112 protein-coding genes, 2 tRNA genes and 1 pseudogene (1 of these 115 running past the window's edge) are annotated in these 110,099 nt (G+C 66.8%); 60 read left to right on the top strand and 55 right to left on the bottom strand.

The genetic code is table 11. The annotated features are described in order from the left end of the window. On the top strand, positions 1–1,440 hold the 3' portion of the coding sequence (gene nblS, locus ACWJI3_RS14035; protein ID WP_255101152.1) for a two-component system sensor histidine kinase NblS. The gene continues 597 nt to the left of window position 1, outside the view; the window shows 1,440 of its 2,037 coding nt (coding positions 598–2,037); its start codon lies off the left edge, out of view; its stop codon occupies positions 1,438–1,440. 26 nt (positions 1,441–1,466) lie between these two features. Here the strand turns inward: nblS and kaiC are convergent, their stop codons facing one another. From kaiC to ACWJI3_RS14020, 3 genes are all read right to left on the bottom strand, one after another. Then, positions 1,467–3,008, bottom strand: a complete 1,542-nt coding sequence (kaiC, locus tag ACWJI3_RS14030; RefSeq protein WP_094512689.1) for a circadian clock protein KaiC — start codon at positions 3,006–3,008, stop codon at positions 1,467–1,469. Between the two features lie 66 nt (positions 3,009–3,074). Continuing rightward, complete coding sequence (gene kaiB / locus ACWJI3_RS14025; protein ID WP_094512690.1) at positions 3,075–3,431, bottom strand: circadian clock protein KaiB; 357 nt, start codon at positions 3,429–3,431, stop codon at positions 3,075–3,077. Further along, a complete protein-coding gene (locus ACWJI3_RS14020) occupies positions 3,428–4,306 on the bottom strand; it encodes a circadian clock protein KaiA (RefSeq protein ID WP_259729815.1) in 879 nt (292 codons plus the stop codon). The genes kaiB and ACWJI3_RS14020 overlap by 4 nt, the downstream gene beginning before the upstream one ends. Before the next feature lie 177 nt (positions 4,307–4,483). Between ACWJI3_RS14020 and rplU the strand changes: the two genes are divergently transcribed. Further along, entirely contained in the window at positions 4,484–4,882 is a 399-nt protein-coding gene (gene rplU, locus ACWJI3_RS14015; RefSeq protein ID WP_094512692.1) for a 50S ribosomal protein L21, read from the top strand. A gap of 51 nt (positions 4,883–4,933) precedes the next feature. Then, positions 4,934–5,197 carry a 50S ribosomal protein L27 gene (rpmA, locus tag ACWJI3_RS14010; protein ID WP_094512693.1) on the top strand — a complete coding sequence of 88 codons (264 nt, stop codon included), beginning with the start codon at positions 4,934–4,936 and terminating at the stop codon, positions 5,195–5,197. A gap of 220 nt (positions 5,198–5,417) precedes the next feature. On the opposite strand, the gene ACWJI3_RS14005 is transcribed toward rpmA, so the two are convergent. Beyond that, entirely contained in the window at positions 5,418–6,182 is a 765-nt protein-coding gene (locus ACWJI3_RS14005; protein ID WP_480204064.1) for a class I SAM-dependent methyltransferase, read from the bottom strand. A gap of 74 nt (positions 6,183–6,256) precedes the next feature. Next, positions 6,257–7,000, bottom strand: a complete 744-nt coding sequence (locus tag ACWJI3_RS14000) for a queuosine precursor transporter (protein ID WP_480203987.1) — start codon at positions 6,998–7,000, stop codon at positions 6,257–6,259. A gap of 129 nt (positions 7,001–7,129) precedes the next feature. Here ACWJI3_RS14000 and truB point away from each other — a divergent pair, with 129 nt between their 5' ends. Together truB and ACWJI3_RS13990 are read left to right on the top strand one after the other, a co-directional pair. Then, positions 7,130–8,056, top strand: coding sequence for a tRNA pseudouridine(55) synthase TruB (gene truB / locus ACWJI3_RS13995; RefSeq protein ID WP_480203986.1), 927 nt, complete (start codon positions 7,130–7,132; stop codon positions 8,054–8,056). A 49-nt stretch (positions 8,057–8,105) separates the two neighbouring features. Next, a complete protein-coding gene (locus ACWJI3_RS13990; protein WP_255101090.1) occupies positions 8,106–8,954 on the top strand; it encodes a YebC/PmpR family DNA-binding transcriptional regulator in 849 nt (282 codons plus the stop codon). A 49-nt stretch (positions 8,955–9,003) separates the two neighbouring features. On the opposite strand, the gene ACWJI3_RS13985 is transcribed toward ACWJI3_RS13990, so the two are convergent. Next, complete coding sequence (locus tag ACWJI3_RS13985) at positions 9,004–9,846, bottom strand: glucosamine-6-phosphate deaminase (RefSeq protein ID WP_480203985.1); 843 nt, start codon at positions 9,844–9,846, stop codon at positions 9,004–9,006. Continuing rightward, positions 9,804–11,258, bottom strand: coding sequence for a SpoIID/LytB domain-containing protein (locus ACWJI3_RS13980; protein WP_480203984.1), 1,455 nt, complete (start codon positions 11,256–11,258; stop codon positions 9,804–9,806). Before ACWJI3_RS13980 ends, ACWJI3_RS13985 begins: the two co-directional genes overlap by 43 nt. A gap of 113 nt (positions 11,259–11,371) precedes the next feature. On the opposite strand from ACWJI3_RS13980, the gene rnz reads away from it, so the two are divergent. Then, positions 11,372–12,322: a ribonuclease Z gene (gene rnz, locus ACWJI3_RS13975; protein ID WP_480203983.1), complete on the top strand. Its 951-nt coding sequence runs from the start codon at positions 11,372–11,374 to the stop codon at positions 12,320–12,322. 127 nt (positions 12,323–12,449) lie between these two features. Further along, positions 12,450–12,971: a photosystem II cytochrome c-550 gene (gene psbV, locus ACWJI3_RS13970; RefSeq protein ID WP_094512699.1), complete on the top strand. Its 522-nt coding sequence runs from the start codon at positions 12,450–12,452 to the stop codon at positions 12,969–12,971. 160 nt (positions 12,972–13,131) lie between these two features. Here the strand turns inward: psbV and ACWJI3_RS13965 are convergent, their stop codons facing one another. The 4 genes from ACWJI3_RS13965 to serA form a co-directional block, all read right to left on the bottom strand. Then, positions 13,132–13,566 carry a hypothetical protein gene (locus tag ACWJI3_RS13965; protein ID WP_233132943.1) on the bottom strand — a complete coding sequence of 145 codons (435 nt, stop codon included), beginning with the start codon at positions 13,564–13,566 and terminating at the stop codon, positions 13,132–13,134. A 135-nt stretch (positions 13,567–13,701) separates the two neighbouring features. Next, complete coding sequence (locus ACWJI3_RS13960) at positions 13,702–14,001, bottom strand: ferredoxin (RefSeq protein ID WP_094512700.1); 300 nt, start codon at positions 13,999–14,001, stop codon at positions 13,702–13,704. 145 nt (positions 14,002–14,146) lie between these two features. Then, positions 14,147–15,112, bottom strand: coding sequence for a 50S ribosomal protein L11 methyltransferase (prmA, locus tag ACWJI3_RS13955; RefSeq protein WP_480203982.1), 966 nt, complete (start codon positions 15,110–15,112; stop codon positions 14,147–14,149). Further along, positions 15,109–16,695, bottom strand: a complete 1,587-nt coding sequence (serA, locus tag ACWJI3_RS13950) for a phosphoglycerate dehydrogenase (protein ID WP_094512701.1) — start codon at positions 16,693–16,695, stop codon at positions 15,109–15,111. Before serA ends, prmA begins: the two co-directional genes overlap by 4 nt. A 124-nt stretch (positions 16,696–16,819) precedes the next feature. On the opposite strand from serA, the gene ACWJI3_RS13945 reads away from it, so the two are divergent. The 6 genes from ACWJI3_RS13945 (at position 16,820) to ACWJI3_RS13920 (ending at position 21,040) form a co-directional block, all read left to right on the top strand. Beyond that, positions 16,820–17,323, top strand: a complete 504-nt coding sequence (locus ACWJI3_RS13945) for a hypothetical protein (protein WP_094512702.1) — start codon at positions 16,820–16,822, stop codon at positions 17,321–17,323. Continuing rightward, entirely contained in the window at positions 17,320–18,135 is an 816-nt protein-coding gene (locus ACWJI3_RS13940; protein ID WP_480203981.1) for a photosystem II electron transport protein, Sll1252 family, read from the top strand. Before ACWJI3_RS13945 ends, ACWJI3_RS13940 begins: the two co-directional genes overlap by 4 nt. A 78-nt stretch (positions 18,136–18,213) precedes the next feature. Continuing rightward, positions 18,214–18,285: transfer RNA gene (locus ACWJI3_RS13935), tRNA-Val, on the top strand. A gap of 18 nt (positions 18,286–18,303) precedes the next feature. Next, positions 18,304–19,746 (top strand): UDP-N-acetylmuramoyl-L-alanine--D-glutamate ligase, encoded by a 1,443-nt coding sequence (gene murD, locus ACWJI3_RS13930; RefSeq protein ID WP_480203980.1) that lies wholly within the window; start codon positions 18,304–18,306, stop codon positions 19,744–19,746. Between the two features lie 35 nt (positions 19,747–19,781). Further along, the gene (locus ACWJI3_RS13925; RefSeq protein ID WP_255101096.1) at positions 19,782–20,243 is read left to right on the top strand and encodes an EVE domain-containing protein; all 462 of its coding nucleotides are present in this window, start codon (positions 19,782–19,784) and stop codon (positions 20,241–20,243) included. Next, positions 20,240–21,040 carry a hypothetical protein gene (locus ACWJI3_RS13920; protein ID WP_480203979.1) on the top strand — a complete coding sequence of 267 codons (801 nt, stop codon included), beginning with the start codon at positions 20,240–20,242 and terminating at the stop codon, positions 21,038–21,040. Before ACWJI3_RS13925 ends, ACWJI3_RS13920 begins: the two co-directional genes overlap by 4 nt. Here the strand turns inward: ACWJI3_RS13920 and ACWJI3_RS13915 are convergent. The 3 genes from ACWJI3_RS13915 to ACWJI3_RS13905 form a co-directional block, all read right to left on the bottom strand. Then, positions 21,027–21,245 carry a DUF2811 domain-containing protein gene (locus ACWJI3_RS13915; protein ID WP_255101154.1) on the bottom strand — a complete coding sequence of 73 codons (219 nt, stop codon included), beginning with the start codon at positions 21,243–21,245 and terminating at the stop codon, positions 21,027–21,029. The genes ACWJI3_RS13920 and ACWJI3_RS13915 overlap by 14 nt on opposite strands. A 415-nt stretch (positions 21,246–21,660) precedes the next feature. After that, on the bottom strand, positions 21,661–22,077 hold the full coding sequence (locus ACWJI3_RS13910) for a DUF1818 family protein (protein WP_094512707.1): 417 nt from the start codon (positions 22,075–22,077) through the stop codon (positions 21,661–21,663). Positions 22,078–22,194: 117 nt separating this feature from the next. Continuing rightward, positions 22,195–22,425 (bottom strand): DNA-directed RNA polymerase subunit omega, encoded by a 231-nt coding sequence (locus ACWJI3_RS13905; protein ID WP_094512708.1) that lies wholly within the window; start codon positions 22,423–22,425, stop codon positions 22,195–22,197. A gap of 110 nt (positions 22,426–22,535) precedes the next feature. On the opposite strand from ACWJI3_RS13905, the gene ACWJI3_RS13900 reads away from it, so the two are divergent. From ACWJI3_RS13900 to ACWJI3_RS13890, 3 genes are all read left to right on the top strand, one after another. Further along, on the top strand, positions 22,536–24,131 hold the full coding sequence (locus ACWJI3_RS13900; protein ID WP_480203978.1) for an Hsp70 family protein: 1,596 nt from the start codon (positions 22,536–22,538) through the stop codon (positions 24,129–24,131). Positions 24,132–24,324: 193 nt separating this feature from the next. After that, complete coding sequence (locus ACWJI3_RS13895) at positions 24,325–25,119, top strand: hypothetical protein (protein WP_255140653.1); 795 nt, start codon at positions 24,325–24,327, stop codon at positions 25,117–25,119. Positions 25,120–25,164: 45 nt separating this feature from the next. Next, complete coding sequence (locus ACWJI3_RS13890; protein WP_094512711.1) at positions 25,165–25,386, top strand: ferredoxin-thioredoxin reductase variable chain; 222 nt, start codon at positions 25,165–25,167, stop codon at positions 25,384–25,386. Positions 25,387–25,397: 11 nt separating this feature from the next. Here ACWJI3_RS13890 and pyrR read toward each other — a convergent pair whose 3' ends face one another. Then, on the bottom strand, positions 25,398–25,946 hold the full coding sequence (pyrR, locus tag ACWJI3_RS13885) for a bifunctional pyr operon transcriptional regulator/uracil phosphoribosyltransferase PyrR (protein ID WP_255101100.1): 549 nt from the start codon (positions 25,944–25,946) through the stop codon (positions 25,398–25,400). Between the two features lie 243 nt (positions 25,947–26,189). On the opposite strand from pyrR, the gene gpmI reads away from it, so the two are divergent. The 3 genes from gpmI (at position 26,190) to msrB (ACWJI3_RS13870) (ending at position 28,592) form a co-directional block, all read left to right on the top strand. After that, entirely contained in the window at positions 26,190–27,770 is a 1,581-nt protein-coding gene (gene gpmI, locus ACWJI3_RS13880; protein ID WP_094512814.1) for a 2,3-bisphosphoglycerate-independent phosphoglycerate mutase, read from the top strand. A 92-nt stretch (positions 27,771–27,862) separates the two neighbouring features. Then, a complete protein-coding gene (gene secG / locus ACWJI3_RS13875) occupies positions 27,863–28,093 on the top strand; it encodes a preprotein translocase subunit SecG (RefSeq protein WP_094512713.1) in 231 nt (76 codons plus the stop codon). Between the two features lie 16 nt (positions 28,094–28,109). Then, positions 28,110–28,592 (top strand): peptide-methionine (R)-S-oxide reductase MsrB, encoded by a 483-nt coding sequence (msrB, locus tag ACWJI3_RS13870; protein ID WP_094512815.1) that lies wholly within the window; start codon positions 28,110–28,112, stop codon positions 28,590–28,592. A 274-nt stretch (positions 28,593–28,866) separates the two neighbouring features. On the opposite strand, the gene groL is transcribed toward msrB (ACWJI3_RS13870), so the two are convergent. Further along, on the bottom strand, positions 28,867–30,504 hold the full coding sequence (gene groL / locus ACWJI3_RS13865; RefSeq protein WP_094512714.1) for a chaperonin GroEL: 1,638 nt from the start codon (positions 30,502–30,504) through the stop codon (positions 28,867–28,869). A 118-nt stretch (positions 30,505–30,622) separates the two neighbouring features. Further along, positions 30,623–30,934, bottom strand: a complete 312-nt coding sequence (gene groES / locus ACWJI3_RS13860; RefSeq protein WP_094512715.1) for a co-chaperone GroES — start codon at positions 30,932–30,934, stop codon at positions 30,623–30,625. Between the two features lie 245 nt (positions 30,935–31,179). Between groES and atpD the strand changes: the two genes are divergently transcribed. Both atpD and atpC read left to right on the top strand, forming a co-directional pair. Then, the gene (atpD, locus tag ACWJI3_RS13855; protein WP_094512716.1) at positions 31,180–32,646 is read left to right on the top strand and encodes a F0F1 ATP synthase subunit beta; all 1,467 of its coding nucleotides are present in this window, start codon (positions 31,180–31,182) and stop codon (positions 32,644–32,646) included. A gap of 42 nt (positions 32,647–32,688) precedes the next feature. Then, a complete protein-coding gene (gene atpC / locus ACWJI3_RS13850; protein WP_255101102.1) occupies positions 32,689–33,096 on the top strand; it encodes an ATP synthase F1 subunit epsilon in 408 nt (135 codons plus the stop codon). Positions 33,097–33,840: 744 nt separating this feature from the next. On the opposite strand, the gene ACWJI3_RS13845 is transcribed toward atpC, so the two are convergent. Further along, positions 33,841–34,281, bottom strand: a complete 441-nt coding sequence (locus ACWJI3_RS13845) for a 30S ribosomal protein PSRP-3 (protein WP_233132959.1) — start codon at positions 34,279–34,281, stop codon at positions 33,841–33,843. Between ACWJI3_RS13845 and ACWJI3_RS13840 the strand changes: the two genes are divergently transcribed. After that, complete coding sequence (locus ACWJI3_RS13840) at positions 34,280–35,176, top strand: TIGR01548 family HAD-type hydrolase (protein ID WP_480203977.1); 897 nt, start codon at positions 34,280–34,282, stop codon at positions 35,174–35,176. The two genes, ACWJI3_RS13845 and ACWJI3_RS13840, sit on opposite strands and share 2 nt — an antisense overlap. A gap of 28 nt (positions 35,177–35,204) precedes the next feature. Here the strand turns inward: ACWJI3_RS13840 and ACWJI3_RS13835 are convergent, their stop codons facing one another. Next, a complete protein-coding gene (locus ACWJI3_RS13835; protein ID WP_480203976.1) occupies positions 35,205–36,524 on the bottom strand; it encodes an aminopeptidase P N-terminal domain-containing protein in 1,320 nt (439 codons plus the stop codon). Between the two features lie 110 nt (positions 36,525–36,634). On the opposite strand from ACWJI3_RS13835, the gene ACWJI3_RS13830 reads away from it, so the two are divergent. From ACWJI3_RS13830 to ald, 5 genes are all read left to right on the top strand, one after another. Then, positions 36,635–37,651, top strand: a complete 1,017-nt coding sequence (locus ACWJI3_RS13830; protein ID WP_480203975.1) for a CNNM domain-containing protein — start codon at positions 36,635–36,637, stop codon at positions 37,649–37,651. After that, positions 37,648–38,964 carry a GTP-binding protein gene (locus ACWJI3_RS13825; RefSeq protein ID WP_480203974.1) on the top strand — a complete coding sequence of 439 codons (1,317 nt, stop codon included), beginning with the start codon at positions 37,648–37,650 and terminating at the stop codon, positions 38,962–38,964. Before ACWJI3_RS13830 ends, ACWJI3_RS13825 begins: the two co-directional genes overlap by 4 nt. After that, complete coding sequence (locus tag ACWJI3_RS13820) at positions 38,961–39,575, top strand: nicotinate-nucleotide adenylyltransferase (RefSeq protein ID WP_094512816.1); 615 nt, start codon at positions 38,961–38,963, stop codon at positions 39,573–39,575. Before ACWJI3_RS13825 ends, ACWJI3_RS13820 begins: the two co-directional genes overlap by 4 nt. Next, entirely contained in the window at positions 39,575–41,272 is a 1,698-nt protein-coding gene (locus ACWJI3_RS13815) for an NAD+ synthase (RefSeq protein ID WP_094512723.1), read from the top strand. The genes ACWJI3_RS13820 and ACWJI3_RS13815 overlap by 1 nt, the downstream gene beginning before the upstream one ends. Positions 41,273–41,347: 75 nt before the next feature. Beyond that, on the top strand, positions 41,348–42,487 hold the full coding sequence (gene ald, locus ACWJI3_RS13810; protein ID WP_094512724.1) for an alanine dehydrogenase: 1,140 nt from the start codon (positions 41,348–41,350) through the stop codon (positions 42,485–42,487). A gap of 28 nt (positions 42,488–42,515) precedes the next feature. On the opposite strand, the gene ACWJI3_RS13805 is transcribed toward ald, so the two are convergent. From ACWJI3_RS13805 to ACWJI3_RS13750, 12 genes are all read right to left on the bottom strand, one after another. Next, positions 42,516–43,616, bottom strand: a complete 1,101-nt coding sequence (locus tag ACWJI3_RS13805; protein WP_480203973.1) for a DUF3326 domain-containing protein — start codon at positions 43,614–43,616, stop codon at positions 42,516–42,518. Between the two features lie 252 nt (positions 43,617–43,868). After that, positions 43,869–44,192: a 2Fe-2S iron-sulfur cluster-binding protein gene (locus ACWJI3_RS13800; RefSeq protein ID WP_094512726.1), complete on the bottom strand. Its 324-nt coding sequence runs from the start codon at positions 44,190–44,192 to the stop codon at positions 43,869–43,871. A 260-nt stretch (positions 44,193–44,452) separates the two neighbouring features. Beyond that, positions 44,453–45,178: a TIGR02466 family protein gene (locus ACWJI3_RS13795; RefSeq protein WP_480203972.1), complete on the bottom strand. Its 726-nt coding sequence runs from the start codon at positions 45,176–45,178 to the stop codon at positions 44,453–44,455. Further along, complete coding sequence (locus ACWJI3_RS13790; RefSeq protein WP_094512727.1) at positions 45,159–46,112, bottom strand: F0F1 ATP synthase subunit gamma; 954 nt, start codon at positions 46,110–46,112, stop codon at positions 45,159–45,161. Before ACWJI3_RS13790 ends, ACWJI3_RS13795 begins: the two co-directional genes overlap by 20 nt. Positions 46,113–46,138: 26 nt before the next feature. After that, the gene (gene atpA, locus ACWJI3_RS13785; RefSeq protein ID WP_094512728.1) at positions 46,139–47,656 is read right to left on the bottom strand and encodes a F0F1 ATP synthase subunit alpha; all 1,518 of its coding nucleotides are present in this window, start codon (positions 47,654–47,656) and stop codon (positions 46,139–46,141) included. A gap of 79 nt (positions 47,657–47,735) precedes the next feature. Continuing rightward, on the bottom strand, positions 47,736–48,284 hold the full coding sequence (atpH, locus tag ACWJI3_RS13780) for an ATP synthase F1 subunit delta (RefSeq protein WP_480203971.1): 549 nt from the start codon (positions 48,282–48,284) through the stop codon (positions 47,736–47,738). Continuing rightward, positions 48,284–48,805 (bottom strand): F0F1 ATP synthase subunit B, encoded by a 522-nt coding sequence (locus tag ACWJI3_RS13775; RefSeq protein ID WP_480204063.1) that lies wholly within the window; start codon positions 48,803–48,805, stop codon positions 48,284–48,286. Before ACWJI3_RS13775 ends, atpH begins: the two co-directional genes overlap by 1 nt. A gap of 17 nt (positions 48,806–48,822) precedes the next feature. Continuing rightward, a complete protein-coding gene (locus ACWJI3_RS13770) occupies positions 48,823–49,293 on the bottom strand; it encodes a F0F1 ATP synthase subunit B' (protein ID WP_094512731.1) in 471 nt (156 codons plus the stop codon). A 141-nt stretch (positions 49,294–49,434) separates the two neighbouring features. Next, positions 49,435–49,683: an ATP synthase F0 subunit C gene (atpE, locus tag ACWJI3_RS13765; RefSeq protein ID WP_010315318.1), complete on the bottom strand. Its 249-nt coding sequence runs from the start codon at positions 49,681–49,683 to the stop codon at positions 49,435–49,437. A 149-nt stretch (positions 49,684–49,832) separates the two neighbouring features. Next, a complete protein-coding gene (gene atpB / locus ACWJI3_RS13760) occupies positions 49,833–50,561 on the bottom strand; it encodes a F0F1 ATP synthase subunit A (RefSeq protein ID WP_094512732.1) in 729 nt (242 codons plus the stop codon). Between the two features lie 72 nt (positions 50,562–50,633). After that, on the bottom strand, positions 50,634–51,227 hold the full coding sequence (locus tag ACWJI3_RS13755; protein ID WP_480203970.1) for an ATP synthase subunit I: 594 nt from the start codon (positions 51,225–51,227) through the stop codon (positions 50,634–50,636). A 51-nt stretch (positions 51,228–51,278) separates the two neighbouring features. Further along, positions 51,279–52,526, bottom strand: coding sequence for a class I SAM-dependent methyltransferase (locus ACWJI3_RS13750; protein ID WP_480203969.1), 1,248 nt, complete (start codon positions 52,524–52,526; stop codon positions 51,279–51,281). A gap of 116 nt (positions 52,527–52,642) precedes the next feature. Between ACWJI3_RS13750 and ACWJI3_RS13745 the strand changes: the two genes are divergently transcribed. The 7 genes from ACWJI3_RS13745 (at position 52,643) to ACWJI3_RS13715 (ending at position 60,937) form a co-directional block, all read left to right on the top strand. Continuing rightward, positions 52,643–55,660, top strand: coding sequence for a phycobilisome rod-core linker polypeptide (locus ACWJI3_RS13745; RefSeq protein WP_255101111.1), 3,018 nt, complete (start codon positions 52,643–52,645; stop codon positions 55,658–55,660). A 501-nt stretch (positions 55,661–56,161) separates the two neighbouring features. After that, on the top strand, positions 56,162–56,647 hold the full coding sequence (locus ACWJI3_RS13740) for a globin family protein (RefSeq protein ID WP_094512735.1): 486 nt from the start codon (positions 56,162–56,164) through the stop codon (positions 56,645–56,647). A 42-nt stretch (positions 56,648–56,689) separates the two neighbouring features. Next, positions 56,690–57,178, top strand: coding sequence for an allophycocyanin subunit beta (gene apcB / locus ACWJI3_RS13735; RefSeq protein ID WP_094512736.1), 489 nt, complete (start codon positions 56,690–56,692; stop codon positions 57,176–57,178). Positions 57,179–57,211: 33 nt separating this feature from the next. Further along, on the top strand, positions 57,212–57,412 hold the full coding sequence (locus ACWJI3_RS13730) for a phycobilisome linker polypeptide (RefSeq protein ID WP_094512737.1): 201 nt from the start codon (positions 57,212–57,214) through the stop codon (positions 57,410–57,412). A 154-nt stretch (positions 57,413–57,566) separates the two neighbouring features. Next, positions 57,567–58,805: an FtsW/RodA/SpoVE family cell cycle protein gene (locus tag ACWJI3_RS13725; protein ID WP_369803022.1), complete on the top strand. Its 1,239-nt coding sequence runs from the start codon at positions 57,567–57,569 to the stop codon at positions 58,803–58,805. Positions 58,806–58,853: 48 nt separating this feature from the next. Next, complete coding sequence (locus tag ACWJI3_RS13720; protein ID WP_255101157.1) at positions 58,854–59,576, top strand: cytochrome c biogenesis CcdA family protein; 723 nt, start codon at positions 58,854–58,856, stop codon at positions 59,574–59,576. Then, positions 59,573–60,937 (top strand): cytochrome c biogenesis ResB family protein, encoded by a 1,365-nt coding sequence (locus tag ACWJI3_RS13715; protein ID WP_094512740.1) that lies wholly within the window; start codon positions 59,573–59,575, stop codon positions 60,935–60,937. The genes ACWJI3_RS13720 and ACWJI3_RS13715 overlap by 4 nt, the downstream gene beginning before the upstream one ends. Before the next feature lie 77 nt (positions 60,938–61,014). On the opposite strand, the gene queF is transcribed toward ACWJI3_RS13715, so the two are convergent. Continuing rightward, positions 61,015–61,419 (bottom strand): preQ(1) synthase, encoded by a 405-nt coding sequence (gene queF / locus ACWJI3_RS13710; RefSeq protein WP_094512819.1) that lies wholly within the window; start codon positions 61,417–61,419, stop codon positions 61,015–61,017. A gap of 350 nt (positions 61,420–61,769) precedes the next feature. Between queF and ACWJI3_RS13705 the strand changes: the two genes are divergently transcribed. Together ACWJI3_RS13705 and ACWJI3_RS13700 are read left to right on the top strand one after the other, a co-directional pair. After that, entirely contained in the window at positions 61,770–61,991 is a 222-nt protein-coding gene (locus tag ACWJI3_RS13705) for a DUF4278 domain-containing protein (RefSeq protein WP_094512741.1), read from the top strand. 354 nt (positions 61,992–62,345) lie between these two features. Then, positions 62,346–62,684: a P-II family nitrogen regulator gene (locus ACWJI3_RS13700; RefSeq protein ID WP_094512742.1), complete on the top strand. Its 339-nt coding sequence runs from the start codon at positions 62,346–62,348 to the stop codon at positions 62,682–62,684. Between the two features lie 594 nt (positions 62,685–63,278). On the opposite strand, the pseudogene ACWJI3_RS13695 reads toward ACWJI3_RS13700, so the two are convergent. After that, a pseudogene (locus ACWJI3_RS13695) lies at positions 63,279–64,019 on the bottom strand (TlyA family RNA methyltransferase); the annotation flags it as partial. 176 nt (positions 64,020–64,195) lie between these two features. Between ACWJI3_RS13695 and purB the strand changes: the two are divergent. Further along, positions 64,196–65,497, top strand: a complete 1,302-nt coding sequence (gene purB, locus ACWJI3_RS13690) for an adenylosuccinate lyase (RefSeq protein ID WP_255101112.1) — start codon at positions 64,196–64,198, stop codon at positions 65,495–65,497. A gap of 866 nt (positions 65,498–66,363) precedes the next feature. Here the strand turns inward: purB and ACWJI3_RS13685 are convergent. Together ACWJI3_RS13685 and ACWJI3_RS13680 are read right to left on the bottom strand one after the other, a co-directional pair. After that, positions 66,364–67,788, bottom strand: coding sequence for a sodium/glutamate symporter (locus ACWJI3_RS13685; RefSeq protein WP_480203968.1), 1,425 nt, complete (start codon positions 67,786–67,788; stop codon positions 66,364–66,366). Beyond that, positions 67,785–69,842 carry a S9 family peptidase gene (locus tag ACWJI3_RS13680; protein WP_480203967.1) on the bottom strand — a complete coding sequence of 686 codons (2,058 nt, stop codon included), beginning with the start codon at positions 69,840–69,842 and terminating at the stop codon, positions 67,785–67,787. The genes ACWJI3_RS13685 and ACWJI3_RS13680 overlap by 4 nt, the downstream gene beginning before the upstream one ends. A 34-nt stretch (positions 69,843–69,876) precedes the next feature. On the opposite strand from ACWJI3_RS13680, the gene def reads away from it, so the two are divergent. The 4 genes from def to rpsU all read left to right on the top strand — a co-directional run bounded on the left by def (position 69,877) and on the right by rpsU (position 71,966). After that, positions 69,877–70,482 carry a peptide deformylase gene (gene def / locus ACWJI3_RS13675; protein ID WP_094512745.1) on the top strand — a complete coding sequence of 202 codons (606 nt, stop codon included), beginning with the start codon at positions 69,877–69,879 and terminating at the stop codon, positions 70,480–70,482. A gap of 6 nt (positions 70,483–70,488) precedes the next feature. Then, positions 70,489–70,686, top strand: coding sequence for a hypothetical protein (locus ACWJI3_RS13670; protein ID WP_255101115.1), 198 nt, complete (start codon positions 70,489–70,491; stop codon positions 70,684–70,686). 63 nt (positions 70,687–70,749) lie between these two features. Further along, on the top strand, positions 70,750–71,739 hold the full coding sequence (locus ACWJI3_RS13665) for a DUF3747 domain-containing protein (RefSeq protein ID WP_315855841.1): 990 nt from the start codon (positions 70,750–70,752) through the stop codon (positions 71,737–71,739). A gap of 56 nt (positions 71,740–71,795) precedes the next feature. Beyond that, positions 71,796–71,966: a 30S ribosomal protein S21 gene (gene rpsU, locus ACWJI3_RS13660; protein WP_006172073.1), complete on the top strand. Its 171-nt coding sequence runs from the start codon at positions 71,796–71,798 to the stop codon at positions 71,964–71,966. A 373-nt stretch (positions 71,967–72,339) separates the two neighbouring features. On the opposite strand, the gene ACWJI3_RS13655 is transcribed toward rpsU, so the two are convergent. Next, entirely contained in the window at positions 72,340–73,947 is a 1,608-nt protein-coding gene (locus ACWJI3_RS13655) for a YifB family Mg chelatase-like AAA ATPase (RefSeq protein ID WP_255140642.1), read from the bottom strand. A 56-nt stretch (positions 73,948–74,003) separates the two neighbouring features. On the opposite strand from ACWJI3_RS13655, the gene ACWJI3_RS13650 reads away from it, so the two are divergent. From ACWJI3_RS13650 to ACWJI3_RS13640, 3 genes are read left to right on the top strand one after another with little or no spacing between them, the layout of a single operon-like run. After that, the gene (locus ACWJI3_RS13650) at positions 74,004–74,363 is read left to right on the top strand and encodes a histidine triad nucleotide-binding protein (RefSeq protein ID WP_480203966.1); all 360 of its coding nucleotides are present in this window, start codon (positions 74,004–74,006) and stop codon (positions 74,361–74,363) included. Positions 74,364–74,420: 57 nt separating this feature from the next. After that, positions 74,421–76,406: an ABC transporter ATP-binding protein/permease gene (locus ACWJI3_RS13645; RefSeq protein WP_480203965.1), complete on the top strand. Its 1,986-nt coding sequence runs from the start codon at positions 74,421–74,423 to the stop codon at positions 76,404–76,406. Between the two features lie 7 nt (positions 76,407–76,413). Further along, entirely contained in the window at positions 76,414–76,641 is a 228-nt protein-coding gene (locus ACWJI3_RS13640; RefSeq protein WP_255101159.1) for a chlorophyll a/b-binding protein, read from the top strand. Positions 76,642–76,662: 21 nt separating this feature from the next. Here the strand turns inward: ACWJI3_RS13640 and ACWJI3_RS13635 are convergent, their stop codons facing one another. The 5 genes from ACWJI3_RS13635 to psbX form a co-directional block, all read right to left on the bottom strand. Continuing rightward, entirely contained in the window at positions 76,663–78,291 is a 1,629-nt protein-coding gene (locus ACWJI3_RS13635; protein WP_480203964.1) for a DUF2079 domain-containing protein, read from the bottom strand. Continuing rightward, entirely contained in the window at positions 78,288–78,773 is a 486-nt protein-coding gene (locus tag ACWJI3_RS13630; protein ID WP_480203963.1) for a TolB family protein, read from the bottom strand. The genes ACWJI3_RS13635 and ACWJI3_RS13630 overlap by 4 nt, the downstream gene beginning before the upstream one ends. Then, positions 78,770–79,288, bottom strand: coding sequence for a TolB family protein (locus ACWJI3_RS13625; protein WP_233132950.1), 519 nt, complete (start codon positions 79,286–79,288; stop codon positions 78,770–78,772). The genes ACWJI3_RS13630 and ACWJI3_RS13625 overlap by 4 nt, the downstream gene beginning before the upstream one ends. A gap of 55 nt (positions 79,289–79,343) precedes the next feature. Beyond that, on the bottom strand, positions 79,344–80,357 hold the full coding sequence (locus ACWJI3_RS13620) for a Ycf66 family protein (RefSeq protein WP_480203962.1): 1,014 nt from the start codon (positions 80,355–80,357) through the stop codon (positions 79,344–79,346). A 312-nt stretch (positions 80,358–80,669) separates the two neighbouring features. Then, complete coding sequence (psbX, locus tag ACWJI3_RS13615; protein WP_094512754.1) at positions 80,670–80,792, bottom strand: photosystem II reaction center X protein; 123 nt, start codon at positions 80,790–80,792, stop codon at positions 80,670–80,672. Positions 80,793–80,870: 78 nt separating this feature from the next. Between psbX and ACWJI3_RS13610 the strand changes: the two genes are divergently transcribed. Next, positions 80,871–81,200, top strand: coding sequence for a YggT family protein (locus tag ACWJI3_RS13610; RefSeq protein ID WP_094512755.1), 330 nt, complete (start codon positions 80,871–80,873; stop codon positions 81,198–81,200). A gap of 152 nt (positions 81,201–81,352) precedes the next feature. Here ACWJI3_RS13610 and accC read toward each other — a convergent pair whose 3' ends face one another. Further along, positions 81,353–82,702, bottom strand: a complete 1,350-nt coding sequence (accC, locus tag ACWJI3_RS13605) for an acetyl-CoA carboxylase biotin carboxylase subunit (RefSeq protein ID WP_094512756.1) — start codon at positions 82,700–82,702, stop codon at positions 81,353–81,355. 228 nt (positions 82,703–82,930) lie between these two features. Here accC and ACWJI3_RS13600 point away from each other — a divergent pair. The 3 genes from ACWJI3_RS13600 to msrB (ACWJI3_RS13590) all read left to right on the top strand — a co-directional run bounded on the left by ACWJI3_RS13600 (position 82,931) and on the right by msrB (ACWJI3_RS13590) (position 84,778). After that, positions 82,931–83,012, top strand: a tRNA-Leu gene (locus ACWJI3_RS13600). A 15-nt stretch (positions 83,013–83,027) separates the two neighbouring features. Next, positions 83,028–84,299 carry a glycosyltransferase family protein gene (locus ACWJI3_RS13595; protein ID WP_480203961.1) on the top strand — a complete coding sequence of 424 codons (1,272 nt, stop codon included), beginning with the start codon at positions 83,028–83,030 and terminating at the stop codon, positions 84,297–84,299. 38 nt (positions 84,300–84,337) lie between these two features. After that, positions 84,338–84,778 (top strand): peptide-methionine (R)-S-oxide reductase MsrB, encoded by a 441-nt coding sequence (msrB, locus tag ACWJI3_RS13590; protein WP_094512758.1) that lies wholly within the window; start codon positions 84,338–84,340, stop codon positions 84,776–84,778. 136 nt (positions 84,779–84,914) lie between these two features. Here the strand turns inward: msrB (ACWJI3_RS13590) and ACWJI3_RS13585 are convergent, their stop codons facing one another. Continuing rightward, complete coding sequence (locus ACWJI3_RS13585) at positions 84,915–86,144, bottom strand: PRC-barrel domain-containing protein (protein ID WP_480203960.1); 1,230 nt, start codon at positions 86,142–86,144, stop codon at positions 84,915–84,917. Positions 86,145–86,193: 49 nt separating this feature from the next. Beyond that, the gene (gene smc / locus ACWJI3_RS13580; protein WP_480203959.1) at positions 86,194–89,778 is read right to left on the bottom strand and encodes a chromosome segregation protein SMC; all 3,585 of its coding nucleotides are present in this window, start codon (positions 89,776–89,778) and stop codon (positions 86,194–86,196) included. 111 nt (positions 89,779–89,889) lie between these two features. Here smc and ACWJI3_RS13575 point away from each other — a divergent pair, with 111 nt between their 5' ends. Together ACWJI3_RS13575 and ACWJI3_RS13570 are read left to right on the top strand one after the other, a co-directional pair. Then, positions 89,890–90,306 carry a glycine zipper domain-containing protein gene (locus tag ACWJI3_RS13575; protein WP_094512761.1) on the top strand — a complete coding sequence of 139 codons (417 nt, stop codon included), beginning with the start codon at positions 89,890–89,892 and terminating at the stop codon, positions 90,304–90,306. After that, positions 90,303–90,707, top strand: coding sequence for a phage holin family protein (locus ACWJI3_RS13570; protein ID WP_255140631.1), 405 nt, complete (start codon positions 90,303–90,305; stop codon positions 90,705–90,707). The genes ACWJI3_RS13575 and ACWJI3_RS13570 overlap by 4 nt, the downstream gene beginning before the upstream one ends. A gap of 48 nt (positions 90,708–90,755) precedes the next feature. On the opposite strand, the gene ACWJI3_RS13565 is transcribed toward ACWJI3_RS13570, so the two are convergent. After that, positions 90,756–91,931 (bottom strand): THUMP domain-containing class I SAM-dependent RNA methyltransferase, encoded by a 1,176-nt coding sequence (locus tag ACWJI3_RS13565; RefSeq protein WP_480203958.1) that lies wholly within the window; start codon positions 91,929–91,931, stop codon positions 90,756–90,758. Between the two features lie 1,008 nt (positions 91,932–92,939). Between ACWJI3_RS13565 and ACWJI3_RS13560 the strand changes: the two genes are divergently transcribed. Further along, complete coding sequence (locus ACWJI3_RS13560) at positions 92,940–93,731, top strand: M23 family metallopeptidase (RefSeq protein ID WP_480203957.1); 792 nt, start codon at positions 92,940–92,942, stop codon at positions 93,729–93,731. Between the two features lie 41 nt (positions 93,732–93,772). Here ACWJI3_RS13560 and ACWJI3_RS13555 read toward each other — a convergent pair whose 3' ends face one another. Continuing rightward, positions 93,773–93,982 carry a hypothetical protein gene (locus tag ACWJI3_RS13555; RefSeq protein WP_480203956.1) on the bottom strand — a complete coding sequence of 70 codons (210 nt, stop codon included), beginning with the start codon at positions 93,980–93,982 and terminating at the stop codon, positions 93,773–93,775. Between the two features lie 111 nt (positions 93,983–94,093). Between ACWJI3_RS13555 and ACWJI3_RS13550 the strand changes: the two genes are divergently transcribed. Next, positions 94,094–94,627 carry a hypothetical protein gene (locus ACWJI3_RS13550; protein ID WP_480203955.1) on the top strand — a complete coding sequence of 178 codons (534 nt, stop codon included), beginning with the start codon at positions 94,094–94,096 and terminating at the stop codon, positions 94,625–94,627. Positions 94,628–94,632: 5 nt separating this feature from the next. Beyond that, a complete protein-coding gene (locus ACWJI3_RS13545) occupies positions 94,633–95,328 on the top strand; it encodes a GAP family protein (protein ID WP_094512767.1) in 696 nt (231 codons plus the stop codon). Here ACWJI3_RS13545 and ACWJI3_RS13540 read toward each other — a convergent pair. Next, a complete protein-coding gene (locus ACWJI3_RS13540; protein ID WP_480203954.1) occupies positions 95,306–95,752 on the bottom strand; it encodes a thioredoxin domain-containing protein in 447 nt (148 codons plus the stop codon). The two genes, ACWJI3_RS13545 and ACWJI3_RS13540, sit on opposite strands and share 23 nt — an antisense overlap. A 149-nt stretch (positions 95,753–95,901) precedes the next feature. Here ACWJI3_RS13540 and ACWJI3_RS13535 point away from each other — a divergent pair, with 149 nt between their 5' ends. From ACWJI3_RS13535 to ACWJI3_RS13515, 5 genes are all read left to right on the top strand, one after another. Beyond that, complete coding sequence (locus ACWJI3_RS13535; protein ID WP_094512768.1) at positions 95,902–96,882, top strand: DnaJ C-terminal domain-containing protein; 981 nt, start codon at positions 95,902–95,904, stop codon at positions 96,880–96,882. A gap of 71 nt (positions 96,883–96,953) precedes the next feature. Next, on the top strand, positions 96,954–97,955 hold the full coding sequence (hemB, locus tag ACWJI3_RS13530) for a porphobilinogen synthase (RefSeq protein ID WP_480203953.1): 1,002 nt from the start codon (positions 96,954–96,956) through the stop codon (positions 97,953–97,955). After that, the gene (locus ACWJI3_RS13525) at positions 97,952–98,200 is read left to right on the top strand and encodes a hypothetical protein (RefSeq protein WP_480203952.1); all 249 of its coding nucleotides are present in this window, start codon (positions 97,952–97,954) and stop codon (positions 98,198–98,200) included. The genes hemB and ACWJI3_RS13525 overlap by 4 nt, the downstream gene beginning before the upstream one ends. A gap of 61 nt (positions 98,201–98,261) precedes the next feature. Continuing rightward, positions 98,262–98,744 (top strand): VOC family protein, encoded by a 483-nt coding sequence (locus ACWJI3_RS13520; RefSeq protein ID WP_480203951.1) that lies wholly within the window; start codon positions 98,262–98,264, stop codon positions 98,742–98,744. Further along, entirely contained in the window at positions 98,741–101,137 is a 2,397-nt protein-coding gene (locus tag ACWJI3_RS13515) for an endonuclease MutS2 (RefSeq protein ID WP_094512772.1), read from the top strand. The genes ACWJI3_RS13520 and ACWJI3_RS13515 overlap by 4 nt, the downstream gene beginning before the upstream one ends. Positions 101,138–101,288: 151 nt before the next feature. Here the strand turns inward: ACWJI3_RS13515 and ACWJI3_RS13510 are convergent, their stop codons facing one another. After that, a complete protein-coding gene (locus ACWJI3_RS13510; protein WP_480203950.1) occupies positions 101,289–102,548 on the bottom strand; it encodes an ABC transporter ATP-binding protein in 1,260 nt (419 codons plus the stop codon). A 64-nt stretch (positions 102,549–102,612) separates the two neighbouring features. On the opposite strand from ACWJI3_RS13510, the gene cgtA reads away from it, so the two are divergent. Further along, positions 102,613–103,632: an Obg family GTPase CgtA gene (gene cgtA, locus ACWJI3_RS13505; protein WP_094512774.1), complete on the top strand. Its 1,020-nt coding sequence runs from the start codon at positions 102,613–102,615 to the stop codon at positions 103,630–103,632. On the opposite strand, the gene ACWJI3_RS13500 is transcribed toward cgtA, so the two are convergent. From ACWJI3_RS13500 to ACWJI3_RS13485, 4 genes are all read right to left on the bottom strand, one after another. Further along, positions 103,620–103,838 (bottom strand): Calvin cycle protein CP12, encoded by a 219-nt coding sequence (locus tag ACWJI3_RS13500; RefSeq protein ID WP_094512775.1) that lies wholly within the window; start codon positions 103,836–103,838, stop codon positions 103,620–103,622. The genes cgtA and ACWJI3_RS13500 overlap by 13 nt on opposite strands. Positions 103,839–103,984: 146 nt before the next feature. Then, complete coding sequence (locus tag ACWJI3_RS13495; RefSeq protein WP_480203949.1) at positions 103,985–105,958, bottom strand: ABC-F family ATP-binding cassette domain-containing protein; 1,974 nt, start codon at positions 105,956–105,958, stop codon at positions 103,985–103,987. Further along, the gene (locus ACWJI3_RS13490) at positions 105,955–106,617 is read right to left on the bottom strand and encodes a DUF2301 domain-containing membrane protein (RefSeq protein WP_480203948.1); all 663 of its coding nucleotides are present in this window, start codon (positions 106,615–106,617) and stop codon (positions 105,955–105,957) included. Before ACWJI3_RS13490 ends, ACWJI3_RS13495 begins: the two co-directional genes overlap by 4 nt. Beyond that, the gene (locus ACWJI3_RS13485; protein WP_480203947.1) at positions 106,614–107,582 is read right to left on the bottom strand and encodes a glutathione S-transferase C-terminal domain-containing protein; all 969 of its coding nucleotides are present in this window, start codon (positions 107,580–107,582) and stop codon (positions 106,614–106,616) included. Before ACWJI3_RS13485 ends, ACWJI3_RS13490 begins: the two co-directional genes overlap by 4 nt. A gap of 86 nt (positions 107,583–107,668) precedes the next feature. Between ACWJI3_RS13485 and ACWJI3_RS13480 the strand changes: the two genes are divergently transcribed. Beyond that, on the top strand, positions 107,669–108,634 hold the full coding sequence (locus tag ACWJI3_RS13480) for an aspartoacylase (protein WP_480203946.1): 966 nt from the start codon (positions 107,669–107,671) through the stop codon (positions 108,632–108,634). Between the two features lie 12 nt (positions 108,635–108,646). On the opposite strand, the gene ACWJI3_RS13475 is transcribed toward ACWJI3_RS13480, so the two are convergent. From ACWJI3_RS13475 to ACWJI3_RS13465, 3 genes are read right to left on the bottom strand one after another with little or no spacing between them, the layout of a single operon-like run. Further along, on the bottom strand, positions 108,647–109,078 hold the full coding sequence (locus ACWJI3_RS13475) for a hypothetical protein (protein ID WP_094512779.1): 432 nt from the start codon (positions 109,076–109,078) through the stop codon (positions 108,647–108,649). Between the two features lie 31 nt (positions 109,079–109,109). Beyond that, positions 109,110–109,439 (bottom strand): hypothetical protein, encoded by a 330-nt coding sequence (locus ACWJI3_RS13470; RefSeq protein ID WP_094512780.1) that lies wholly within the window; start codon positions 109,437–109,439, stop codon positions 109,110–109,112. Positions 109,440–109,481: 42 nt separating this feature from the next. Beyond that, on the bottom strand, positions 109,482–109,619 hold the full coding sequence (locus ACWJI3_RS13465; protein ID WP_198948278.1) for a hypothetical protein: 138 nt from the start codon (positions 109,617–109,619) through the stop codon (positions 109,482–109,484). Between the last annotated feature and the right edge of the window lie 480 nt (positions 109,620–110,099).

Raw genomic sequence — 110,099 nt, 5'->3', positions numbered from 1 at the left:
CTGGTGATCCTCGGGGCAGTGTTCAACGCGCTCACGATCACCCGCCCGGTGAAGGAATTGCTGCGTGGCGTGCGGGCGATCGCCGGCGGTGATTTCCAGGCCCGCATCGCCCTGCCCGTGGGCGGCGAGCTGGGGGAACTGCTGAATGGTTTCAACGACATGGCCTCCCAGCTGGAGGTGTACGACGCCGCCAACATCGAGGAACTCACCGCCGCCCAGGTGAAACAGCAGACCCTGATCGCCAGCATGGCCGACGGCGCTGCCCTGCTCGATGGCGATGGTCAGATCGTGCTGGTGAATCCCACGGCCCGCCGCCTGTTCCGCTGGGAAGGCCGCAACCTGGAAGGCAGTGATCTCTGCAGCGAATTGCCAGATCTGCTGGCGATGGAACTGCAAGCCCCGCTTGATGGCTTGCTGGCCGGTGAGCGGGACAGCTGCGATGTGCGCTGCACGTTCGGCGAGCCGCCCCGCACCCTGCGCATCGTGCTGCAGAGCGTGCGTGATGCCAGCGGCGAAAGCCTGAAGGGGATTGCCATGACGATCCAGGACCTCACCCGGGAAGTGGAACTGAACGCCGCCCAGAGCCGCTTCATCAGCAATGTGTCGCATGAATTGCGCACGCCGCTGTTCAACATCAAGAGCTATGTGGAAACCCTCCACGACATGCGTGACCAGCTGAGTGAGGAGGAAACCCAGGAGTTCCTCGGCATCGCCAACGCTGAAACCGATCGTCTCACACGCCTCGTGAACGATGTTCTCGATCTGTCGAGGCTGGAATCCGACCGTACCTGGGTGCTGGAGCCGATTGAACTGCGCCCGGCGATCGAGCAGACCCTGCGCAATTACCGCCTCAATGCCGATGAGAAAGGGGTGACGCTGGCGATGGATGTGGATGCCCAGTTGCCCCGCGTACGTGGCAACTGGGACCTCCTGCTTCAGGTCTTCGACAACCTGGTGGGCAATGGGCTCAAGTTCACCCAACCGGGTGGCTGCCTGAGGCTGCGCGCCTATCCGTGGCCTGATTCCTGCCACATCGACCTCTCCATCCCCGTCCATGACAAAGACAGCCTCAGCTGTGGTCTGTCCTCACCCCTGCCGCGGCTGCGGGTGGAGATCGCCGACACGGGAGCCGGCATCTCCCGCGAAGACCAGGCCCGGATCTTCGATCGCTTCTACCGGGTCGAGAATGCCGTGCACACCGAAGTGGGAACGGGTCTGGGGCTATCGATCGTGAGAGGCATCATTGAAAAGCACGGTAGCCGCATCCACATGGTGAGCGAACTGGGCGTTGGCACCACCTTCTGGTTCGATCTACCCCTGGAGCAAGCCGACAGCGATGAACTGGCGATTGCAGGCGAGCGAAGTAACGCCGCCGCCGCCACGTCTACATTCAGTGCTGCGTTCTCACAGCCATCACCACCCGCTGCCAGCGCTGCCTGAGATCTGGCTCAGAACGGAGATCCCGATCAGAAAGCGTCATCCTCCACACCACGCACAATGCGGGAGAGTTCCACCCGTTCATCGGAGGTGACACGGTGGGGCACGCCGCTGATGATACGTTCGAAATTGGAGAAGGAATCGCGTATTTCTGGGCCGTTGCCTGTGATCACGAATTCACGGATCCCCTTGTCGTGCCAGGAGCCACGCATCTTGAACACGTTGATCGCGCGGGCCATCTCACCGCGGATCTCCACATACTGCAGCAGCAGAATCGTATCGGTGATCGTGGAGATGTGGGAATCCGTGATGGAGTGACTCCCCATGAATTCTTCGGAGGTGTTGGTGAAGAAGCCAGCAATCTCTTCCTGTTTCGCGTATCCCGTCACGCCGATCACAAACTGCCGGAAAGCGTTGTGGCTCACCCCACGGGAGAGGGCAGATAGCGAATCAATCGCCATTCTGGAGGGCTTGAACTCGGCAATCTCGGTTTTGATGATCTGGAGATGATCTTCCAGGCCGGTGGATTCTGGATAAGCACAGATGATCTTGAGCATGCCATCTTGCTCCATCTGCTCAAAGTCAATGCCCCAGCTGGTGGCATTGCGAAGCAATTGCGCCCTTGACTCTTCGTAGGCAAAGAGGATGGCCCGTTCTTTGTTTCTGTAGGCGTTTTCAATGAACTTGCTCACCAGCAGTGTCTTGCCAGTGCCGGTGGCACCGGTGGCGAGGATGATCGAATCCTTGAAGAAACCACCGCCACACATCTCATCGAGGCGCGGTACTCCCGAGCTCAGGCGCACATTTGAAGAACGCTGCGTGAGGCGCATCGCGCCCAGCGGGAAAATCGCTACACCCTGTGGCCCCATGGTGAAGGGGAACTCTCCTTTCATGTGGGTGGTTCCCCTCAGCTTGAGGATCTCCACCGTGCGGCGGCGGCGCTCCACATCCAGGACATTGCGCAGAATGATCACGTTGTCGGAGACAAACTCTTCGACGCCATATCTGGCGATCGGGCCGTACTCATCGATGCGTTCGGTGGTCATCACCGTGGTGACGCCGATTTCTTTGAGCCGGGCAATCAGGCGGAAAATCTCCCGACGCACCACCGACACAGCATCATATTGCTGGAAAACCGCCGTGATTGAATCGATGGCCACGCGCCGGGCCTTGTATTTTCTGATCGCATAGTTGATTCGCTCAATCAATCCCGAGAGATCGAAGCTTCCAGCCACATCCTGGCCATCGGGGTCCGGGGAAGCATCAAGGATGAACAACTTGCCTTGATCCACCAGCTCCTGCAGATTCCAACCAAAGCTGGAAGCATTGCGGATGATGTCCCGGGGCGATTCCTCAAAGGTAACGAAGATGCCTGGCTCATCAAAATGATGAATGCCGTTGTAGAGAAAGTGCAGCGAGAAAACGGTCTTGCCCGTGCCGGATGTGCCGCTGATCAGCGTGGAACGCCCAATCGGCAGGCCGCCCTGGCAGATGTCATCAAGGCCTTCCACCCCGGTCGGAAGCTTCTGAACCTGCATCTGCGAATGGGGATGGGAAGGAGAATCCGTCATGGCTGGTCTGGTGCCTGCATCAACCTAAGGCCCAGCTGAACAAAGCCCGGAAATTACTAGGAGGATCTACAGAATCTGGCCCGTGCCACCGGCATCATCAGCCTGGGGTTCAGGATTGAAGAGATCATTTTCGGTGAGCTCGTCGTAAAGCAAATCAAGGCCGATCAGCACCCGCTCCCGATCAGAGAGATCGCCGATGATGCGTCGCACCGGCGGTGGGAGGATCTTGGCGAGCGTGGGGGTGGCCAGAATCTTGTCGTCTTCGGCCAGCTGGGGATTCTTGAGCACATCAATCACCTTCAGGGCATACACCCCCTTGAACTCCTGCTCCAGAATGTTGCGCAGGGTCTTGAGGGCGCGCATGGAATTGGGAGTGTTCCCCGCCACATAGAGCTTGAGGATGTAGGTCTTGCGAATGCTCAAGGGTGCACCTCAGAAGGTTGGTTGGATCGAAGGTCCTGAAGCGTGGTGGCAGCGACGGCGCGCGGCCCTGGGGCCGGCTCGTTGACGGGCAGGGATCGACGGTACATCTCGCAGAGATGGGCCATCACGTCAAGGAGGGCCAGGCGGTAATCACGAAGAAAATCGTCTTTCTGTCCTTTGAGCTTGAGCAACTTCCAGAATTCGTCGATCAGATTTGCATGGATGGCCACGGTCTTGGTGATGGAGAGATCACTGAAAAATGCGGTGTTCACGAAGCTTTCCAATGCCTGATTCGCTGCGGCCTCGTCCTTGAAGTAGCTCACCAGCAGATCTCTGTACGTGCGCTCCAGGGAGAGAAACAACTCCTTCTGCTCCAGGGGAGGCAGATTGCGGAGAAACCGCGAAGGGTCCCTCTTATAGAAAACCCCCAGATAGCCAAGCCGCTCCTGCAGGCGGCTTGACAGCCTCCAGGAGCCATCGCCGCCGGGCTCGCTCGGTAGAGCCCCCTCCACGTTGCCACGTCGCAGGAAGCGGGAGATCGCCGCATCCAGGCTGTAGCTGAGCTGTTCCAGTTGGTCGGCGGGCAGATGCACCTCGGCATCGTGGTAATCCAGCTGCCCACTCACCGGGCCCACCACCACGGCGGGAAGCAGCAAACCCTGATGGCGTAACCCATCGAGTGCCTCAGGCAGGGCACCCTGTTCCAGCAGCACCGCGTCAAAGTTCTCCCAGCTCTCGGCCAGCAACGCGCAGGGGTCAGGGGCCAGGCCGAGCGCCACCACGTCGTAGCGCCCCTCCTGCAGCCACTGCCCGCAGGCAGCATCAAGGCCGGGATCGCGAATCAGCGAGGCGATCGTGAAGGCCGGCTGGGACATGCGGCGCGTGGAACCACGTTTGGGAGACCTTAAGGTTGACGGGCGGGGCTCTGGGAGTGGAGGATGGACACTTGTCCATTCTTCAGGATGTGCGCCAGGCCTGAATGCCGAGCCGTCCGGTGATCCCCAACAGGGTCGCTGGCCAGGAGCGGGCAGCCTGTCCACGCCTTCGCACCCATGAGCACCACCCCCGCCACCGGCGCCTCAGCGCCGAGCACAGACTCTCCAGCGCCGGGCGCCGGCACCTATGTGATCGCCGAGGCCTCAGGCCAGCAGTTCTGGCTCCAGCCGAACCGCTACTACGACCTTGACCGCATCGCGGCAGAGGTCGACGAGAGCGTCACCCTGGAGAACGTGCTGCTCGTGCGTGACGCCAGCGGCGCCACCACACTGGGCCACCCTTATGTGAGCGGTGTCACCGTTCAGCTCAAGGTGCTTGAGCATCGCCGCGGCCCCAAGATCATCGTCTACAAAATGCGGCCCAAGAAGAAAACCCGCCGCAAAAACGGCCACCGCCAGGAGCTCACCCGTGTGCGGGTCGAGTCGATCACCGTGGCGGGCAAGGCGCTCGCCTGATCCCGGCTCCACTTCCTCCTTCTTTCGCCCACCCTTCGTTTTCTCGACCCCATGGCCCACAAGAAAGGCACAGGCTCCACCCGCAACGGCCGCGATTCCAATTCCAAACGGCTGGGTGTCAAGCGCTATGGCGGTGAAACCGTGAGCGCCGGTTCGATCCTGATTCGTCAGCGCGGCACCTCCGTGCTGCCTGGCAACAACGTCGGCCGCGGCTCCGACGACACCCTCTTTGCCCTCATCGACGGCGTCGTGAACTTCGAGACCATCAAGCGCGGCCTCCGCAACCGCAAGCGCATCCACGTGGCCCTGGGCTGAACGCCAACGGCCCAACTTTCCTGAAAGCCACAGGACTGCAGCTCAAGACCGGGACTTGCTGTTTCTCCAGCCTCCCGGTCTTTTCGTTTGGGTGCGGGTGCCAGCCTGGTGCGTGCGCACACCCGGGTGCGACAGGATCTGGCTCCGCTGTGGTGTCTGGCTTCGCTCCGGGGTCAGCCTTTCGCCTCCGCCTCCGCGCATGCGGCGGTCACCAGGCTGGTCAATCGGCGAGGCGATAGGCCCTGGTGGTGATCAGGAAGGGGTGGAACACCTCGAGGAAGCGGCTCTGGAGTTTGCGGAAGAAACGCTCCACCAGTTGCGGGTCATCGAAGTGGAACGGATACTCGCCAGCGAAGCCCTTGAAGAAATACCAGTTGAGCAGGGCCACCGCCTCCTTCGACATGCGTGAGGCGAACACCTCCAGCTGATCGGCCGGATGGCTCAGGTGCTCCAGCACATCCAGGCAGACGATGGTGTCGAACGTGGCCGGCAGGGCCGGATCGCTCAGATCGCGGCAGAAGCCGAGGCGATGGGCGAGGCCCAGGGCTTCCGCCCGCTGGCGCACGAACGCCCGGTTGTCGGGGTTGAGGTCCACGAACCACACCCGCTCCACCTGGGGCAGGGCCGCCGCCGCCAGGGCATGGGTGCCGATGCCGCCGCCGAAGTCGAGCACCTGGCCCCGGGCCAGATGTTGCTGCAGGCGCAGAGTGTCGGCGATGTAATCGCCGCTGCCCAGGTGCCAGGCCGAAAGCTCGAGCAGGTGGCCGTGGCCCACCGTTTCCTCGTAGAAGGCCTCCACCCGTTCCGGGTCGAAGCCGGTGGCGCCGGGGTGCAGGGCGGCCAGGTCGCTGCGGCTGTGGGCCAGGCGCTGCTCCAGTTCGCCTGGGCTCAGCTGCACGTAGGCCGCCAGCTGGTCGAACAGGCCGAAGCCGTCCCGCAGGAACCGCTCCACATCGAGGCTGGGCAGCACCGATGGGGCCGTCATGGTCTGGGTTGACTCGGACACTCCTGGTCCCCTTGGCAGACCGTCAGGGTAAGGGGCCGCCGCTCACGGCTGGCTCAGCGCCCCGGCCGGGGCAGCGGGATTGGGCGGGGGTCTTCATGGCCCAGTTCCACCCCGTCGCCGGGCACCTCAAGCCAGCGCCGCAGCCAGCCCACCAGGAGGTAGAAGGGCAGGGTGTCGAGCAGGGCGGCCAGAAACTTGAACAGGTAGCCGCTGAGGATGAACGCCCATAGCTGGGGCAGCACCGGCTCACCAGAGCGGATCGGCAGCACATGGGCGGCGTAGTGGCTGATCAACACCACCGCTGTGGTGTCCACCAGCTGGCTGACCAGGGTGGAGCCGTTGTTGCGCAGCCAGAGGGCCTTGCCGCCGCTGAAGCGCTTCCAGAAATGGAAAAGGCGCACGTCGGTGAACTGGGCCGCCAGGTACGCCACCATGGAGGCCCCCACGGCGCCGAAGGCCAGGCGCCGCATCTCGAAGAAGGTGCTGGAGTCGGTGCCGGCCAGGCCAGGTAGCACCCCTCCAAGCCAGAGGATGAGCACGATCCATCCGTTGAGCAGCAGCCCCACCCACACCACCTGTCCCGCCTTCTGCTCGCCCCAGATCTCGCTGATCAGATCGGTGCAGAGGAAGGTGACCGGATAGGGCAGTGCACCCACCGCCACCACGATCGGCCAGCCGCCGATCGAGCCCAGGCTCAGGAAGCGGGTGAGGCCGAGGATGTTGAGCATGCCCATGGTGCCGAGGAAGAGGCCGGCCAGCACCAGGAAGGCCAGATCACGGCGGTGTTGCACAGGCACAGACGCGGTACCGGGGGAACAGGTACCCCAGCCTGAAGCCCCGCCTGGCTCCTGCCACCCCCTGGCGGCGATGATGCACCGCCGCCGGCCTTCCCTTTCCCGGCGTTTGCCATCTGCAGCGATGTCGCGGTGACCGCCTCCCCTTCGCCCTGCGGCTTCCTGGTGCTCGACAAGCCGGCAGGTCTCACCTCCCACGCCTGCGTGGCCAGGGTGCGCCGCTGCTACGGGTTCAAGCGGGTCGGCCACGGCGGCACCCTCGATCCTGCCGTCACCGGCGTGTTGCCGCTGGCACTGGGCGCCGCCACGCGCCTGCTGCCCTACCTGCCGAGTGGCAAGGCCTACCGCGGCGTGATCCAGCTCGGCTGGCGCACCAGCAGCGACGACCTCAGCGGTGAGTTGCTGGAGCGCCGTCCGGTGCCCGCCCTCAGCCACGACGACCTGGACGCCTGCCTGGAGCGCTTCCGCGGTTCGATCCTGCAGCAACCGCCCCAGGTGTCGGCGGTGCACGTGGATGGGGAGCGGGCGTATGTGCGGGCGCGGCGGGGCGAAACGATGGAGCTGGCGGCGCGGCCGGTGCAGATCGATGCGCTTGAGCTGCTGAGCTGGGAGCCCGCCAGCCAGCAGCTGGAGCTGGCGGTGCGCTGTTCCGCTGGCACCTACATCCGCTCCCTGGCGAGGGACCTGGGGAACGCCCTGGGTTGCGGTGGCACCCTGGCCAGCCTGCGTCGCACCGAAGCGCTCGGCTTCTCTCTGAGTGGCAGCGTCAGCCTGGAGGCGCTCGAGAGCGGGGCGCCCCTGCCGGCTCTCGACAATCCACTCCAGCCGCTCAGGCACCTGCCCTCGCGACAGCTGGATGCGGCGGATCTGGCAGGCTGGCGCTGCGGCCGCAGCCTCTGCGCCAGCGCCGTATCCAGCCCCGATCGGCCCGGTTTCGATCCCAGCGTGCTCGACCAGCCCGTGGTGATCCTCGATCCGCAGGGCCACCTGGCCGGCATGGCCCGCACCGCCCCGGGCGGTCGCCTGCAACCGCGGCTGGTGTTCGACGCGGCCGGCTAAGGCCGCCGCGTCGGCGCTTCCCTCCCGATCCTGCACCCAGCACCCAGCCATGGCCGGCCACAGCAAATGGAGCCAGATCAAACGCCAGAAGGCGGTGGTCGATGCCAAACGCGGGGTGGTGTTCACCCGTCTGGCTCGGGAAATCAGCGTGGCCGCCCGCGCCGGGGCCGATCCGGCCGGCAACTTCCAGCTGCGGACGGCCCTGGAGAAGGCCAGAGCCGCCGGGCTGCCCAACACCAACATCGAGCGGGCAATCGCCAAGGGAGCTGGCCAGGGCAGCGGTGACGGCGATCAGTTTCAGGAGGTCCGCTACGAGGGCTATGGCCCCGGCGGGGTGGCCGTGCTGGTGGAGGCGCTCACCGACAACCGCAACCGCACGGCGGCGGACCTGCGCCTGGCCTTCAGCAAGCACGGGGGCAACCTGGGCGATGTGGGCTGTGTGGGGTACCTGTTCGAGCACCGCGGCGTGGTGCGGATCGCGCAGCCCCACCTTGAGGAGAACGCCCTGCTGGAGAGCCTGCTGGCCTTGGAGATGGCAGGCGGTCCCGCCGCGCTCACCTACACGTTCGAGCCAGCGGCAGGGGGGACGGCAGCCGGCAAGGGCGAACCTGCTGGGGGGGGAGGTCGTGGTGGAGCTGGAGCTGGCGACGCCTCCGCGGAAGTGGTGTGCAGTTATGCCGACCTGGAGGGCCTGCAGGATGCCCTGCGGCACCAGGGCTGGAGCGTGCAGGGCTGGGAGCACCGCTGGATCCCATCCACCACCTGCCGCCTGGAGGAGTCCGAGGCGCTGCGCCACTGCCTGCGCATGCTCGATGCCCTCGACGACCTCGATGACGTCCGCAGCGTGACCGCCAACCTGGAGGCCGACGAGGCCCTGATCGAAGCGTTCCTGGCGTGATGGCTGGCCTGCCGTCGCTGGCGGGGAGGTGAGCCGGCAGGTGCTGGCTTCAGCCAGTGAGCGCAGCCCGGTCGACCATCAGCCGGAGCCGCGGGTGCTGCTGCAGCCAGCTGGCCGGCAGCTGGGCGTTGGGGGGCTCCTGCAGTAGCCGTCTCAGGATCGGCCCTTTGGAAGAGCCGCTCACCACCAGCAGGATCCGCTGCGCCGCCAGGATCTCCGCCAGACCGAGCGTGATCGCCCACCGCGGCACGGCCTCTGGATCACCGCCGAACGCCGGGGCGTTCTGGGCGCGGGTGGCGGCATCGAGCTCCACCACATGACAGCGCTGGCTGGCCTCACAGGGGGGTTCGTTGAAGCCCACATGGCCGTTGTTGCCGAGCCCCAGCAGCTGGAGGCCGATGCCGCCGGCCTCCTCCAGCGCGGTGCTGTAGCGGACGGCTTCGGCCTGAGCGTCGGCGGCCAGGCCATCAGGCAGGGCCACCTGCTCCGGAGCGAGACCAAGCGGTGCGATCAGCCGGGCCTCCATCTCAGCAGCGAAGCTGCGGGGATCGTGCCGGGGCAGGCCCACGTAGGCATCGAGGTTGAAGCTGCGCCATCCGGCCAGCAGGCGGGCCCGCTCCGCAGGCGGCAGCGCCGCGATGCGCTGCCGCAGGGCGCCGTACACCGCCACCATCGTGCGTCCCGTGGCCAGCCCCAGCGGCAGGGCCTGAGGGCGCAGCAACTGGTCGAACAGGGCCTCTGCCACCGCCTCGCTCAGTTGCTCCCCATCCGGAAACACCTCCAGCCGGTGGTGCCAACCGGGGATCGGAGCGATGGATTCAGGGAAAAGAGAGGGTAGGGCCGGTGCGCTCAGAGGCGAGCGGAACGCAGGGCCGCGTGGCGGGGACTCCATGGTGAGGAGCCTGATGCAGAGCCCGCATCCGCCGCCAGACGTGGTGTGGCGATGTCACCGTACGGACGCAGTTGGGCGCCGCGGTAGTAGTGGCGGAGAATCTCCTGGAAGCTGCTGCCTCGCTGGGCCATAGCCAGGGCCCCCCACTGGCTCATGCCCACCCCGTGGCCGAAGCCCCGTCCCACTGCCACCAGTGTGGGGGTGCGGGGAGGTAGCAGCGGCGGCGGCGCAGGCAGCGAGAGCAGCACGCCCGTGGCCGACAACCAGGTGGAAGGCGGCACCTGAGGCTCAGTGAAGCTGAAGGGGGCTGCCTCGAAACGCACCAGCGTGCTCTTTAGGCCCAGCCGGCTGCGCAGCTCCGCCCCACTCACCAGAAGCTGGCCACTGGGGCCCACCACGCGGGCCTGCCGCACCCTGCCACTGGCGGTGGTGGAGAGGATGTCGATGCGCTGCACCCCGCCCAGTTCGGCGAAGGCGCGGGCCAGCAGCGGCGGCGGCAGTTCCTGGCGCCAGCGGCTCACCGGTGAGGCCTCATCGAAGTCGGCGACGCTCACCAGATAGGGCATCTGGCGCTGCCACAGATCGCCGCTGTTTTCGGTGGTGCCACCGGCACTGCTGTGGAACACCGCATTGATCAGGGCGTCCTGGTGGGTCAGCACCAATCCGCGGGTGCCGCGCACCGCCTCCCTGGTGGACGCGGTCTCCGCCTCCACCCCTTTGTAGACCTGGCTGCTGACGGTGGCCTTGAGGTCGAAGGGCTGGTCGGGGCGGCGCTGGCGGAGGGCGTAGGTGCGCGCCGCCACGGCCTGGGCCCGCAGGGCCTCCAGGGGCCAGCTGGCGGGCATCTCGCTTCCCACCACGCTGGGAAGGTAGGTCTCGAGGGCGACCACATTGACCACTCGCAACGCGGAGGCGGCCGGGCGCACCACCAGCCGTCCCCGGTAGGCGCGGTTCTTCAGCTGCAGCACGGCGTCGCCACCGGGGGACTGGCCGGCATCGATCCACAGCTCCGCCAGGCTCAGCGATGCAGGCGCCGTGCCCAGCCCCCGGGGCGCCACCACCTCCACCCGCACGCCGCTGCCGGCAGGGCGCAGGGCAATGGCACCGCCTTCGGGGAGGCGCAGCCGTTCTCGGCCGCTGGCATCAAGCAGGCGCAGGCCGCTGGCGCCGCCCACCCGTACCTCCGCCGTCTCCAGCAGCAGCACCCGCAGGCTCGGATCGGGACTGGCGCTGGCCGTCTGGGGCACCGGCCGGATGGCCGGCTGCTGGGCATGGGCCGCTGGCAGGCCGGGCAGCATCGCCCAGGCCAGCGGCATTGCCAGGCCGGCAAGGCCAAGGCGTGGCGCCAGTGAAGGTGCAGCGGACCGATGGAAGGCCTTCGGCAGCGCCGAGCGGGCGAACATCCCAGCCATGGCGACCAGCAGCGGAGCTCACAAGGGGGTCATTGTCACGACGATCCGGGCACCGCGCCAGCCCTCCGCCGGCCAGTGATCGACGTGGCAGCATGCGGCAAAGCGCAACTGGCTTGCAGGTCACTTTCCTCGGAACGAGTTCGGGCGTTCCCACCCGGGTCCGCAACGTGTCGGCCGTGGCGCTGCGGCTGCCGCAACGCGCCGAGCTGTGGCTGTTCGACTGCGGCGAAGGTACCCAGCATCAATTCCTCCGCAGTGACCTGCGGGTGTCGCAGCTGCGGCGCATCTTCATCACCCACATGCACGGCGACCACATCTTCGGGTTGCCGGGTCTGCTCGCCAGCCTGGGCATGGCTGGCAGCTGCCAGGGCATCGATCTCTACGGCCCCGACCCCCTGCGCGATTACCTCGAAGGCGTGCTGCGAACCTCATCGACGCGCATCGGCTATCCCCTGGCCAGCCATCGGGTACGCGAGGCCGCCACTGCCGGCACGGTGCTGCTCGACGATGACGATCTGATCGTGCGCTGTGCCCCGCTCACCCATCGCATCCCCGCCTACGGCTACCGGGTGGAGCAGAAGCCCCGCCCCGGGCGCTTCGATGTGCAGCAGGCCCGCGCGCTGGGCATCCCGCCCGGCCCCATCTACGCCGAGCTCAAGGCGGGTCGGAGCGTCACGCTCGAGGACGGGCGGATCATCCATGGAGAGCGGCTGTGCGGCCCGGCGCGGCCCGGGAGCACCTTCGTGTACTGCACCGACACCGTGTTCTGCGAAGCGGCGGTGGAGCTGGCGCGCGGCGCCGATCTGCTCGTGCACGAATCCACCTTTGCTCACGGGGAAGCGGAGATGGCGTTCCAACGGCAGCACTCCACCAGCACCATGGCGGCCCAGACGGCGGCCCTCGCCGGGGTGAAAACCCTGGCGCTCACCCACCTGAGCCCCCGTTACGTGCAGGGCAACACGGTCACCCCCGATGATCTGCTCGACGAGGCAAGGGCGATCTTCCCGAACACGTTGGTGGCCAAGGATTTCCTCACCCTTGAGGTCAACCCCGACGAGGGTTGAGGCACAGGCCGCGGGTTGGCCGGGCCGCTTGTGCCTGCAACAGTTCTTGATCCCGCCCCGGAGTGCCCTTCGCCCGTGATACAAGGTCTCAGGTGCGGTGTCCACCGCCAATTCGCCAGCTCCCTCCATGGCCCTTTCCCTTCCCGCCGCCCTCCGGTCGATCGCCCGCCTTCTGCTGGTGCTGCCGCTGGGATTGCTGCTGACCTTCGGAGTCTGGGTGGCTCCTCTGCAGGCCGCCCAATGGGATGCAGAAACGCTCACGGTCAGCGGCACACCGGATGGTGGCCTGGTCACCTTCAGCGAATCGGAGATCAAGAGTGGTCGCAAGCTGTTCAACGACAGCTGCGGCACCTGTCACGCCGGCGGTGTCACCAAGACGAACTACAACGTGGGCCTCGACCCGGAAACCCTGGCCCTGGCCACCCCGCCGCGCAACTCGGTCGACTCCCTCGTTGACTACATCAAGGACCCCACCTCTTACGACGGTGAATACAGCATCGCCGACGTCCACCCGAGCATGCGCAGCAGCGATGTGTTCGTCAAAATGCGCGATCTCAGCGACGACGACCTCCGCCTGATCGCCGGCTACATCCTGGTGGCCCCCAAGGTGAGCGGCACCCAGTGGGGTGGTGGCAAGGTTTACTTCTGATCCAGGCCTCTATCCGTGCCAGGCGCACGTCTGAGCCTCGCCCACCGGCAGGCTCTACCCGCCAATCAACGCCACCGCCCCCTTGCCCAGGGGGCTTTTTTTTGGCAGCGGTGCAGCACTACTGCAGGCAGTTCATGCGCCGCTGCTCCCGCGGCTCATCTCAGAGGCCTGAGAGGGAGACGGGGGGCGAGGCTGCAGGGTCGTTGGGATCCGCACTACCGGCCGAGGCGGCAGGTGGTCGCTGGCAGGCGGGATCGAGCGAGGCGGGCTGCTTGCTGTACCACCACTCCTGGAGCGCCGGCGAGAGGCGCAGCGGAAACAGCGTGATCACGGTGCGGGTGGGGCGGGAGCCCGGCTCCAGCACCTCCACCGCATAGGAGGGGCAGCGCCGCGAGGCCAGATCGGCCACAAAGCGGCGGCCAATGCGACGCCAGCTGGGTTCCTTGCTGCGCCAGGCCAGGCGGCAGCAGGGCCACGGCAACTCTTCCCGGTCGAACAGGCGGCAGCACGCTCCGATCACGCGGTAGCTGTACTGGCCCCCGGGGCTGCAATGTTCGCTGCCGTGGTCCTGGAGATTGTCGACCTGCACGGCCATCAAAAAGCCACCCCGAAGGGTGGCAGAGAAGGAGAAAGGAAACAAGCGGGGCGCCGGATAGCGATCAGTTCCGCCTGTTGGATGTGGAGAGCGCCCGACAGTGCGCCGGGCTGGCGGCGGGTAAGGCCCGTCGGCTCAATAGAGCTCTTCTTCGGCGTGGGTGGTGATGGTGACGTCGGAGGTGGGGTAGGCCACGCAGGTGAGCACGAAGCCAGCTTCGATCTGGTCGTCGTCGAGGAAGCTCTGGTCCGACTGGTCAACGGTGCCGGAGGTCAGCTTGCCGGCGCAGGTGGAGCAGGCGCCAGCGCGGCAGGAATAGGGGAGGTCAATGCCCTGCTCTTCAGCAGCATCGAGGATGTACTGATCATCGGGAACCTCGATGGTCTTGTTGAGGCCCTCGCTCTCGTTGATGAGGGTGACCTTGTAGGAAGCCATGGAAGGGAAATTTGGGGCTCACAGGCTCCTGGAGGATCCGGGCCTGTAGGACCGCACCTTCCTACATCGGACAGGGGCGATGGCGGCGGTCTTGGGGTGGGAGCCCCGGAAGCGCAATCAAAGGGTGAGCACGGATAAGCGTGATTTATATGACAGGAGGCTGTTGCTGGATCCTTATCACCCCCCAGCCGCCCTCGTCGGCGATCAGCTCGGCCGACCAGCCCAGGGAGGAAAGGGTGCGCTCCAGCGCCGGCGCCTGATCCACCAGCAGGCCGCTCAGGAACCCCACGCCAGTGGGCGCCAGCACCGCCTTGAACCCCGCGGCCAGCTCCGCGATCACCGGCGCCAGGATGTTGCAGAGCAGAATGTCGGCCGGTTGCCCCGCCAGCAGCTCGGCCAGGCCCTCCACCGAGCCCAGCGCCACCTGCAGCAGCGCATCAGGCCCTTCGCTGAAGCCGTTCAGACGACCGTTCTCCCGGGTGGCTCTCACCGCCAGCGGATCGTTGTCGGTGGCGGCCAGGGAGGCGGCGCCCAGGCGCAGGGCGCCGAAGCCGAGGATGCCGCTGCCGCAGCCGAGATCGGCCACCCGCCGGCCCGTCAGAGCGCCGCCGGTCTGCTGCGCCAGCTGATCGAGCGCCTCCAGGCAGAGCCGGGTGGTGGGGTGGCTGCCGGTGCCGAACGCACTGCCGGGATCGATGCGGATCACCAGGCGGTGGGTCTGGTCGTCGGGCACCTCCAGCCAGGCGGGCAGGATCAGCAGCCGCTCCCCCACCGGATCGGCTTGCCAGTGCTGCTTCCAGCTGAGACTCCAGTCCTCGTCGTCCTGCAGGGCCCAGGCCAGCGGGGGCAGGGGTAGATCGAAGGTGGCCGCCAGTGGGGCCAGGGCCTCAGCTAGCCGGGCGCGTTCGCACTCGGGCCAGTCGATCGCCGGCAGCCAGGCCACGAGCTGGTGCTGGTCGGGGGTGCTGGGGTGATGGCGCACGGCCACCCGGGAGATCCCCAGACTCTGCAGCTTCCACAGCAGCGACTCCTCCAGCTCCGGCGGAGCCGCCATCTCCAGGCGCCACCAGCGGTGGTCGCTCAGCCGTGGGGCCGCCGGGTCGCCGGTCACAGCGTGACCGGGTGCGCCTCCTGGATGCCGTTGATCTTGCCGATCGAGGCGAGCAGGCTTGGCGGAATGGGGTCGTCGAGGCTGAGCACCATCACCGCATCGCCGCGCACGATCCGACGGCCCACCTGCATCGAGGCGATGTTCACGTTGTGCTCGCCGAGCAGGGAGCCGAGGTGGCCGATGATGCCGGGCATGTCCCGGTGGCGGGTGAACAGCATGTGGCGGCTGGGGGCCACGTTCACCGGGAACTCATCGATCGTGGTGATGCGCAGGTCGCCATCGGCGAACACCGCCCCGGTGACGGTGTGGCTGCCCTGGGAACCGCGCGAGGTGAGCTGCAGCGAACCACCGGCGAAATCACGGCTGGAGTCGTCTTTCACTTCCAGCACGTGCAGGCCACGCCCCTTCGCCTCGAGGGAGGCGTTCACGTAGTTGATGCGGTCGCCGAGGGCGCTGGAGAGCAGCCCCTTGAGCGCGGCCACCACCAGCGGCTGGGAGGGGTGGTTGGCGAATTCGCCCTGCAGCCGCACCTCCAGCTCCTGCACCGAGCCCCCGGCCATCTGACTGAGCAGCAGGCCCAGGGTTTCGGCCAGCTGCAGGTGGGGCTTGAGTCGCTCCATCACCTCCGGGGTCATGCCGGGGATGTTCACGGCGCTGCGGGCCGGCAGGCCCAGCAGCACATCGCGGATCTGCTCGGCCACATCGATCGCCACATTTTCCTGGGCCTCTTCGGTGGAGGCGCCCAGGTGGGGCGTGAGGATCAGGCGATCGCGCACGGCCAGCAGCGGCGAATCGGGCTTCAGCGGCTCGTTCGCGTACACATCCAGCGCCGCCCCGGCGATGGTGCCGGCTTCCAGCGCAGCTGCCAGGGCGGCCTCATCCACGATGCCGCCACGGGCACAGTTCACCAGCCGGGCGGTGGGTTTCATCGAACCCAGCAGTTCGGCGTTGACCAGATTCTCCGTGTCCGGGGTGCGGGGCAGGTGCAGGCTGATGTAATCGGCTTCGGCGAACAGGGGCGCGACCGCCATCAGCCGCACCTGGAGCATCTGGGCCCGCTCGGTGGAGATGAACGGGTCGTACGCGAGCACCTCCATGCCGAGCGCCTTGGCCACCCGGGCCACATGGGAGCCGATCTTGCCAAGGCCCACCACGCCGAGCTTCTTCTTGTAGAGCTCGTTGCCAACGTATTTCTTGCGGTCCCAGCCACCGGCCATGGTGCTGGCGTGGGCCTGGGGCACGTGCCGCGAGAGCGACAGCATCATGGCGAGCGCATGTTCTGCGGCGGCGATCGTGTTGCCTTCGGGCGAGTTCACCACCAGCACCCCCTGCCGGGTCGCGGCGGGCACATCCACGTTGTCGACACCGACACCGGCACGACCGATGATGCGGAGGCGTGGAGCTGCTGCGATCAGCTCGGCGGTCACCTGAGTGCCTGAGCGGATCATCAGAGCGTCGTAGTCGCCGATGATGCTGAGTAACTGGTCGGGCGGTAGGCCGGTGCGCACATCCACCTGGGCCACCTGGGAGAGGATGTCGATGCCCGTCTGATCGATGGGATCGGAAACCAGAACCTTTGTCATGACCCGCGACGTTGGGGAAGGAGCGGTCCGGAACGCGCCAGACACCGCAGGGGGTGAAGTGTAGTGATCCGCCGCCACAGCTCCTGCGCTCAGCAAAGAGAATCGTGCTTTGGGACACCGGGCCTTGGGATTGTGCGTGGTGGTGGTGCTGGCGGATCGCAAGAGCCTGCAACGCCTGAAGGACAAGCTGGATGGGGTCCGTCCGGCGCCAGCCACCCTGCTGACCATCGGTGAGGGGGAAACCTCGATCGACAGCGTGGAGCTGCTCAACCCGGGGCTGGCCCGCCAACGCCGTCAACGGGGGATGGTGCGCTGGCTGATGCCGTTCGGGTTCTTCGCCGGCCTCACCTTCACCTTCATGACCGATCTGCAGACCTTCGCCTTCGCCGGTCCTTACGGCGAGCCGCTGATCGGCGGCCTGCTGGGCATGGGCTCGGGCTGGATGGGAAGCTTCGCCGCCGCCGCCAGCGTCACCTCCGATCCCGACGACCGCATCCGCAGCCTGCGCAACCGCCTCGAGGAGGGCAACTGGCTGCTGCTGGTGGAGAGCGCCCCAGGCCAGGAGATTCCCTGGACCCTGATTCAGGAAACCCGGCCCAAGGCGGTGGTGCGCCTGGCGGAGCGTTGAGCGCCGTCACCCTCCCGCGCGGCGAGCTGCTGCAGGGCAGCCACGCCCCCGAACGGCTGGCAGAGCTGATTGATCACGCGGAAGAGGCCCTGCGCACCTGGCAGCCGGTGTGGAGCTCCTTCGTGACGCCACTCCTGCGTGAGGAGGCCGCGGCGCGCCTCGGCAGCCTCAGCGAGCTCACCCTTCACGCCGAAGGGGGGCACCCCGGCGCCGAGCGCTGCCGGCTGCAACTGACGCGCGCCGAGCTGGACGCCCCGCCACCAGGCACCAGCCAGGCGACGGACACCGCCCTGCCGCTGATCGGACTGACGCTGAGTGGCAACTTCCTGTTCGATTCCGCCAGCGCCGGCGATTTCCGCCGCGGGCTGCTGCAGGCGGGAGCGCAGGAGGCGGAGCTGGGGGATCTTTGGCTGCGCGGCGACCGCGGCGCCCAGCTGGTGGTCACCCCAGAACTGGCCGGGCGTTTTGATGGGGGCACCGCCCTGGTGCGCAGCGTGGAGGTGCAGCTGGAGACCACGTCCCTGGAGCGCCTCCAGCCTCCGGCCCGGCCCCAGCCCCGTCGCTTTTCCACCGTGGAGGCTTCGCTGCGGCTCGATGCGGTGGGCTCGGCCGGTTTCGGCATCCCGCGCAGCCGCATGGCCGAGCAGATCCGCAACGGGGCGGTCCGCGTCAACTGGGACGACGTGCGCAGCCCCAGCAGGGAGCTCAGGGCCGGCGATCGGGTGCGGCTGGAGAACCGGGGAGAGCTCACCGTGCTGGAGGTGGAGCTCACCAAGCGCGACCGCTGGCGGCTGGCCCTGCTGCGCAGCTGATGCGCCTGGCTGCGGTGAGGGGGGAGAGGCCGGCTGCTAAGTTTCGGCTCCGGGTGTCGTCTTCATGACTCCCGACCCGGGCGATTAGCTCAGAGGTAGAGCACTACCTTGACACGGTAGGAGTCACTGGTTCGATTCCAGTATCGCCCACTCCTTTACGTTCTCCCGTTGACCCAACCGCTGCCGCTGCGGGAAGTTTCACCGCCCTTCGGTGCCTTCACCGTGGTGATCGGCCTGGGTCGATCCGGCGCCGGGGCGGCACGCCTGCTGCAGACACTTGGCAGCCAGGTGCTGGTGCTGGAAAGCTCCGGCACGCCGGCGCAGCATCTCCTGGCCAACGATCTGCAGGCCGGCGGCATTGAGGTGCAGCTCGACAGCCCCCTCTCGATCGAGCTGTTCGAGGCTCTTGAGCGGCTGCCGGCCACGGTGGTGGTCAGTCCGGGCGTCCGCTGGGACCACCCCACCCTGGTGGAACTACGTAACCGGGGCGTGCGGCTCTGCGGCGAACCGTCGGTGGCCTGGGCCGCCAGTCGCGGCATTCCCTGGATCGGGATCACCGGCACCAACGGCAAGACCACCGTCACCCATCTGGTCAGCCATCTGCTTCAGACCGCCGGCCTCGATGCGCCGATGGCCGGCAACATGGGCACCTCAGCAGCCGAGCTGCTGCTCGAGCGCCGCCTGCGGGGCGAGACCAACCCTGACTGGGTGGTGATGGAGCTGAGCAGCTACCAGATCGAGGCCTCCCCCGAGCTGGCCCCCGCCTTCGGCCTGTGGACCACCCTCACCCCGGACCACCTGGAGCGGCACGGCACGCTCGGCAACTACCGCGCGATCAAGCGGCGGCTGCTGGAGAACGCCACCGTGCGGCTGCTCAACGCCGATGACGCCGATCTCAGGGCCCAGGCCCCCAGCTGGGACCGGGCCGACTGGGTATCGGCCGGCCCCCGCGCCGATCTTCCCGCCGGGATCGATCCGCTGATCTGGATCGAAAACGGCAGGCTCTTCAGCCGCGAAGGCGAGCTGTTCGACGCCGCCAGCCTGGCCCTGCCAGGGCAGCACAACCGACAGAACCTGGTGCTGGCCGCCGCCGTGGGGCTCAAGCTCGGCCTGAATGCTGCCGTGATGGCCGCTGCCTTTCGCAGCTTCCCCGGGGTTCCGCACCGCCTTGAGCGGATCTGCGACCGCGCCGGGATCACCTGGTACAACGACAGCAAAGCCACCAATTACGACGCCGCCGAGGTGGCACTCAAGGCCCTGCCGGGGCCGATGGTGGTGCTGGCGGGCGGGCAGGCGAAACAGGGCGATGCCTCCGCCTGGCTCGCGGCGCTGCAACGGCAGGCGGCGGCGGTAGTGGTATATGGCGCCGCCCGCGACCACTTCGCCGGGCTGCTGCGCAACAGCGGCTTCAGCGGCGAGGTGCGCAATGTTGAAGATCTCGGAGCCGCGGTGCAGGAGGCCAACGCCCTGGCCACGGCCTCCGAATCACCGACCGTGCTGTTATCACCGGCCTGCGCCAGCTTTGACCAGTACAGCAGTTTTGAAGCCCGTGGCGACCACTTCCGCGCGCTTGTCTCCGCGCTGAATGCCACACCTGCCGCCATAGAGTGAGCTCCTGTTCAGCTGAGCAAGGAGCCGGCGCTGCGATGGCCTTCTGGCTGATGAAGAGCGAGCCGGACGTCTACGGAATCGAGCATCTCGCCAGCGAGGGCACCACCCTCTGGGATGGGATTCGCAATTACCAGGCGCGCAATTACATGCGCAGCATGCAGGTGGGCGATCAGGCCTTCTTCTATCACTCGAATACCAAGCCCCCCGGGATCATCGGCCTGATGGAGGTGGTCGCCACCGGGCTCACCGATCCCACCCAGTTCGATCCAACGTCCTCCTATTTCGACCCTGCCTCGAAGCCCGAGGCGCCGCGTTGGGATTGCGTACGGCTGGCTTATCGCCGCACCTTCGATCAGCTGCTGAGCCTGGATGCCCTGCGGGAATCGTTCACGCCCGAAGAGCTGATGGTGGTGCGGCGCGGCAACCGGCTTTCGATTCTGCCCGTTGCCGATGCCATCGCAGCGCGCCTGATGGCGTTGCTGCTGCAGGCCCCATGACAACCGCCGGCGGGTCCATGGCCCCGCTGGCGATCGGTTCCTGCCTACGGCGGGGCTGGCGCGCCTTTGGGCGGGCGCCGTTGCGGTTCATGGGTTTCACCTTGCTGGGCGGGGTGCTCAACCTGATCGGCCAGCTGGCGCAGAACCGTGGCAGTGACGGGCTCCAGCAGGGCGGGCCGGCGGGTTATCTTTTCCTGGCTTTGGCCGGGCTGGCCGCTGGGGGGGCCAGCAACATCTGGCTGAACGTGGGGCTCCTCCGCGGCAACCGGATCGCCCTGGCGGCAGGGCAACCAAGCTTCGCCGAGCTGGCTCGCTGGGAAGGTGCGGCCGTGCTACGCCTCCTGGGCATGGCGGTGCTGATGCTGCTGGTCAACGCGCTGGCGCTGATCACCTGCGGGCTGGTGGCAGGGGTGCTGAGTCTGCTCACTCCAGTCCTGGGCATGCTGGCGCTGGTGCTGGGGGGCGCCGCCCTGCTGATCCTCAATGCCAGCCAGGTGTTTCAGCTGCCATTGCTGGTGGTGGAAGGGCTGGGGCCGGTACGGGCCTTTCAGCGCGGCTGGTCGAGGAAGACACGCCGCTGGGCGCCGCTGTATTTGCTGACGCTGGCCCTCCATGGCCTCCAGGTGGTGATGGTGCTGCTGGTGCCCACCCCCTTCGCCGCTCTGGCGGTGCTGCTGGCGGTGGGGCTGCTGATCGGTTGGCCGGTGATGGTCGGCACCCTCATGGCCGGCTACAGCGACCTGTTCGGCCAAGGCTTCGTGCAGGGCGGGATCACGCGGACGCTCAGCGAGCGCTGAAGCAGCCGTCCTCTGAGGCGTTCCAGTTGAACATGTTGCCGACGTAGCAACGGGTCACGGCGCGGCTGTTGACCCCGTTCTGCACCAGGAAGCCCGCCAGAGCGGCCTGGAACAGGCGGTACTGGTCCCAGTTGGGATGAGCATCGATGAAGGTGCGCATCGAGCCCAGCAAGGCCTCCGGCACCTCTGCCCTGATGCTCACCACCCCGGCGGCACCATCGCTGCCCTCGGCAGCGTTAGGCGGACGGACGCGGGACGGGCAACGCGGGTAGCTGTCGACAACGGAGGCAGGATCCATCGAGGCGCGGCAGGAGGGTGGTCGTCACCCAGTTCCCCACAAGCTTCCGATGGCGTCAAATCGAGGGCAGAGGGGCTGACATTGCCCATCCCAGCGTGAGATTGCGGGCCCAGCTGCGCTCCGGGGTGGTAACGAGCGCGTTAAGGGTTGCCCTTGAAGCGATCGACGCCGCGTGTCAAGGGGAGAACCTGCGGCGGGGCGGTTCTCCACAGGTGACTGCCAGGGCAGCCGGTCCTGGCAGTCCAGCCTGTGGAAAAGCTGGGCAAAACCCGCCGCGATCCGGGGGCTGGGCTGGGAACAGGTTGCTGATCAGCAGTGCTGATCAGCCGCCCAATCCCTCCGTTGTCTCACACCCTGCCGGCTCCAGCACCAGGGGTGCCAAGGCCTGCGCCAGAGCGGCGCTGGCGGCAGGCGTCCAGCTCCCTTCCAGGCCCCGCTGCCCATCGCTGGGCGCCAGCACGAAGCGCAGCGCCCAACAGCGGCGATCGCCACAGAGGCCGAGCCACCAAGGGCCACGCTCCAGCTCCAGCTCCAGGCTCTCTTCTGCCATCAGCTGGCCGGCAATGGCGGTGTGTTGCTCGATCAGCTCGAGCAGGCCCCGGCGCAGTTCGGCCGCTTCGGCCAGGCTCAGCTCCGCCGCCCAGCCATCTCCGCCGATCAACACGCCAAAGGGATGGCGGCCAGCCTCAAGAGCCAGCCGCCATCCCTCCCCCTCAGTGGCAAATCCTGCCGGGTGCATCAGGTTGCAGGGGCCGCAATTGAGAGCACTGAATCAGCCGGTTCTGCCAGCTCAGGGGCAACGACCCCAGCCGGCACTCCTGAGCCAGAAACAACGGCGCTGCCAGCGGCGGATCGATCAGCCGGGCAGCAGATCGGGCTGATCCTGCTCATCGGAGAGCTCCACGATGGCCCGCTGGACTGGCTTGATCATCGAATCCTCCAGGAGCCCGTCGAAATCATCGAAACGGCGCTGCTTGGCCCGAAAGGCGATCTTCACCGTGGTGAGGTAGCGGTTGCTCGACTGACGAATCAGGCTTTCGGCACGCTGGGCCAGTTCCTTCGGGTTCACCGTGGCGCCGGAATACATAGGTCATGTTGATTTCCCTGACCTTAGGCCAGCTCGGGCGGAAGGGTCAGCCGCCAAGCGGATGCCGGCGGCCATCCGCCAAGCTGCGCGGAGCCCTTCGCCCGCTCACGATGGCGACACCTGGCACCCTGGCGATTGACCTGGGCAGCACCACCACGGTGGTGGCCTTCCAGTCCGCCGAGGGCGGCGCGCCCCAGCTCGTGGAGATCCCCCCCTACAGCTGCGCTGACCCCTGCGTGGTCCCCAGCCTGCTGTGGCTTGCCAGCGCCACAGCGGAGCAGCCGTTGATCGGCCGCCAGGTGATCGAGGCCGGCCTCGCCGGCAGTGAAGGCCCTGAGCTCTGCCGCGATTTCAAGCGCGGCATCGGCGGCTGCGCCGATGCCGGCCGCGAAGAAGGAGCCGGTGGCGCCGCCGCTGCGTCTGTGCTGTCCCCGGAGCAGGCCGGAGCGATGCTGCTGCGCCAGCTCTGGCGCCACCTGCCAGCGCAGCTGGCCCCCACCCGTCTGGTGCTCACCGCGCCGATCGACGGCTACCGCGGCTATCGGGAATGGCTTCACGCCGTCAGCCAGGACCTGGCTGTTGAGGAGGTGGCCCTGGTGGATGAGCCCACCGCTGCGGCCATCGGCGCCGGACTGCCCCCCGGCAGCCGCGTGCTGGTGGTGGATCTTGGTGGCGGCACGATCGATCTTTCGCTGGTGGCGCTCGAAGGCGGCGAGGGGCGCGCCGCGCCGGTGGCCCAGCTGCTGCGCTTCGCCGGCCGCGACCTCAGAAACAGCAGCCAGAAACTGCGCTGCGCCAGGGTCGTGGGCAAGGCCGGCGTGGCCCTCGGCGGCCGGGACATCGACCGCTGGATCGCCGCGGCGCTCTGGGCGCAGGTAAACGGCCAGGGCCCGCCACCCGGCACCTTGCTGGAAGCTGCGGAATCCCTCAAGTGCCGGCTGAGCGACAGCGCCGAGGCGTCGGTGCTGACGATGCTGCCGGGGGGCACCAGCCGCCTGCTGCAGCTGAGCCGCCAGGAACTGGAAACCACTCTTCTGGAGCAGGGATTTCTCTCTCTGCTGGAGGAGCTGCTGGAGCGGGTGCTCGCCGCTGCCAGGGCCGAGGGGCTGGCGTTGGCGGACGTGGAGGCCATCCTGCCGGTGGGGGGCAGCAGCCGGATTCCGCTCGTGCGCCGCTGGCTGCAGGAGCGATGCCCCGGTGTGCCCCTGCGCGACGAACGGCCGATCGAGGCGGTGGCCCTGGGGGCGCTGGCGCTCACCCCGGGCGTGCGGATCAAGGACGTGCTCGCCCGGGGCGTATCCCTGCGCTGCTGGGACCAGCGCAGCGGCAGCCATCGCTGGCATCCGCTGTTTGTCGAAGGGCAGAACTGGCCCACCACCCAGCCGCTGGAGCTGCTGCTCGCCTGCAGCGACGACGGCCAGGAGCAGATCGACCTGGTGCTGGGGGAGCCCCGCGACGACGAACGCTCCGAGGTGGTGTTTCGCGATGGACTGCCCCAGCTGCGGCGGCGGCCCGCAGGGGAGGCGGAGGTGCAGCCCTGGGGGCAGCAACCCGCGCCGATCAGCCTCGATACTCCCGGAAAACGTGGCAGCGATTGCCTGCGGCTCCACTTTCAGATCGATGGGCAGGGCCAGCTGGTGCTGGAAAGCGAAGACCTGAGCACGTCGCGGCGCTCACCCCCTCAGCCGCTTGGCCCCGTGCGTTGAGACCGCTCGCTTCCACTGAGACGAAGCGCTTCCGCTGGCCCCACCCGCGGTGATCAATCAGCCCACGCGTAGGCAGTGGACGACAGCGCGGCTGACCCCGCCAGGCTGAAAGCCGCGGGTCGTGTTCATAGAAAGGGAGGATTGCCTGTTCCTTGCCTTGGCCATCCGCCGCCACAGGCTTCCGCGTTTCTGGTTGGCGCTCACTCTCGGCCTGGTGGCCGCTGTGATCGGTGCGGCACGCTGGTGGGAAGGCCAACTGCCTGGCCGGCTCGAGCGGGCGGCCAGCGAGGGGCGCTACGAGGCCTGCCTCGCCTACAGCGACCAGCTGGCTTCACTCCGCTGGATGACAGGGCGCGCACCGCGCGAACAAGGCCGCTGCCGCCGTGCGCGCGCCGAGCGGCTCTGGCAGGGGCAGCGCTGGCAGGAGGCACTTCAGCTGCAACTGCTGCTGGCCAATTCCGAAGCAGGCATCCACGCTGACCGCGACCGGTTGCGCTCCTGGCAGGAAGAGCTGCGCACCAAGGCGATGGCCCGTTTCGAGGCCGGAGATCTGGAGGGGGCGATGGTGTTCCTCAAACCGATGGGCGAAGACCGCCACCCCGCGGGTGACGCGCTCGGTGACAACCTCAGGGAGTTCTGGAGCCGTAACCGCTTTCAGCAGGAGAGGGCCACCCAGTTGGTGGAGCAGAAACGCTGGTGGGAAGCGCTTGAAGCCCTCAACCGGATCGATCATCCCTGGTGGAAATCGCAGTCAGCCGTGCTGCGCAGGCAGGTGGAAACCGCCATCTCCGGTCTGAAAACCCAGGAGCAGGAGCATCACAGCCATGGCGCTACGGCAGCCAACTCCGTGCCCGTGGCCGAACTGGATGCGGCCATCAAGGGTCTGCTCGCCCAGGGGGTCGACGACTGGTCGGCCTTCACCCGGGCCTGCCGGCAACTCGGCGGGAAGGTGGTGGAGAGCGGCCCCGAAACCACCTGTCAACGCTGAAGGGATGCCGTGACAGGATTGCCGCCGTCCGCCACCGCATCCTTCATGAAGCCGGGAGAACAGGTCAGGGTCTGCCAGAGCGTCGTGGTGTACACCCATCCAGAGCACCGCGGTCAGCCCTTCGACCTCCAGGGACTGGAAGGTGAGGTGTTCCAGGTGCTTGACGACTGGAAAGGTCGTCCGATCAGCCCGACCCTGCCGGTGGTGGTGGCGTTCGGTCGCTATCGCGCCCATTTCCGCCCGGACGAGCTCGAGCCGGTGGCCTGAAGAGACTTGCCTCAGGGCTTGAGCAGCACCACACCATCGCGCCCATCCACACCCGCCAGCCAGAGCTGAATCGACTCCTGGCGGCTGGTGGGCACCACCCGACCACAGAAATCAGGCTGGATCGGCAGCTCCCGGTGCCCCCGGTCCACCATCACCAGCAAACGCACCACCGCCGGCCGGCCCCAGGCGTGCAACGCCTCCAGAGCGGCGCGCACCGTCCGTCCGGTGAAGATCACGTCGTCCACCAGCACCACATGGCGGCCTTCGAGCGCTGCAGGCAGCTGGGTGGCCTGCACCATGCGGGTGCCCACCCGGGCCAGGTCGTCGCGGTGGAAGGTGGGATCAAGGCTGCCCTGATCCACTGGATGACCGCAGCTGGCTTCGAGCTGGGCGGCCAGCACCCGTGCCAGTTCCACGCCGCGGGTGGGGATGCCGAGCAGCAACAGCTGGCGGCTGTCCGGCGCACTCTCCAGCACCTGGGAGGCAAGGCGATGAACCGTGCGGGTCAGATCCTGGGCGGAGAGAATCTCCACGCAATGGTCACCGATTGACGACACCATGTGGGGATCCCGGGGGTGAAATGGTAAGGGAGTCTCCTTGCGCTTATGCCCATTAGCTGACGCTTACCGGCCTGCTTTCTGTGACGAAGAGATCACACTGTAATTTTGAGGGCGATCAGCCTGTATCAGGGCTTTGCGGAAGAATCGGTGACCGACATTCCTTCCACGAGCTCCAGCTCTCGCCCGAGCGGCTCTCTCCCCCCTCCCCCCTCCGGCCCCGTGGATCACCGCTACGTGCCACCGGTGGTATTGGCCATTCTCGATGGTTGGGGATACCGCGAAGCCAGCGATAACAATGCGATCCGCGCGGCCAGCACCCCGGTGATGGATGCGCTGTGGGAGGCGTACCCCCACACGCTGATCCAGGCGAGCGGCGGCGACGTGGGCCTGCCCGACGGCCAGATGGGCAACTCGGAAGTGGGCCACCTCACCATCGGCTCCGGGCGGATCATCCGGCAGGAGCTGGTGCGGATCGGCAAAGCGGTGAAGGACGGCAGCCTTGCCGCCAATCCCGCCCTCAATGCCCTGGCCGACACCCTGCTGGTGAATGGCGGCGCACTCCACCTGATCGGCCTCTGCTCCGACGGCGGCGTTCACAGCCACATCGATCACCTGGGCGGGCTGTTGCAGTGGGCCGCAGGCCGCGGCCTCAGCGACGTCTGCATCCATGTGGTCACCGACGGGCGCGACACCCCGCCCCAGAGCGCGATCGCCTTCCTCGACCGCATCGATGCCCAGATCACAGCCGCCGGCGTGGGGCGGATCAGCACGATCTGCGGCCGCTACTGGAGCATGGACCGCGACAACCGCTGGGACCGCACCGAGAAGGCCTATCGATTGCTCACCGAGGCCAGACCGGCCGACGGCCCGCTCACGGCCCAGCAGGTGGTCCTGGCGGCCTACGAGAACGGCATCAACGATGAGTTCCTTGAGCCCTACCGCCTCAGCTCCGGCCACCTGAGCCCAGGCGATGGCCTGATCTGTTTCAACTTCCGCCCCGACCGGGTGCGTCAGTTGGTGCGCGCCCTTGTGCTCGAAGACTTCAGCGGTTTCTCCAGGGAGCGCATCGAGCCTCTGCACCTGGTCACTTTCACCCAGTACGAGCAAGCCCTCGACGTGGCGGTGGCCTTCCCCCCCGAGTCACTCGATGGTCTGCTCGGCCAGGTGGTCTCCGAACACGGGCTGCGCCAGTTGCGCACCGCCGAAACGGAGAAGTATCCGCACGTCACCTATTTCCTCAACGGCGGCATCGAGCAGCCCTTCAACGGCGAAGACCGCCACCTGGTGCCCTCCCCGCGGGTGGCCACCTACGACCAGGCTCCCGAGATGTCCGCCGCTGCCCTCACCGACAGCTGCATCGCCTCCATCAATAAAGGCATCTACTCCCTGGTGGTGATCAACTACGCCAATCCCGACATGGTGGGCCATACGGGGCAGATGGAGGCCACAGCCGCCGCCATCGCCACCGTGGATCACTGCGTGGGCCGACTGATGGAAGCCACCAATCGGCAGGGGGGCACCCTGCTGATCACCGCCGATCACGGCAATGCCGAAGTGATGAAAGGGGAGGACGGGCGGCCCTGGACGGCCCACACCACCAACCCGGTTCCGGTGATCCTGGTGGAAGGGGAACGGCGCAAGCTGGCTGGCCACGGCACGGATGTGCGCCTGAGGGAAGGGGGCGGCCTGGCGGACATCGCCCCCACCCTGCTGGAGATCCTTGAGCTGCCTGTGCCCGCCAACATGACGGGGACCTCCCTGATCGAGCCATCGCCACTGCTGCCCACTCCTGAGCCCTTGCGGCCACGGGCGCTGCAGGTCTGAGCCCGGCGGGCCGTCAGGGCCGTCAGCCTGCCCGCACTCTGAAGGGCCGATCGGCCTGGCGTTCGGGCCTGGTGTTTGGGTAGGGTCTGAAGATGATCACCACGGTTCTTTCCTGGATCTGGGCCGCTCTCGGCGTGCTCCTGATCGCCAGCGTGTTGCTGCACAGCCCCAAGGGCGATGGCATGGGAGGCCTGGCCAGCAGCGGCGGGTCGATGTTCAGCAGCGCCCGCAGCGCCGAAGCCACGCTCAACCGCGTCACCTGGACCCTGCTTGCCCTGTTTCTCGGCCTCGCCGTGGTGCTGAGCGCCGGCTGGCTGCGCTGACCCTGCCGTGACACCAATCAAACGCCGTGGCTTGCTGGCCTCCCTGGCCCTCCTGCTCTCTCCCCTGTTGGGAGGCCGAAAAGCTGAGGCTGCGAGCAAGGCGGGCGATCCTGCCTGGCAACTCAGTGAGGCTGCCTGGAAGGAGCGCCTGAGTCCTGCCGCCTTTGCAGTGCTGCGCCGTGAGGGCACGGAGCGGCCGTTCTCCAGCCCGCTCAACAACGAAAAGCGAGCCGGCACCTACGTGTGTGCTGGCTGCCGTTTGCCGCTGTTCTCCTCCACCACGAAATTCGACAGTGGCACCGGCTGGCCCAGCTTCTGGCAGCCCCTGCCGAATGCGGTGGTCACCCAGCTGGATTTCAAATTGATCGTGCCCCGCACGGAATACCACTGCCGCCGCTGCGGCGGGCATCAGGGCCATGTGTTCAACGATGGACCCAGGCCCACCGGCAAGCGTTACTGCAACAACGGCGTCGCGCTTGCCTTCGTGCCCGGCAAGTAGGAACTTGCTGAGGCAGGGACGTTGAGCTCTTGCGCCGTTGCGGCATACCTCTGCGCATGCACCGTGGCGCCTCCCCGCCGGCCACATGGACAAAGGACAAAAAAAGAGCAGGCTTTTGGCCTGCTCCGGTGATGCACTGATCGCTCGCAACTGATCTGCTGCTGGCTGGCAGCTGATCGCTCGAAGTTGGCGGTTCGAAGCTGCTGGCTTGAAGCAGTGACGGTTGATCGGAGCTGGATCCGCAGGGTGACCCTGCGAATCCAGGGGCAGACGATCAGTAGTCGAAGTCGCCGCCCATGCCGCCACCGCCGCCGGCAGGAGCTGCTTCCTTCTTCTCGGGCAGATCGGCCACGATGCACTCGGTGGTGAGCACCATGCCGGCGATCGAGGCGGCGTTCTGCAGACCGGAGCGGGTCACCTTGGCGGGATCAACGATGCCGGCAGCCAGCATGTCGACGTATTCACCGGTGGCGGCGTTGTAGCCCTCGTTGAACGGCATGCCCTTGACATGCTCAGCGACGACGGCGCCATTGACGCCGGCGTTCTGGGCGATCCGCATCAGCGGAGCGGTGAGGGCGGAGGCCACGATGGTGGCACCGATCAGCTCTTCGCCGGTGAGGTTGGCAGCCGCCCACTCCTCGAGGGCAGGGGCCAGGTGGGCCAGGGTGGTGCCGCCACCAGGAACGATGCCTTCCTCAACAGCCGCCTTGGTGGCGTTGATGGCGTCTTCCAGGCGCAGCTTTTTGTCCTTCATCTCGGTTTCGGTGGCTGCACCCACCTTCACCACGGCCACACCGCCGCTCAGCTTGGCCAGACGCTCCTGCAGCTTCTCCTTGTCGTAGGAGGAGTCGGTTTCGTCGATCTGCTTGCGGATCTGCTCCACACGGGCCTTGACGGCCACTTCGTTGCCTTCGGCGACGATGGTGGTGGTGTCCTTGTTGATGGTGATGCGGCGGGCGGTGCCCAGCATCTCCAGCTTGGTGTTCTCCAGCTTGAGGCCGGCGTCTTCGGTGATCAGCTGACCGTTGGTGAGAACAGCGATGTCCTCAAGCATGGCCTTGCGGCGGTCACCGAAACCAGGGGCCTTGACGGCGGCCACGTTGAGCACACCGCGCAGGCGGTTCACCACCAGGGTGGCGAGGGCTTCCTTCTCGATGTCCTCGGCGATGATCAGCAGGGGCTTGCCGGTGCGAGCGATCTGCTCAAGCACGGGCACCAGGTCTTGCACCAGGCCGATCTTCTTGTCGGTGAGCAGGATGTAGGGCTCGTCGAGCACCGCTTCCATCCGCTCGGTGTCGGTGGCGAAGTAAGGGGAGATGTAGCCCTTGTCGAAGCGCATGCCCTCGGTGACCTCCAGTTCGGTGGTCATCGACTTCCCTTCTTCCAGGGAGATCACGCCTTCTTTGCCGACCTTGTCCATAGCGTCGGCGATCATGCGGCCCACCTCTTCGTCGTTGCCGGCGGAGATGGTGCCCACCTGGGCGATGGCGTTGCTGTCGGCGATCGGCTTGGCGTGCTCCTCAATCTTCTTGACGAGGAAATCGGCAGCCTTGTCGATGCCCTTCTTGAGGGTGATGGCGTTGGCGCCCGCAGCCACGTTGCGAAGACCGGCCTTGACCATGGCGTGGGCCAGGACGGTGGCCGTGGTGGTGCCGTCGCCGGCGGCGTCGTTGGTTTTGGAGGCGGCCTGACGGATCAGGGCCACACCGGTGTTCTCGATGTGGTCTTCCAGTTCGATCTCTTTGGCGATCGTGACGCCATCATTGATGATCTGGGGAGCGCCGAATTTCTTTTCCAGCACCACGTTGCGGCCCTTGGGGCCGAGGGTGACGGCAACGGCCTCAGCGAGGATGTCGATGCCTTTTTCGAGGGCCCGGCGGGCGTTCTCGTTGTAAATAATGCGCTTGGCCATGGAAGGGATGCTCCTTGAAGTAGTTGGTAAAGGATTGACCGTCCGACGAGTCGTCGGGGGTCAGGACGTGATCAGTGAGGGCAGTTGAGGCTCACAGGAACCTCATGTGCCGGAGCGATCAGTCGACGATGGCGAGAATGTCTTTTTCTGAGAGCAGCACGAACTCATCGGTGCCGAGCTTGATGTCAGTACCGGCGTACTTGCTGTAGAGCACCTTGTCGCCCACGCTCACTTCAGGAGCCTGGCGGGAGCCGTCCTCATTGCGCTTGCCGGGGCCCACTTGGACCACTTCGCCCACCTGGGGCTTCTCCTTTGCAGTGTCGGGGAGCAGGATGCCGCCCGCGGTTTTTTCCTCCGATTCGGACACCTTGATGAAAATGCGATCTCCAAGGGGTTTGACAGTGGAGACGCTGAGGGAGACAGCAGCCATGGATCGTTTCAAATGCGGTGGTGCGGCGCCGTGGGCGCCACAGGGGAGAGCGAATTAGCACTCGCCCTGCCTGAGTGCCAACCTATGGCGGTGGAAGGGTGCAGTGCAATCGGTACGGTGTGCGGTTGACCGAACCCAGCACGCGGCACGGGCCTCTGGCTCTGAAGACCAGGCCATTCGCGGTGGTAAGGTGGCGCGGCTTCAGGCGGGCGCGCGTCCCGCTGCGCGATCTTCCTTCCTTTCCTATGGCTGCTGCTGCTCCCGTCAACACCGGCTCCAAGGGTGTTGTCCGTCAGGTGATCGGCCCCGTTCTCGACATTGAATTTCCGGCCGGCAAGCTGCCCCGCATCTTCAATGCCATTCGCGTTGAAGGCCGCAATTCCTCGGGTCAGGACATCGCCCTCACCGCCGAAGTCCAGCAGCTCCTCGGCGATCACCGGGTGCGTGCGGTTGCGATGAGCGGCACCGACGGCGTCGTGCGTGGCATGTCTGCCCTCGACACGGGCGCCCCGATCAGCGTCCCCGTGGGAGAGGCCACTCTTGGCCGCATCTTCAACGTGCTCGGCGAGCCGGTTGATGAGCGTGGGCCGGTCACCTCCACCCTCACATCTCCCATCCACAGGGATGCGCCGAAGCTGATCGAGCTCGAAACCAAGCCCAAGGTGTTTGAAACCGGCATCAAGGTGATCGACCTCCTGGCTCCTTACCGCCAGGGTGGCAAGGTCGGCCTGTTCGGTGGCGCCGGCGTGGGCAAAACCGTGCTGATCCAGGAGCTCATCAACAACATTGCCAAGGAGCACGGCGGTGTTTCCGTGTTCGGTGGCGTTGGCGAGCGCACCCGTGAGGGCAACGACCTCTACGAAGAGTTCAAGGAATCTGGAGTGATCAACTCCGAAGACCTCCCGAAGTCCAAGGTGGCGCTCTGCTTCGGTCAGATGAACGAGCCCCCTGGCGCCCGCATGCGCGTGGGTCTGTCGGCACTCACCATGGCCGAGCATTTCCGTGATGTGAACAAGCAGGATGTGCTGCTGTTCATCGACAACATCTTCCGCTTCGTCCAAGCCGGCTCCGAAGTGAGCGCCCTGCTCGGCCGCATGCCCTCCGCTGTGGGCTACCAGCCCACCCTCGGCACCGACGTTGGTGAGCTTCAGGAACGCATCACCTCCACGCTCGAAGGTTCAATCACCTCGATCCAGGCTGTGTACGTGCCGGCCGACGACCTCACCGACCCCGCTCCCGCCACCACCTTTGCCCACCTCGATGCCACCACGGTGCTGAGCCGCGGCCTGGCTTCGAAGGGCATCTACCCGGCCGTCGACCCGCTCGACTCCACCAGCACCATGCTCCAGCCGGCCGTTGTGGGTGACGAGCACTACCGCACCGCCCGTGCCGTGCAATCCACCCTCCAGCGCTATAAGGAGCTGCAGGACATCATCGCCATCCTCGGCCTCGACGAACTCTCCGAAGACGACCGTCGCACCGTCGACCGCGCGCGCAAGATCGAGAAGTTCCTGTCTCAGCCCTTCTTTGTGGCCGAAATCTTCACTGGCCAGTCCGGCGAGTACGTGAAGCTCGAAGACACCATCAGCGGCTTCAACATGATCCTCGCTGGTGAGCTGGACGATCTTCCCGAGGCTGCTTTCTACCTCGTGGGCAACATCGATCAGGTGAAGGCCAAGGCCGCCAAGATCCTCGCTGACGCCAAGTCCTGATTTGCGACGGACTGCCTCTGATCTCCCTGTCACCTTCTCGCCATGACTCTCAATCTCCGTGTTCTGGCACCTGACCAGAGCGTTTTCGACGGCAGCGCGGATGAGGTGATCCTGCCCAGCACCACTGGGCAGCTGGGGATCCTCCCCGGACACGTCTCCTTGCTCACCGCTCTCGATGTGGGTGTGATGCGCTTGCGCAGCGGCAAAGACTGGACCGCCATTGCCTTGATGGGTGGTTTTGCCGAAGTCGAAGCCGACGAAGTCACTGTGCTCGTGAACACCGCAGAGCTCGGAGACAAAATCGATGCCGCCGCCGCCGAGCAGCAGGTGGAAGAAGCCCAGCTGCGTGCAGCCAGCTTCGAAGGCCAGCCGCCCAGCACGGAAAAGGTGAAAGCCGTCCAGAACCTGGCTCGGGCCCGGGCCCGGCTTCAGGCCACCCGCAAGGCCTGATCCATCAACGGGGTCGTCCTTTCCGGGCAGCCCCAATCTTCATGGCCGCAATGCCATCAACAGTCTTGGATCGGCTCTACAAGCCCGGTCCAAGATTTTTTTATGAGGGCCCTGGATGTTTGCCAGCTGGCCCTTGAGCTCTGCCAGCTGGCCTTGGTTCTCGGCCAAGAGGCCTTGGATCTCCGCCAGCAGGCCCTGCAACGCTCAGCGCCGGCTCACTAGCGCTGAAGTCGGGCACTTCAACTTCCCACGAACGTCATCATCACCGTGGCGAAGTCAGAGTGGAGAATCGCTGTCAATCGATCCATACCATTCGGCGATCAAGCCTGGTGAACTTGATCATGAATGCAATCCGATGGTGGCTGGAACTTTGCTGCGAATGACAATCGATGAAGGATGTAGCTCGACCGCGGATGCAACCCGATAGCGGATTCAACTCAACCGTGGATGGAACTTGACCATCGACCCAACTTGTTGACGAATTCGAGTTGGCCGAGGGCGAGTGTGGAGATCGAACGCTTGATCGACAGAGAAAAGGCCCCTGCTTGGGGCCTTTATCGTGCTAGACGTTCTAGCGAGTGTCGGTGAGCGATTTGCTGAGGAGCGGCACCCATCGACCGTTCGCTTCAGCAGGTGTTGAGCCGTTCTTTAACCTGGCCAGTGAAGCCAAGCCAAGCAAAACGAAGCGTGAAAGGAAGTGGACTGCGCTGTAGGCCGTAAGCCAATGCAGCCCGCCGCTGAGGATCAGGCGGTTCCGCAGAAGGTGACGTCGGGGAACTTGAGCTTGGCTTCGTCGAGCGACTTGCCTTTGCCTTCCTCTTGCCAGTAGTTGATCACCTCGGTGGCCTTGTTGAGGATCTCCACCCGCTCATTGTCGGTGATCCAGGATTTGGCTTCCAGTTCACCTTTGAGGGTTTCCCAGGCATCTTCCCGCGGCCAGAAGAAGTAGGAGGTGAGGGGGCTGGGACCACCGCCCACGATCTGATCAACGGCCAAAGCGACGTTGTCGGGCAGCCAGAGGATCTTGAGCAGGAAGCGGCCTTCATCCGCTTTCGGCGTGTGGCCGGAAGGAACGCCATCTTCGTCGAGGGTGGCCGTGGCCAGTGCGGCGCTGGCGCCACGCAGCACGGGACGCCCTTCGCGGGCGCCACTCGGATCCGCGGCGGCGGGAAGGATCTCAGGCATGGCGGACACGGCGGGCATCGCAGAAACCGCCGCGTCAGGGCTATCGCTGGCCGTCATAGGTTCGGCGCTCAAGGACAACAATCAAACGAGTAACCTACCAGCCCCAGCCTCCCTGCCCCTGAAGCCCCGCGCTGTTCTGCTGTTCGACATCGACGGGGTCATTCGCGACGTGAGCGGCAGCTACCGCCGCGCCCTGGCTGAAACCGTTCACCACTACAGCGGTTGGAGGCCCGGACAGACCGAGGTGGACGCGCTCAAGAGCGAAGGTCTGTGGAACAACGACTGGGAGGCATCGCTGGAGCTGCTGCGGCGCCACGGGCATGACCCGCTACCCAGCTTTGGCGCCCTGGTGGAGGTGTTCAGCCAGCTCTATTTCGGAGGGGACCCAGACGGCCCGCCAGAAGCGTGGCAGGGCTTCATCCGGGAAGAAACGCTGTTGGTACAGCCGCCTTTCTTCGAGCAGTTGAGCCAGCACGGCTTTGCCTGGGGGTTCGTGAGCGGCGCTGAACCGGCTTCCGCGCGCTTCGTGCTGCATCAGCGGCTCGGATTGCCGCAGCCTCCCCTGATCGCCATGGGCGACGCTCCGGACAAGCCCGATCCCACCGGCCTGCTCACGCTTGCCGCCCGCCTGGCCACCACCGACCTGGGCCATGAAGCCCCCTTGGTGGCCTATGTGGGCGACACCGTGGCGGATGTGGAAACGGTGCAGCGTGCTCGGGCGTGCCATCCCGATCAGGCCTTCGTCAGCCTGGCGGTGGCTCCGCCTCACCTGCAGGACGCGGGAGCCGTTGCGCAACGGCAGGTCTACGAACACCACCTGAGCCAGGCAGGCGCCGACCACATCCTGACCACCACGGTGGAGGCTCCGGCGCTGCTGAACCGCCTGCTCGGCTGAGCGAACGGCCCGGACCGTGCACCCGGTTTCACCGCTCCATGGCGTCTGCTGATTTGAGCGCAGCGGCTGTGAGCACCTCGTGCCCGCTGGGGGTCACGGCCACGTCGTCCTCGATGCGGATGCCGATCCCCTTCCAGCGCGCGTCGATGGCGGGCTGGCCATCCGGCACGGGCAGCCGATCGCTCACATAGAGCCCAGGCTCCACTGTGAGCACCATGCCGGGCTCAAGCGGCACCGGATGCTCGCCGAGGCGGTAAGCACCCACGTCGTGGACATCGAGCCCCAGCCAGTGGCCGGTGCGGTGCATATAGAGGTGGCGGTAGGCGCCCTGCTCGATCAGGCCATCCACCTCCCCCTGCAGCAGACACAGCTCCACCAATCCCTCCACCAGCACCCGCACCGCGGCCGCATGCACCTGCTCGGCATCGGCCCCTGGCTTCACGCAGGCGATCGCCGCCTGCTGGGCAGCCAGCACCAGGTCGTAGAGGGCGCGCTGCTCCGCACTGAAGCGCCCGCCCACCGGGAAGGTGCGGGTGATGTCGCCGTTGTAGTAATCGCTGAGGCTGCAACCGGCGTCGATCAGCAGCAGATCGCCGTCCAGCAAGGGTGCATTGTTGCTCGTGTAGTGCAGCACACAGGCGTTGTCGCCGCCGGCGACGATCGAGCCGTAGGCAGGACCACGGGCGCCCTGAAGCAGAAAGTGCTGCTCGATCGCAGCCTGCACCTGCCGCTCGTTCAGCCCGGGCCGCGCCACCTGCCGCGCCAGCTCATGGGCTTCGGCGGAGATCCGGGCGGCCTCGCGCAGGCGCTCCAGTTCGTCCTCGGTCTTGCGCAGGCGCAACTGGTGCAGCAGTGGGCAGGGTGCCACCAGGCCAAGCGCCGCCTGACCGCTGCGCGGTGCCCGGTCGAGCTGGGCGGCCCAGGCGGAGAGCACCAGCGGCTCCACGCTCGGATGACGACCCACCCGGAACGCGATGCCTTCGGCCCCTTGGAGGTACTCCGCAAGCCGTTCGGCCAGTTCCGCCCGCGGATGGGCCAGGTCGGCGCCGAACTGGGACACCGCGCCTTCACACCCCCAGCGGAAGCCGTTCCAGACCTCGGCCGCAGGGTCCTTGGGTTCTACGAACAGCACGAACCTGTGCTCACTGCGGTGCGGCAGGAACAGGGCCACGGCCCCCGGCTCATCGAACCCCGTGAGGTACCAGAAATCGCTGTGCTGGCGGAAGCCATGTTCCACATCGGCGTGATGGGTGACCAGTGGAGCAGCGGGAATCACGGCGGCCACGGCACCGAGCCGTTCCAGGAAAAGCGCGCGACGCTGCTGGAAGGTGGCAGCGGAAATCACCATGGAGGAACCACGAAACGGCGGGACAGAGACTTAGACGATTAAATAAGGGCATGGAATGCCCTGCCTTGATGAAGGCGCCGACATGAGCGAGCTGGGAAGGGCGCGCCACCATGAATGAGCTGTTTGGCCTGGCAGCGCTGGTGGTGGTGATTCTGGCGGGATCAGCGCTGTGCTCAGGCGTCGAGGCTGCCATCCTCACGGTCAATCCCCTCAAGGTGCACGAACTGGCGGGCCGTCCGGTGCCGCCGCGCGGTGCCAGGGCCCTGCAACGGCTGAAAAACCGTCTGGGCCGTGCCCTGGCGGTGCTGGTGATTCTCAACAACGGCTTCAACATCTTCGGCAGCCTGATGATCGGCAGCTATGCCGGCTGGGTGTTCGCGCAGCTGGGCGTCTCCGGCATGGCCCTGCCCCTCTTTTCGTTCGGCCTCACCGTGCTGGTGATCCTGCTGGGGGAAATCCTGCCCAAATCGATCGGCAGCAGCATGGCCATGCCGGTCTCCCTGGCGAGCGCCGCCACGGTCAACGTGCTGCTGCGGTTGATGTTGCCGCTGGTGCTGGTGCTCGAACGGCTGATGCCGGCGATCACCGCCGAGAGCGAGCTCAGCACCGACGAGGAGGAGATCCGCCTGCTGGCCAGGCTTGGTTCCCGCACCGGCCAGATCGAAGCCGACGAAGCCGCCATGATCGGCAAGGTGTTCCAACTCAACGACCTGACAGCGCGGGATCTGATGGTGCCCCGCGTGGCAGCCCCCACCCTGCCTGGGATGGCAAGCCTCCAGAGCGTGAAGCCTCAATTGCTTGCCCAGCACGCCCCGTGGTGGGTGGTGCTGGGCGAAGAGGTGGACGAAGTGCTGGGGGTGGCCAGCCAGGAAAGCCTTCTGCAGGCCCTGGTGGAAGGGCGCGGTGAGACCACGATCGAGAACCTCATCAGCCCGGTGGAGTTCGTGCCGGAGATGATCCGCGCGGACCGTCTGCTCACCGCCTTCCGGCGCAGCAGCCATTCCGTGCGGGTGGTGGTGGATGAATTCGGTGGCTTCGTCGGTGTGATCGGTGCCGACGCCGTACTGGCGGTTCTGGCCGGCTGGTGGCGGCGGCCGCAGTCGCCTGTGGAGGTCTCCGGCGAATGAGGCCCACGCCCGACACCCCCACCCGCTGCCTCCAGTTGCTCAGGCTTTGGCGCTCGGAGCTCAACCTCACCCCTCGCGAGTGTTCGGCCCTGGGTCCGGAGCTGGCGGCCCTGGATCGCCAGATTGAGCGGCTGGAGCAGGGCCGCCTGCGGCTGGCGGTGTTCGGCCGCGTGGGTGTGGGCAAATCCAGCCTGCTGAACGCCTTGCTCGGGCGTTCCCGCTTCGCCACCGACCTGGCCCACGGCAGCACCCGCCTGCAGGAACGAGAACGCTGGCAGCAGCCGATCGCGGGTCTGAACGGCGTGGAGCTGGTGGACACCCCCGGCATCGACGAGGTGGATGGCCCGGCCCGCCAGCGGCTGGCCGCCAGGGTGGCTCTTGGCGCCGACCTCCTGCTGTTTGTGCTCGACGGCGACCTCACCAGCCCGGAAGGCGAAGCCCTGGAGCAGGTGCTCGGCTGGGGCAAGCCCTTGCTGCTGGTGGTGAACCGGATCGACTGCTGGCCGGCCGGCGAACGCGTCCAGCTGCTCGACAGCATTCGCCGGCGGCTGCCGGCCGCCGCCGCCGGCCTGGATCTGGTGGCGGTGTCGGCGGCGCCAAGACAGGCCCAGCTGCTGGCTGACGGCCGTGTGCGCAGCGAAGCCCGGCCGCCCGCCATCGAGCCTCTGCAGGAGCGGCTGGTGGACCTGTTGACCAGTCACGGGGCCCTGTTCCTCGCCCTCAACAGCCTCAAGGCAGGGGATCGATTCGCTCAGCGTCTGCAGGCCCAGCGCCTGCACCAGCAGCAACGCCAGGCCCATGGGGTGATCGGGCGGTACGCCACCCTCAAAGCCGCCGGCGTTGCCGCCAATCCACTGGTGCTGCTGGATCTGGCTGGTTCGCTCGCCTGCGACACCGCCCTGGTGATGCAGCTCTGCCGGCTGTACGGACTCACGATCAATGGCGCTCAGGCGCGGCGGATGCTGGCCCGGCTGTCAGGCCACAGCGCCTTGCTGGGCGGCACCCAGATCGGCATCCAGCTGCTGCTGGGCGCCCTGCGCCAGGCGCTGCTGGTGGCAGCGCCATTCACCGGCGGGCTCTCGCTGGCCCCTGCCGCGCCAGTGGCCCTGGCCCAGGCGGCGCTGGCTGTTCACACCACCCGGCTCACCGGCCGGCTGACCGCCGCGGAACTGCTCAAAGCGGCCCATCAGGGCCCGGCCCGCCCCGGTGCCCTGCTGCGGCGCCTGGCCCGGCAGGATCCCCAGACCCAGGCCTGGCTGCAGCAATGGTCGCCGCGGGGCTGGGATCCGGCCCTGCAGGGGCTGCAGCCATGAGCGCGCCCGACCAGGTGGCCCTGTTCGGCACGAGCGCCGATCCGCCCACCCTCGGGCACCGCGCTCTGCTGCAGGCCCTGGGAGAGCGCTACCCGCTGGTGCGCACCTGGGCCAGCGACAACCCCTTCAAGCAGCATGGGGCCCCCATTGAGGTGCGCGCCGTGCTGCTGCGGGCGCTGGTCGAGGGGATCGGCAATCCTCGTATTCAGGTGGACCAGAGCCTCAGCCACAGCCGCGCCCTCCACACCCTGGAGCAGGCCCGCCGGCTCTGGCCTGAAGCCGACCTGATCTTCGTGGTGGGCAGCGATCTGCTGCCGCAGATTCCCCGCTGGTACGCGGCGGATGCCCTGCTCGCCGCCTGCCGGCTGGCCGTGGTGCCTCGCCTGGGCTGGCCGCTCGACGCGCTGCACATCGATGGCCTGGTGCAACGGGGAGGCCGGGTGGAGGTGCTGCCGCTGCAGATCCCGGCCACGGCCAGTTCCCAGTTGCGCCTCCATCCCGATCCCCAGCTGATCCCGGCGGAACTGTGGCCGGAGCTGCGCAAGCGCAACCTCTACGGCCTGGGCGACGTGGCGGCCAGCAGGCGGCCGGCCACCCCGCCGCTGCGCTGATGCGGCTCGCCCTCGCCCAGATCGACCCGCTGGTGGGAGACCTGCGCGGCAACGGTGCACTGCTTCTGGAACGTAGCCGTCAGGCCGCCGCTGCCGGGGCTGATCTGGTCGCCAGCCCCGAGCTGTCGCTGTGGGGGTACCCGCCACGGGATCTGCTGCTGCGGCCTGCGCTGCTGCGCCAGCAGGAGCAGGTGCTCGATGCGCTGGCCCATGAGCTGCCCGGCGGGCTGGCTCTGTTGGTGGGCGTCGCCGAGCCGGTGGCTGGCAACGGGCTGCCGGCGCTTCACAACGCCGTGGCCCTGGTGGAGCAGGGCGGCTGGAGCATCGTCGCCCGTAAGCGCCTGCTCCCTAGCTACGACGTCTTTGATGAACGCCGCTACTTTCAGCCGGCCGACGCGGCCTGCCTGATCGAACGCCAGTGGGGCGGGCGCCCGTGGCGCATCGGCCTGACCATCTGCGAGGACCTATGGGTGGAGGAACGCCTGCAGGGGCATCGTCTGCGCGGGGCGGACCCGATCGCCGCCCTGATGCCGCTGCAGCCCGACCTGCTGCTCAACCTCTCGGCGTCCCCGTTCGTGCAGGGCAAAGGCGCAGTGCGCTGCCGGCTGGCCCAGGCCGCTGCCGCCCGGCTGCAGTGCCCGGTGGCGTACGTGAACCAGGTGGGCGGCAACGATGAGCTGGTGTTCGACGGCGGCAGCTTCGTGGTGGACGCAGCCGGTGCCATGCGGCTTCAGTTGCCCTGCGCCGCCGAGAGCCTGGCGGTGTGGGACAGCGACCCAGGGGCTGAACCCACGGGCCCCGTCGCCCCACCTCCGGATCCGATGGAGCAACTGTTCCGGGTGCTGGTGCTGGGGGTGCGCGACTACGCCGGCAAATGCGGCTTCCGGCAGGCGCTGCTCGGACTCAGCGGCGGCATCGATTCAGCGCTGGTGGCCGCCGTGGCCGTGGCGGCCTTGGGGGCTGACCAGCTGTTCGCGTTGCTGATGCCTTCCCCCTACAGCTCAGCAGGATCCCGCACCGATGCGATCGCGCTGGCGGATCGCCTCGGCGTCGCCCACGGCTGCGTGGCGATCGAGCCGCTGATGCGGGGATTTGATCAGGCCCTGGAAGCGCCGATCGGAGCCGCACCCACAGGGCTGACGGCCGAGAACCTGCAATCCCGCATCCGCGGCACTCTGCTGATGGCCATGGCCAATACCCAGGGCCGGCTGTTGCTCTCCACCGGCAACAAATCGGAGCTGGCCGTGGGCTATTGCACCCTCTATGGCGACATGAACGGCGGCCTGGCGGTGATCGGCGACCTCTACAAGACCACCGTGTTCCGCCTCTGCGCCTGGCTGGACAGCCCCGCCGCCGCCGACTGCCGCCGCAGTTGCGGGCTGCCGGCCAAGGGGGAGCTGATCGGCGCGGCGATCCGCGAGAAGCCACCAAGCGCTGAGTTGCGGCCTGATCAGCGCGACACTGATTCCCTGCCCGACTACGCCGTGCTGGACCCCCTGCTGCGGCAGTTCATCGAAGAGCTGCGCAGCCCGGAGGAACTGGTGGCCGCCGGCACGGATGCCCAGGTGGCCCAGCGTGTATACCGCCTGCTGCGCGGGGCCGAGTTCAAACGGCGCCAGGCCGCGCCGCTGATCAAGGTGAGCGGCCGGGCCTTCGGCAGTGGCTGGCGCATGCCGATTGCTGCCGCCATCGACTGAATCGTCTGCCGATGCGGACCAATTCCTGGCAGTGCGGCCCCGCCGCCGCCAGTGTGTAAGCAGATTGAGAGTTGCATGGCCAGCCCCGGTCCCACCGCGCCGATCGCGAGCATCGGCGTGCCCACGGAAATCAAGCGGGACGAACAACGCGTGGCCCTCACCCCCGATGGTGTCAGGGAGCTGGTGTCCCATGGCCTGGAGGTGCGGGTGCAGAGCGGCGCCGGCAATGGTGCGGGCATCGACGATTCCAGCTACGCCGAAGCCGGGGCGCAGCTGGTGAGCCAGGAAGAGGCCTGGGCGGCCCATCTGGTGGTGAAAGTGAAGGAGCCCCAGGCCGAAGAGTTCCGCTTTCTGCGCAGCGACCTGGTGCTGTTCACCTACCTGCACCTGGCGGCCTACCCGGATGTGGGCAGGGCGCTGCTGGAGGCTGGCACCACCGGGGTGGCCTACGAAACCGTTCAGCTCGACAACGGCAACCTGCCGTTGCTCGCGCCGATGAGTGAAATCGCCGGCCGGCTCGCCGCCCAGGTGGGCGCGCACCTGCTCGAAAAGCCCCATGGCGGACGCGGGGTTCTGATCGGCGGTTGCACCGGCGTCAGGCCGGCGCGGGTCGTGGTGCTTGGGGCCGGCACGGTGGGGTGGAATGCGGCCCGCCTGGCGGCGGCGATGGATGCGGAGGTGTTCCTGCTCGATCACTCCCCTCAGCGTCTGCGCAGCCTGGAATCCGACCGAAGCGGCCGGCTGGTGAGCCTGGTGAGCAGCCGGGGCCTGATCGAGCGCATGGTGCCCGGCGCCGATCTGCTGATCGGAGCGGTGCTCACCCCCGGCGGCCGGGCGCCCACCCTCGTCGACGAAGATCTGGTCCGACGCATGAAGCCCGGCTCCGTGATCGTCGATGTGGCGATCGACCAGGGCGGCTGCATCGCCACCAGCCGCGAAACCACCCACACGGATCCAGTGGTCACGATCCATGGCGTGCAGCATTATGCCGTCGGTAACATGCCCGGCGCCGTCCCCTTCACCTCCACCGAAGCGCTGGTCAGCGTCACCCTGCCCTACATCGTCGGCATTGCCGGCCGGGGGCTGGTGGAGGCGGTCACGGAGCGGCCCGAACTGCTCTCGGGACTGAACACGGTGGATGGCGCGGTGTGCCATCCCGGGGTGGCCAAGGCGCTGGGTGTGCCCACTCGCCACCCGATGGCCTGCCTGCGCTGATCGGGATCACTGCCAGCGCTGATCCGGATCAATCCACCGCCGCGCCAACAGCCAGCGAGGGGAGAGGGCGTACCAGCGCTGACGGTGCGATCCCCTCGCGCAGAGCCAGCACTAAACCCGCCGCCTCGGCATAGGTGGCGGCCGGAAGCACCGGAATCCCGAGGGCGTCGCCGCTGACCTTGAGCACACAGGCATTGCTCTGAACGGCGATCACCGGCAGGCCGTGGGCGGCGCAGCGCAGCACCGCCTCCCCCCCCAGCGCGCCGGCGGGAGCCACCACGGCCCCGATCCGGGCGGGGTGGATCAGCTCGGCGGGCAGCGCCGCACCGACCGGGGGGGATGCCGGCTGCAGCGGCACCAGATCAGGGGCGCGGCTCAGGCCCACGAGCACGCAGGGCAGAAACGTGTGCCCCAGTTCTTCAGCTGCGGCGCGAGGATCAAGGCCCACCTCCAGCGGCAGTGGCGCCAGGGCGGGCGCGTGGGCGCAGGGGATCCCCAGCTGGCGTCCCAGCAGGTGACTGATCACCGCCTCGGCACCGGCCAGGCCGTCGACGCCAGCGCCGCCGCGGTAGGCCGCAAGCTCCTGCGGGCCGTTGTCGTCCGGGAAGCGGGTCACGATCGCAATGGCTGTGGCCCCCGCCTCTCGCAGGCGTTCCCCGGCCCGCAGCAGCTCGGCTGGATGCTCAAGCCCACCACCGCTCGCTCCGCTGCTGCTGCGGCTCAACGCCACCCCCAGGGGCCGCTCGGTGGTGAGCACCGGGCCAACGGCAAGGCCGAGCGTGGCCCTGCAGGCATCCGCCACCTGCAGGTGCCGCTGACGCAGTTCCGGCTCGATGCCGGCATCCAGCAACAGTCCCACCTGGCGCTGACGCACGGGTGCGAGCGCCAGATCCCCGGCGGCGAAGCGGTTCAACGCCCAGCCCTCCACGTAGTGGATCCTCGGGTCGCTCCAGTAGAGAGCGGCACCATTCATCACGTTCGGGTGGGTGATCAGGCAGCCGCTGGCCGCCGCCAGCAGGCGCGCGGCAGGTAAACCATCACCGGCATAGCCGCCGATGCAGCATCCGATCCCAGTCGGGATCACCAGCAGGAGCGGCAAAGGCGCCGCTGGGCCGATGGCAGGGGTCATGGCTCCACCAGCAGCACTGCTTCCAGCCGTGCGCGCCTGGCCCCGTGCTCCGCGCTCTCGACGGCCGTGATCGCCCAGCGCAGCGGCACGCCCTCCTCGCGATCGAGAGCCGCCAACACAGCGGCCAGTACCGAAGCGGAGGACGATGGCGCGACTGGTGCTGGGGTTGGCGACGACGCAGCGACTGGAAGCGGCACCCACACCTCCCTGGCGATCAACCGCACGGCATCTCTGGCTTCACGGGCCAGGCGCTCACTTCTGATACTGCCCGAACTGGGCTACGTACAACGCGTCTTCCTGGCCCGCCTTCAGCTGCAGATCACTGCGCGGATAGGCCACACAGAGCAGGGCATAGCCCTGAGTCTGCAGGTCGGCCTTGACACCCATGGCGTCGGGCTGATGCACCGTTCCCTCTGTGATCACAGCCGCACAGGTGGTGCAGACCCCCGAGCAGCAGGAACTGGGCAGTGGCACGCCAGCGGCTTCCGCCGCCGACAGCACCGTCTGATCGGCCGAGCAGGAAAAGGTATGGGTCGCGCCGTCGAGCGCAGCGACGATGGTGAAGGTTTCACTCATGGCAGAGGATGCAAGCAGCGGAGCAACTCCGCTCAGGGAGGGCAGCGGCCCCATCTTCCCGGACGGAGGGCCAGCACGGAGCTCTCAGTCTTCACCGAAGGGCCCGAAGCAGGGAGCGAAGCCCGTTGGCAAAGGAATCGGGGAAACGCCGCTGTTTGGCGCCGGGCGAAACCATGCGGGGAGCGAGGCAGCTGGCGGGAAGCTGCTGGCTGAAAGGTGCTTCCTGAAAGCTGCTGGCTGGAAGCTGTTGGTTCGGACTCTCAGGCCGTGCGCGCAAACGGTGTCCACGAGCCGGGGTGGGGAGCGAGAAACTCAGGGGGATGGCTGCTGGAGGACCGGGCCGAGAGGAAAAGGTCAAAGCTCACCGAGCAGCGCCGCTCGTCGTCCTCATTGGGCAGCACCGCGTGATCGGTGCTCGCAGGAAAAAGCACCAGAAGACCAGCCTGAGGAGCCACGTCCTGCCAGGGGGCGTTGAGGGGGTGATCAGGGGTGATCGGCCCGCTGTGACCGACGGCCAGGCCCGGCACCAGCTCGTTCACCTGACGGTGCGGGAAGAGCCGCAGGCAGCCGCAGCGACCACTGCCATCCCCCGTGATGTAGTACACCGCACTGAGATGGGCGTTGGGGTGATGGTGGCGGCCGACGGCTTGACCCGGCTCGCTCACCACGGGCCAGGCACGCTGCAGGTGCAAGTCAATCTGCTCGGTGTCAAAACCGAGCGCTCGGAGATAGGCCGGCGCAGCAAGTTCAAGCTGCGTCACGAGCCAGCCAAAAGCAGGGCGGCGATGCACCTGCCAGGCGTCATTCAGGTCGCCCGTCCAGGCGCAACCTTCGGACGGATTGCCATTGGCTGCACCGCGAAGCTGCAGGGCCTCCTGCAGCATCACGGCTGAGTCGAGCGGGTCGGGGCGCAGTTGCTGGCGGCCGAGCGCCAGCGGGAACAGCGGCTGGATCTCGATGATGGCCTCAGCCCATCGCCGAGCCACCCACGATTTCCAGGATTTCCTGGGTGATCGCAGCCTGGCGGGCCTTGTTGTAATCGAGAGTGAGCGACTTGGCGAGCTCCTTGGCGTTATCGCTGGCGCTGTTCATGGCCGTCATGCGGCTGGCCAGCTCACTCGCGGCGGCTTCCTGGAGGGAACGAAGCAGTTGGTTGTCGAGGTAAAGCGGCAGCAGGGCATTGAGCAGCTGATCCGGGCTCTGCTCAAACACGAACTCCGACTCCAAAGGCGGAACGCTGTTGCCGGAAGGGACGCCCCGTTCAACCGCCAGCCGACCTTCCCGTGTGGTGAGACGGAAAATCTCATCATCCTGGGCGGCAATGCCCTGGGGGTCGAGCGGCAGCAGGGTCTGGGAGACAGGGCCGCTGCTCACGAGGTTGATGAACTTGGTGTAGATCATCTCCACCCGGTCTGTGCTGCCGGAGAGGAAGGCCGCCAGCACTTCGTCGCCGATCTTGCCCGCCTCATCCGCTGTAGGCACCTGCTCAAGGCCGGTGAACGTGGTGAGGATCGGATAGGAACGGTTCTTGAAGTATCCGGCGGCCTTGCGTCCGATCAGCACCAGTTCCACCGTGAAACCCTGGCCCTTGAGCTCAGCGAAACGCTGTTCCGTGCGCTTGATGATGTTGGCGTTGTAGCCACCACAGAGGCCACGGTCAGCACTCACCACCACAAGGGTGATGTGACGCACAGGCCGGGTCTGTTCAAGCAGCGGGGTGTTGGCCACATCCTCGAAACGCAGACGGGTCTGCAGGTTTTCGAGCATCCGGGCCAGGCGGTCGGCAAACGGCCTCGACCGCAGCACCTGTTCCTGGGCACGCCGCACCTTGGCTGCCGCGACCATCCCCATGGCCTCGGTGATCTTGCGGGTGTTCTTGACCGAACTGATGCGGTCGCGGGTTTCCTTGAGGTTGGCCATGGTTCAGGTGCTTCGCTTCAGGGAGATCAGGCCGAAGCCAGAAGGGTGGAGGTGACTTCGCTGATGGCCGCCTTGAGCATGGCCTCGGAGGATTCGCTCAACTGCTTCTCGGTTTGCACCTGCTCGATATAGGCAGCCGCATTGGTCTTGAGGTATTCCCGCAGCTCGCGAACGAACTGGGTCACCTGATCGATGGCCACGTCATCGATCAGGCCCTTGACCCCGGCATAGACCACGGCCACCTGTTCGGCCAGAATCAGCGGGCTGTACTGGGGTTGCTTGAGCAGTTCACGCAGGCGCTTGCCCCGGCCAAGCTGCTTCTGTGTGGCGGCATCCAGGTCAGAAGCGAACTGGGAGAAGGCAGCGAGTTCGTCGAACTGGGCCAGTTCCAGTTTGAGGGTGCCGGCGATCTTCTTGATGGCTTTGGTCTGAGCTGCACCGCCCACGCGGCTGACCGAAATGCCCACGTTGATGGCGGGCCGCAGGCCGGAGTTGAAGAGGTCGGACGTGAGGAAGATCTGGCCATCCGTGATCGAGATCACGTTGGTGGGGATGTAGGCGGAAACGTCTCCAGCCTGGGTTTCGATGATGGGCAGGGCTGTCATGCTGCCTTTGCCCATGGCATCGGACAGCTTGGCGGCCCGCTCCAGCAGACGGCTGTGGCAATAGAAGACGTCGCCGGGGTAGGCCTCACGGCCGGGCGGGCGGCGCAGCAGCAGGGACATCTGGCGGTAAGCCTGGGCCTGCTTGGTGAGGTCGTCGTAGATCACCAGGGTGGCCTGGCCTTTGTACATGAAGTACTCAGCAATAGCCGCGCCGGCATAAGGGGCGAGGTACTGAAGGGCCGCCGGCTCGGAGGCACAGGCTGCCACAACGATCGTGTAATCGAGGGCTCCCTTCTCACGCAGCACATCAATGACGTTGGCCACTGAAGCCTGCTTCTGGCCGATCGCCACATAGACGCAAACAACACCCTCACCCTTCTGGTTCAAGATGGTGTCGATGGCGATGGCCGTCTTGCCGGTCTGGCGGTCACCGATGATCAGTTCGCGCTGGCCGCGGCCGATCGGAATCATGGCGTCGATCGCGGTGATGCCCGTCTGCATCGGCTCATGCACCGACTTGCGCTGGATGATTCCAGGTGCGGGCGATTCGATCAGGCGGGTTTCCGAGGTGGCAATCTCACCTTTGCCGTCGATGGGCCGGGCCAGCGGATCCACAACCCTGCCGAGCATGGCGTCGCCCACCGGCACTTCAGCGATGCGTCCGGTGGCTTTGACCGTGCTGCCTTCCTGAATGCTGATGCCTTCGCCCATCAGCACCACGCCGACGTTGTCGTCTTCCAGATTGAGAGCAATGCCCTCGGTGCCGTCTTCGAACTCGAGCAGTTCGCCAGCCATCACCTGCTCAAGGCCATAGACCCTGGCGATGCCGTCGCCCACCTGGAGCACCGTGCCGACGTTGCTGACCGATACGGACTTGTCGTAGTCCTCGATCTGCTGCTTGAGGATGGCGCTGATCTCGTCGGGACGGATGGAAACCATGGGTTCAGTTCCCCGCGCGGGGAGGCGATGGAAGGAAAGGAGGGGAGGGGAAGAAGGAGAAAGCCGGGAACCTTGGGGCTCAGCCGCTCTTGGCGAGCGCCAGTCCAAGCCTCCGGACCTGGCCGGAGAGGCTGGCGTCGATCACCTTGGATCCGAATCTGACGATCAGCCCGCCAATCAACGAGGGATCGACGTCGAGCTTGAACTCGACGTTTTCGGTACCAGCCAGCGCCTGCACCTTGGCGCGCAGGGCCTGTTGCTGCTCGTCGCTCAAAGGCGTGGCGGAAACCACGCTGGCCAGAGCGATGTGGCGCTGCTCACGGAAGAGTGTGAGGAAGCGCTCCAGGATCGAATCAAGGATTGAGATCCTCTGACGATCAGCGAGGAGCTTGAGGAGGTTCAGGAACGACGGAGTGAGCTGCTCCTGGAAGAGGGCCACCACAATGGCTTTCTTCGTTTCCGGCTCAATCACAGGGGAAACGAAGGATTGGCGCAACTCAGCGGATTGGTGCCAGAGATCAAGCAACTGCTTGGCCTGCTCGGCAACGAGTTCACTCTCACCGGATTGATCGGTGATCTGGAGAAGGGCTTCGGCGTAGGGCGAAGCGATGGTATTGAGCAAGGGCATCAGACTTCACCCAGCGATTCGATGGAACGGTCGATCAGTGCGAGCTGGGCACCGGCATCGAGCTTAGAGGGGAGAGCTGCAAGAGCCTTTTCGACCGCCAGCCTGGCCGCCTCGCGGCGGAGCTTTTCGCTCACCCTGTCGGCTTCTGATTGAAGATCGTTGCTTGAGCCCTGTTTCAGCAGCGCCATGGCTTCCACCGTGCGGCGCTCGCTTTCGAGCCGGATGGACTCAGCGCGCACTTTGCCGTCGGCCCTGATCTGATCCGCCTTGATCTGAGCCTCGGCCAGATCCTTCTGGGCTGTGGCAAGAGCGGCTGTGGCTGCGCCAAGCCGCTCCTCGGCGTCCTGGAGATCGCTCAGGATCACTTCGCGCCTTCGCTCCAAAGCGCTGCCGAGAACCTTGGGCAGAAACCACACCAGCGCGGCGATCACGATCGCCAGGTTGATGACGTTGGTTTCGAAAAGATTGAGATTGAGCCCGAAATGTCCCTCGCTGGCGAACAGCGGGGTATGGGGCGCCATCAGAAAGAGGGAAGGAGTCATTTCGCAGCCAGCAGACGGTTGACGATCAGTTCGCTGAGAAGATCGGATTCGCCTTCAAGGTGCTCCATGGCCTTCTGACGTTCAGCCTCGATGGTGCGGCGTGCGCTTTCCATGCTGGCGTTGACATCGGCCTGTGCAGCAGCAAGGGCCGAGCGATACAGCCGGTCCATCTCCTCCTCGGCTTCCACGATCAGCGTCTGGGACTTCTGTCGAGCGTCCTTCAGCTGGGCGGTGAGATCGGCGGCGAGGCGCTCGGCTTGTGCAAGCTTCTGCTTGGCATCCGCACGGCTCAGAGTGATGTAGCTGTCGCGCTCTTCAACCGTGCGACCAATTGGCCGGAAGAACAGCAGGTTGAGAACGTAGGTGAGGAGCACCACCTGCACCGCCATGAGCGGCAGGGTGGCATCGAGGTCGAAGAGACCTCCCTCTGGAGCACCGGCTGCGGCGAGCAGAAGCCAGCTGGTCATGGGGCAGGGACGCTGGAAGGATCAGGTACGGCTGCCGTGCAAAGCACGGCAGATGGGTCTGGACGGTTCAAACGAAGCCAGGGTCTGGATCGGGGCCGCACCAAATGAATGGGCTGGTCTCCCGATCCCGACGGACGGCGATCAGCCTGCGAAAGGGTTCGCGAACAGGAGCACCAGGGCCACAACAAGGCCGTAGATGGTCAGAGCTTCCATGAAGGCCAGCGACAGCAGCAGGGTGCCGCGGATCTTGCCTTCGGCTTCGGGCTGGCGGGCGATGCCCTCAACAGCGCCGCCGGCAGCGGTGCCCTGACCGATGCCGGGGCCGATGGCGCCGAGGCCGACGGCAAGACCGGCAGCCACGACGGAGGCGGCGGAAGTGATGGAATCCATTTTGGAACGGGGGGGATGGAAGGCGCCGGTGAAGCGCGGGTTGGACCTGGCGCTTGGGACATCCCCGGATCGGAGATGGGCCCGGCAATGGCCGGACCTACGCGCAGGAGGTTTAGCAGATCGCTGGGACGTGCCTGGGCGGCAGAGGTTCAGTGAGCTTCTTCGTGAACAGCCTCGCCGATGTAGTAGGCAGCAAGGGTGGCGAAGATCAGGGCCTGAATGGCGCTGGTGAACAGGCCAAGAAACATGGCGGGCAGCGGCACAATCAGGGGCACCAGGAAGGCCAGAACGGCCACCACAAGTTCGTCAGCAAGAATGTTGCCGAACAGACGGAAAGAAAGGGAGAGAGGCTTGGTGAAATCCTCAACGATCTTGAACGGAAGCATGATCGGAGTGGGCTCCACGTAGTACTCGAAATACCGGAAACCTTTCCGGCTGAGACCTGCGTAGAAATAGGCGAGAGAAACAAGCAGCGCCAAGGCGATGGTTGTGTTGATGTCGGCGGTGGGAGCACCGAGCTCTCCACTCGGAAGGTGGATCAACTTCCAGGGAACCAGGGCGCCGCCCCAGTTGCTGACGAAGATGAACAGAAAAAGGGTGCCGATGAACGGCAACCAATCGCGGTAGGCCTTTTCGCCGATCTGCTCACGAGCCAGATCACGGACGTAGGACCAGAGGAACTCCAGCAGGTTCTGAACACCCCTGGGATCTCTCTCCAGCTTGCGGGTGCCCACCACGACCAGTGCCAGCAGGGCGCCGATCACAACCCAGGAACTGATGAACACCTGACCGTGGATCACCAGACCACCAATCTTCCAGTAGAGGTGTTTTCCAACCTCCAGTTCGGCCAGGGGCAGCAAGAGAGACAACGGTGCCATCGGTGTGCTGGGGTGACGCAGAAGCGACGAGAAAGGACAGGAGGCCCGGATCGACGGGACGGTGGCCGGGAATCAGCGGTCGGTGAGAGCCTGAAGAATCAAGGCCGGCTTGTAGAGAAGAAATCCAACAAGCGAAGGCACGATCTCCAGATATGGCAACCGGGAGGCTGCCAGCACAAGCACGATCGGCACAAGCAACTGGGACTTGCCGACCGCGCGTTTGTCGCCGCCGATGCGAGCGACACTGCGGGCAAGCATCCGCATGTAGAGCATGCCGGCCAGTGCGCCTACAGCGAGGCTCAAAGCCGTGGAACGATCGAACAGGAGGGCAGCAAGAACAACGGCAAACGCGGAAAGAATCAGCGTGGCCAGCTGAATGCGGCGCTGCAACCTGGCGTAGTCGTCCATACCGTTGGCCAGCGGGGCCTCGGTTGGGAGCGTTGCGTCAGGTTGAACCGGTTGGATCAGAAGCGGAACTTCCGAGGAACGCCCGGAGAGATCGCGCAGGAGCGCTGCCCGCAGATCATTGATTTCCTGAGGAGGAAAAACGTCTGAGGTGGGCTCGAGGCTCAGGGCCTGACGGGAGCCGCCCGAAACACCCCCGGCAGGCATGCCGGATGTGATCTTGGACGCGTCGGGAAGAGCCTGCAAACGCTCCAAATCCATTGGAAAGGCGGCCGGAATCTATCACGGAGCCCGCACAGCTCCCTTGACGTTTCAGGCTGGCACTGGTGCGCTCAGCAACAGCAAACGGTGCTGCCAGAGCCAGCGGGCAGTACCGGCGATGCGGGCGGGCTCCCAGGCGAGCGGCAGTGCCCTGAGCGCTGTGTCCGGTGGCGCCTGCTCGATCTGAGTGAGCAGCTCCACGGCATCCGGGGTGAGATCGCGTGGCCGCAGATCGGGGTCCAGCAGGCTGGCACCGGGCCAGCCCCAGAGGCAGGGGTTGCGGCAGCCGTGCGCAGCCAGCAGCGTGGAGTCGTCCTCCCAGGTCTGCCTGGGCAGCTCGCCACGGCTGAGGAAGAACTCGAAATGGCTGATGTCCGGGTCGAGGGCCTCCACCAACGCCCAACGCTCCCGCTCGGGCAGGGCACGAGCGCGTTCGAGCAGTTCTCCTGACAACAGCCGGGCCGGATCCCAGACCTGGGGATTGGAGAAGCCAGCGAAACTCAGGTCGGCCTGATCGACGAAATCGAAGAGACGCTTGATGTCGTAACTGGTCTCCTGCGGGTGGAGATACATGTCCGCGAAGTTGACGTCGGCCGCCGTATCGAGCGCCCAACGCTGCTCATGGTGGAGACGCAGGCGGTTGGCTGGCGGCAGAGCATCGAACAGCTGGCGCCCCAGGCGCAGTCCTTCGCCATCGCCATTGACCCCCATCAGAGAGAGGGCGGCCTGAACACGGTGAATCTCCCAGCGCCCTCCATCGGCATAGAGGAAAAGGTGCAGGAGCCCGCCTGGGCGCAGCAACGCTGCCAGGGCCTTCAGGCCAGCTTCCGGTTGCCGCAGGTGGTGCAGCACTCCCACGGAATTGATCAGGTCGAAGGGGCCTTCGCCCTGGAGGTCCAGCAGGCTGCGTTGCTCGATCCGCAAGGAGCCGGCCACCCTGGTGCCGCCCGAGCGCTCCAACCGCCGGCGGGCCACCTCCAGCGTGCCAGGGCTGATGTCCACCGCGAGGATCTCGGCCCCAGGGTTGAGATGGGCGAGATAGTCGGTGCTCACGCCCGTACCGCAGCCGGCATCAAGCAGGCGCAAGGGCTCCGCCTGTTCCGGGAGCATCCCCGTGCAGGCGCTCACCACGCAGGGGTAGCACCAGCGCCAGTTGTACCCGGGCGGGGGGCCGTCCTGCAGGGGATCGCCGGGATAAGGGAAGCGGTCGTAGAAGGAGCGCACCGCCGGTGTGGCGGCATCGGCGACTGGCTCGGACACAGGCAAAGGAACGGAGAAGGGGAAAGGCGAGCTTTTCATGGCCGGGCCCAGCCTGTGCCCCTCGTGCCCTCAGGGCTGCAAACATTTGTCTATGGCGTTCAAAAGGGCCGGAAGCTGAGCCGTACCCTGGCCAGGCCTGGTACACGCCCCTCTCCATGACCGTGACCGCCAGCAGCGGCAGCAACAGGGTCAGCCCTCAGCGCTACGACACCCTGCCGCTCTCCAGCGTCCGTCAGGCGGAGCAGCAGGATCGCTTTCCCGAAAAGGGGGAGCTCGACACGCTCCTCACCTTCTTTCAGAGCGGCGCCACCCGCATGGAAGCGGCCCGCAGACTCTCGGCCAATGCGGATGCCATCGTCGCCAAGGCGGCCAACCGCATCTTCGCCGGCGGCACACCGCTCTCCTATCTCGATGAGCCGCTGACGCCCTTTGCGGTCACCGTGCCTGAAGAGGCCGTACTTGCCGCCGACCAGGCCGCCTTCAGCCGTTCGGTGCGCACCTTCGCCCAGGGAACCGGCGGAAGTGGCCTGCTCGGGCGGGTGCTCGAGGGTCTGCAAGCCGACGCCGACGTACGGGTGGTGCTGCCCACGGGCTTCACGCCGATCAGCGTGGCTCGCTACGGCACTGAGCGGATGCGCAAGTCCCTGCGGGACATGGGCTGGTTCCTGCGCTACGTGGGATACGCCGTCGTGGCGGGCGATCCCAGCATCCTGGCGGTGAACACCCGGGGCCTCCGCGACGTCCTGGAGAAAGCCTGTTCCCTGGCCGCCACCAATGTGGCGCTGCAGGAAATGCGAGCAGCAGCGGCCAATCTTTTCCGGCAGGAATCAGAGGCCCGTCAGCTGGTGATCGACTGCTTCAACGTCCTGCTCAAGGAACTGGACGTTCCCACGCCTTCACCGCGCCAGCGCCTCGGCAGCCCTGAGAACCAGGGCCTGCAGCTGCCGGCGATCTACGCCCTCGCAGCCGAATCCCCCCAGCGCTTCGTGATGAAGCCAGGCCTCTCCGGGCGTGAGAAGGCCGAGGTGATCCGGGCCGCCTATCGCCAGGTCTTCGAACGCGACATCGTCAAGGGCTACTCCCAGGTGGTGTGCCCGGTGGAAGCCACCCAGCTGCGACAGGGCCAGCTGGCGATGCGCGATTTCATCCGCGCCCTCGGTCGCAGCAAGGAATACCGCCGCCAGTTTTACGGCAGATTCTCCAACAGCCGGGTGGTGGAGCTGGCCTTCCGTCATTTCCTCGGACGCGGTGTCAGTTCGATTGAGGAGTTCCGCCGCTACTTCGCGATTGTCAGCGCCCAGGGCCTGGCCGGCCTGGTCGACTCCCTGATCAATTCCATGGAGTACGCCCAGGTGTTCGGGGAGGAAACGGTTCCTTACCTGCGCGATCTCGGTGAAGAAGCTCAGGAGAGTGCCGGCTGGGGTTCCAACCGCAAACTCTTCCGGTTCAGCGCCCCGTTCGAAGGCGCGCCTCAATACATCACCCTCTACGCCGCTTACAGGCAGCCTCTGCCCGACCAGCACGTCTACGGCGGCGGCAACGACCCTCTGGGCCTCACGTACGGGGCAATCTTTCCGTCGTCCACGGCCTCGGTGGCCACCCGGCCAGCGCCCTTCGGCTACGACACCCGCCGCATCCTGGTGGGCAACGGCATGAAGCAGCCGGGTCAGATGGACAGCCCCCAATTCCGCGCGTCCACTCCGCGACGGGTGGGGCCGAAGGTGGTTCGCCTCCAGCAGATTTCCACCGGTGGCGCCTCCGTGCCCCGCCGAGGTGGAGAACCCAGCATTCGTGGCACCGAATCCAGCACCCAGGCGGTGATTCGTGCCGTCTACGTCCAGGTGCTCGGCACCGCTGGCTACCAGGGCGAACGACTCACTGTCGAAGAGATCAAGCTGGAGAACGGTGACATCTCCCTGAGGGAGTTCATTCGCCTGGTGGCGCGTTCGAATCCCTTCCGCCGCCGCTACTGGTCGGGTCTGTACATCACCAAAGCGATTGAGGTGATCCATCGACGTCTGCTCGGCCGGCCTACCTTCGGCCGCTGGGAGATCAACAGCTACTTCGACACAGCCGCTCGCAAGGGCTTCTACGGCGTCATCGACGCGATCCTTGAAAGCGCCGAATACAGCCAGTCCTTCGGTGAGGACACCGTTCCCTACGAGCGGTTTGTCACGCCGGCCGATCTCAACGCCCGTCGGGTGCCGAAGCTGAAGGTGCCTTACAACGCGGCAGCGGTTGTGGAGCTCACCCCTGTGCGCCGCCCCGAAACTGCCCGTAACGAGTCGTTCCGCGGTAGCGGCGACCTCACCCAACGCAACCTGCCAGACCGTCGCCTGCAGCGCGTTGTGGGCGGCTGGAGCCCCAAGATCGCCGATGGCGAGCAGCCTGCTGCCCGTCCTTCGGTGGAGGGACCCCAGAGCATCAAGCAGCCGCCGGAGCCCACCCGGCGCTGGAGTGCTGCACGTCAGCGCTTTGGCTACGCGGCTCCTGCCTGGTCACCCGCTCCCGCCCAGACCACGCGCCAGCTTTCTTCTCCGCCGGTGGGGGGCTGGTCTGCCCGCCTGAGCGGCAATGGCGCCAGCTTCACTCAGGTTCGCGAACCCCAGGCCGCGATGGCGAACGCCCTCCAGGGTGCCCGTCCTCAGGGCTTCAGCCGCCGACGTGGCATCGGCGCGCCGATCACCTGGCGGCCCGGAGCCAGCGAGTCTTCACTTCAGGCTGTGATTGCAGCCACCTACCGGCAACTGCTGAATCGCATGCCATTGGCAGCTGAACGGCTCGGTGACGCCGAATCCCAATTGCGTGATGGGCAGATCTCCCTGTCCGAGTTTGTCGGGATCGTCGCGTCCAGTGACCTGTTCCAGCAGCGCCTCAACCGCATGGCCCCGCTTCGCGCCGCCTCTGCGGCCTATCTCGCCCTGATGGGGCGGGCCGGTCAACCCAAAGAGGTGAGCGATTTCCTGGCCGTGCGCGGCAAGCAGGGCCAGACGACCGCCCTGAGCGCTCTGCTCACCAGTGAGGAGTATGCCGCCCGCTTCGGCCGCGACACTGTTCCTTATCTCTGGGGCCTCAACACCGAGGACGGCATCCCATTGCCCACTGTGAACCGAACCGCTGCGCTCTACGCCGGCAACGCCGGACTCACCCCACCCACCCGGGGCGCCATCTGAGCATCAAGCCCAGACACTGATTCAATCTCATCTGCGCCACCCTGCACCTCCTGGATCTCAATCCAGGAGGTTTTTTGTGCTTGGGTATCAATCTGGCCCAACCAAGTGCGCAGATCGAAGTGAAACCTTGGTCAAACTTCAGGGGAGACCTCGCATGATCCTGACAAGTTGGGCGATCAACGTCCAACGGCAGCCAATGTTTTCCATGGAGTTTCCTGACAATGACCCCCAGGAACACGGCGTGATGGATCGGCGAAAATCGTTGCCCCACCTGGGATTTCGCGGTTCGCTCGCCGTGAAGAACTGTTACCGGGCCCAGGCCTGCGGTGGGTCTTGCCGCAGAATGATTCGGCGATCGGCAAGCACGATCGTCAGCCCACGCTTGCAACACCATTCGCTCTGGCCCTCAAAGCCATCGGACGTCGCAGGTCAGGGGGGCATCCCTTACCCACCGGATATCGGTCTCCATAACGGCGACCGCTTGTTTCGAGGCAGAACTGCATGAGCATCGTCTCCAACTCGATCATCAACGCGGACGCCGAAGCCCGCTATCTCAGCCCTGGCGAACTCGACCAGATCAAGTCTTTCGTAGCCGGCGGGCAGCGCCGTCTGCGGGTGGCTCAGGTCTTGAGCGAGAGCCGCGAGCGCATTGTGAAGCAGGCCGGCGGCGCCCTCTTTCAAAAGCGTCCCGACATCATCTCCCCGGGCGGCAACGCCTACGGAGAAGAGATGACAGCCACCTGTCTTCGGGACATCGACTACTACCTCCGTCTCGTGACCTACGGAATGGTCGCGGGAGACGTGACGCCCATCGAAGAGATCGGCATCATCGGTGCCCGCGAGATGTACAAGGCACTGGGCACACCGCTTGAGGCCATGGCCGAAGCCGTGCGGGAGCTCAAGAACGCCTCTCTCGGAATTCTCACGGGAGCCGATGCCGAAGAAGCTGGCTTCTACTTCGACTACGTCATCGGCGCCCTTTCCTGAGCGTTCGCCACACCCCCTGCCCACCGCCTCTTCCCCGGACACATGCAAGACGCGATCACCAACGTCATCAATCAGTCCGACGTTCAGGGCCTTTACCTGGACGATTCCTCCATCGGACGCCTTGAGCAGTATTTCGCCAGTGGCGAACTGCGTGTGAGGGCTGCTGCCACCATCAGCGCCAACGCCTCAGCGATCATCAAAGAAGCTGTGGCCAAGACGCTGCTGTATTCGGACATCACCCGTCCGGGCGGCAACATGTACACCACTCGGAGGTACGCCGCTTGCATCCGCGATCTCGACTACTACCTCCGTTACGCCACCTACGCCATGCTGGCTGGTGACACCTCCATCCTTGATGAGCGTGTCCTCAACGGCCTGAAGGAGACTTACAACTCTCTGGGTGTGCCCATCGGTGCCACGGTGCAGTCGATCCAGGCGATGAAGGAAACGGCAGCTTCTCTGGTCGGCGCTGATGCCGGTCGCGAGCTCGGCACCTACCTCGACTACATCAGTTCCGGCCTGGGCAACTGATCACCTCCCAAGGAACTCAGCGAGGGCTTCTTCATGCGTCTGTTCAAAATCACGGCCTGCATTCCATGCCCAGAAAAGGTGCGGAGTCAGAGGGAGTTGCAAAACACTTTCTTCACCAAGTGGGTGCCGTATGAAAGCTGGTTTGCTGAACAACAGCGAATCATGAAGCAGGGAGGCAAGATCCTCAAAGTCGAACTGGCTACCGGCCGTCGTCAGGTCAACGTCGGCAACTAAGCCTGAGTTTTGCTTCATCTGTAGTGGTCTTCACTGATCATTACCGTCACGTCCCGGCCCAGCCGGGCTTTTTTTTGTCCCTGCTGCACTGAAAAAGTCGCAGCGACACGGCTGAATAGGGAATGGTTTTCCCTTTCCACCCGTGCCAGGTTCTCTGACACCTCGCGCTAGGTCTGGCGCCCATGCGGCGGGATCCAAGGAGGGGACCCAGCGAACCGCTGGTTTCACCTGGGAACAGTGGCCTGCCGAAGCCCGTCTGCTGCTCGGCATGGTGGCGATCTGGAGCCTGGCGGGCCTGGTGATCCTGTCGTCTGCCAGTTGGTGGGTGGCGGAGCGTGAGATGGGCGACCCGGCCTTCTACCTCAAACGCCAGGCACTGTGGATGCTGGCGAGCTGGGTTCTGCTCTGGTTGTCGATTCGCACCCAGCTGAGACGCTGGTTGAGGCTGGCTGCCCCGGCCGTACTGATCGGTGGTGTGTTGATTTTCGCCACGCTGGTGGCGGGCAGCACCGTCAATGGGGCTAGTCGATGGTTGGTGTTGGGTCCCGTTCAGATCCAGCCATCTGAACTGATCAAACCGTTCATCGTGCTGCAGGGGGCCTCACTCTTCGCTCACTGGAGCCGCATCGGCAACGACCAGAAGATGTTCTGGCTGGGCATTTTCAGCGTGATTCTGTTCCTGATCCTTCGGCAGCCCAACCTCAGCACCGCGGCACTCACTGGGTTGTTGCTCTGGCTGATGGCCTTGGCGGCGGGGCTTCCGTTGCTGGGATTGCTGGCCACCGCAGCAGCCGGCGGCATCACGGGTGTAGCGAGCATCCTGATCAACGAGTACCAGCGAGTCCGCGTGGTGTCGTTCCTGGACCCCTGGCGGGATGCTCAAGGCGATGGCTATCAATTGGTGCAGAGCCTGCTGGCCATCGGCTCTGGCGGTGTTCTCGGCGAAGGATTCGGTCTCTCCACCCAGAAGCTCCAATACCTTCCGATCCAGTCCACCGATTTCATCTTCGCCGTCTTTGCTGAGGAATTCGGCTATGTGGGGTCGGTGGTGATGCTGCTGTTCCTGTTGCTGTTCGGCTTCGTGGGGCTGAGGGTGGCCCTGGGCTGCCGCAGCAACCAGCAGCGCCTCGTGGCGATTGGTGCCACCACCTTGCTGGTCGGTCAATCCATCCTCAACATCGCCGTGGCCAGTGGCTCGATGCCCACCACCGGCCTGCCGTTGCCAATGATCAGCTACGGCGGCAACTCACTGCTGGCCAGCTTGTTGACAGCCGGATTGTTGATCCGCTGTTCCCTGGAATCAGCCGGCTTGGACCAACCCACTGGCCGGCGGCGACGCCAGGGGACGGACCGGTCGGCTGGCGACCTGGCCCACCATGCCCCGATAGGCTGACCATCCTTATCAGTGCCAGGCCAACCCCCTGGCCTTGCCAGCAAGCGGATGGATGCGGTGGGGTTCCAAGTCGCAGATCTGGCCCGCTGGGCGGAGGATCTGATCATCGGTTCGCTCAACACACCAGGCCCTTCCACCCTGGTTCTGATCTTCGCCGCTGGTTTGCTCACAAGCCTGGGGCCCTGCTCCCTTTCGTTGCTGCCGGTCACGGTCGCCTACATGGCGGGGTTTTCAAGCAAAACCTCCAAGCCATGGCTGCTGAGTGCCTGCTTTGCCGGGGGGATCGTGCTCTCCCTCGTGATGCTGGGTCTCGCTAGTGCCGTTTTGGGGCGTCTCTATGGGCAGGTGCCAGGCTTCATCCCCACCGTGGTGGCTGTGCTCGCGGTGGTGATGGGGCTCAACCTGCTGGGCCTGCTGCGCCTTCCCCTGCCGGCTGGTCCTGACCCGGAACGTTGGCGCGGGCGCGTCCCGGCGCCGCTTGGCCCGGTGGCGGCCGGTGCGGCCTTTGGTCTGGCGGCCAGCCCCTGCACCACCCCTGTGTTGGCGGTGTTGCTGGGCTGGATGGCCCAGCAGGGCCGTCCGTTGGTGGGGATGGTGCTGCTCACCTGTTTTGGTGCCGGCCAGGTGCTCCCGTTGGTGCTGGCCGGCAGTGCCGCCGCCTCAATGCAGCGCCTGCTGGCGCTGCGCGCGCTCAGCCGTTGGGTGCCTCCGATCAGCGGCGTGGTGTTGATCACCAGCGGTGGACTGGCATTGTTGGCGCAGCTCTCGTGACTCCTTCTCCCGTTCAAACCCGCACACCGACCTGGCGGCGACTGCTCGCGTGGCTCTCCGACCTTCGCCTCGCCATCGGGCTGCTGCTGGTGATCGCCGCCACCAGCGCCATCGGCACGCTGATTCCCCAGCGTGAGGCCAGTGAGGCCTATCACCAGCTCTACGACCGCAAGCCCTGGTTGGGCGTGGTCACCGGCGACTGGATCCTGAAGCTGCAGCTCGACCACGTCTACGCCAGCAGCTGGTTCCTCGCTCTCCTGGCCTTGCTGGGCCTCTCGCTTGTGCTGTGCAGTTGGCGGAGACAATGGCCCGCCCTGCAGGCAGCGCTGCGCTGGGTTGACTATCACTCCCCGCGGCAGCTCAGCAAGCTCAGCCTGGCGGAAACCATCCCCAGCGCAGACCCGGACACCGACCTGCAGAACCTGCAACACCTGTTGCATACCAAGGGCTGGCAGTTGCAGGCGGCCAACGGTCGCCTGGCCGCCCGCAAAGGGGTGCTGGGCCGGGTGGGGCCCCTTCTGGTGCACGCCGGCTTGGTGGTGCTGATGGTGGGTTCGGCCTGGGGCGCACTGGCGGGCCAGCGGCTGGAGCGCTATCTGGCGCCTGGCCGCGAGCTCGAGCTGCTCAACTCCAGAGGGGATAACCAGCTGACCGTGGCGCTCGAGCATTTCGAGATTGATCGGGATTCGGTCGGCCGCCCGGAGCAGTTCCGCTCCCAGCTCAAGCTGCTGGATTCCACCGGGGCGCCTGTGGAAGAAACCGAGATCAGCGTCAACCACCCGCTGCGCTTTCGGGGCATGACCGTCTATCAGGCCGACTGGTCACTGGCGGCGATCACGATTCAGCTGGGTCGCAGCCCCCTGCTGCAATTTCCGCTGCGCGCACTGCCCGAACTGGGCGAGCAGGTCTGGGGCCTGGCCGTCCCGACCCGCCCGGATGGCAGCGAACCGGTCCTGCTCACCCTCAGCAGCGAGCAGGGCCCCGTGGAGGTTTACGCAGCTAACGCTCAACCCATCGGCCGGCTGAGCCCCGGCGGCGCTCCGATCGACATCAACGGGTTATCCCTGCGCGTGGCCGAGGTGATGCCTGCAAGCGGCCTGTTGCTCAAGAAAGATCCAGGTGTGCCACTGGTCTACGGCGGTTTTGCGATTGCCCTCGCCGGCGGCGCGCTGAGCCTGATCGCCACACGCCAGCTTTGGGGCATCTCCGACCCGGCACACGATCAGCTGCACGTGGGTGGCCTCTGCAACCGCAATCTCACGGCGCTGGCCGGGGAGCTGCCTGCCTTGCTCCTGGAGATTCGTCAGCTGCGCCCTTCCACCGGCGAAGCCAAGGAGCAGGGGCAACCGCAAACGGTCTGAAACTCAGGGCCGGGGGACGCCCAGGAGCTGGCCCTCAGGGCCGGCTCCGGATGAGAGCAGCGCTTCCAGCCGTCGGGTCAGCAGGGCAGCCGAACTCCGTGGCTGACCCGGATCACAGTGTGGACATTGCCTCGGGGATTGAAATCGGCTTCCAGCTGCATCCAGAGCGGATCGCTGGCAGCCACGAGGTCGTCAAGGATGCGGTTGGCCACTTCCTCATGGGAAATGCTGCGGTCACGCCAGCTGTTGACGTAGAGCTTGAGCGCCTTGAGCTCCAGCACCTTGGCGCCCGGCTGGTACAGCAGGCGCAGCACAGCGAAGTCGGGGTACCCGGAAAAGGGGCACTTGCAGGTGAACTCGGGCAGCTCGATCGCCACTTCGTAGGCGCGACCGGGCCGGGGATTGTCAAAACCGATCAACTGGGACTCGGCGATCACCCGCTCGCCGTAATGCGGAGTGGTGGTGGCCGGTGGGGTGGGCAGGGTCACGGCAGCAGGGCTGGGGAAAGGCCTGTCCCGGCTTTGCTTTAGGCAGCGCGGGCCCACCGGTAGGGGAGCACAGGGCCTGCAGGCATGGGGGAGCGGGTTGTGGGGGAATGCTACAAAGACAGACCGTTCGCAACGATTTACGAAGATGAAAGGAAAATGTTCGTCACGAACAGCGCAAACTTGCTAGAAAGGCATCGAAGGACAAACCGTTGACCAGGTGAGGGGCGATCCGCTCTCCACCCCTGTCGGAAGTAGCCCCACCGCGAGGCGAAGCAACGCTCCTTCCCACGAAGCGGCACCAGCCAGCGGGCTGGTGATACCCACCCTCTTCGAGGCCATCCATCATGACCAAGACCCAACTCGTCTACCGCGGCGTCGCCTACGACGGCACCCAACACGCTGAACTCCCGGCCCAGCCCGTTGAGCACGTCTATAGAGGCGTTCACTACCGCGAGGCCCTGCGTCACGAGCCCACCCAGCCCGACGAAGCACTTGAGCTTCACTACCGCGGCCATGCCTATCACCACAGGCGCGCCGAAGCCGCCCGCCAGGTGAACGCCGGCTGAACGCTGACACGGGGATCTCCCCGTAGCAACTGCTACACCGGAGCCCTGCAGGCTCGGGCCTAATGGCCTGAGTTGCAGGGTCTTTTCATGGATCTCGCTCTTACGTCCACCAGCGATGGGGGCTTCAGGCTGGGCCCTCAATCGGCCATCGGTATGTTGTGGTTGCAAACCCACTTCGAAATCGAGCACTGGTCGCTGTTGGCCGCTGGTCAAATCCAAGTGGACGGATCCTCTGCGGATCTCCTCTGCGAGGATGCCAGGGCCGCTGGGTTGCTTGTCTGTCGCACCCCTATCCTGCCTGTCTCGATCCAATCTTCAAACTAACCTTTTCGTTCTGAAATCTCAGGAGAATTCATGAAAAAAGTTGAGGCCATCATCCGTCCCTTCAAACTCGAGGATGTCAAAGTTGCGTTGGTGAATGCGGGCATCGTTGGCATGACCGTGAGTGAGGTCAGGGGTTTTGGCCGTCAGAAGGGCCAGGTGGAGCGCTACCGCGGCTCCGAGTTCACAGTGGAGTTCCTCCAGAAGTTGAAGCTGGAAGTGGTGGTTGAAGACGAAAATGTGGACACAGTGGTGACCGCCATTCAGGACGCCGCACGCACCGGAGAGATTGGCGATGGCAAGATCTTCATTAGCACCATTGGCACCGTGATCCGGATTCGCACCGGCGATCGCGACAGCACGGCAATCTGAAGCATCGCTTCAGCTGTTGGATTCAGCTGACCTGAAGCTCACCTTCAGGTCAGCACCGATGAAGGGCAAGCACTGAGTTCAGTGCAATGTCGATTTCACGATCCTTTCAATAGCGGCAGCCTCAAGTGTTCCACCTGCCGCTGCGAGTTCCCTCTGCTGGCCAATCGCATCATCTGAGGGAGCATTCATCTGAGAACTCGCACCATCGCGCGTAAGCCAGGCGTCTGATGTCCGCTCAGCGTCGGGTGATTGCTCATCAACGGATGACTGTTCACCGCCATGCGGCGGTTCAGCAGCGTTTGGAGACTCTGCCGTGGAAACAAGCTGAGCCTCCCTTCCACTCGCAGCAGAATTGACACCCGCAGCCAGCTTTGCACTCTCAGCGAGCTCTGCAATCTCGGCGGCCCTTGCACGCTCAGCGGGCACTGCATTCCCAGCCTTGATCCTTGGCTCTCCGTGTTCTGAGCGCTCTAGGTGCTGTGGGTGACCACACTCTTCTGAGGGCACGCCCGTTTGTGAGCACTCGGCAGTTCCCATCAGCCCAGTGTTCCTGAGGGGTTCGTCCCCTGCAGCGCTGCTCCCGAGGGATCGAGGGCGAAGCCAGAGCAGGTATTCGTGATTGCCGGCGGGCCCCGTGAGCGGCGAGGCCACCAGCCCCGCTGCCCTCCACCCACAGGGGAGCGCCGCCGCAATCACCGCTGAAATTGCATCCACGTGGGCGCGGGGATCGCGTACCACCCCACCTTTGCCGACCCGCTCACGCCCCACTTCGAACTGGGGTTTCACCAGCACCACCGCTTCAGCCGCATCGCTGCGCAGCAAGCCGCGCAGTGCGGGCAGCACCCGCGCCAACGCAATAAAGGAAAGATCCGCCACACCAAGGTCGGGCCAGGGATCCTCCGGTCGATAGAGGTCGGCGGGATCGAGGTGCCTCAGGTTTGTGCGCTCCCGCAGCACCACGCGTTCATCGCTGCGCAGCGACCAGGCGGTCTGTCCGTAGCCCACATCGATGCCGTAGACCCTGGCGGCACCGTTCTGCAGCAAGCAATCGGTGAAACCACCTGTGGAGATGCCTGCATCGAGGCAGATGCGGCCACGCAATGCCAGCGGGAAAGCCTGGAGCGCCGCGGCCAGCTTCTCGCCGCCGCGGGACACAAAGCGGGGCGGGGCTTCGAGCTCAGGCACCAGCTCCTTGTCGACTTCCTGCCCCGGCTTGTCGAGCACGTGGCCCTGCAGCCGCACCCGGCCGGCGCGGATCAGCTGCTGGGCCTGATGGCGGCTGGTCACCAGACCCAGCTCGACCAGCAGCAGATCAAGGCGTTGTTTTCTGCCCATGACGCCTTGGCTCTGGGTATATCCGACTGGGATCCCTGGCGGATCTGAGGCCATCCAACCACGCCGGGACCAGCTGGCCAGCGCCCGCAAGAGTGTTGAAGCGCCACCGGACGCTGCGGCACGGAGGCCAGAGGACTGCCCCATAGATTGGCCAGGTGTGCCTGCGCCGTGGAGCCTTGATCGAGCGTTACACCCTGCCCGAAATGGGCGCTCTGTGGAGCGAAGAGGCCAAGTTCCAGGGATGGCTGGATGTGGAGCTGGCCGCCTGCGAAGCCAACTGCACCCTCGGCCGGGTGCCCGCTGAGGCCATGGCCGAAATCCGTGCCAAGGCCCGCTTTGAGGTGCCGCGCATCCTGGAGATCGAGGCAGAGGTGCGTCACGACGTGATCGCCTTTCTCACCAACGTGAATGAGCACGTGGGGCCTGCGGGGCGCTACATCCACGTGGGCATGACCAGCTCGGACGTGCTTGATACCGGGCTCGCCCTGCAGATGAAGCGCTCGGTACGCGTGCTGCTGCAAGAGATGGAGGCCTTGGTGGAAGCGCTGCGGCAGCTTGCGTGCGCCCATAAGGACACCGTGATGATCGGGCGCTCCCATGCCATCCACGGCGAACCGATCACCTTCGGCTTCAAGGTGGCGGGTTGGCTGGCCGAAAGCCTGCGCAACCGCCAGCGCCTGCAGCAGCTGGAGACCACGGTGTCCGTGGGCCAGGTGAGCGGGGCGATGGGCACCTATGCCAACACTGATCCCCAGGTGGAGGCTCTGGCCTGCGCCAGCCTGGGGCTGGAGCCGGATACGGCCAGCACGCAGGTGATCAGCCGGGATCGCCATGCGGAGTATGTGCAGACCCTGGCACTGGTGGGGGCTTCCCTGGAGCGTTTCAGCACCGAGATCAGGAATCTGCAGCGCACTGATGTGCTTGAGGTGGAAGAGAACTTCGCCAAGGGGCAGAAAGGCAGTTCAGCGATGCCCCATAAGCGCAACCCGATTCGCAGCGAACGCATCAGCGGGCTGGCCCGCGTGCTGAGGAGCTACACGGTGGCGGCGTTGGAAAACGTGGCGCTTTGGCATGAACGTGACATCAGTCATAGCTCTGTGGAGCGAATGATGCTGCCGGATTGTTCCTGCACCCTGCATTTCATGTTGCGTGAAATGACGGAGGTAGTCAAAGGGCTGGGTGTCTATCCCGACAACATGACCCGCAATCTTCACATCTATGGAGGCGTTGTGTTCAGCCAACGGGTGCTGCTGGCACTGGTGGAGCATGGGCTCAGCCGTGAGCAGGCCTATCAGCTGGTGCAGCGCCACGCCCACAGCGCCTGGAACACCGAGGGCGGGAATTTTCGCGCCAACCTGCTGGCCGACCCCGAGGTGACAGGCGTGTTGAGCACTGCCGAACTGGACATGTGCTTCTCCACCGATCTGCACCGCGCCCAGCTTGGGGTGATCTGGGCCCGACTAGGCCTGGACGACTGAGGCGTGCGCCCGTTCTTGCAAGCGGGGGCAGACACGCAGAATTTCTCACGGAAACCCAAAAGGAGACGCCCGGACGTCGTTTTCGTTGTATTGGCGTCGTAGTATTGCTCCCCTGACGACCAGTCAACCACTATGTGTCAACGCTTTATCTCAATGACTTCGCTATTGCTGGTTTCCGCCAGGAATTTTGTTGACCGCGGGGATGAATTCAGCAACTGATCGGGCGACCAGTCGCCCGGGATTGAGGTGGAGACCACAGTCGCTCATGTTCATGACCTCATGCCAGCGCCTGAGTTGCGCCAAGCTAAGCCAGATGCTGCCGATACCGGCGATGGTAAGCAAGGTATTGAACATCGTCCTGATTTGAGGGCAAGTTCATCCCCTTCCGAGCTCTCCTGAGACTAAGCAGGTGGCGAGGCCTGCCATTGCTGTGGATGGACCATTGGATGATCCAGGTTGGCTGCGCCAAGTCGTAGGCGCCTGCCTGTAACCGTCTCACTTCCTGCTAAAGGGTGAACATCCTTTTCGTGCAATCAAGTGGTCTTTCGGCTTTGGGAGGATCTACGTGCGGTTGCTCAAAACCAGCTGCCAGTTGAGCGCGTTGGCCGCCTTGATCAATCTGCGTTTGGTGCGTCCCAGGTTTCTGGGCAGGTCATTCTCGGTCAAATGGTGTGTCCATCAGTGCTGATAATGGCAAGAAAAAAGGGGCATTCGTTCGAAGAGGCTGGCATCACTACAGTCAACTCTTGGCCTGCAACGTGAAGGGCCGACGCGAGCATTTTTGGGTTACAAGCATTGCTTGCAGACTTGATTGCCTGGATTTTTCTTGGCCGGTGCCTTGATTGCCACTCTCAAAGCCGCGCGTGTCAGTCAGTATTTGCCTGCTGTGCCAGAACGAGCCCCAGAGCGATCCAGAGCAGCACAAGCACCAGGCAGAGGGAGGTCCAGGCCGGCAGTCCCCAGCCCACCACCACCAGCGGGGCCACCACGGTGATCACGCCGCCGGCCAGCAGGGGCTGCAGCAGCAACTGCTTGATCGAAAAGGCCGTCACCGCTTCGCTGCGATCGTCCGGGTCGGCCATGCGCAGCAGCAACAGGCCGCTGGCGGCCACGCCGGTGGCCTGGCCGAATTCCAGAATCGCTCGCTCAAACCAGTCGGCCGGCAGGATCCGCGGGGCCAGCAGCAGCACCACCGCCAGGTTCCAGAGCAGGCCCGCCAGCGCCAGCACCGTCAGCGGCAGCCAGTCGGCGGCCAGCAGCCGCAGGTCGAGGCAGGCCGTGGCCGCTGTGATCAGCAGATCCGCCGCCAGCGTGCCGGTCTGGCTCTGGATCGGTGTGGACACCCAGCGCTGCTGGCCGCTTTTCTCCAAAGCCAGCCGCACCAGCAGCGACCCCACCAGCGCCAGCGGGAACACCGGCAGCGCGTCGATCACCATGGCGAACACCCCACCGCTGCGATCGGCGCCCCAGCGGAGTGCTGCCAGCAGACCGCAGCCGATCGCCACGGCGATGCCCGCTAGGGCCATGTTCACCGCCCAGTCCGCCCCCTGCCGCCACCAGGCCGGCAGTTCCAACGTGCCTTCCTCAAGGGGTTGGTCGGCAGGGATCGCCTCCAGCGGTGGGGTCTGCTCCACCACGATCTCCATCGCCTCCTGCAACGGGATCGCGGCGCCGAAGCTGAGCCAGCCCCGTGCCCGCGCCAGCACCACCACCAGCCCGCCGACCACGGTGGAGGCCAGCAGCCCCACCGTGGCCATCGCCAGCCCCAAGGCCTGGCCGCCCTCCAGCCCCAGGCGCTCGTAGGTGGGGCCCATCGCCGCCGCCGAGCCATGCCCACCCTCGTAGGCCACCTCGATCAGCAGCGCCATCACCGGACTCGTGCCCAGCAGGGGCTGCAGCACCAGCAGCACCGCCAGCCCGCCCACCAGGAACTGGCCGAAGGCGAGCGTGAGGGCCATCAGCACCTGCCCGGAAAGCGGCCGCCACAGCCCACCCAGCTTTGGCAACGGCTTGCCCAGCAGCAGGCTGGCGAACACCAGCGTGAGCAGTGGCAGCGGCAACTGGTTCCAGAGGTCGATCACCGGCTGTGGCACCAGCGGCAGCAGCCCTGCCGGGGCCAGCAGCAGCCCGAGGCCGCCGGCCAGCAGCGCCTCCGGCAGACCCCAGCGCTTCATCCCGAGCCGGTTGCCGATCAGGCGCCCCAGCAGCAGCAGCACCACCAGCACCACCAACGCCAGCAACGGCCAGTGCCAGCCCCGCAGCAGCGATTCCACAGCGTCCGGAAGCCTCACAGGCCGAACTGCCGGCGAAAGAAGGCCTCGGTGGCCTCCAGCACCTCGATGCGCACCTCCGGGCGGCGAAAGCCATGGCCTTCACCGGCGAACCGACGCACCTCCACCGCCAGGCCGTTGGCCGCGAGGGCCGCAGCCATGGCGTCGGTCTGCTCGGGTGGCACCACCTCGTCGTCGAGGCCCTGGAAAAAGATCACCGGGCAGCGCATCCGGCCGGCATGGTGCAACGGCGAGCGCTGCGCATAGAACGCCTGGGCCGCCGGCCACGGGCCCACTAGGCCCTCGAGATAGCCGGCCTCGAAGCGATGGGTGCTGCGCACCAGCGCCGCCAGATCGGCCACCCCGTAGCGGCAGGCCCCGGCGCGGAACACGTCGGTGAAGCAGAGCGCCGCCAGGGTGGTGAATCCGCCGGCGCTGCCGCCCTCGATCGCGAGGCGCTCCGGGCTCGCCGCACCCGCCGCCACCAGCGCGGTGGCCGCCGCGGCGCAGTCGCTCACGTCCACCACACCCCATTGGCCGGCGAGACGATCGCGGTAGGCCCTGCCGAAGCCCGTGGACCCGCCGTAGTTCACGTCCACCACGCCCCAGCCGCGGCTGGTCCAGAACTGAACCGCCAGATTCAGCCCCGTGCCGGCCATGGCGGTGGGCCCGCTGTGACTCTTCACAAGCAAGGGGGCCAGCGGCTGGGCGCCGCCGATCGGCGGGTAGTACCAGGCGTGGGTGGGCAGGCCGCCGTGCCCCTTGAACCAGAGCGCCTGCGGGGTGCTGATCGCTTCCGCCGTCAGGGGTGTTGTCCTCGCCGGCGCTCCTGCTGATCCGGCCCCACCCGCCGGGGTGTGGCTCCAGCTGCCGTGGTGAAGATCGATCTCCAGCAGGCCCTGTGGGGTGACGGCATCGGCGGCCACGGCCACCACCCGGCCGCCGCCGGCACTGAGGCCATCGAGTGCGTCAAAGGGCTGGGCGAGCGGCTGCCAGCGCCCCTCGGCGGCGCCTGGCTCCGGCAGAGCGATGGTGCCGAGTTCCCAGCGGCCGGCCCGGCAGACCGCCGCCACCAGTTGCTGGCCATCCCAGCCCGTGGTGCGCCGCCCGTACACCCAGGCCGGGAGACCGAATTCCGCCTCCATCGGCAACAGCGGCTGCCAGTGCAAGGCAGTGGTGGGGGGTGGGGAGGCCACTGTTAGGGGCAGCGGCCCGGCCGCCACCGAGGGCTCCACCGCCGTCAGGCGCTCTGCCGCCGGCAGGCGCTCCAGGTTCCACCAGCCGCTGCGGTCCGTGGCCACCACCAGGTCGCCAGTCGGCAGCCAGAGCGGTTGCACCACCGACACATCGGCGGCGGTGGGCCCGGTGGCGGCGCCCCCGGCCAGCGGCCGGCAGTCGTGCAGCACCCCGCGGGCGTCAAAGCGGCCCAGCCACAGCTGACTGCGGTCCCAGGGCATGAACGGCTGCTGCCATTCCACCCAGGCCAGATGGCTGCCATGGGGGCTGAGCACGGCGTTGCCGCAGAAGTCGGTGGGCTGGTGCAGGAACACGGGCTCTCCGCCCGCGAGCGGCACGGCCACCAGTTGATCGACGCCATCGCACTCCATGACGCCGATCCAGCGCCGGCGCGGGCCGTCGATCAGGCCGTCGGCGAAAGCCCGGGCCGCTGGTGCGGTGAGCCGCCTCGGCTCCGGCAAGGGCGGCTGCGGCAGGGACGGCTCCGGCATCACGGGGGCCTCCGCCGGCAACTCCAGCGCCCACAGGCAGCGGTCGCCGTCGTTGACGAACACCACGGTGGTGCCGCCGGCCACGCTTCCCACCGCCACCACGCCGCCGCCATAGGTGTGCACCCGGCTGCGCAGGTTCCAGGGGGCGGGGGTGAGCTCCTGGCTGGGGCCACCGGGCCGCTGGCGCCACAGCAGGGTGACGCGGCCCTGCTCCAGGGGCCGCTGCTCCAGCCAGAACAGCTCCTGTCCGTGCAGCAGCGGCTCCTTCACCGTGGGTGCCGCCTCCACCGCCACCCGGGCCGGCAACGCTGCGGGCTCGGCCGGGCTCCAGTTCCCCCCCACACGCACCTTCTAGAATTCACCCATCGTTTCAGGTGATGCCTTGGCCAGCAGCTTCGCCAAAATGGCCCGCCAGGCGGAGCTCACCAGCCGTGGGGTTCACGTCTCCAAGGAGGTGCTGGATCACCCCCCGCTGACCATTCACACCCTCGGCGATGCCGCGCTGCGCCAACCGGCCAAACGCATCAGCAAGGTGGATGAAGCGGTGCGGGATCTCGCCCGCGACATGCTCCGCAGCATGTATGCCGCCCATGGCATCGGCCTGGCCGCGCCCCAGGTGGGTGTCCACAAGCAGCTCGTGGTGATCGATCTCGATCCCGAGAACCCGGCCACCCCGCCCCAGGTGTTCATCAACCCCGAGATTGGCGCCACCAGCGGCTCGCTCACCACCTATGAAGAAGGTTGCCTGAGCATTCCCGGCGTGTATCTGCAGGTGGTTCGTCCCACCACCGCCGAGGTGAGCTTCCGTGACGAGCACGGCAGGCCCCGGCGGATCAAGGCCGATGGCCTGCTGGCCCGCTGCCTGCTCCATGAGATGGACCATCTCCATGGAGTGCTGTTCGTCGACCGCGTCACCGATGAACTGAGCCTCAACGATGGGCTCAAGGAGCACGGGTTCGAGCGCGCCGCCGTCCACTCCCTGCGCTGACGCCCAATGCCGATGAAACCGTTTGCCGGGGTGTTCCTGGCGCTCGCCTGCCTGCTGGGCATCGCCGCCACAGGCTCGGTGTTTGAGCTCTCCTATGGCGACCCAGATCTCGGGGTCGCCACCACCCGTCTGATCCTGGCGGCCTGCCTGCCCGGCACGGTCCTCAGCCTGCTGGTCGCAATTCGTCTCAACAAGCCGGCCTAAGGGGGGCTGGCACCCTCGGGCCTCACTTCTACCATCGGCACCTCCTGCCGCTGGGCACCTCCGATGCGACATCTCCGGCCGATCCGCGCCCTGCCATTCCTGTCCGCGCTCGGCGTCGTTGCGGTGGGCGGGTCCCTTGCACCCCTCCATGCCCAAGGGGCGCTGTTCGGTGCCCGAGATGTGGCGCAGGAGCGCTTCGTGCTGGTGGCCGCGCCGATCGGGGACGGCAGTCGCGCCCAGCTCAACATCTATGAACAGGTCACCAACCGCCGTCCCTGCTTCGCTGTGTCCGGCGCCAATCCGGCCCGCGTCGATCCGTTGCTGGGCACCTTCGACTTCACCGGCATCTGCACCCGCTACATCGACGCCAACGGCTATTCGCTGCGGGTGGGTGACAACGATCTGGCCACCGTGTATCGGATCAGTGTGGTGCGCAGCGGCAACGACAACATCCTGCTGGCCACGCCGCACCGTGGCAAAACCGGCCCCGAGATGATCCTGGCTCGCACCAACGGCCAGGCCGCCGGCTTCCTTCAGTTCACACCGGAGCCGGGGTGGCGCCTGAAGCGCCGTCACTTCGGCACCCGTGCCCTCGGCCACGTCTACATCTATCGCGATAACTGGCCGGGCGAAACAACGGCCGCCCCGGCCGGATCGGGTGCACCAGGGGGCACAGCTCCTGGCAGCACCGCTCCCGCCCCTGCGGGCCGTGGAACACCAGGGGCCACAACACCACAGCCCACGACCCCAGCCGCCCGCCCCACTTCCGCGCCTGCGGTCCCCGGCAGCAGCACTCCTCGAAGCACTACCCCCAGCACCACCGCTCCACGCACGGCGGTTCCCGGTGCAACGGCACCCGGTACCACGGCCCCTGCCTCCACAGGGCCCAGCACCACAGCGCCCAGCACCACCGTCCCGCGGCCCTCATCGCCAGCGGGTGCTGCAGCACCGACCGGCTCAGCGCCCGCTACCGGTGCCACGCGCACCGCTGTTCCCCTGTCGCCGCCCCCGGTGGTTCCGCCGGCGCCAACCTCAGCACCGCGCACTCGGTGAAGCCAGGGCGGAGGCAGTTGCTACATTGAGCAATCTCCAGCCCCACTGCGTGGTTCATGACCCAGGTCACCGTCGGCGAAAATGAAGGCATCGAATCGGCGCTGCGCCGGTTCAAGCGTCAGGTGTCCAAGGCAGGGATCTTTGCCGACCTCAAGCGCCTGCGTCACCACGAAACCCCCACCGAGAAGTACAAGCGCAAGGCCCAGCAGCGCCGCCGCCGCCGCTGATCCAGCCGACCGCTCGGAACGCTCACTGCCGCATTCCCAGCACCACGCCGGCTCAACCCTGCGGAACCTCTGTTCCGTGGGGTTTTCGTGTTTCCAGGAAACCTGGCCATCGGCTCGGTAGGTCCGGCTTCGTCGGTCCCGCGTCCTCAGCCCTGTGTCGTCAGCCCGGCTTTGTCAGCCGTGTGTTGTCCGTTCGGCGGCAGGTCCTATCCGGTCTCCGTCCCATCCGCCCCGCGGCGGGGGCAGGGGTTCAGCCCGTTGGCCCGCTGAACCGGCTGGCCCGCTCCTCTCTGACTCGCCGCCTCATCCAGCCGATCGCCTGGCTGCCTGCGCTTGAGCGTGTAGTCCGCGGCGCTTCCCGACTGCCCATGGTTCAACCCGTGTCTCCCCGGACCTGCTGCTTGCCTCCACTCAGCAGCTGGTCGGTGCCAGTTTGTAGCTGATCGAAGGAGCGATAGGTGAGGGCTTCCGCCAGGTGGGAGGCCTGCACCTCGTTGCTGGCTTCGAGATCAGCGATCGTGCGCGCCACCCGCACCAGCCGTTCGGCTGAACGGGCCGAGAGCCGCCGCTGCCGGATCGCGCCGCGCCAGCGCTCCAGCGCCGCCGCCGACAACGCCAGATGCTGCCGAAGAGCCTCGCCCGTCAAGGCGCTGTTCGCTTGCCCTGCCGGGTTTCGCCGCGTCATCCGTTCGCGCGCCTGCCGCACCCGCTCCGCCACCGCCCCGCTGCTGGGCGGTGGGCTATGGCCGCCGCCCTCGCCGCTGGCGGCGGGAAGCCCCACCAGCTCATCAGCCTCCAGGCGCCGCATCACCACCTGAAGATCGATCCGATCCAGCAGTGGCCCCGACAGGCGCGCCCAGTAACGCTGGCGCACCCCTTCCGGGCATTGGCAGCTGCGCAGCGGATCGCCGAACCAGCCGCACGGGCAGGGATTGGTGGCCGCCACCAGCGCTATCCGGCAGGGGAAGCGGGTTCGCTGGCGCTGGCGGCTGATCCAGACCTCCCCCTCCTCCAGCGGCTCGCGCAGCTGATCGAGCACGGCCCGCTGGAATTCAGCCAGCTCGTCGAGAAACAGCACGCCGTGATGGGCCAGCGACAGTTCACCCGGCCGCGGCAACGCCCCGCCTCCCACCAGGGCCGTGGCGGTGCAGCTGTGGTGGGGGGCGCGGAAGGGCCGCTGGCGGATCAGGCCCGCCTCGCCGCTCAGCAGACCTGCCACGGAGACCACCTGGGTGAGCTCGAGTGCTTCCTCCGGCGGCAGCGGTGGCAGCAGTCCCGGCAGGCGGCGGGCCAGCATCGTCTTGCCGCTGCCCGGAGGGCCCACCAGCAGCAGGTGATGGTGTCCGGCTGCGGCGATCTCCAGCGCCCGCCGGCCGTGGTGCTGCCCCCGCACATCGGCCAGATCCGCCGCTGCCCCCTCGCCTGCCCCTACCGGCTTACCTGCGGCGGGCCGGCAGGGGCAGGCGAGGGCTGGATCCAAGAGCAGCTGGGCCACCTGCTGCAGCGTTTCGGCCGGCCACACCGTGAGCCCCTCCACCAGGGACGCCTCAGCGCCGTTGGCGGCCGGCACCACCAGGGCTCGCGCGCCGGCCTGCCTGGCGGCCAGGGCCAGGGCCAGCGTCCCGCGCCCAGGCCGCAGGGTGCCATCGAGGCCCAGCTCGCCGGTGCTCCAGACGCCGATCAGCCGCTGGGGATCAAGCTGGCCGCTGGCCAGCAGCACGCCCAGGGCGATCGGCAGATCGAAGGCGGGCCCCTCCTTGCGCAGGTCGGCTGGAGCCAGGCTCACGATCACCCGGGTGAGCGGGGGCCGGAAGCCGCTGTTGCGCAGCGCCGCCCGCACCCGCTCGCGGGATTCGCGGCCGGCGGTGTCGGAGAGGCCCACCAGCTGCAGGGCCGGCAGGCCCGGGGCGATGTCCACCTCCACCACCACCGGCGCCGCCTCCAGTCCCAGCAGGGCGGCGCTGTTGCAGCGTGCCAACATCGATCGGAAACCAGGGTCACCTCACCGGTTCCCGCCCTGTCCTGCCCTGTGGCGTCATGGCCTCCAGCACCCCACCCGCGGCCGACACGATCTTCGGGCGGATCCTGCGCGGTGAGGTCCCCTGCGATCAGGTCCACGCCGACGACCTCTGCCTGGCCTTCCGCGATGTGAACCCCCAGGCGCCGGTGCACGTGCTGGTGATCCCACGTGAACCCCTGGTGAATCTCAATGCCGCAGGGGAGGAGCACGAGGCCCTGCTGGGGCATCTGCTGCTGGTGGCCGCCAGGGTGGCTCGCCAGGAGGGGCTCACGGGGTGGCGCACCGTCATCAACAACGGCGCCGAAGCCGGCCAGACCGTCTTTCACCTGCATGTGCATGTGATCGGTGGGCGTCCATTGCACTGGCCACCGGGCTGACCGCCCCCTCCCACCGCTCCCTGCCAGCGGCGACAATGGGCGGACCTGTCACGGTCCATGAGCTTCTTCAAGGCGTTCCGCGAGCAGCTCGGCAAGCTGCAGCGCCTGGCCCAGCCTTACTTCCTCCCGCTGGAGGAGAGCAGTTCCTGGCAATTCCTGCTGCTGGTGCTGTCCCTGCTTGCGGTGGTGGTGGGCGTCACCCTGCTGCTGCTCACCGGCTCGGTGGCCGCCGCGGGTGTGCTCATCCCCGATCTGCGCAGCCGCTTCTTGCCAGGGGTGCCCGAGCAGGTGGCCGCGCTCTGGAGCGGCCCGATCGGTCCGGTAGTGATGGCCCTGTTCGCCGGCGGCCTGGCGGTGTTCAGCAGCTTCCGGGCGAAGCTGCGCCAGGGCCGCTGGCTTCCCTGGCTGTTGATCGGCGTGATCACGTTGTTGATCCTGGTGATCAACGGCATCAACGTGGGCATCAGCTTTGTGGCCCGCAACGTTGATAACGCCCTGGTGGCCTACGACCAGGACGGCTTCTGGAAGATCGTGGCGATTTATGCCTTCTGCCTGGTGCTGGCTCTGCCGATCCGCGCCACGCAGAGCTACCTGATCCCCAAGCTTGGCCTGCTGTGGCGCGAGTGGTTGAGCGGTCGTCTGCTCACCCGCTACCTCTCGAACCGCGCCTATTACATCCTCAATCCCAACGACGAATCCCTGCAGGAGATCGATAACCCTGACCAGCGGATTTCTCAGGACACTGCCAGCTTCACTGGCACCAGCTTGAGCGTCACGGTGGAGATCCTCTCCGCGCTGCTCACCTTCGTGAGCTTCATCATTGTGCTGTGGAGCATCAGCGTGAATCTCGCGCTGCTCCTGCTTGCCTATTCATTGGGGGGCACCGCACTGATCGTGTTCGCCAGCCGCAAGCTGGTGGCGTTGAACTATCAGCAGCTGAAGCTGGAGGCCGATTTCCGCTATGGCCTCGTTCACATCCGCGACAACGCCGAGTCGATTGCCTTCTATCGCGGTGAGCAGCAGGAAGGCAAAGAGGCTGAGCGCCGGCTGAGTGGCGCGATCGTGAACTACAACAAGCTGATCGTGTGGGAGGCGCTGATCCAGGTGATCCAGCGCTCCTACGACTACTTCTCGCGCTTTCTGCCCTGGCTGGTGATCGCTCCGGTCTATTTCGCAAAGGAAGTTGATTTCGGCGTGTTCGGGCAGGCCAGCATCGCCTTCAGTCAGGTGTTGTTCTCGGTCAGTTACATCGTCAACAACATCGATCGACTGGCGGCCTTTTCCGCGAGCATCAGCCGCCTGGAGGGCTTCCAGCTCAAGGTGGATGAGATCGGCAGCCAGGCCCGCGAACGCAGCTACCAGGATTCACTGCTGGCAGATGCCTCACACCAGACCATCCTCGTGAAGCATGCGGATCTGGTGCCACCCCACACCGACCGCCGCCTGATTCACGACATCAGCCTGGAGGTGGGCCCTGGTCAGCGGTTGCTGGTGGTGGGCCCCAGCGGCTGCGGCAAAACCTCGTTTCTGCGCATGGTGAGTGGCCTGTGGCCGGCTGCGGCCGGCACGGTGGAGCGGCCACCGCTGGCGGAGTTGTTGTTCATTCCCCAGAAGCCCTACATGATCCTGGGCAGCCTGCGGGAACAGCTCTGCTACCCCCAGCAGCCCGAGCGCTTCAGCGACGACCACCTGCGCAGCGTCCTGGAAGAGGTGCGGCTGCCGGAGCTGGTGCGCCGCTACCCCGACCTCGACATCAAGCAGGACTGGCCCCGCCTCCTCTCCCTCGGCGAGCAGCAGCGCCTGGCCTTCGCCCGGTTGCTGCTCAACTCGCCGCGGTTCGTGGTGCTCGATGAGGCCACCAGTGCCCTCGATGTGAACACCGAGAAGCATCTCTACAAGTTGCTCACCGAGCGGGACATGGCCTTTGTGAGCGTGGGCCACCGCCCCACCCTGGCCGCCTTCCACGACACCGTGCTCGAACTGGATGGCCAGGGCGGCTGGCGCCTGCTGCCGGCCACCGGCTATGACTTCACTCGAACCTGAACGCCCCATGCCCACCGATCCGGAACCCGCCACCGACCAAGCCACTGCTTCAGCGGCAGATCCCGCCGTGCCAGCTCCCACAAGCGCCACCACGGCCGATGCCCCTGCCTTCGGCTGGAGCGGTTATGCCGAACGGGTCAATGGCCGTTTCGCGATGATCGGCTTTGCCTCCGTGCTGCTGATCGAAGCCCTCAGCGGTGACACCTTCCTGCACTGGGCTGGCCTGGTGCCCTGAGCCTTTCTTGGGGCGGGGTTCTCATGAGAACACATCCACCGATTTGAGCACCGATGGGGACCAGGGCAGGGGGTGATTGGTCCGAAAGAGCATGAAATCAGGGGATTGGTAGATCATGCGGAAGGATTGATCGGCCTTGAGTCGCCGTTGCAGCACGCGATCCTTCTTCGAATCGGAGCCATTCAGCAGAATGTAGTCGTAGTGCTGCAGGAACTTTGATGTCATGTACCGCTCGCCATCACTGTGCAGGCGCTTGCTGATCACCCTTCGATGGGAGAGGTGGGGAGCGATGTCGATGGGAGCCAGAACTGCCGAGTCTGGCTGAATCAACGACACAACGCGATGGGCCTCTTCAATCCGCTCAAAAGACGAATGGTTCGTCATGATCCTGATGAACTTCGTTAACCCGAACATGCACAGGACAGCCCACACAAGCAAAAGGCTGGATCGGATCTTCGGAAAGCCGTAGGTTCGCGAGGAAATCGCAAAAAGAATGATGAAAGGAACGATCGGCAAACTGTAATGGAGCATCAGTCCCTTGTGATTGGGGTGATCGCTCAGCAGATTCAGCAACAGCGCAGGAGTGGCACCCATCAGTTCAGGAAATGCCTTGATGTTGCTGGTGAAGATGACAGGGAGAATCAGCAGGAACAGGTAGAAGGCATTCTCAACGGAGAACAGATGGCGAATCAGAACCATCGGGTTGAACAGGATGGTTGTGACCACCTCCTGGTGGGAATTACCGAGATAGCTGAAAAACCGGCCAATCCAGTCGTGCTTTATCACCCCACCCCCGAATGATGGGGTAACGACCGAAATGATCAGGGCGAGGTAGAAGGTGGACAGGCCCATCACCAACAGGCCTGTCCTGCGGTCCCGCCTGATCAGGAAGTAGGCACCAAGCCCGATGCATGTGAGTGCCAGGGCCTGCTTGCAGGCCAACACCACTCCGATCGCCAGAAGGGTCATCCAGAGATGGCCTCTCCGCTGGCTGTAGATGGCCAGGAAGAGAAATGGAATGGCAATGATTTCGGGATGGAAGTCGGAAACACTTGCATTGATCACCACCGGATAGAGGAAGTAGATGAAGGCCATCAGCCTTGCGTCCTGATCGCTTAGCCGATAGTCTTTCGCGATCAGATAGACGATGGGCCCACTGATTGCCAGGCTGAATGCCTGAACGGCGAACAGCCACTGAACCGATGGATGAATCCTGTACAGCAAACTCAGGGGGTAGAAGATCCACGAGGCATGATCGCCAAGAATGTGAAAGCCCAGGTAAGAGGAGATCGGTGGCAATCCCTGGCTGATCAGGTACACAGCCTGATCAAAGATGCCGAGGTCGAAGGCGCTGGAAGAAAGGGTGTAATGGCGGTAGGAGGCGCTCAGGAAGAACACCACGAAGAGGGCCAGAGAGGCCAGCCACAGGCCACGCGGAACCTTCCGATCGGCACCGTTGACACCAGCGGTGGTTCCGGCCCTGTTGCCCGGCGAGGGCGTTGATTCCATTCCTCGTGATTCGGTCATGCCGTGCCCATCTCCTGCCTCAGCCATGCTTCCACAGCAGGTTGTGAGGGGCCCCCACTCCGCCGTCGCACCTGCCTGATGACCCATGCCGGGGCCGGCCATCGCGCCGGGTTTTCGGTTCATGGCAGCTCCAGCAGGTCCACCTGCCAGATCCCGCCGCGGCTCACCTCCACCGCCAGCTGGCGCCCATCGCCGCTGAGGCTCACCTGGCGCGGCACCCCCGCTGGATCCAGCGGCAGAGGCTGAAACCCCTGGATCGAGCGCCGGTACAGCCCCAGCTCGGTGCGGCCGTCCCGCTGCCGCACCACCGCCAGCCGCTCACCGCTCCCATCCACGCTGGCGCTCACCGGTTGGGCATCGGGGCGGTTCAGTCCCGGCACGGGAACCGGCCGGTTGGTCCGCAGATCGACCAGAACCACCTGCTCCCGGCCCTGGCGGCCGCTGATCAGGGCCAGCCACCCGCTGGCCAGGGACGGCTCACGCCCAGTGGCGCCGGCTTGCTCCAGGGCCTGGTTGATCGGTGCCAGCGGCCGCAGGGGGGAGGCACTGCAGCCGGCCAGACCGACCAGCAGCAATCCAACAACCAGGGTCGGCGGCTTCCTCATCGCCCCGGCACTGCCAGCCCGGGCGGCAGATCGGGTTCGAGCAGACCACTGAGATCGAACAGTTCCACCTGCCGCTGGCCGCCTCGCACCAACTGCATGGCGAGGCGCCGGCCGTCCGGGGCCAGGCTGAGTCGCTCGGGCTCCTGGCCTCCCGGCAGGGGCAGCGGAATGCCACGGCCGTTGGCACGGTCCTCGATCACCGCCAGGCGCCGCTCACCCCGCTGCACGATCACGGCCAGGTAGCGACCGTTCCAGCTCAACGACGGGGAGCTGTGGGGCTGCTGCCGCTGCAGGTGGCGCAGGGGGATCACTCTGCCGCTGAGCCGCTCCTGGAGCAGCACGGTGGTGCGCCCGCCGCGCTCCACCAGGCTGGCCAGCAGCCGGCCATCCCCGCTCAATGCCGGCTCCTGGCGCGCCTCGGGTCCGAGGCCGGTGGAGGGGGCCGGCCGGCTGCTCGGGCCCAGCCCGCAGCCTGAGAGCCAGACCACCAGCTGCAGGGCCAATAGCCAGGGCACCCAGCGCAGGGGGCATGGCTGGCCCCAGCCCAGAGCTCTCACCGGTGGCTGGAGGTCAGTCGTCGAAACGGGAGCTGTTGTCGCGGCTGGAGCCAGGGCGAGCGCTGCTGGAGGCATTGCGTGCACCGGTAGGACCGGACGCATTTCGAGCACTGGCGCTGCTGCTGGAGCGCAACGGTGTGTAATCCGCGTCGCTGGCCGGATCAGGGGTGCTGCCGGAGGCTGGTGCATCGCCAAGACTGCCGCGCAGCGGTGAACCCATGGGTACCCCTGCTGCGGGCCGTGACGAGGGCTCAGCGCCGCCGGGCAGTGGACCGGCACCCTGAACAGGGGCGTTGCCGGTGCGCCGGCTGGAGCGGGGAACAGACTCGCTGCTGGCGGTAGGGCGGGTGCCTCGGCGCGGCTCCGCAGCCACATCCCGATCACGACGGCGAGCGCCGAAGGCGGGCCCGGAGCTGGGGGCTGCAGTGCTGCGGGGGGATGAGCCTGCGCGGAAGCCGGGATCCACAGCGGCCGGGCGGTCGTCGACGCGGGGGGAGCGGGGGGCAGGATCCCAGTCGTCGGTGTCGGCGGGGCGGCGGCTGGCGGCCCGCTCGGGGATGGCAGGGCGGGCGGTGCGGCGCGGACGGTAGAAGTCGTCGTCTTCGGGTTCCGCTTCGCGTGAACGGATCCTGCGGCGCAGGGGCTGGGGTTCTTCCAGGCGGTCGACATCGGGGTTCCAGTCGCCGCCACCCATGCGGCCACGGGCGGGAGGTGGCAGGGGTTCGTCGTCGTCGAAGAAGGAGGAGCGCCGGGCCTGCTCGGTGGTGACGCCCCTCAGGCGCACGCTCTCGTAGGCGAAAAAGACGGTGGTGCCGGCCAGCAGAAACTGACCGAACTGGAGGATCGGATCGAGGCGCCAGCCCTGGAAGAAGAGGATCCCACCGCAGAGGAGGCCGATCGCCGCGAAGAAAACGTCGTAGTCGCGAGCGAGGGCGGGCTTGAAGCTCCTCATGAAATAGAGAAAGGCTCCGCCGACGGCCAACACGATGCCGACGATGCTCGCCCAGTTCAGGCTGGCATTAACCACGTCTGGAAGACCTCAGGCAGAACGGACGTCCGCATCCTCCGACTGGAGAACCCGTTAAAGCACTTTAGGGACATGTCCAGAGCGCGGCCGGGAAGACCCATTCACCGTTGCCGCACCAACGGTGAGCAGCAATCAAGCCAGTGACGGGAGCCTGCCGGTTGCGTTCTGCAGGCCGATCCTGCGGAGCTCTGCGGCGGATCTTTGCAACGCACTGCTACTGGAGACCGGCGTGGCCTCCAGTAGATCAAGGACTGGCTGCATCTCGACGCTTGGGTCTGCATGTGCCAGCGCTGGCCGTGTTGGTCAAGCGGATCAGAGCTTGCGGTCGACCTGGTCGGTTTGGCTGATCAGCACGAGCGCGATGCTGATGGGGATCACCACGATCACCGCTCCCCACACGAGGCTGCTCAGGAAGTTGGCGAGGGAAGGGGTCATGGTGGCGCTGATGGAGGCTGGGATCCTAGTCAAGGGCCACCGCTTCCTACGATCAATGGCCTTTCTGCTTAGAGCTTTGTGACGGCTGCAACCTTGCTGCGTTCGCTGCCGGCGCTGAACCTGCTGCTGGGTCTGGTGCTGGGCGCCTGGACCCTGCTGTTTCTGTTCCGCATCGTGCTCACCTGGTACCCCCAGATCGATCTGCAGCGGGGCGCCATGCGGTTGATCGGCTGGCCCACGGAGTCGCTGCTGGCCACCACCCGCCGCGTGGTGCCGCCGATCGGTGGCGTCGACGTGACACCGGTGATCTGGGTGGGGTTGATCAGCCTGGTGCGCGAGTTGCTGCTGGGCCAGCAGGGCCTGCTCACCCTTGTGGCGCGGCATGGATCCACCCTGGGGGCCGGCTGAACCGGTTCGCCCAGGGCGAACAGGACAGCCTCAGAGTGCTGGCCGAACCACCACCCACAAGCCGCCCGCCACAGAATGGTGGCTGAATGGCGACGGCCCCGAACAAGCAGCCAGAACTGCCAGCCGGCAAACCACTGGCTGATCTGCCGGCATCAGCCCGGCAGCATCTCCTGCTCCACGAACTTGGTGTGGATGTCGCCGCGCTGAAACTCGGGCCGGTCCAGCAGGCTGAGGTGGAAGTCGATCGTGGTGGAGATGCCTGTGATGGCGCATTCCATCAACGCCCGCCGCATGCGCCGGATGGCGCCCTCACGATCGGGTGCCCACACGATCAGCTTGCCGATCAGGGAGTCGTAGAAAACCGGAATCTCGTAGCCCGTGTAGACGTGGCTGTCGACCCGCACTCCAGGCCCGCCCGGAGGCAGCCAGCCGGAGATGCGCCCCGGCGCTGGCCGGAAATTCTTCTGTGGATCCTCGGCGTTGATGCGGCATTCAATGGCGTGCCCGCGCAGCTGCACATCGGCCTGCCGCATGCGCAGGGGCTCACCACCGGCGATATGCAGCTGCTCGGCGATCAGGTCGATGCCGGTCACCATCTCTGTGACCGGGTGCTCCACCTGGATGCGGGTGTTCATCTCCATGAAGTAGAAGGCACCGCTCTTGTCGAGCAGGAACTCCACGGTGCCGGCGCCCTCGTAGGTGATGCTGCGGGCCGCTGCCACCGCCGCTTCCCCCATGCGCTGACGCAGGTCAGCATCAAGCGCCGGGCTGGGCGCTTCCTCCAGCAGCTTCTGGTGACGGCGTTGGATCGAGCAGTCGCGCTCTCCAAGATGCACCACGTTGCCGTGGCGGTCGGCCAGCACCTGCACTTCCACGTGCCGGGGCCGGTCGATGAACTTTTCCATGTAGAGGCCAGGATTGCCGAAGGCAGCCTCGGCCTCGCCCTGGGCCGCTTTGAACAGGCTCTCGAGCTGGTCGGCATCGGGCACCAGCCGCATGCCCCGCCCGCCGCCACCGGCGGTGGCTTTGATCATGACCGGATAGCCCATGGCCGCGGCGACTGCCGCTGCCGTCTCGGCATCGGCCAGCAGGCCCTCGCTGCCCGGCACGGTGGGAACACCCACCCGCTGCATGGTGGCCTTGGCGGTGGATTTGTCGCCCATCGCCCGGATCGCCTCCGCCGAAGGACCCACGAAGGTGAGGCCGTGTGCGGCGCAGATCTCAGCAAACCGGTCGTTTTCGGCCAGGAAGCCATAGCCGGGATGGATGGCGTCAGCGCCGCGGGAGATGGCCGCCGCGATGATGTTGGGAATGTTGAGATAGCTCTTTCGGCTGGGCGCCTCGCCCACGCACACCGCTTCATCGGCGAGCTGCACGTGCAGGGCGTTGCGATCCACAGTGCTGTAGATGGCCACTGTGGCAATGCCCAGTTCTCGGCAGGAACGCAGGATTCGCAGCGCGATTTCGCCCCGGTTGGCGATCAGCAGCTTGCCGATGGGCATCCCATATGCATCTAGGCGCAGCGGACTGTATCAGCGCTCAATCAAGCGCCTGCCACCCGGTGCCATCCCGGCAGCCGGCCCGGTGGAAACGGCCCACCAGTTAAGCGCTGATGGTTGGTGCTGACCCATCTGCGCTGTGCCATCGCGCGAGGTGTGGGGCGCAGCGGAAGGGTGGGCCGGGCGATCGGTATATTGACGAGTCGAAGGGGGTTCGCCCCTGACGGCCACGCGGATGTGGTGGAATTGGTAGACACGCACGTTTGAGGGGCGTGTGGCTTCGGCCTTGCGAGTTCAAGTCTCGCCATCCGCATTTCTCTTCCCCAACTTGACCGGCCCGCCGTCCGCCACAGCGATCGTGCTGGTCTGCAACGGCCCCGGTGAACTCACCACCTGGGTGCGGCCTCTGGCCGAACGGCTGCATGCGTCCCTGGCCTTGCGTCCCCGCCAGCCTCAGGCGGCCACAGAGCTGCGGCTGGTGCTGGTTCCCTGCCCGAATGCCACCGGCCATGAGCGCCAGGCCGCCGAAAGGCTCGGCCTGTTCAACTCGATAGTGCCAGCCGACAGGTTCTGGAAGCTGCTGCTGCGTCCCCGCCGCTATGGCCCTTGGCCGGCCAGGGGTGTGGTGGTGTTCCTGGGCGGCGATCAGTTCTGGACGGTGCTGCTCAAGGCCCGCCTCGGCTATCGCCACCTCACCTACGCGGAGTGGGTGGCGCGCTGGCCTCGCTGGAACGACCGGATTGCTGCGATGGGCACGGAGGCTGAGCGCCGCCTGCCCCCCCGCTGGCGCCACCGCTGCACCATCGTGGGCGATCTGATGGCTGACCTCTCCGAGACGGCCCGTGCTGAGGCGCCCTTGCCGGCCGGCCAGTGGGTGGCCCTGCTGCCTGGTTCGAAGCGCGCCAAGTTGCTGGTGGGGGTGCCCTTTCTGCTCGACACCGCCGACCGGCTCGCCGCTCTGAGGCCCGACTGCCGCTTTCTGTTACCCGTGGCACCCACCACCACCGTGGCCGAACTGCTCGCACTGGCCGGACCCGCCAATCCGCTGCAACGGCACTACGGCAGCAGCGAGCCCCGCTTGCTAGAGCCCTCCGACGAGGCGCCATCCCGCTGGCTGGAAACCGCCGCCGGCACGCGCATCCTGCTGGTGGAGCAGCATCCCGCCCACGGGGCGCTGAGCCAGTGCGCCCTTGCCCTCACCACCGTGGGCGCCAACACTGCCGAGCTCGGCGCCCTCGGGGTGCCGATGATCGTGCTGGTGCCCACCCAGCATCTTCAGGTGATGCAGGCCTGGGACGGATGGCTGGGGCTGGTGGCACGCCTGCCGCTGCTGCGCTGGTTGCTGGGGGTGGCGCTTACCGCCTGGCGGATGCGCCAGCGCGGCTTCCTTGCCTGGCCGAACATCTCCGCCGGGCGGGCTGTGGTGCCCGAGCGGGTGGGGCCGATCCTTCCCCAGGAGATCGCCGCTGAAGCCGCTGACTGGTTGTCCCATCCGGACCGTCTGGCGGGGCAGCGGGAGGACCTGCGCAGCTTGCGGGGGCAGCCCGGAGCTGTGGCCGCTCTGGCCGCGATGGTGACTGATCTGCTTCCCACTGCGTAGGTTGAGGGCTGCCCTCTCGCCGCTCGTCGCCTCCGGCCATGGCCCCTTCCGATTCAGCTGCCGCTTCCTCCCCCGCTCCCACCCCGGCGGAAGCGGATCAGATCTGGCAGCAGAAGCTCACGCCTGAGCAATACCAGGTGGCGCGCCTCGGGGGCACGGAGCGGGCCTTCACCGGTGCCTATTGGAACAACAAGCAGGCCGGGCACTACAACTGCGTCTGCTGTGGCACCCGGCTGTTCACCTCCGACGCCAAGTACGACTCCGGCTCCGGTTGGCCCAGCTTCTGGAGCGGCCTCGATCCCAAGGCGATCACCACCGTCGAAGACCGCAGCCACGGCATGGTGCGCACGGAAATCCGCTGTGCCAACTGTGAGGCGCACCTTGGACACCTGTTCACCGACGGTCCAGCGCCCACCGGTCTGCGTTACTGCGTGAACTCGGCTTCGCTCGACTTTGAACCCAAGGAAGGGGCAGGATGAAAATCGCTCCACGAGCGCTGTGATCAGCCCAGGCAATGATCAGCGACGGGCGCAATCAGTCTTGGCCGCCAAACCTACAGTCAGCATCACTTCAAGCCGCGCTGTGACAGCGGACCTTCATCACAGAAGGCCGTGATCACCAGGGATCTTCAAAATCGTTACGGCGGCGCCGAGCGGCCTGATCGGTCACATCCTCATCTCTGTACGGCTCCACGTCCACATCGACGGGATCCTCGGCGATGGGTGGGCGCCGACGGCTGTCCGGGCGCGCCTGAAGAGGGCGCTCGCGCAGAGGCAGCGTGCGCTCTGAGCGTGGCGGGAGAGGGTCAAGGGGTTCCAGTGGTTCACGGCCGGGCTGGTCATTGCCGTAGCCGCTCTCCTCGCCGCGGATGAAGTCCCGGTCTTGAGGACGACCGAGGCCGCGGACCTCGTCGTTGCCATAGCCACGGCCCTCTTCCCGGTTGAAGCCCCGGTCGTCGTCGCGGTCGAAGCGGCGCGACTCGCCACGGCCATAAGACTCCTCCTCCTCGTCGTCGAGGTAGCGGCGCTGACGCAGCGGCTCCTGCCGCCGCCGCTCCAGCTCCACGTATTCGAGCTCCTGATCGACGCTGGGCTCCACAGCCCGGTTGGTGGCGGGCTGGATCCGGCGCTGCTCCTGGACGCTGGGCTGCCCGGAGGCCAGTTGGTTCTCCACCGGCACCATCGTCTGGCGGAAGCGATCGCGCTCTTCCTGCTCCCAGCTGGGGCCGCCGATGCCGAGCTTCTCGAGCAGGCCCGTGCCCAGTTGCTTGAGTTTTTCTTCCGCCCCCTCATACACGATGATGCGGTCGGGGCCGCTGCTGACGACCTCCTCCACCGCCAGTTCCCAGGTGCTCAGCACCCCCTCGCCCAGCAGGGGCACGCCGAGGGCCCCCAGCACCAGGGTGGTGAGCTCACCGGTCTCGATGTCGAAGCTGAAGCCGAGCACCCGGCCGAGCTGCTCGCCCGACTCGCTGATCACCTGGCAGTTGATCACCTTGCTGTAGCGCTCTGGATTGAACCCCTGCGCCAGCGAATCGGCGGAATCCACCAGGATCACATCGCCCACCTGACGGATGCGGTCGAGCGGCATCCAACGGGGCAGGCCCGGCAGGAAGCGGGTGAGGGGGTTGTCGCGCAGGCCGAGGGCCACTACCTCACGCCGGTCAATGTCCACCACCACCTCGCCCACCACCCCGAGGCGGCGCCCCGTGTCACGGGTGATCACCTGGGTGCCCATCAGCTCCGACCGCAGCCAGAGACGGTCGCTGGGTGCGGCGGCGGCGGGATCGGCGGAAGGAGGAATGGAAGAGGTCAACGGCCAGATCCCGCGGGGTGTCGGCGACATTGGGGCTGGGGGTCATTGTGACCCACGACCCCGGTGCTGGGGGTTCGGTCTAGGCGGCAGTGGGCAGACCCACCACCTGAGTGTGGGCGCCACGGGCCTGGGTGACGCCGATCGTGCGGGTGGCGGCCGCGATCATCGGGCGCCGGTGGCTGACCACCAGAAACTGGGCCTGGTCCGCCTGGCTGGCGATCAGGGCGGCCAGCCGCTCCACGTTCACCCCATCGAGGAAGCTGTCCACCTCGTCGAGGGCATAGAAGGGAGAAGGGCGAAAGCGCTGCAGGGCAAACAGGAAACTCAGTGCCGTGAGCGATTTCTCCCCCCCTGACATCGAGGCCAGCCGCCGCACCGCCTTGCCCTTGGGGTGGGCCACCAGGGTGAGTCCCCCTTCCAGCGGTTGCTCCGGGTTTTCCAACTGCAGGTGTCCTTCGCCATCGGAGAGCCCGGCGAAGATCGTGCGGAAGTGCCCGTCCACAGCCTGGAAGGCCTCCAGGAAGGCCTCCTGACGCAGCGTGGCCACGGTTTCAATTCGCAGCAGCAGCTCCTCCCGTTCCTTGCTGAGCACCTCGAGGCGCTCCTCCAGTTCGGCAATCCGCCGCTCCAGCACCTCCAGCTCCTCAAGGGCAAGCATGTTCACCGGCTCCAGCGCTTCCATCCGCTGCTGCAGCCGCAGCTGCGACTGCTCCAGTGCCGCCAGCCCCGCCTCGCGCACGCCCGCCGGCAGCTCCGGCAGGGGATCGGGCAGCTCGCGCTGCATCGCCTCCAGCCGCAGCCCCAGCCCCCGCTCCTGCTCAGCCAGGGCAGCGAGCTCCTCCTGCAGCCGCTGCAGATCCCACTGCTGCTGCTGCAGGGCGAGGCGTGCGGCCGCCAGGCGGGCTTCGGCCTCATCGCGCGCGCGCCGCCGCTCCCCGAAGCGTTCCTGCAGCGCACTTTGCTGCGCTTCCAGGGCGGCTCGGCGCTGTAGGGCCTCGCTCTGCCGCTCCCGCCACTGGCCATGGGCTTCAGACAAGGCGAGCACGGCCTGACGCAGCCGCTGCTCCTCGCTGGCCAGGGCGTCGAGCTGATGGCCGAGCCGCTCCGCCGCCAGGGTGCGTTCCCGGCGCGCCGTCAGCAGGGCGTCGCGGTGCTGGCGGGCCTCGTGCAAGGCGGCATCGGCGCTTTCGAGCTCCTGCTGCAGCCCCTGCCAGCGGTCGCTGTCACCGCTGCCCTGGGCGGCGGCCTCCTCCTGCTCCAGGGCCGCCAGCTGCTGCTGCGGAGCTTCCAGCAGCGCCGCCACCTCACTGTGGCGTTGCTGATCGGCAGCTTCGGCGGCGCGGGTGTGCGCGAGGCGCTCGTTGAGCTGCCGCAGACGCTCCAGCTGGGGGCCGGCAGCCCGCTCAGTGGCAGCGCGCTCGGCTTCAAGGCCGGCCAGCCGTTGCTGGTTTCCCTGCAGCAGCGGCCGCAGCTGCTCCAGCTGGCGCCCCAGCTCAGCCTCCTGGCGGCGGCAGGCCACCAGGCTTTCGCCCAGTTCCAGCAGGCGCCGCCGCAACGGTTCGGCCTCGTCGTGCTCGCCGCTGCTGCCGAAGCTGAGCCTGTCGCTGCGTTGCTGCAGGCTGCCGCCGGTCATGGCGCCACTGCGCTCCAGCAGCTCGCCCTCCAGGGTGACGGCGCGGCAACGCCCCAGCTCCTGGCGGGCGCTGGAGAGGTCTTCGAACACCAGCGTGTCGCCGAACACGTAGCGGAACACCTCGCCGTAGACGGGCTCGTAGCGGATCAGATCCACCGCCCGTCCCACCAGCCCACCGGGGTTGCTCCAGCTGCTGGGCGCCGCCTGGCTGCTGCCGCCGCGGATGCGGTTCAGGGGCAGGAAGGTGAGCCGGCCGGCCCGGCGGCTCTTGAGCAGCTCGATCGCCCGGGCGGCGATGCGATCGTCGTCGACCACCACCTGGCCCAGGCGCGCCCCGGCCGCCACCTCCAGCGCCAGCCGTACCCGTTCCTCCACATCGCCCAGCTGGGCGACAGGGCCGTGGATGCCCTCCAGGCCGGATTCGAGCAGCAAGCGCAGCGCGCCGGTGCCCCGGCTTTCCTGCAGGGTTTCGCGGCGGCTTTCCAGGCGTGCGATGTCACGCTCCAGGCCGATCTGTTCCTGCTCCAGCCGGGCGCGGGTGCGTTGCTGCAGCGCCAGGGCTTCGGCCAACTGCTGGGCCTGTTGCTGCTGCCCGGCCAGGGTGCGCTGCAGCGCGAGGGTTTCCGTCTCCAGACCGGCCCGCCGTTGCTGCAGCTCCTGGTCGTCGCCGCTGCCACCCTCCAGCTCGGCACCCAGTTCCAGCAGGCGCTCCTGCTGCTGGCGCAACCGTTCGGCCAACTGCTGCCGCTCTTCCAGCAACGGGGCGATCACGCTCTGCAGCTGGCTGCGCTGCTGGCTGCGTCGCTTCTGCGCGTCCAGCCAGCTGCCGGAACGCCCGGCCACCTCGCCCAGCCGACGCCGCGAGAGGTTGACGGCTGCTTCAGCGTTGTGGCAGGCCTGCTCGGCCGCCTCCAGCTCCTGGCGATCGTCGTCGCCCGTGAGGGCGTGCTGCTGCTGCCGCAGTTCCCCTTGCTGGCGGCTGAGCGCCTGGCGCTGCTGCTGCAATTGCTCGGCTTCCTGCTGATTCCGCTCGCCCTGACGGGCCAGTTCCCGGTTGCTGGAGTCGAGGCCGGCCAGTTCGGCCTGAACGCCGAGCAGCTGGTCTTCGCCGAGGGCCTTCACTTCCGCTTGCAGGGCTTCAAGCTGCTGCGCGTTCTGCTCCAGAGCCTCCTGGGCGGCAGCGATGGCCAGCCGGTCGGCGTCCTGCTGCGCCGTGAGCGCCGTTTGGCGGCGCGTCACGTCGGCGCGTTGCGCCTGGGCTTGCTCGAAGCGCAGCAGCTGTTCCTGCAGGCGGCCGTCGTGGTGCTGCTGGCGCAGGTCCTGGTACAAGCGGGCCTTGGCGCAATCGCGCTCGAGTTTCTGGCGGCTAGCCAGCAGCTCCTGCTCAACGATGCGGCAGCGTTCCTGTCGCTCCTGCACCTCGTCGAGCTTGGCGCGGGTCTGCTCGATGCGGCTGTCGAACAGGGCCACGCCCGCCAGTTCGTCGATCAGGCCCCGCCGCTCACGTGCGCTCATCGACACGATGCGGGTGACATCGCCCTGCATGACCACGTTGCTGCCCTCCGGATCCACCCGCAGGCGCCGCAGCTGGGTCTGCAGTTGCTGCAGGTTGCAGGGCACGCCATCGGCGCTGTAGCTGCTGCTGTAGGTGCCGCCTGGCGCCACCCTCAGGCGCCGGCTCACGGTCCATTCGCGCTGGCCGGCCTGGATCCAGGGACCCTCTGCCGGGGCTTCAAGGCCCTCTTCGGCGCCATCCGGCTGCCAGTCGCCGAGATCAAAGCGCACACTCACCACCGTTTCGGCGGCCTTGCCCTGGCGCAACACGGCGCTGTTGATCAGATCCGGCAGGCGCTCGGCCCGCATGCCGCGGCTGGAAGCCAGGCCCAGGCAGAAGAGCACTGCATCCAGGATGTTGCTCTTGCCCGAACCGTTCGGCCCGGTGACCACGGTGAAATTGGGTTCGAGGCTGATCGCCAGCGATCCGCCGAACGACTTGAAATGTTTGAACTCGACCTGATTGATGTGAACCAACAGGCCCGCGCTTCGAGCAGACCGAATCTATCGGACTCCGACACAATCTCAACCCCCACCCGCGAGGCGCTGCTTAGCCTGGAACCGCAAGCGTCACCCCCGGGCAGCCCCATGGATCAGCACACCCCGACGCTCAGCGCCGAACGGTTCCGCGAGCGGTTCGAGGCCCTGCTGCCCACCATCCAGCAGGAATGGCCCCAGGTGGCAAAGGAAACCCTAGAAGCCACCCGCGGCAGCTTCGACGAGGTGGCCTCCCTGATCGCCGAGCACACCGGCCGCACCGTCAGCGGAGTGCGTGGCCAGCTGCTGGATCTGCTTCATGGCGCCTCCGATCAGACCCGCCAGTTGGCCGATCGCATCGGTCCCCTGGAGGAGCAGCTGGAGAACCTGCTCGACGACCTGAACACCAGCCTGCGGCCCCGCCTTGAGAAGCCAGTGCGTGAGCGCCCCCTGCTGGCCGTGAGCGTGGCGGCGGCCGTCGGGGTCGTGGTCGGCCTGCTGCTCTCCACCGGGCGGCGCTCCGAATGAGTGGCGACAACCACCGCCGCAACGACGACGGCGCCGGCGTGGGCCGCATGGCAGCGGGCCGCATCACCGCCCTGGTGGCTTCTGTGATGGACCTGCACGTGCGCATCGCCCTGCAGGAGGCCGACAAGGAAAAGCGCCGCCTGATCAGCGGCGGCCTGCTGCTCGGTGCGGGCATCAGCATGGTGATACTGGCCACGGTGGCCAGCCAGCTGGCCCTGGTGCTCTGGCTGCAGCTGGGGCTGGCCTGGGGCTGGATCCGGTCGGTGCTGGCCGTGATGGCCCTCGATCTGGTGCTGGCCGGGCTGTTCCTGCGCATCGGCGGGCAGCTCACCAAGGGGCCCTACCTGCCCCAGACCACCGCTGGCCTGACCAAGACCACGCGAGCGATTCTGGGCCGCTGAGGCACGCGCCAGGCGGTCGCGATCAGCGGAGGTGTTCAGCGGAAGAGTTCAGCGGATCGTGTAATTCAGCCAGCGGCAATCGATTCCGCCGTTGCTCACCGGAACGCGCCGGTTGGCCTTCATGCGCAGGGCGCCGGTGTGGGCGGCGTTGCCGCTCAGCAGCCACAACGACCAGCCGGAGCAGCGCTCCTTGAGCAGGCGGCCGAGATCGCTGTAGAGCGCCTCCAGATCGTCGTCGGCGCCGAGCCGCTCGCCATAGGGCGGGTTGCAGACCAGCACGCCAGGGGTTTCCGGCGGCTGGAAGTCACGCACGTCACCGGCCTGCAGGTCGATCCAGGGGGCCACACCGGCCGCGGCGGCATTGTGGCGTGCCTGCTCCAGCACGTCTGCGTCCTGCTCGCGTCCCACGATCGGCGCCAGCGGGCTGCCGTCGGCCAGGCCCGTGCGGCGACGGCTGGCGGCAGCAGCCACCGCCTGCCGCCACAGCTCCGGGTCGAAGTCGGGCCAGCTCTCGATCGCGAAACGGCGCGGCTGGGGCTGACCGTTGGCGTCATCCAGCAGCCCCGGAGCCCTCGCCAGCGCCAGACAGGCCGCCTCGATCAGCAGGGTGCCCGACCCGCACAGCGGATCCGCCAGCGGCACCCGGCCATCCCAGCCCGTGCAGGCGATCAGGCCGGCCGCCAGGTTCTCCTTGAGCGGCGCCAGGCCCATGGCCGCCCGCCAGCCGCGGCGGTGCAGGCTGCTGCCGGCGGCTTCCACACTCAGCTGCGCCTGGCCGCCGCCCAGGTGCAGTTGCAGGCTGAGGTCGGGATGGTCCAGGTCGATGCCGGAGCGGCGGCCGTGGCGCTGGCGCTGCAGATCCACCAGCGCGTTCTTCACCTGCAGGGCCGTGAAGTGGCTGTGGTTGAGGCCCGGGGCCGAGCCGGTCACATCGACGCGGAAGCTGGCGTCCGGCGGCAGCCAGCGGTCCCAGTCGGCGGCCCGTTGGATGCCGTCGTAGAGCGCATCGGCGCCCGCACAGGGAAAGACCGCCAGGCGCCGCAGCAGGCGAAAGGGCAGCCGCGCCTCCAGCAGCACGCGATAGAAGCCCGCAGGCTCGATCCGAAAGCTGGCCGCCCGCCGCAAGGGCCGCACATCGCTGGCACCGAGCTGGGCCAGCTCCTCAGCGCCCTGCTGCTCCAGGCCCTGGGGCAGCACCGCTACGGCAGCGACAGGTTCGGTCATGCCCACCGGCTTTCCCCCATGCCCTGTGCCCTCACTGCTGCCACAATGACAAGGTCCGTCCTCGGACGGACTAGGTGGCTCACACCGGTGCTTCGGACAGCGGTTCGATTCCGCTCAGCTCCATTCCCGCTTCTGCGGGCTTCCAGGGGCTGCAATGGTTTCGACGGGGTATGAGGAGGGTGACTGAAGCCTGCTCGGTAAGAGCAAACCCGTAACAGCGAACAACATCGTTCGTTTCTCCCGTCAGACCGCCCCTGTGGCTGCCTGACTCCTATAGGGAGATGGGGTAAGTCAGCCTTATCACCCAAATGACTCACGGGGGCTGGAAGGCCCCCATTTCATTGGCGCCTGGAGCGGACCTTCCTGAGCGGTTCTGTTGGTCTTCCGAGGGGAAGATCGCTGCACCCAATGCCTGCCTTGCGGTGGTATCCATCACCGTCCGATCTGTGCGGCCATGCCCGGCAGGATGAACAGCTGGCCTGGGATCATCGTTCACCCGTGCCAGGTGGACGCACGTCAGGAAAAGCGCTCTTGATCGCGTTCATTTGCCCTGCTGCGCTGCTGCCCCATGGGTTGCTGGCCGGCATGTCTGCGTTCTGCGGCCTTGGCGCCATGAGCGCCAGTTCCTTGGCGGCGGCACTTACAGAAACGCTGGGGTGGCAAAGATCTGCTCAACACATTCGAAGCAGCACGCTATCGATCCCTCCCAATCGATCACCTCACAGGGACCACTCTGATGTGGGCTGATCTCGATCGATGTTGAACCGGGTCGGCATGCCCGACCAATGACTGTGCTGAAGACGTTCGTCTGGCTTGAGCAGCAGCCGAGCAGATGCACGGCAAGGGTGCGGGCCATTGTTGGCGCGGCGATCTCGCGGTCGCCGCGGCTGCCATGGGCTCTGGGCCGCTGCCGCGGCCATCGGCGCATAGCTTCGCTGCCGCTCCGGCGGCCCCTTGGCAAGCCGATCAGCGCCGATACGTTGAGCCGGCTTGTGTGGCATGGCGGACATGAAGCGGGCAGCTGACACTTGCGTGCGGCGCAGCCGGCAGCGGCCTGGCCGGAGGCGCGCCGAAGCCGGTGGGGGCAAGGCGCTGGCCTTGCTGCTGGCGCTGTGTTGCCTGACCTGGGCAACCTGCGGTGCTGTGGCTGCCTACGAGAGCGCTCTGCCGCCGCGGCCGCTGGACGTGCCTGCCGAAACTCCGGTGGCGGACTTGGGCGCCAACGAGGCGTTGCCAGAGCACCTGCTGGCCGTGCTGCAGCCCGGCCCTCAGCCCCACCCGGAGCCGCTGCCCCTGGCCGCCGGCACTCTGCCGCTGCCACCACCCACACCGCCACCACTGCTGGTGCCGCTGGGGAACAGCCCCGTGCTGGCCTATCCCCTGGCCGTGCCGGCCACCGAGCTCGACCCTTACGGCTGGCGTTACTCAGAGTCGCGTGGTCGCTGGCGGATGCATGCCGGTGTGGACCTGATCGTTCCCGCTGAATCGGCCGTGCTGGCGGCCCTGCCCGGCACCACCAGGCTGGTGGATGACGTGAGCGGGTACGGCCTCACGGTGGTGATCGATCACGGCGATGGCTGGCTCACGCTTTATGCGCACCTGCTCGATGTGGCCGTGGTGCCCGGGCAGGGTGTGAGCAGCGGTGAACGCATCGGCCGGGTAGGCCAGACAGGCAGAGCAACCACGCCCCACCTGCACTTCGAGCTGCGGCGCCAACGGGACGGCCGCACCGTGGCCATGGATCCATGGCCGGTGATGGCGGCGCCGCTGCTGGCTGGCGCGGCGGCTGTAGGCCGCTGAACCGCGATGGCTGCAGAAGGCGGATGCCGCAGCCCCGGTCCTCAGGGCTGCAGTGGTTTCATGATGGCGTCTTCCCGTTGCGTCTCCAGCTGGGTTTGCTGGCGTGCCGCTTCCTGGGCGCGGCGCAGGCTGCCGTCCATCGCCGCAGGGCCGGTCGGAGCGGCACCTGTGGGTGGAGCGGGGACGCCCATGCGTGTCCACCACAGGCCGCCCAGCAGCAGAGCGGCGATCAACAGCGTGAGGAGTCCCATGGCGGCGCAAGGGTGTGGACTGAGCATGGCGCGGCAGGGCGCCGGCGGCACCAGCCGGGGCCGACCGGTGGCACGCTGGGACCCGCCGCCCCGGGGAGGGCCATGCCTGCCTTGAACCGCTGCGCTGTGAGCGTCGTGCCGCGCCAGCCCCTGCTCGACTGGGCCGTAGGGCTCGGCCTGGAGCTGCCGGGAGCAGCCGCGCGTGAAGCCGGGCTGTATCTGCTCCCTCCCTATGCCACCGATGCGGAGGCGGAAGGCTTGCTGCGCCGCGCCCACGCTGTGATCTTTGAAACGGAACTGGCGGTGTGGTGCCCCGTGCAGCACCTCTGGCCCCAGGACCGCAGCTACGGGGTGTTCCGCCGTTGGTTCGAGCCCCGTTTCCATCCGCTGGTGCAGGATCTCGTCGCAGGCGGCAGCCTCACCGCCGACTCCTCCAAGGCGGCCGTCCTGGCCGCCGTTGCTGCCCGTGCTCCGCTGGCGGGCGATGACGCAATGCCGGAGCGGACGGGCATGCCGCTGCCGCTGCGAATCCTGGCCGGGGTCGGTGCGCTGTCGTTTCTGCTGATTGGCCTCAACAGCCTGCTGCTGCCGCCGGCCGCCCCACCGGCCGCCCCGCCCCAGCCACCGGCCGGTCAGGCGACCTGAGCGCGATGGCGGCCGCTGCGTCAACAACCCTCTCTGCAGCAGCCGTGCTGGCGGCGGTGCTGCCACTGGCAGTGGGTGCGGCGATGAGTCCGCTGGTGCTGGTGCTGCAGGTGCGCCAGTTGCTGGCACCTGCTCTGGGGCTGGCGCGGGCCTGGGCGTTCCTGTTGGGCGCTGCCGTGATCACCCTCGTTTGGCTGGGGCTCGGCCTGGCCGTCGGCGATCTGCTGCCGCCCCGCCCCACGGGGCCGGATCCGGTGGCGGCGACCCTGCATCTGGCCGTGGCGGCGTTGCTGGTGTCGCTGGGCGCGGCCAATCTGCTGCGTGCACAGCCTGGTCTCGCGGTTGCCCCACCACCCCCGACACCTGCAAGGGCCGCCGCGCCGTGGTCGGCGTTTCGGCTCGGTCTGGGGGCGATGGCGGCCAACCTCAGTTCTCTGGCGCTGTTTCTTCCGGCGGTGCAGGATCTTGCCCGCGCCTCGCTCGACGCCGCTGAACGCGCCGGCCTGTCGGCATTGCTGGTGGGCTTCACCCTCCTGCCTGCCCTGTTGCCGCCGTGTCTGGTGCTGGCCAGTGGCCGCCGCGGTGAGCAGCTGCTGGAGCGGCTCGGGCGCTGGCTGAACAGCCATCAGCGCCAGGTGAGTGCCACGCTCTGCTTTGTGTTCGCCGCTCTGCTCACCGTCAACGGGCTGGCTCGGCTGTAGGGCTGCGGAAGCCGCTCCAGGCCTTGAGCTGCTCGAGGGTCTGCAGGCCTTCCCGCCGCTCCCCTTTGAGGGTCCAGGTGGGGTAGGCCCGCACGCCGGCGCTGCTGCAGCGCTGCCGCCCCGCGTCGTCCTTGTCGCATTCCACGTAGGGGAGGCGGCGGCCCGCCTCGGTGCCGAACAGGTTCTTCTGCTCGAAGCAGTAGGGGCACCACCAGGCGCCGTAGAACACCGCCCCCTGCTGGATCAGAAAGTCGACCAGTGCCAGTTGTTCGGCGTTGGAGGGCTTGAGGGCTTCACCGAGCGTGCCGGTGCTGGAGGTTGCTGGCCTGGAGCCGGAGGCCACAGCGGGCGCAGCTGCCAGCGCTGCCGGGCCTGGCTGGGCACCAAGGGCACTGAAGGCGAGAACCACGGCGAGCAAAGGCATCGGCAGCGCCAATCACGACTTGCAGCGTAGGCAGAGCCCCAACGGCGGCGTTCGGGCTTCCGCCCTCCGTCGGCCTTCCACCACGACGCTCCGGCTGGGAAACTGGAGAGGCTGAACGTTCTTGCTGACGTGCCGATGAGCCTGCCTCGATGAGCGCCAACGGCTATCGCGACTACTACAAAGTGCTGGGCCTTGAACGGGGAGCCGACGCGGACGCCATCAAGCGTTCCTTCCGCAAGCTGGCCCGTCAGCACCATCCGGATGTGAACCCCGGCGACGCGGCGGCAGAAGCACGCTTCAAGGAGATCAGTGAGGCCTATGAGGTGCTCTCCGATCCTGACAAGCGCCGCAAGTATGAACAGTTTGGCCAGTACTGGAGCCAGATGGGCGGTGGCGGCGCACCGGGTGTCGATGTGGATTTCAGCCGCTACGGCAACTTCGACGACTTCATCAACGACCTGCTCGGTCGCTTCGGCGGGGCCGCCGGCCCCGGTGGCTTCGCGGGTGCACCGGGCGGGTTCGGCTTCTCGGGAGGCTTTCCGGCCGGGTTCGGCGGCGGCTTCACTCCAGGCACCGGCCGCGCTAGCGGCGCCCAGCTGGATGCGGAAGCCACGATCACCATCACCTTTGCCGATGCCTTTCGCGGCTGCGAGCGCACCCTGGCCGTCAACGAAGAGCGGGTTCAGGTGCGCGTGCCCGCTGGGGTGAAGAACGGCAGCCGCCTGCGCCTCAAGGGCAAAGGCAACCTCCAGCCCGGGACCGGCCGGCGCGGCGACCTCTACCTCAACCTCACCCTGCAGGAGCATCCAGTCTGGAAGCTGGAGGGGGATCAGCTACGGGCCGATCTGCCACTCAGCCTCGACGAGCTCGCCCTTGGCGGGGATATCCGGGTGATCACCCCTGACGGCGATGCCACCGTTCAGGTACCCCCCGGTGTGCCCCTGGGGCGCAGCCTGCGCTTGAAGGGCAAGGGCTGGCCCCAGAAAGATGGCCGCGGCGATCTGTTGCTCACCCTCACCCTTGCCCTGCCTGACACCTACAGCCAGCAGGAGCGAAAGCTGCTCGAGCAGCTGCGCGATGCGCGCAGCACCGACCCAAGGCGGGAGTGGTGCAAAGCCGCCATTCTCTGAACCCCTGCCACAGGAGGGCCTCCGAGGCGGGGAGCGCTGATCCGTAGGATCCGGCCAGCAGGTTTGCCCGTATGGAACTCACCTATCGACCCCGTCGGTTGCGCCGCACCCCGGCTCTTCGAGCGATGGTGCGCGAGTTTCACCTCGACCCCGCCGATTTGATCTACCCCCTGTTCGTGCACGAAGGGGCCAGCAATGAGCCGATTGAGGCCATGCCCGGCTGCCAGCGCTGGAGCCTGGAAGGGCTCGTGGAAGAAGTGGGCCGCGCCTGGGATCTGGGCATCCGCTGCGTGGTGCTCTTCCCCAAGGTGGCCGATGGCCTCAAAACGGAAGACGGCGCTGAATGCTTCAACGAGGGCGGGCTGATTCCTCGTGCCATTCGCCGCCTGAAACAGGAACACCCGGCCATGGCGATCATGACCGACGTCGCTCTTGATCCCTATTCCTGCGATGGCCATGACGGCATCGTCAACAGCGAAGGTGTGGTGCTGAACGATGAAACCGTGGCCCAGCTGTGCCGTCAGGCGGTGGCTCAGGCCCGCGCCGGCGCCGATCTGCTCGGCCCCAGCGACATGATGGATGGCCGGGTGGGAGCGATCCGGGAGGCGCTCGATGAAGAAGGCTTTGAGCACATCGGCATCATCAGCTACACCGCCAAGTACGCCTCCGCTTACTACGGCCCCTTCCGGGAGGCACTCGATTCCGCCCCGCGTCCGGTGGGGAACAAGCCGATCCCCAAAGACAAGTCCACGTATCAGATGGATCCGGGCAACGGCCGCGAGGCGCTCACCGAAGCCTTGCTGGATGAGCAGGAAGGGGCCGACATCCTGATGGTCAAGCCGGGCCTGGCTTATCTCGACATCATCCATCGCCTGCGCGAGGAATCGGAACTGCCGATTGCGGCTTACAACGTGAGTGGCGAGTACGCCATGGTGAAGGCGGCTGCCCAGCGCGGCTGGATCGACGAGCGCGCCGTGGTGCTCGAAACGCTGCTCTGTTTCAAGCGCGCCGGTGCCGATCTGATCCTCACCTACCACGCCTGCGATGCGGCCCGATGGCTGAGCGAACGGTGACCTCCTCCGAGCCGGCGGCACCTCGCCCCACTGGTCAGGCCCGGCGGCGCCCCTCCCCATTGATGGTGTGGGTGCTGGCCCCCTGGCTGGTGGCTCTGTTGCTCGTGCTGCTCGCCCTGCGCCTGCTCGCCCTTGAGGATTTCAATCTTCAGGCCTCCGGCTGGGGCCTGCTGGGCAGCGCTGCCATCTGCTTCTCGATCGGCTGCGTCTGCCGGGTGTCGCTGCTGCTGGCCGACCGGCGCTGAGCTCCGCCTCACCGCGGGGCCTGCGGCGGCTCAGAATGGACCCAAGACCAGGACACTGCCGATGCCGGTGCGAAGACTGGGCCACGTGGCCCTGCGGGTGCAGGACATGGCCCGCGCCAAGGCGTTTTATCAGGCCCTCGGCCTGCGCCTCACCTGGGAAGCCGACGATTGGTCCTATCTGCAGGCCCCCGACGGCGGTGACGGGGTGGCCCTGCTGAGCCCGGCCTACACCGCCGCCGGGCCCCACTTCGCCTTTCACTTCAGCGAGCGCGCCGAGGTGGATGTTGTTCACGGCGAGCTGCGCGCCGCTGGCCATCCGGTGGGCCCGCTGCATGATCACCGCGACGGCACCGCTTCCTTTTACCTCCAGGATTCGGAAGGAAACTGGCTGGAGATGCTCTACGAGCCTCCCGAAGGCATCCCCTCCAACCAGGGCGAGGAGCCGATCGCTGCGGCTCTGCCTGATGGCTCCTCATCCGCCATGGCCGGCGCCGGAGCCACCGGAGCCGCTGCCCTAGCCGGACAGGTGCAGGGGCTGGCTTGAACCCGATCGAGGCGGAAGCCCTTGACCTGCTGGAGTGGCCTCGCCTGGCGGAGCACCTGGCCAGCTTCGCCAGCACGCGCGCCGGTGCCCGCCACTGCCGCTCCCTGCTGCCCGCCGCCAGCTGCGCCGAGAGCGAGCGCCTGCTCTGTGAAACCACGGAGTTGCTGGGCCTCGATGGCGTGCTGGAGGGGGGGCTGAGCTTTCAGGGCGTCGCCGATCTCGGTGGCACCCTCCAGCACTGCAGCAAGGGGGGCACCGCCTCCGGTGAGGCCCTGCTGGAGGTGGCCACCACCCTGGCGGCCGGCCGCCGCCTGCGCCGCCAGATCGAGGACGAGGACCTGCGGCCCGTCACCAGCGGCCTGGTGCAGAACCTGCGCACCCTGCCGGAGCTGGAGCAGCGTCTGCGCTTCTGTATCGAGGAAGGCGGGCGTGTGGCCGACCGCGCCAGCCCGGCGCTGGCCGCGCTGCGGCTGCAGCTCTCGGCTCTGCGCCAGCAGCGGCGGGAGCGGCTCCAGGAGCTGATTCGGCGTTGCGCGCCCCTGCTGCAGGACAACGTGATCGCCGAACGCAACGGCCGGCCAGTGCTGGCGGTGAAGGCGGGGGCGGCCTCCCAGCTCAGCGGCCTGGTGCACGACAGTTCGGCTTCCGGCAGCACCGTATTCATCGAGCCCCAGGCGGTGATCACCCTGGGCAACCGGCTGCGGGAGCTGGAAGGAAAGGAGCGCGAGCTCGAGCAACAGGTGCTGGCGGAGCTCAGCAGCCTGGTGGCGGCGGACACAGATGCCCTCCACACCCTGCAGACGGTGCTGGTGCAGCTCGATGGCGCCGTGGCCCGCGCTCGCTACGGCCAGGACCTTGGCGGGGTGCGCCCCGAGCTGTCCGCCACTGCCGAGGCCCCCTTCCAGCTCGTGGATCTCTGCCATCCGCTGCTGCTCTGGCAGGAGCGGCGCGAGGGCGGCAGGGCGGTGGTGCCGGTCACGGTCACCGTGGGCAGCGACCTGCGGGTGGTGGCGATCACCGGCCCGAACACCGGCGGCAAGACAGTCACGCTCAAAAGTGTGGGGTTGGCGGCCCTGATGGCGCGCGCCGGCTTGTTCCTGCCTTGCCGCGGCACGCCGCGGCTGCCCTGGTGCGGCTCTGTCCTGGCCGACATCGGCGATGAGCAGTCGCTGCAGCAGAACCTCTCCACCTTCAGCGGCCACGTGCGCCGCATCGCGCGCATCCTCGAAGCGCTGCCGCCGCCGGGAACGCACGGTGGCGCCTCCCTGGTGCTGCTCGATGAGGTGGGTGCCGGCACCGACCCCACCGAGGGCACCTCCCTGGCGATCGCCCTGCTGCGCCATCTCGCCGCCCGCGCCCGCCTCACCATCGCCACCACCCACTTCGGTGAGCTGAAGGCGCTCAAGTACGAGGATGCCCGCTTCGAGAATGCCTCGGTGGGCTTTGACGTCGAAACCCTCTCGCCCACCTATCAATTGCAGTGGGGCATTCCGGGCCGCAGCAACGCCCTGGCCATTGCCAGCCGCCTCGGCCTGGAGCCGGCCGTGATCGCGGGCGCCACCGCCCTGCTGGCGCCGAAGGGGGAAGGGGAGCTGAACCAGGTGATCCGTGGCCTGGAGGATCAGCGGCGCCGCCAGCAGGAGGCTGCCGAAGAGGCGGCTGTGTTGCTGGTGCGCACCGAGCTGTTGCACGAGGAGCTGCTGCAGCGCTGGCAGCACCAACAGGAGCAGTCTGCGGAACTGCAGGAGCAGCGGCGCCGCCAGCTGGAACACTCGATCCGCGATGGCCAGCGGGAAGTGCGCCGCATCATCCGCCGTCTTCGCCAGGGCGACACCGATGGGGAGGAGGCGCGTCAGGCGGGCCAACGGCTCAAGCGCCTGCAGCAGGAACATCAGCCTCAGCCGGAACGCCGCCAGCACCGCGGCTGGCGGCCCTCTTTGGGGGAGCGGATTCGCGTGCTCTCGCTCGGCAAGGCGGCGGAAGTGCTGGAGATTGCCACCGACGGCCAGGAGCTCACGGTGCGCTGCGGCGTGCTGCGGCTCACCGTGCCGCTCGACGGGGTGGAATCCCTCAGTGGCGAGAAGCCGGCGCCACCGGAGCCGCCTGTGGTGCAGGTGCGCCGCCAGCCCGGCCGCAGCGGCGGCAGCGCCCAGGTGCGCACCGAACGCAACACCGTGGACGTGCGCGGCCTGCGGGTGCACGAAGCGGAGGCAGCCGTGGAGGAACGGCTACGCGCGGCGGAAGGGCCGGTGTGGGTGATCCACGGCATCGGCAGCGGCAAGCTCAAGCGTGGCCTGCGCCAGTGGCTGGACACCGTGCCCTACGTGGAGCGGGTGAGCGATGCGGAGCAGGGTGACGGCGGCCCAGGCTGCAGTGTGGTCTGGGTGGCATGAAGCCTCAGATCACTACAACACCGGTGATGGTGAGTGCCAGACCGGGGCTGAGAGTGTGCAGGGTGGGAACGACCCGGGGGCATTTCACTCTTGAAATGGCTGACCCGTTAACGAGGTGGTCTTCCCCTTATGCACCTCCGGCCTGCTGGGCTCAGAGATCGAGCACGGGCAGTTGAGGTTCCGGCCCCGTGCGCTCGGGGCCGGCGGTGGTGGTCGGTGGCAGTGCCAGTGCCTCCCCGGCGGCATCGAACAGCCGCCAGCCGCTGGGGTCCACGTCGATGTGGATCCGCTGCCCCGGCACCACCCGCTGGGAGGGGTCGGCCCGCAGCTGCACCAGATGGCCGCCCTCCAGCAGCCGGGCGCTGATCAGCAGTTCATTGCCGAGCGCCTCCACATGGGTGACGTCGCCCGGCAGATTCCGGTTGGTGGCCGGTGCCAGCTTCAGATGCTCCGGCCGGAGCCCGCCTGTAAGGGGCGTGGAAACTCCACGGGCGGCATGGGAGGCCAGGGCGGCGGCCATCGGGCCTTCCACCAGGAAGCGACGGGCATCGAGCTGAATCTGATCGCCACCTGCGGCCTGCACCGGCAGCAGATTCATCGGTGGGCTGCCGATGAACTGGGCCACGAACAGATTCGAAGGCCAGGTGTAGAGCTCCATCGGCGTGCCCAGCTGCTGCAGCCGGCCTTGGTTGAGCACGGCGATGCGATGCCCCATCGTCATCGCCTCCACCTGGTCGTGTGTCACGTAGAGCGTGGTGGTGCCCAGCCGCTTCTGAAGCGCCACGATCTGGGCGCGGGTGCCCGTGCGCAACTTGGCGTCGAGGTTGCTGAGCGGCTCATCCATCAGGAACACGGCGGGCTCCCGGGCGATCGCCCGCCCCAGGGCCACCCGCTGCTTCTGGCCGCCGGACAACTCCTTGGGACGCCGGTCGAGCAGGGGCGTGAGGCCCAACTCCTCGGCCACCCCGGCGATGCGTGCCTCAATGCGCTGCTCCCGCTTCGAGGGCAGGCGCAGGGGGGCGGGCAGCCCGCGGCTGCAGCGATGCAGGCTGTCCTGCAGCTGCTGGGCCACGCTGCGGGGACGGCTGCGCCGCAGCCCGAAGCCGATGTTGTCGGCCACGCTCAGGTGCGGGTAGAGCGCGTAGCTCTGAAACACCATCGCCACGTCCCGCTGGGCCGGGCGCAGGCCACTCACGGGCCTCCCGCCCACCAGCACTTCGCCATCGGTGGGGGTTTCCAGGCCCGCCAGGATGCGCAACAGAGTGCTCTTGCCGCAGCCGGAGGGACCCACCAGCACCAGGAATTCACCATCGGGCACGTCGAGGTCGAGCTGGCGAAGCACCTCCACAGGCTGGCTGCCCCGCCGTGGTGGAAATGCTTTGCTGACCTGCTGGAAGCGAACCTCTGCCAAGACGGAGCCTCTGACCGGCCGATCCTAGGGTTGGCCTCAGGTTCGGCCTTCGTTAAGGGATTCCTTGCAGTTCATCGATCAAGCCCGCATAGCGGTCCAGGGCGGCCGGGGCGGCGACGGCATCGTCGCGTTTCGTCGGGAAAAATATGTGCCGGCCGGTGGTCCTTCCGGCGGTGATGGCGGCCATGGTGGGGCCGTATGGCTGCAGGCCGATGCCAACCTGCAGACCCTGCTGGATTTCAAATACAAGCGGCTGTTTGCCGCCCCGGAAGGCCGCCGCGGCGGCCCGAACCGCTGCTCCGGCGCCGGCGGGGAGGATCTCGTGGTGCGGGTGCCCTGCGGCACCGAGGTGCGCGACCCTGACACCGAAGCCCTGCTCGGCGATCTGATCGAGCCAGGGGATCGCTTGCGGGTGGCGGCTGGAGGCCGCGGCGGGCTGGGCAACGCCCACTACCTGAGCAATCGCAACCGGGCCCCCGAGAAGTTCACCGAAGGCAAGGACGGGGAAGAGCGGCAACTGCAGCTCGAACTCAAGCTGCTGGCTGAGGTCGGCATCATCGGCCTGCCGAATGCCGGTAAGAGCACCCTCATCAGTGTGCTGTCGGCCGCCAAGCCGAAGATCGCCGATTACCCCTTCACCACCTTGATCCCGAATCTCGGTGTGGTGCGCAAACCCAGTGGGGATGGCACGGTGTTCGCCGACATCCCCGGTCTGATCGCCGGCGCCGCCCAGGGCGCGGGGCTGGGCCACGACTTTCTCCGCCACATTGAGCGCACCCGACTGCTGGTGCACCTCGTGGATGGCTCCAGCGCGGATGTGGCCCACGACCTGGCGGTGGTGGAAGCGGAGCTGGTGGCCTACGGCCATGGGCTGGCCGATCGCCCCCGGCTGTTGGCCATTAACAAAGTGGAACTGCTGGATGAAGATGCCCTGGCAGCGGCTTCAAACGCGCTGAAGGAGCGTTGGCCCCGGGAGGTGCTGGCCATCTCCGGGGCAACGCGTCAGGGGCTCGATCGATTGCTGGAAGCGGTCTGGAAGGAACTCGACCGCAGCGAACAGGCCCTGGTGGCTCAGTCGTCGTAGACGCGGCACTCAGGGGCTTCCGGGTTCAGGTCGCAATAGACCTCCAGCGAATTGGGATCGTGATTGTCCTCGGGGTGATGGGTCTTGTATTCCTGCAAAGACTTGAGCTCTTCCTCAAGGTGACGAACCTTGGCCTCGTTGCCCGTGGCCTTGGCTGTTTCGATTTCGATCTGGTCCTTGAGGATGTGCTCGTCGATGGAAGTCATAAGACGGCCGACCTGCGGCAACCGAATTTTTCCAGTCCACCCTACGGGTCGTGCGCCAGCTTCGCCGGGCCGTGTGGGCTCCAGCTCATCAACCCCCCGCCAACATGGGGTAGATCCCTGTGCCAGCGGGTGGTTTTGCCCTGGTCTCAGGCCGGCAGATCACTCAGTTCCAGCCATCGCTCCTCGCCGGCATGGATGCGTTCCACCAGGGCGGCCAGTTCCTGGGTGAGGCTCTCCAGCCGGGCGTAGTCGCCCTGCCCGCCGCCGGCCAGCTCTGCTTCGAGCCGGCTGCGGCGCTCCTCCCAGCCCGGCAACTGCTGCTCCAGATCCGCCAGCTCGCGGCTTTCCCGGTAGCTGCGGCGCCGGGGCCTCTCGGTGCGTTCGCCCGTTCCCCTGGCCGGCGGGGCGGACGCTTCAGGCGTGGACGGCGTTGCAGTGGGCGCCGGTGAGGGTTTGGCCGCGGCCTGGGCGGACTGGGCCAGGTAGGCGCTGTAGTTGCCCTCGAAGCGCCGCAGCACCCCGCCCTCGAAGCAGAACAGCCGGTCCACGGTGCGATCGAGGAAGTAGCGGTCGTGGGACACCACCACAACGCAGCCGCGGAAATCCTCGAGGAAGTCTTCCAGCACCGTGAGCGTGTGCACGTCCAGGTCGTTGGTGGGTTCGTCGAGCAGCAGCACGTTGGGCGCCTGAATCAGCAGCCGGCACAGGCAGAGCCGACGCCGCTCGCCCCCGGAGAGCTTGCCGATCGGGCTGTGCTGCTGGGCGGGGGGAAACAGGAAGCGCTCCAGCAGCTGGGACGCACTCACCTGCACACCGCCCAGATCGATCCGGCTGGCTGCCTCCTGCACAAAATCGATCACCTTGCGCTCCATGCCCTTGCCGGCGAACAGATCGTCGGTCTGCTGGTCGAAGTAGGCCAGCTGCACGGTGCTGCCCAGCTCCAGGCGGCCCTGCTGGGCCTGGCGACGCCCGGCGATCAGATCGAGCAGGGTGGACTTGCCGGAGCCGTTCGGGCCGATGATGCCCACCCGGTCTTCCGGGCTGAAGTCGTAGCTGAAGTCGCGCAGCAACGGCGTGCCGCTCGGGGTGGTGGGCGTGGTGGCCGCCTCTGCCCCGGCCGGGCCCTGCGGCGCCCACACGCTGAGATGCTCCGCCGTGATCGCCCGCTTGCCCAGCCGCCGACTGGTGGTGGCCAGGCTGAGCTGGTCCTTGCCGGCGCGCACCGGCGCCTCCCGCATCGCCTCGATCCGCTGGATGCGGGCCTTCTGCTTGGTGCTGCGGGCCTGCGGTCCGCGTTGCAGCCATTCCAGTTCGCGCCTCAGCACTCCCTTGAACTTGGCGGCACTGGCTGCTTCGGCGGCCTCCTCACCCGCCTTGATCTGCAGGTAGCTGGCGTAGTTGCCCTCATAGGTGCGGGCTTCGCCCCGGTCTACCTCCACGATGCGGCGGGTGACCCGGTCGAGCACGTAGCGGTCGTGGGTGACCAGCACCAGGGCGCCGCGGAAGCGGTCCAGGTGGTTCTGCAGCCATTCGATGCAGTCGGCATCCAGGTGGTTGGTGGGTTCATCCAGCAGCAGCACGTCCGGCTCAGCCACCAGTGCGGAGGCCAGGGCCAGGCGCTTGCGGAAGCCACCGGAGAGCTCCCCCACCTTGCGCTGGGTGTCGCGGATGCCGAGCCGGTCGAGCACCTCGCGGCACTGCTGCTCCAGATCCCAGGCCTGGCAGTGGTCCATGCGGCTTTGCAGATCGCCCAGCTCCGCCAGCAGGGCGTCGTGCCTGGCCCCGGACGACCCGGCCAGCGCCTCACTCACCGCGGTGAAGCGCCGCAGCAGCTCCGTCTTCTCGCCACTGCCGGCGAACACCTGCTCCAGCACGGTGCGCTGGGGGTCGAGCGTGGGGTCCTGGTCGACCAGCACCACGTTCAGGCGGGGCGAGCAGCGGCGTTCCCCTTCCCCCGCCGGCTCCACCCCGGCGAGCACCTTGAGCAGGGTCGATTTGCCGGCGCCGTTCGGGCCGATCAGCCCGAGCCGATCGCGCTCGCCCACGTGCAGGGTGAGGTCGCGGAAGAGGGTCTTGATGCCGAAGTCCTTGGCGACCCCCACCAGGCTGATCAGGCTCATCGGCTGACGCCCTGCGCCTGGGCCTCGAGATGGGCGAACACGCTTTTGTCACCCACATCAGCCTGCGCCGCCATCGGGAATTTGCGCAGGCACAGCACCAGCAACAGGGCCGCCTGCAGCAGCAGCAACCCGAACGTCTGGCGGGGATCCAGCAGCCCGCTGAGCCGGCCCAGCAGGGCCACGGGCAGCACGAGGGTCACGCCGATCGCCTCCGGCCGCTGAAAGCAGAAGAACTCCTTGAAGCCGATGCCGGCCTGGGCGGCGAAGAAGGGGCCGATCGCCCAGATCCAGCGGGGATCGGCCGCCAGCGTGTCGAGCATGGCGTCGGGGCCCACCCGCAGCGCCAGTCCCACACCACCGGCGCAGCCCAGCAGCCAGAACAGCTGCAGCGCCCGGTGCAGAGGCCGCAGGTAGATGTGAATCCACTGCAGAGCCAGCCCCAGCCCTGCCGCCATCACGACCAGCCACGGCCACGACCAGGTCCCGCCGAAGCGTTGCCACTGCCACAGCAGGGCCAGCTCCGCGATCGCGAGCGCCAGCAGAGCGAGGCGATAGCTGAGCACCTCACGCCGGTCCTCGGCCGTGATCGTGAACAGTCCGTAGACACCCTCGAACACCGGATCGGTGCTGGCGCTGGGATCGATCGATCGGGCGTTCATCGCATCATCTCGAGGGGAGAAGCCTTCACCAGTGTGGTCAGGTCGGGGCCGGCCGGAATGATCCCGGAGGGGTGCAGTGGAAACAGAGCACCGAAGTAATCCTGCCGCCACGCCATGGGGAAGCAGGTCTTGGCGACTCCTTCGATCGCATGGAAGCGGCTCCGCCAGCCCCATAGGGCGGGGAATTGCCAGAGCGGCCGGCGGCTGCAGCCGAACAGGGGGGCATAGACCAGTTCCAGGCGAATCAAGGTGGGGAACAGCACCACGTCGGCGAGGCTGGGGGCGGTGCCGCACAGCCAGGGCCCAGCGGCCTGCAGCTCCGCCTCGGCGGCCTCGAGGGCCTCGAACAGGGCCGACTCAGCGCGGTTGTAAGCCGCCTGGTTGCGGGCGAAGCCGCAGCGGTACACGCCGTCATTGACGTCTCCCTGCAGGCGCTGGCGCCAGGCATCGCGGCGCTCGTTCTGATCGGCAGGTTCAAGATCGGGCACCCCGTCAGGTGCCGGCCAGCGGTTGAGCAGCTCGATCAGCCGTGCGCTCTCATTCACCACGATGCGGCGCTCGGCGCGGTCGTAGAGCACCGGCACCGAAGCCGGCGCGGTCGCTGGAGCCCCGCAGCTGCTGTAGAGGTCGGCCAGAGCCTGGGCCCCTTCGAAGGGCGCTGAGAACTGCCAGCGGCCGGCGCCGGGGTCCGGTTCCACAACCACCAGATCAATCGTCGATTGCAGCTGGCGCAGGGTCCATACCAGCCAGGCGCGATGGGCCCATGGGCAGCTGCGGCCCACGATCAGCACATGGCCCGCGCTGGTGCCGGCTGTGGCCGGCAGGGGCGGCAGCACGGCGAAGGCCCCGGCGGGACGGCAGTAGTTGCCCTCGGCGTCGGCGGGGCCCAATCCACCCATCAGCTGTTGCCATTGCCAGCGCCAGGCCGCGCGAACGCAGGCCACCACGGGCGGAGGAACGGCCATTTCCACTACGGGCGAGTGCTCCGACTCTGGCCTGGCCGGGATCCCCTGCCAGCCTGTGGCGCAGGTGTTCGCAGGGACGGGCGCAAATGGCCGCAGACAAGGTGCTGGTGGTGGGCGGAACCCACGGCAACGAACGCAATGCCCCCTGGCTGCTGGAGCACTGGGGCCGCCACCCCGCCCACCTCGACCGCGCCGGGCTGGCGGTGGAGCTGGCGGTGGGCAATCCCGCGGCTCTGGCGGCAGGGGTGCGCTACCTCGATCACGATCTCAATCGTTCCTTTGGCCTGGAGGCTCTGGCGGATTCCGAGCGCAGCTCCCTGGAGCTGCTGCGGGCGCGCCAGCTGCTCGCCGATTTCGGGCCCACAGGCGCCACTCCCTGCGGGGTGGTTCTCGATCTGCACAGCACCACGGCGGCGATGGGCAGCTCCCTGGTGCTCTACGGGCGCCGCCCCACCGACCTGGCCCTGGCCGCCGGCATTCAGGCGCAGCTGGGGCTGCCGATCTACCTGCACGAGGGCGACCCCGCCCAGAGCGGCTTTCTGGTGGAGCGTTGGCCCTGCGGTGTGGTGATCGAGGTGGGTCCGGTGCCGCAGGGGGTGATCACCGCCACCATCTGCCACCAGACGGCCCTGGCCGTGGAGGCGGCGCTGGCCACCCTGGCAGCGGCACGCGCCGGGTCGCTACGGCTGCCGGTGGCTCTCACCGTCCACCGCCACCTTTGCAGCCTCGATCTGCCGCGCCATCCGGATGGCCGTCCGGCCTGCTGCCTGCATCCCAGTCGTCAGCACCGCGATTGGCAGCCCTTGCAGCTCGGCGATCCCCTGTTTCAAGGCGCCGATGGGGCCACCGTGCCGTTCGAGGCGGAAGCGGCCGGCATGATCGGCACTGCCATGGCAGCAGGAGATTGCACCTGGCCGGTGTTCATCAACGAAGCGGCCTACGGCGAGAAGGGCATCGCTCTGAGCCTCACCAGGCGGGAGCGGTGGCCCCGCAGCCAGGCGTGGGGGGAGGCCCTCCAGCAGCTGGCGCGGGATCTCGCTTGTGCCCGTTGAAGGGTGAGGCGCTCAGCGAGGGGCCTGGCCACCATCGGGGCTGGCCTGATTCAGCGGAGCTGCCTGGGGGGCGGGGGTGGGCCGGGGAACGCCGTTGTAGACCACGCCAAGAACCTGGCGGCCATCGGCCGAAATCCTCAGCTCGGTTTCGGTGTTCGGCGGCAGGCCGAGCACCTGCCAGCCAGGAGGGCCTCCCAGAAAACGGAAGGTGTAACCCTCGGCGTCGGCCTTGATCAGGCAGTTGCCGGCGGCACGGTTGTACATGCAGGCGTCAGGGCGGTAAACGCTGAGCCCGCCATTGAGTTTCTCGGCCTGCATGCGGGCCAGGTTGGTGGCCCGCTGGCGGGTGAAGGGGAAGGTGTTGTAGGGATCGGTGGTTTGGCCGATCACGGCGGAGGCCGACAGCAGCAGGCTGGCGCCCAGGAGAACGGGGGAGAGTCGCATCAGGGGAAAAGAGCGGCAGGGGCGCCGGAGATCAACCGCAGACCCAGGTGCCTTGCTCCTTGGTGCAGGGAAGGTCGGAGCTGGATCCATCTGCCCAGTAAATCCTGAGCCGGTCGTCCTGGCTACCCATACGGAAGGTGAGCGACTTGACGACGCCGGCAGGCGGTTTACCTGCGGGGTCGGCAGGGTTGGGGCGGGAGGGAGCAGCCAGCCGCTGCTCCAGCTGCTGGAGCCTGAGTTCGACCCGATCCAGACGTTCCGGCGTCTGGTCCGCTGTTTTGAAACAGCCAGTGAGGCCGGCGGCACTGACCCCGAGTGCGAGCACCGTGAGGGTGAGTCTTGATGGTGCAGGCAACGACATCGCTGGAAGCGCGGTCAGGTCGATGCACTCCTAGCAATCGGACTAGCCGTTGGCCAGCCGCTCGCTCCAATAGACGACGGCGCCCTGCTGCTCGAGCTGCAGGCGGCGGTGGCGGGCTTGGTGGACAGGAACCGTTTCGGTGCAACGGTTTCCGTGCAGGTCCCAGCAAATCAGAACCATGGGGTGCGGGTGGCCGGGAATACAAAGAAAACCTTAAGCCCGCTGCCTGTGGCGCGGTCGCTATGTGGCCGATTCATGACCCCCACCCCGCGTCTGTTTTGGGGTGCAGCCTCCGCTGTGCTGCCCGGGCCCAGTGCTGGCGTGGCGTTTCGATCGCCTGCCAGGCACTGAAACCCTCGTGTCTGCCGGCCACAGCCGCCGTGCACCGCTCTCCTTGATCGCAGGCCAAGCCGCTGAAGTTTGCGTCTGCGAGCTGGGCCCCGTCGGTTCGCGCCGGAGCAGGGAGCCTTCGCGCCTGACAACAGGTTGGACCTGAACGCTTCGGGGCTTCAGACGTCTTGCCTGAGCGCTTCAGGTCTGAATGCTTCGAACCCGCAAGCTTCGAGATTGAAAGCCTCCGGCCTGAACGCGTTGAACCGTCGAGACTGAAAACGAAGCCAAACCTTAAGCGCCCCACACATCCCGCAATGTGCTGTTACA

This window comes from Marcopretia estuarina LEGE 06307, assembly GCF_056633115.1.
This window is presented reverse-complemented; position numbering and strand designations above follow the sequence as displayed.

Coding starts and splice junctions, on each gene's coding strand:
- atpC (WP_255101102.1), top strand. CDS start 32,689: ATGACTCTCAATCTCCGTGTTCTGGCACCTGACCAGAGCGTTTTCGAC.
- hemB (WP_480203953.1), top strand. CDS start 96,954: ATGGAACTCACCTATCGACCCCGTCGGTTGCGCCGCACCCCGGCTCTT.
- ACWJI3_RS13470 (WP_094512780.1), bottom strand. CDS start 109,439: ATGTCGTTGCCTGCACCATCAAGACTCACCCTCACGGTGCTCGCACTC.
- ACWJI3_RS13750 (WP_480203969.1), bottom strand. CDS start 52,526: ATGAAAAGCTCGCCTTTCCCCTTCTCCGTTCCTTTGCCTGTGTCCGAG.
- ACWJI3_RS13990 (WP_255101090.1), top strand. CDS start 8,106: ATGGCCGGCCACAGCAAATGGAGCCAGATCAAACGCCAGAAGGCGGTG.
- msrB (WP_094512758.1), top strand. CDS start 84,338: ATGGCCCCTTCCGATTCAGCTGCCGCTTCCTCCCCCGCTCCCACCCCG.
- ACWJI3_RS13730 (WP_094512737.1), top strand. CDS start 57,212: ATGCGTCTGTTCAAAATCACGGCCTGCATTCCATGCCCAGAAAAGGTG.
- ACWJI3_RS13585 (WP_480203960.1), bottom strand. CDS start 86,144: ATGTCGCCGACACCCCGCGGGATCTGGCCGTTGACCTCTTCCATTCCT.
- ACWJI3_RS13490 (WP_480203948.1), bottom strand. CDS start 106,617: ATGAACGCCCGATCGATCGATCCCAGCGCCAGCACCGATCCGGTGTTC.
- atpE (WP_010315318.1), bottom strand. CDS start 49,683: ATGGATTCCATCACTTCCGCCGCCTCCGTCGTGGCTGCCGGTCTTGCC.
- ACWJI3_RS14005 (WP_480204064.1), bottom strand. CDS start 6,182: ATGACGGCCCCATCGGTGCTGCCCAGCCTCGATGTGGAGCGGTTCCTG.
- rpmA (WP_094512693.1), top strand. CDS start 4,934: ATGGCCCACAAGAAAGGCACAGGCTCCACCCGCAACGGCCGCGATTCC.
- ACWJI3_RS13890 (WP_094512711.1), top strand. CDS start 25,165: ATGAAGCCGGGAGAACAGGTCAGGGTCTGCCAGAGCGTCGTGGTGTAC.
- ACWJI3_RS13910 (WP_094512707.1), bottom strand. CDS start 22,077: ATGCACCCGGCAGGATTTGCCACTGAGGGGGAGGGATGGCGGCTGGCT.
- ACWJI3_RS13840 (WP_480203977.1), top strand. CDS start 34,280: ATGGCGGACACGGCGGGCATCGCAGAAACCGCCGCGTCAGGGCTATCG.
- ACWJI3_RS13645 (WP_480203965.1), top strand. CDS start 74,421: ATGAGCTTCTTCAAGGCGTTCCGCGAGCAGCTCGGCAAGCTGCAGCGC.
- ACWJI3_RS13565 (WP_480203958.1), bottom strand. CDS start 91,931: ATGACCGAACCTGTCGCTGCCGTAGCGGTGCTGCCCCAGGGCCTGGAG.
- ACWJI3_RS13920 (WP_480203979.1), top strand. CDS start 20,240: ATGACAACCGCCGGCGGGTCCATGGCCCCGCTGGCGATCGGTTCCTGC.
- rpsU (WP_006172073.1), top strand. CDS start 71,796: ATGACCCAGGTCACCGTCGGCGAAAATGAAGGCATCGAATCGGCGCTG.
- ACWJI3_RS13545 (WP_094512767.1), top strand. CDS start 94,633: ATGGCGGCCGCTGCGTCAACAACCCTCTCTGCAGCAGCCGTGCTGGCG.
- ACWJI3_RS13640 (WP_255101159.1), top strand. CDS start 76,414: ATGCCCACCGATCCGGAACCCGCCACCGACCAAGCCACTGCTTCAGCG.
- ACWJI3_RS13520 (WP_480203951.1), top strand. CDS start 98,262: ATGCCGGTGCGAAGACTGGGCCACGTGGCCCTGCGGGTGCAGGACATG.
- atpH (WP_480203971.1), bottom strand. CDS start 48,284: ATGCCCTTGCTCAATACCATCGCTTCGCCCTACGCCGAAGCCCTTCTC.
- ACWJI3_RS13905 (WP_094512708.1), bottom strand. CDS start 22,425: ATGTATTCCGGCGCCACGGTGAACCCGAAGGAACTGGCCCAGCGTGCC.
- ACWJI3_RS13835 (WP_480203976.1), bottom strand. CDS start 36,524: ATGGTGATTTCCGCTGCCACCTTCCAGCAGCGTCGCGCGCTTTTCCTG.
- ald (WP_094512724.1), top strand. CDS start 41,348: ATGGCCAGCCCCGGTCCCACCGCGCCGATCGCGAGCATCGGCGTGCCC.
- ACWJI3_RS13790 (WP_094512727.1), bottom strand. CDS start 46,112: ATGGCCAACCTCAAGGAAACCCGCGACCGCATCAGTTCGGTCAAGAAC.
- ACWJI3_RS13845 (WP_233132959.1), bottom strand. CDS start 34,281: ATGCCTGAGATCCTTCCCGCCGCCGCGGATCCGAGTGGCGCCCGCGAA.
- ACWJI3_RS13665 (WP_315855841.1), top strand. CDS start 70,750: ATGCGACATCTCCGGCCGATCCGCGCCCTGCCATTCCTGTCCGCGCTC.
- ACWJI3_RS13560 (WP_480203957.1), top strand. CDS start 92,940: ATGAAGCGGGCAGCTGACACTTGCGTGCGGCGCAGCCGGCAGCGGCCT.
- atpD (WP_094512716.1), top strand. CDS start 31,180: ATGGCTGCTGCTGCTCCCGTCAACACCGGCTCCAAGGGTGTTGTCCGT.
- ACWJI3_RS13720 (WP_255101157.1), top strand. CDS start 58,854: ATGGATGCGGTGGGGTTCCAAGTCGCAGATCTGGCCCGCTGGGCGGAG.
- ACWJI3_RS13650 (WP_480203966.1), top strand. CDS start 74,004: ATGGCCTCCAGCACCCCACCCGCGGCCGACACGATCTTCGGGCGGATC.
- atpA (WP_094512728.1), bottom strand. CDS start 47,656: ATGGTTTCCATCCGTCCCGACGAGATCAGCGCCATCCTCAAGCAGCAG.
- ACWJI3_RS13535 (WP_094512768.1), top strand. CDS start 95,902: ATGAGCGCCAACGGCTATCGCGACTACTACAAAGTGCTGGGCCTTGAA.
- ACWJI3_RS13740 (WP_094512735.1), top strand. CDS start 56,162: ATGAGCATCGTCTCCAACTCGATCATCAACGCGGACGCCGAAGCCCGC.
- accC (WP_094512756.1), bottom strand. CDS start 82,702: ATGCCCATCGGCAAGCTGCTGATCGCCAACCGGGGCGAAATCGCGCTG.
- ACWJI3_RS13770 (WP_094512731.1), bottom strand. CDS start 49,293: ATGACCAGCTGGCTTCTGCTCGCCGCAGCCGGTGCTCCAGAGGGAGGT.
- ACWJI3_RS13705 (WP_094512741.1), top strand. CDS start 61,770: ATGACCAAGACCCAACTCGTCTACCGCGGCGTCGCCTACGACGGCACC.
- ACWJI3_RS13965 (WP_233132943.1), bottom strand. CDS start 13,566: ATGGCCGTGCAGGTCGACAATCTCCAGGACCACGGCAGCGAACATTGC.
- ACWJI3_RS13555 (WP_480203956.1), bottom strand. CDS start 93,982: ATGGGACTCCTCACGCTGTTGATCGCCGCTCTGCTGCTGGGCGGCCTG.
- ACWJI3_RS13635 (WP_480203964.1), bottom strand. CDS start 78,291: ATGAACCGAAAACCCGGCGCGATGGCCGGCCCCGGCATGGGTCATCAG.
- ACWJI3_RS13480 (WP_480203946.1), top strand. CDS start 107,669: ATGGCCGCAGACAAGGTGCTGGTGGTGGGCGGAACCCACGGCAACGAA.
- ACWJI3_RS13820 (WP_094512816.1), top strand. CDS start 38,961: ATGAGCGCGCCCGACCAGGTGGCCCTGTTCGGCACGAGCGCCGATCCG.
- groES (WP_094512715.1), bottom strand. CDS start 30,934: ATGGCTGCTGTCTCCCTCAGCGTCTCCACTGTCAAACCCCTTGGAGAT.
- ACWJI3_RS13670 (WP_255101115.1), top strand. CDS start 70,489: ATGCCGATGAAACCGTTTGCCGGGGTGTTCCTGGCGCTCGCCTGCCTG.
- ACWJI3_RS13500 (WP_094512775.1), bottom strand. CDS start 103,838: ATGACTTCCATCGACGAGCACATCCTCAAGGACCAGATCGAAATCGAA.
- ACWJI3_RS13485 (WP_480203947.1), bottom strand. CDS start 107,582: ATGGCCGTTCCTCCGCCCGTGGTGGCCTGCGTTCGCGCGGCCTGGCGC.
- ACWJI3_RS13825 (WP_480203974.1), top strand. CDS start 37,648: ATGAGGCCCACGCCCGACACCCCCACCCGCTGCCTCCAGTTGCTCAGG.
- serA (WP_094512701.1), bottom strand. CDS start 16,695: ATGACAAAGGTTCTGGTTTCCGATCCCATCGATCAGACGGGCATCGAC.
- rplU (WP_094512692.1), top strand. CDS start 4,484: ATGAGCACCACCCCCGCCACCGGCGCCTCAGCGCCGAGCACAGACTCT.
- psbX (WP_094512754.1), bottom strand. CDS start 80,792: ATGACCCCTTCCCTCGCCAACTTCCTGAGCAGCCTCGTGTGGGGAGCG.
- ACWJI3_RS13700 (WP_094512742.1), top strand. CDS start 62,346: ATGAAAAAAGTTGAGGCCATCATCCGTCCCTTCAAACTCGAGGATGTC.
- apcB (WP_094512736.1), top strand. CDS start 56,690: ATGCAAGACGCGATCACCAACGTCATCAATCAGTCCGACGTTCAGGGC.
- ACWJI3_RS13630 (WP_480203963.1), bottom strand. CDS start 78,773: ATGAGGAAGCCGCCGACCCTGGTTGTTGGATTGCTGCTGGTCGGTCTG.
- ACWJI3_RS13960 (WP_094512700.1), bottom strand. CDS start 14,001: ATGGCTTCCTACAAGGTCACCCTCATCAACGAGAGCGAGGGCCTCAAC.
- ACWJI3_RS13815 (WP_094512723.1), top strand. CDS start 39,575: ATGCGGCTCGCCCTCGCCCAGATCGACCCGCTGGTGGGAGACCTGCGC.
- ACWJI3_RS13830 (WP_480203975.1), top strand. CDS start 36,635: ATGAATGAGCTGTTTGGCCTGGCAGCGCTGGTGGTGGTGATTCTGGCG.
- ACWJI3_RS13900 (WP_480203978.1), top strand. CDS start 22,536: ATGGCGACACCTGGCACCCTGGCGATTGACCTGGGCAGCACCACCACG.
- ACWJI3_RS13745 (WP_255101111.1), top strand. CDS start 52,643: ATGACCGTGACCGCCAGCAGCGGCAGCAACAGGGTCAGCCCTCAGCGC.
- ACWJI3_RS14020 (WP_259729815.1), bottom strand. CDS start 4,306: ATGTCCCAGCCGGCCTTCACGATCGCCTCGCTGATTCGCGATCCCGGC.
- ACWJI3_RS13655 (WP_255140642.1), bottom strand. CDS start 73,947: ATGTTGGCACGCTGCAACAGCGCCGCCCTGCTGGGACTGGAGGCGGCG.
- atpB (WP_094512732.1), bottom strand. CDS start 50,561: ATGGCACCGTTGTCTCTCTTGCTGCCCCTGGCCGAACTGGAGGTTGGA.
- ACWJI3_RS13570 (WP_255140631.1), top strand. CDS start 90,303: ATGAGTGGCGACAACCACCGCCGCAACGACGACGGCGCCGGCGTGGGC.
- groL (WP_094512714.1), bottom strand. CDS start 30,504: ATGGCCAAGCGCATTATTTACAACGAGAACGCCCGCCGGGCCCTCGAA.
- ACWJI3_RS13465 (WP_198948278.1), bottom strand. CDS start 109,619: ATGGTTCTGATTTGCTGGGACCTGCACGGAAACCGTTGCACCGAAACG.
- ACWJI3_RS13575 (WP_094512761.1), top strand. CDS start 89,890: ATGGATCAGCACACCCCGACGCTCAGCGCCGAACGGTTCCGCGAGCGG.
- ACWJI3_RS13985 (WP_480203985.1), bottom strand. CDS start 9,846: ATGGAGTCCCCGCCACGCGGCCCTGCGTTCCGCTCGCCTCTGAGCGCA.
- secG (WP_094512713.1), top strand. CDS start 27,863: ATGATCACCACGGTTCTTTCCTGGATCTGGGCCGCTCTCGGCGTGCTC.
- ACWJI3_RS13755 (WP_480203970.1), bottom strand. CDS start 51,227: ATGGATTTGGAGCGTTTGCAGGCTCTTCCCGACGCGTCCAAGATCACA.
- psbV (WP_094512699.1), top strand. CDS start 12,450: ATGGCCCTTTCCCTTCCCGCCGCCCTCCGGTCGATCGCCCGCCTTCTG.
- ACWJI3_RS13540 (WP_480203954.1), bottom strand. CDS start 95,752: ATGCCTTTGCTCGCCGTGGTTCTCGCCTTCAGTGCCCTTGGTGCCCAG.
- pyrR (WP_255101100.1), bottom strand. CDS start 25,946: ATGGTGTCGTCAATCGGTGACCATTGCGTGGAGATTCTCTCCGCCCAG.
- ACWJI3_RS13475 (WP_094512779.1), bottom strand. CDS start 109,078: ATGCGACTCTCCCCCGTTCTCCTGGGCGCCAGCCTGCTGCTGTCGGCC.
- ACWJI3_RS13800 (WP_094512726.1), bottom strand. CDS start 44,192: ATGAGTGAAACCTTCACCATCGTCGCTGCGCTCGACGGCGCGACCCAT.
- kaiC (WP_094512689.1), bottom strand. CDS start 3,008: ATGACGGATTCTCCTTCCCATCCCCATTCGCAGATGCAGGTTCAGAAG.
- ACWJI3_RS13495 (WP_480203949.1), bottom strand. CDS start 105,958: ATGAGCCTGATCAGCCTGGTGGGGGTCGCCAAGGACTTCGGCATCAAG.
- ACWJI3_RS13775 (WP_480204063.1), bottom strand. CDS start 48,805: ATGGCGCCCCATACCCCGCTGTTCGCCAGCGAGGGACATTTCGGGCTC.
- ACWJI3_RS13980 (WP_480203984.1), bottom strand. CDS start 11,258: ATGGCTGGGATGTTCGCCCGCTCGGCGCTGCCGAAGGCCTTCCATCGG.
- ACWJI3_RS13925 (WP_255101096.1), top strand. CDS start 19,782: ATGGCCTTCTGGCTGATGAAGAGCGAGCCGGACGTCTACGGAATCGAG.
- ACWJI3_RS13805 (WP_480203973.1), bottom strand. CDS start 43,616: ATGACCCCTGCCATCGGCCCAGCGGCGCCTTTGCCGCTCCTGCTGGTG.